Annotated in this window: 91 protein-coding genes and 1 pseudogene (2 of these 92 cut by a window edge); 25 read left to right on the top strand and 67 right to left on the bottom strand. The window is 44.7% G+C overall.

Going from position 1 to position 115,343, the window contains the following annotated elements; all coding sequences use genetic code 11:
- Nucleotides 1–384: the 5' portion of a methyl-accepting chemotaxis protein gene (locus NST34_RS01795; RefSeq protein ID WP_341127013.1), read on the bottom strand. The gene continues 1,134 nt to the left of window position 1, outside the view; only the first 384 of its 1,518 coding nucleotides appear in the window; its start codon is at nt 382–384; its stop codon lies beyond the left edge, outside the window.
- A 244-nt stretch (nt 385–628) separates the two neighbouring features.
- On the opposite strand from NST34_RS01795, the gene NST34_RS01790 reads away from it, so the two are divergent.
- Nucleotides 629–1,723 carry a GGDEF domain-containing protein gene (locus NST34_RS01790; protein WP_341127012.1) on the top strand — a complete coding sequence of 365 codons (1,095 nt, stop codon included), beginning with the start codon at nt 629–631 and terminating at the stop codon, nt 1,721–1,723.
- A gap of 171 nt (nt 1,724–1,894) precedes the next feature.
- Here the strand turns inward: NST34_RS01790 and NST34_RS01785 are convergent, their stop codons facing one another.
- Nucleotides 1,895–5,017, bottom strand: coding sequence for an EAL domain-containing protein (locus NST34_RS01785; RefSeq protein WP_341127011.1), 3,123 nt, complete (start codon nt 5,015–5,017; stop codon nt 1,895–1,897).
- Between the two features lie 291 nt (nt 5,018–5,308).
- Between NST34_RS01785 and NST34_RS01780 the strand changes: the two genes are divergently transcribed.
- Both NST34_RS01780 and NST34_RS01775 read left to right on the top strand, forming a co-directional pair.
- Complete coding sequence (locus NST34_RS01780) at nt 5,309–5,452, top strand: hypothetical protein (protein WP_167348483.1); 144 nt, start codon at nt 5,309–5,311, stop codon at nt 5,450–5,452.
- 171 nt (nt 5,453–5,623) lie between these two features.
- Complete coding sequence (locus tag NST34_RS01775; protein WP_341127010.1) at nt 5,624–7,951, top strand: septation ring formation regulator EzrA; 2,328 nt, start codon at nt 5,624–5,626, stop codon at nt 7,949–7,951.
- A 100-nt stretch (nt 7,952–8,051) separates the two neighbouring features.
- On the opposite strand, the gene NST34_RS01770 is transcribed toward NST34_RS01775, so the two are convergent.
- The 22 genes from NST34_RS01770 to NST34_RS01665 form a co-directional block, all read right to left on the bottom strand.
- Nucleotides 8,052–9,683, bottom strand: coding sequence for an ATP-binding protein (locus tag NST34_RS01770; protein WP_341043752.1), 1,632 nt, complete (start codon nt 9,681–9,683; stop codon nt 8,052–8,054).
- Between the two features lie 150 nt (nt 9,684–9,833).
- A complete protein-coding gene (locus NST34_RS01765; protein WP_341058991.1) occupies nt 9,834–10,622 on the bottom strand; it encodes a formate/nitrite transporter family protein in 789 nt (262 codons plus the stop codon).
- Nucleotides 10,623–10,982: 360 nt separating this feature from the next.
- On the bottom strand, nt 10,983–12,083 hold the full coding sequence (locus NST34_RS01760) for a toxic anion resistance protein (protein ID WP_341058992.1): 1,101 nt from the start codon (nt 12,081–12,083) through the stop codon (nt 10,983–10,985).
- An 11-nt stretch (nt 12,084–12,094) separates the two neighbouring features.
- A complete protein-coding gene (locus tag NST34_RS01755; RefSeq protein WP_076285216.1) occupies nt 12,095–12,799 on the bottom strand; it encodes a hypothetical protein in 705 nt (234 codons plus the stop codon).
- A 34-nt stretch (nt 12,800–12,833) separates the two neighbouring features.
- Complete coding sequence (locus NST34_RS01750) at nt 12,834–13,889, bottom strand: ATP-grasp domain-containing protein (protein ID WP_341127009.1); 1,056 nt, start codon at nt 13,887–13,889, stop codon at nt 12,834–12,836.
- A complete protein-coding gene (locus NST34_RS01745) occupies nt 13,886–14,719 on the bottom strand; it encodes an HAD family hydrolase (RefSeq protein WP_076299898.1) in 834 nt (277 codons plus the stop codon). Before NST34_RS01745 ends, NST34_RS01750 begins: the two co-directional genes overlap by 4 nt.
- Nucleotides 14,716–15,867: a cysteine protease StiP family protein gene (locus NST34_RS01740; protein WP_341127008.1), complete on the bottom strand. Its 1,152-nt coding sequence runs from the start codon at nt 15,865–15,867 to the stop codon at nt 14,716–14,718. The genes NST34_RS01745 and NST34_RS01740 overlap by 4 nt, the downstream gene beginning before the upstream one ends.
- Nucleotides 15,851–17,293, bottom strand: a complete 1,443-nt coding sequence (locus NST34_RS01735) for a phosphoribosyltransferase family protein (RefSeq protein ID WP_081393128.1) — start codon at nt 17,291–17,293, stop codon at nt 15,851–15,853. Before NST34_RS01735 ends, NST34_RS01740 begins: the two co-directional genes overlap by 17 nt.
- The gene (locus NST34_RS01730) at nt 17,238–18,449 is read right to left on the bottom strand and encodes an HpcH/HpaI aldolase/citrate lyase family protein (RefSeq protein WP_256716336.1); all 1,212 of its coding nucleotides are present in this window, start codon (nt 18,447–18,449) and stop codon (nt 17,238–17,240) included. The genes NST34_RS01735 and NST34_RS01730 overlap by 56 nt, the downstream gene beginning before the upstream one ends.
- A 171-nt stretch (nt 18,450–18,620) precedes the next feature.
- Entirely contained in the window at nt 18,621–19,361 is a 741-nt protein-coding gene (locus NST34_RS01725; protein ID WP_042123539.1) for a TerC family protein, read from the bottom strand.
- A 26-nt stretch (nt 19,362–19,387) separates the two neighbouring features.
- A complete protein-coding gene (locus tag NST34_RS01720; RefSeq protein WP_076285128.1) occupies nt 19,388–20,689 on the bottom strand; it encodes a TerD family protein in 1,302 nt (433 codons plus the stop codon).
- 232 nt (nt 20,690–20,921) lie between these two features.
- On the bottom strand, nt 20,922–21,503 hold the full coding sequence (locus tag NST34_RS01715; RefSeq protein ID WP_076299900.1) for a TerD family protein: 582 nt from the start codon (nt 21,501–21,503) through the stop codon (nt 20,922–20,924).
- Nucleotides 21,504–21,554: 51 nt separating this feature from the next.
- Complete coding sequence (locus NST34_RS01710; protein ID WP_042184261.1) at nt 21,555–22,130, bottom strand: TerD family protein; 576 nt, start codon at nt 22,128–22,130, stop codon at nt 21,555–21,557.
- Between the two features lie 29 nt (nt 22,131–22,159).
- Nucleotides 22,160–22,756 carry a TerD family protein gene (locus tag NST34_RS01705; RefSeq protein ID WP_341127007.1) on the bottom strand — a complete coding sequence of 199 codons (597 nt, stop codon included), beginning with the start codon at nt 22,754–22,756 and terminating at the stop codon, nt 22,160–22,162.
- A gap of 126 nt (nt 22,757–22,882) precedes the next feature.
- Nucleotides 22,883–23,329, bottom strand: a complete 447-nt coding sequence (locus NST34_RS01700) for a tellurite resistance TerB family protein (RefSeq protein ID WP_234532780.1) — start codon at nt 23,327–23,329, stop codon at nt 22,883–22,885.
- 327 nt (nt 23,330–23,656) lie between these two features.
- Nucleotides 23,657–24,532, bottom strand: a complete 876-nt coding sequence (gene aguB, locus NST34_RS01695; protein ID WP_076285125.1) for an N-carbamoylputrescine amidase — start codon at nt 24,530–24,532, stop codon at nt 23,657–23,659.
- Nucleotides 24,533–24,585: 53 nt separating this feature from the next.
- Nucleotides 24,586–25,614 carry an agmatine deiminase family protein gene (locus NST34_RS01690; protein WP_341127006.1) on the bottom strand — a complete coding sequence of 343 codons (1,029 nt, stop codon included), beginning with the start codon at nt 25,612–25,614 and terminating at the stop codon, nt 24,586–24,588.
- A 145-nt stretch (nt 25,615–25,759) separates the two neighbouring features.
- Complete coding sequence (yfcE, locus tag NST34_RS01685; protein WP_341129498.1) at nt 25,760–26,308, bottom strand: phosphodiesterase; 549 nt, start codon at nt 26,306–26,308, stop codon at nt 25,760–25,762.
- 126 nt (nt 26,309–26,434) lie between these two features.
- Nucleotides 26,435–27,919, bottom strand: a complete 1,485-nt coding sequence (locus tag NST34_RS01680) for a glutamate synthase subunit beta (protein ID WP_341127005.1) — start codon at nt 27,917–27,919, stop codon at nt 26,435–26,437.
- Nucleotides 27,920–28,215: 296 nt separating this feature from the next.
- Nucleotides 28,216–30,171 (bottom strand): type I pullulanase, encoded by a 1,956-nt coding sequence (gene pulA / locus NST34_RS01675; protein ID WP_341127004.1) that lies wholly within the window; start codon nt 30,169–30,171, stop codon nt 28,216–28,218.
- A 121-nt stretch (nt 30,172–30,292) separates the two neighbouring features.
- On the bottom strand, nt 30,293–30,916 hold the full coding sequence (locus NST34_RS01670; protein ID WP_341127003.1) for a C39 family peptidase: 624 nt from the start codon (nt 30,914–30,916) through the stop codon (nt 30,293–30,295).
- Nucleotides 30,916–33,117, bottom strand: a complete 2,202-nt coding sequence (locus tag NST34_RS01665; protein WP_341127002.1) for a PAS domain S-box protein — start codon at nt 33,115–33,117, stop codon at nt 30,916–30,918. Before NST34_RS01665 ends, NST34_RS01670 begins: the two co-directional genes overlap by 1 nt.
- A gap of 280 nt (nt 33,118–33,397) precedes the next feature.
- Here NST34_RS01665 and NST34_RS01660 point away from each other — a divergent pair, with 280 nt between their 5' ends.
- Nucleotides 33,398–34,213, top strand: coding sequence for a hypothetical protein (locus tag NST34_RS01660; RefSeq protein WP_341127001.1), 816 nt, complete (start codon nt 33,398–33,400; stop codon nt 34,211–34,213).
- Here NST34_RS01660 and NST34_RS01655 read toward each other — a convergent pair.
- On the bottom strand, nt 34,206–34,982 hold the full coding sequence (locus NST34_RS01655) for a YheC/YheD family protein (protein WP_341127000.1): 777 nt from the start codon (nt 34,980–34,982) through the stop codon (nt 34,206–34,208). The genes NST34_RS01660 and NST34_RS01655 overlap by 8 nt on opposite strands.
- A 182-nt stretch (nt 34,983–35,164) precedes the next feature.
- Here NST34_RS01655 and NST34_RS01650 point away from each other — a divergent pair, with 182 nt between their 5' ends.
- On the top strand, nt 35,165–36,268 hold the full coding sequence (locus tag NST34_RS01650; protein WP_341126999.1) for a glycosyltransferase family 4 protein: 1,104 nt from the start codon (nt 35,165–35,167) through the stop codon (nt 36,266–36,268).
- A 59-nt stretch (nt 36,269–36,327) separates the two neighbouring features.
- Here the strand turns inward: NST34_RS01650 and NST34_RS01645 are convergent, their stop codons facing one another.
- Complete coding sequence (locus NST34_RS01645) at nt 36,328–37,569, bottom strand: DUF445 domain-containing protein (RefSeq protein WP_341126998.1); 1,242 nt, start codon at nt 37,567–37,569, stop codon at nt 36,328–36,330.
- A gap of 273 nt (nt 37,570–37,842) precedes the next feature.
- Here NST34_RS01645 and NST34_RS01640 point away from each other — a divergent pair, with 273 nt between their 5' ends.
- Nucleotides 37,843–38,706, top strand: a complete 864-nt coding sequence (locus NST34_RS01640; RefSeq protein WP_341126997.1) for a Cof-type HAD-IIB family hydrolase — start codon at nt 37,843–37,845, stop codon at nt 38,704–38,706.
- A gap of 101 nt (nt 38,707–38,807) precedes the next feature.
- Here the strand turns inward: NST34_RS01640 and NST34_RS01635 are convergent, their stop codons facing one another.
- The 4 genes from NST34_RS01635 to NST34_RS01620 all read right to left on the bottom strand — a co-directional run bounded on the left by NST34_RS01635 (nt 38,808) and on the right by NST34_RS01620 (nt 44,623).
- Nucleotides 38,808–41,036, bottom strand: coding sequence for an amylo-alpha-1,6-glucosidase (locus NST34_RS01635; protein ID WP_341126996.1), 2,229 nt, complete (start codon nt 41,034–41,036; stop codon nt 38,808–38,810).
- 64 nt (nt 41,037–41,100) lie between these two features.
- The gene (locus NST34_RS01630) at nt 41,101–41,979 is read right to left on the bottom strand and encodes a carbohydrate ABC transporter permease (RefSeq protein ID WP_042184238.1); all 879 of its coding nucleotides are present in this window, start codon (nt 41,977–41,979) and stop codon (nt 41,101–41,103) included.
- Nucleotides 41,980–41,997: 18 nt separating this feature from the next.
- The gene (locus tag NST34_RS01625; RefSeq protein ID WP_042184236.1) at nt 41,998–42,888 is read right to left on the bottom strand and encodes an ABC transporter permease; all 891 of its coding nucleotides are present in this window, start codon (nt 42,886–42,888) and stop codon (nt 41,998–42,000) included.
- A 22-nt stretch (nt 42,889–42,910) separates the two neighbouring features.
- Complete coding sequence (locus NST34_RS01620; protein WP_081382939.1) at nt 42,911–44,623, bottom strand: extracellular solute-binding protein; 1,713 nt, start codon at nt 44,621–44,623, stop codon at nt 42,911–42,913.
- Between the two features lie 252 nt (nt 44,624–44,875).
- Here NST34_RS01620 and NST34_RS01615 point away from each other — a divergent pair, with 252 nt between their 5' ends.
- Both NST34_RS01615 and NST34_RS01610 read left to right on the top strand, forming a co-directional pair.
- On the top strand, nt 44,876–46,444 hold the full coding sequence (locus NST34_RS01615) for a response regulator (RefSeq protein WP_341126995.1): 1,569 nt from the start codon (nt 44,876–44,878) through the stop codon (nt 46,442–46,444).
- Complete coding sequence (locus NST34_RS01610; RefSeq protein WP_341126994.1) at nt 46,422–48,143, top strand: sensor histidine kinase; 1,722 nt, start codon at nt 46,422–46,424, stop codon at nt 48,141–48,143. Before NST34_RS01615 ends, NST34_RS01610 begins: the two co-directional genes overlap by 23 nt.
- A 103-nt stretch (nt 48,144–48,246) precedes the next feature.
- Here the strand turns inward: NST34_RS01610 and NST34_RS01605 are convergent, their stop codons facing one another.
- From NST34_RS01605 to NST34_RS01595, 3 genes are all read right to left on the bottom strand, one after another.
- The gene (locus tag NST34_RS01605) at nt 48,247–49,608 is read right to left on the bottom strand and encodes a sugar phosphate nucleotidyltransferase (RefSeq protein WP_341129497.1); all 1,362 of its coding nucleotides are present in this window, start codon (nt 49,606–49,608) and stop codon (nt 48,247–48,249) included.
- A gap of 11 nt (nt 49,609–49,619) precedes the next feature.
- Nucleotides 49,620–50,456 (bottom strand): DUF6492 family protein, encoded by an 837-nt coding sequence (locus tag NST34_RS01600; RefSeq protein WP_341126993.1) that lies wholly within the window; start codon nt 50,454–50,456, stop codon nt 49,620–49,622.
- Between the two features lie 64 nt (nt 50,457–50,520).
- Entirely contained in the window at nt 50,521–50,820 is a 300-nt protein-coding gene (locus NST34_RS01595) for a hypothetical protein (RefSeq protein ID WP_341126992.1), read from the bottom strand.
- A 215-nt stretch (nt 50,821–51,035) separates the two neighbouring features.
- Between NST34_RS01595 and NST34_RS01590 the strand changes: the two genes are divergently transcribed.
- Entirely contained in the window at nt 51,036–53,339 is a 2,304-nt protein-coding gene (locus NST34_RS01590) for a UvrD-helicase domain-containing protein (RefSeq protein ID WP_341126991.1), read from the top strand.
- A 66-nt stretch (nt 53,340–53,405) separates the two neighbouring features.
- On the opposite strand, the gene NST34_RS01585 is transcribed toward NST34_RS01590, so the two are convergent.
- The 14 genes and pseudogenes from NST34_RS01585 to NST34_RS01520 all read right to left on the bottom strand — a co-directional run bounded on the left by NST34_RS01585 (nt 53,406) and on the right by NST34_RS01520 (nt 64,903).
- Nucleotides 53,406–53,987, bottom strand: a complete 582-nt coding sequence (locus tag NST34_RS01585; RefSeq protein WP_076285107.1) for a 50S ribosomal protein L25 — start codon at nt 53,985–53,987, stop codon at nt 53,406–53,408.
- Between the two features lie 171 nt (nt 53,988–54,158).
- Nucleotides 54,159–54,431 carry a helix-turn-helix domain-containing protein gene (locus NST34_RS01580; RefSeq protein ID WP_076285106.1) on the bottom strand — a complete coding sequence of 91 codons (273 nt, stop codon included), beginning with the start codon at nt 54,429–54,431 and terminating at the stop codon, nt 54,159–54,161.
- Between the two features lie 15 nt (nt 54,432–54,446).
- Nucleotides 54,447–54,683 (bottom strand): DUF6953 family protein, encoded by a 237-nt coding sequence (locus NST34_RS01575; protein WP_042123499.1) that lies wholly within the window; start codon nt 54,681–54,683, stop codon nt 54,447–54,449.
- A 109-nt stretch (nt 54,684–54,792) separates the two neighbouring features.
- On the bottom strand, nt 54,793–55,110 hold the full coding sequence (locus tag NST34_RS01570) for a hypothetical protein (RefSeq protein ID WP_060623858.1): 318 nt from the start codon (nt 55,108–55,110) through the stop codon (nt 54,793–54,795).
- A gap of 93 nt (nt 55,111–55,203) precedes the next feature.
- Nucleotides 55,204–56,070, bottom strand: coding sequence for an alkaline phosphatase family protein (locus NST34_RS01565; protein ID WP_076299988.1), 867 nt, complete (start codon nt 56,068–56,070; stop codon nt 55,204–55,206).
- Between the two features lie 14 nt (nt 56,071–56,084).
- Complete coding sequence (locus NST34_RS01560) at nt 56,085–57,128, bottom strand: ABC transporter ATP-binding protein (protein WP_341126990.1); 1,044 nt, start codon at nt 57,126–57,128, stop codon at nt 56,085–56,087.
- Nucleotides 57,125–57,928 (bottom strand): ABC transporter permease, encoded by an 804-nt coding sequence (locus tag NST34_RS01555; protein WP_042184213.1) that lies wholly within the window; start codon nt 57,926–57,928, stop codon nt 57,125–57,127. Before NST34_RS01555 ends, NST34_RS01560 begins: the two co-directional genes overlap by 4 nt.
- Nucleotides 57,925–58,848 (bottom strand): ABC transporter permease, encoded by a 924-nt coding sequence (locus NST34_RS01550; protein ID WP_341126989.1) that lies wholly within the window; start codon nt 58,846–58,848, stop codon nt 57,925–57,927. The genes NST34_RS01555 and NST34_RS01550 overlap by 4 nt, the downstream gene beginning before the upstream one ends.
- A gap of 92 nt (nt 58,849–58,940) precedes the next feature.
- On the bottom strand, nt 58,941–60,053 hold the full coding sequence (locus NST34_RS01545; protein WP_076299914.1) for an ABC transporter substrate-binding protein: 1,113 nt from the start codon (nt 60,051–60,053) through the stop codon (nt 58,941–58,943).
- A gap of 194 nt (nt 60,054–60,247) precedes the next feature.
- Nucleotides 60,248–61,024 (bottom strand): ABC transporter permease, encoded by a 777-nt coding sequence (locus NST34_RS01540; protein ID WP_042184207.1) that lies wholly within the window; start codon nt 61,022–61,024, stop codon nt 60,248–60,250.
- 18 nt (nt 61,025–61,042) lie between these two features.
- Entirely contained in the window at nt 61,043–61,819 is a 777-nt protein-coding gene (locus tag NST34_RS01535) for an ABC transporter ATP-binding protein (RefSeq protein ID WP_149646287.1), read from the bottom strand.
- A gap of 11 nt (nt 61,820–61,830) precedes the next feature.
- Nucleotides 61,831–62,862 (bottom strand): ABC transporter substrate-binding protein, encoded by a 1,032-nt coding sequence (locus tag NST34_RS01530; RefSeq protein WP_341059005.1) that lies wholly within the window; start codon nt 62,860–62,862, stop codon nt 61,831–61,833.
- A gap of 22 nt (nt 62,863–62,884) precedes the next feature.
- A pseudogene (locus NST34_RS01525) lies at nt 62,885–64,329 on the bottom strand (aryl-sulfate sulfotransferase).
- A 28-nt stretch (nt 64,330–64,357) separates the two neighbouring features.
- Nucleotides 64,358–64,903 carry a MarR family winged helix-turn-helix transcriptional regulator gene (locus NST34_RS01520; protein WP_445667683.1) on the bottom strand — a complete coding sequence of 182 codons (546 nt, stop codon included), beginning with the start codon at nt 64,901–64,903 and terminating at the stop codon, nt 64,358–64,360.
- Nucleotides 64,904–65,309: 406 nt separating this feature from the next.
- Between NST34_RS01520 and NST34_RS01515 the strand changes: the two genes are divergently transcribed.
- The 3 genes from NST34_RS01515 to NST34_RS01505 are packed head-to-tail and all read left to right on the top strand — an operon-like array spanning nt 65,310 to nt 67,805.
- Nucleotides 65,310–66,053: a metal ABC transporter ATP-binding protein gene (locus NST34_RS01515; RefSeq protein ID WP_218640868.1), complete on the top strand. Its 744-nt coding sequence runs from the start codon at nt 65,310–65,312 to the stop codon at nt 66,051–66,053.
- Nucleotides 66,046–66,888, top strand: a complete 843-nt coding sequence (locus NST34_RS01510; RefSeq protein WP_042184200.1) for a metal ABC transporter permease — start codon at nt 66,046–66,048, stop codon at nt 66,886–66,888. The genes NST34_RS01515 and NST34_RS01510 overlap by 8 nt, the downstream gene beginning before the upstream one ends.
- The gene (locus NST34_RS01505; protein WP_076299916.1) at nt 66,885–67,805 is read left to right on the top strand and encodes a metal ABC transporter substrate-binding protein; all 921 of its coding nucleotides are present in this window, start codon (nt 66,885–66,887) and stop codon (nt 67,803–67,805) included. Before NST34_RS01510 ends, NST34_RS01505 begins: the two co-directional genes overlap by 4 nt.
- A gap of 54 nt (nt 67,806–67,859) precedes the next feature.
- Here NST34_RS01505 and NST34_RS01500 read toward each other — a convergent pair whose 3' ends face one another.
- From NST34_RS01500 to NST34_RS01485, 4 genes are all read right to left on the bottom strand, one after another.
- Entirely contained in the window at nt 67,860–69,353 is a 1,494-nt protein-coding gene (locus tag NST34_RS01500; protein ID WP_341126988.1) for a stalk domain-containing protein, read from the bottom strand.
- Nucleotides 69,354–69,387: 34 nt separating this feature from the next.
- Complete coding sequence (locus NST34_RS01495; protein ID WP_341126987.1) at nt 69,388–71,109, bottom strand: FecR family protein; 1,722 nt, start codon at nt 71,107–71,109, stop codon at nt 69,388–69,390.
- Nucleotides 71,106–72,866, bottom strand: a complete 1,761-nt coding sequence (locus tag NST34_RS01490; RefSeq protein WP_339799818.1) for a CHASE2 domain-containing protein — start codon at nt 72,864–72,866, stop codon at nt 71,106–71,108. Before NST34_RS01490 ends, NST34_RS01495 begins: the two co-directional genes overlap by 4 nt.
- Before the next feature lie 415 nt (nt 72,867–73,281).
- A complete protein-coding gene (locus NST34_RS01485) occupies nt 73,282–79,209 on the bottom strand; it encodes an S-layer homology domain-containing protein (protein WP_341126986.1) in 5,928 nt (1,975 codons plus the stop codon).
- A 255-nt stretch (nt 79,210–79,464) separates the two neighbouring features.
- Here NST34_RS01485 and NST34_RS01480 point away from each other — a divergent pair, with 255 nt between their 5' ends.
- Nucleotides 79,465–79,854: a hypothetical protein gene (locus tag NST34_RS01480; protein WP_076299921.1), complete on the top strand. Its 390-nt coding sequence runs from the start codon at nt 79,465–79,467 to the stop codon at nt 79,852–79,854.
- A gap of 122 nt (nt 79,855–79,976) precedes the next feature.
- Here the strand turns inward: NST34_RS01480 and NST34_RS01475 are convergent, their stop codons facing one another.
- The 3 genes from NST34_RS01475 to NST34_RS01465 all read right to left on the bottom strand — a co-directional run bounded on the left by NST34_RS01475 (nt 79,977) and on the right by NST34_RS01465 (nt 83,115).
- Nucleotides 79,977–80,993 (bottom strand): AI-2E family transporter, encoded by a 1,017-nt coding sequence (locus NST34_RS01475; RefSeq protein ID WP_042184192.1) that lies wholly within the window; start codon nt 80,991–80,993, stop codon nt 79,977–79,979.
- A 168-nt stretch (nt 80,994–81,161) separates the two neighbouring features.
- Nucleotides 81,162–82,346, bottom strand: coding sequence for a polysaccharide deacetylase family protein (locus NST34_RS01470; protein ID WP_076299922.1), 1,185 nt, complete (start codon nt 82,344–82,346; stop codon nt 81,162–81,164).
- A gap of 211 nt (nt 82,347–82,557) precedes the next feature.
- Nucleotides 82,558–83,115, bottom strand: a complete 558-nt coding sequence (locus NST34_RS01465; protein ID WP_341059012.1) for a GbsR/MarR family transcriptional regulator — start codon at nt 83,113–83,115, stop codon at nt 82,558–82,560.
- A 218-nt stretch (nt 83,116–83,333) separates the two neighbouring features.
- Here NST34_RS01465 and NST34_RS01460 point away from each other — a divergent pair, with 218 nt between their 5' ends.
- Genes NST34_RS01460 through NST34_RS01435 form a run of 6 tightly spaced genes read left to right on the top strand, consistent with a single transcriptional unit; the run spans nt 83,334 to nt 88,527 of the window.
- Nucleotides 83,334–84,215 (top strand): carbohydrate ABC transporter permease, encoded by an 882-nt coding sequence (locus tag NST34_RS01460; RefSeq protein WP_341126985.1) that lies wholly within the window; start codon nt 83,334–83,336, stop codon nt 84,213–84,215.
- Between the two features lie 25 nt (nt 84,216–84,240).
- Nucleotides 84,241–85,086, top strand: coding sequence for a carbohydrate ABC transporter permease (locus NST34_RS01455; RefSeq protein ID WP_042184188.1), 846 nt, complete (start codon nt 84,241–84,243; stop codon nt 85,084–85,086).
- A 34-nt stretch (nt 85,087–85,120) separates the two neighbouring features.
- Complete coding sequence (locus tag NST34_RS01450; RefSeq protein ID WP_149646375.1) at nt 85,121–86,467, top strand: ABC transporter substrate-binding protein; 1,347 nt, start codon at nt 85,121–85,123, stop codon at nt 86,465–86,467.
- A 14-nt stretch (nt 86,468–86,481) separates the two neighbouring features.
- Nucleotides 86,482–87,270 (top strand): HAD family hydrolase, encoded by a 789-nt coding sequence (locus NST34_RS01445; protein WP_341126984.1) that lies wholly within the window; start codon nt 86,482–86,484, stop codon nt 87,268–87,270.
- The gene (locus NST34_RS01440; protein WP_445667647.1) at nt 87,267–87,608 is read left to right on the top strand and encodes a DMT family transporter; all 342 of its coding nucleotides are present in this window, start codon (nt 87,267–87,269) and stop codon (nt 87,606–87,608) included. The genes NST34_RS01445 and NST34_RS01440 overlap by 4 nt, the downstream gene beginning before the upstream one ends.
- 52 nt (nt 87,609–87,660) lie before the next feature.
- Nucleotides 87,661–88,527 carry a metallophosphoesterase family protein gene (locus NST34_RS01435; RefSeq protein ID WP_341126983.1) on the top strand — a complete coding sequence of 289 codons (867 nt, stop codon included), beginning with the start codon at nt 87,661–87,663 and terminating at the stop codon, nt 88,525–88,527.
- An 82-nt stretch (nt 88,528–88,609) separates the two neighbouring features.
- Here the strand turns inward: NST34_RS01435 and NST34_RS01430 are convergent, their stop codons facing one another.
- Nucleotides 88,610–89,206 carry a TetR/AcrR family transcriptional regulator gene (locus tag NST34_RS01430; protein ID WP_076285089.1) on the bottom strand — a complete coding sequence of 199 codons (597 nt, stop codon included), beginning with the start codon at nt 89,204–89,206 and terminating at the stop codon, nt 88,610–88,612.
- 224 nt (nt 89,207–89,430) lie between these two features.
- Here NST34_RS01430 and NST34_RS01425 point away from each other — a divergent pair, with 224 nt between their 5' ends.
- Nucleotides 89,431–90,264: a hypothetical protein gene (locus NST34_RS01425; protein WP_042184178.1), complete on the top strand. Its 834-nt coding sequence runs from the start codon at nt 89,431–89,433 to the stop codon at nt 90,262–90,264.
- Nucleotides 90,265–90,339: 75 nt separating this feature from the next.
- On the opposite strand, the gene NST34_RS01420 is transcribed toward NST34_RS01425, so the two are convergent.
- The 6 genes from NST34_RS01420 to NST34_RS01395 form a co-directional block, all read right to left on the bottom strand.
- On the bottom strand, nt 90,340–90,795 hold the full coding sequence (locus NST34_RS01420; RefSeq protein ID WP_076285088.1) for a hypothetical protein: 456 nt from the start codon (nt 90,793–90,795) through the stop codon (nt 90,340–90,342).
- 34 nt (nt 90,796–90,829) lie between these two features.
- Nucleotides 90,830–91,750 (bottom strand): ABC transporter ATP-binding protein, encoded by a 921-nt coding sequence (locus tag NST34_RS01415; protein ID WP_143759515.1) that lies wholly within the window; start codon nt 91,748–91,750, stop codon nt 90,830–90,832.
- Nucleotides 91,740–92,759, bottom strand: a complete 1,020-nt coding sequence (locus NST34_RS01410; RefSeq protein ID WP_341126982.1) for an ABC transporter ATP-binding protein — start codon at nt 92,757–92,759, stop codon at nt 91,740–91,742. Before NST34_RS01410 ends, NST34_RS01415 begins: the two co-directional genes overlap by 11 nt.
- Nucleotides 92,760–92,774: 15 nt before the next feature.
- Nucleotides 92,775–93,620, bottom strand: a complete 846-nt coding sequence (locus NST34_RS01405) for an ABC transporter permease (protein WP_042184173.1) — start codon at nt 93,618–93,620, stop codon at nt 92,775–92,777.
- A 4-nt stretch (nt 93,621–93,624) separates the two neighbouring features.
- Entirely contained in the window at nt 93,625–94,575 is a 951-nt protein-coding gene (locus tag NST34_RS01400) for an ABC transporter permease (RefSeq protein ID WP_042123467.1), read from the bottom strand.
- Between the two features lie 69 nt (nt 94,576–94,644).
- A complete protein-coding gene (locus NST34_RS01395; protein ID WP_076299927.1) occupies nt 94,645–96,261 on the bottom strand; it encodes an ABC transporter substrate-binding protein in 1,617 nt (538 codons plus the stop codon).
- Between the two features lie 329 nt (nt 96,262–96,590).
- On the opposite strand from NST34_RS01395, the gene NST34_RS01390 reads away from it, so the two are divergent.
- Nucleotides 96,591–98,231: a glycosyltransferase family 2 protein gene (locus NST34_RS01390; RefSeq protein WP_076299928.1), complete on the top strand. Its 1,641-nt coding sequence runs from the start codon at nt 96,591–96,593 to the stop codon at nt 98,229–98,231.
- Nucleotides 98,232–98,289: 58 nt separating this feature from the next.
- Here NST34_RS01390 and clpB read toward each other — a convergent pair whose 3' ends face one another.
- Nucleotides 98,290–100,920 carry an ATP-dependent chaperone ClpB gene (gene clpB, locus NST34_RS01385; protein WP_341126981.1) on the bottom strand — a complete coding sequence of 877 codons (2,631 nt, stop codon included), beginning with the start codon at nt 100,918–100,920 and terminating at the stop codon, nt 98,290–98,292.
- A 192-nt stretch (nt 100,921–101,112) separates the two neighbouring features.
- On the opposite strand from clpB, the gene NST34_RS01380 reads away from it, so the two are divergent.
- Nucleotides 101,113–101,274 carry a hypothetical protein gene (locus NST34_RS01380; RefSeq protein ID WP_341126980.1) on the top strand — a complete coding sequence of 54 codons (162 nt, stop codon included), beginning with the start codon at nt 101,113–101,115 and terminating at the stop codon, nt 101,272–101,274.
- Nucleotides 101,275–101,469: 195 nt separating this feature from the next.
- On the opposite strand, the gene NST34_RS01375 is transcribed toward NST34_RS01380, so the two are convergent.
- Both NST34_RS01375 and NST34_RS01370 read right to left on the bottom strand, forming a co-directional pair.
- Nucleotides 101,470–102,477 (bottom strand): J domain-containing protein, encoded by a 1,008-nt coding sequence (locus tag NST34_RS01375; RefSeq protein ID WP_341126979.1) that lies wholly within the window; start codon nt 102,475–102,477, stop codon nt 101,470–101,472.
- Between the two features lie 175 nt (nt 102,478–102,652).
- Complete coding sequence (locus tag NST34_RS01370; protein WP_076286640.1) at nt 102,653–103,120, bottom strand: Hsp20/alpha crystallin family protein; 468 nt, start codon at nt 103,118–103,120, stop codon at nt 102,653–102,655.
- Nucleotides 103,121–103,462: 342 nt separating this feature from the next.
- Here NST34_RS01370 and NST34_RS01365 point away from each other — a divergent pair, with 342 nt between their 5' ends.
- Together NST34_RS01365 and NST34_RS01360 are read left to right on the top strand one after the other, a co-directional pair.
- Nucleotides 103,463–105,106 (top strand): SWIM zinc finger family protein, encoded by a 1,644-nt coding sequence (locus NST34_RS01365; protein ID WP_076286641.1) that lies wholly within the window; start codon nt 103,463–103,465, stop codon nt 105,104–105,106.
- Complete coding sequence (locus tag NST34_RS01360; RefSeq protein WP_341126978.1) at nt 105,103–108,123, top strand: DEAD/DEAH box helicase; 3,021 nt, start codon at nt 105,103–105,105, stop codon at nt 108,121–108,123. The genes NST34_RS01365 and NST34_RS01360 overlap by 4 nt, the downstream gene beginning before the upstream one ends.
- A 102-nt stretch (nt 108,124–108,225) precedes the next feature.
- On the opposite strand, the gene NST34_RS01355 is transcribed toward NST34_RS01360, so the two are convergent.
- Nucleotides 108,226–109,029: a hypothetical protein gene (locus NST34_RS01355; RefSeq protein ID WP_143764147.1), complete on the bottom strand. Its 804-nt coding sequence runs from the start codon at nt 109,027–109,029 to the stop codon at nt 108,226–108,228.
- Between the two features lie 492 nt (nt 109,030–109,521).
- Here NST34_RS01355 and hflX point away from each other — a divergent pair, with 492 nt between their 5' ends.
- Nucleotides 109,522–110,787, top strand: coding sequence for a GTPase HflX (hflX, locus tag NST34_RS01350; RefSeq protein ID WP_076286644.1), 1,266 nt, complete (start codon nt 109,522–109,524; stop codon nt 110,785–110,787).
- Between the two features lie 111 nt (nt 110,788–110,898).
- Here hflX and NST34_RS01345 read toward each other — a convergent pair whose 3' ends face one another.
- Both NST34_RS01345 and NST34_RS01340 read right to left on the bottom strand, forming a co-directional pair.
- Nucleotides 110,899–114,639, bottom strand: coding sequence for an S-layer homology domain-containing protein (locus NST34_RS01345; RefSeq protein ID WP_341126977.1), 3,741 nt, complete (start codon nt 114,637–114,639; stop codon nt 110,899–110,901).
- Between the two features lie 300 nt (nt 114,640–114,939).
- Nucleotides 114,940–115,343 carry the 3' portion of a protein-glutamine gamma-glutamyltransferase gene (locus NST34_RS01340; protein ID WP_076286645.1) on the bottom strand. It continues 325 nt past the right edge of the window, so 404 of the gene's 729 nt are visible here — the last part of the coding sequence; its start codon lies off the right edge, out of view; it ends in the stop codon at nt 114,940–114,942.

The raw sequence follows: 115,343 nt of genomic DNA, 5'->3' as shown, positions 1-115,343 counted from the left end.
GCCCATTGTCTGATAAGCACCTTCAATATTAGCTTTAGCTTCGTTACTGCGAATCCGCAAATCCATCTCGTATTCATGTGAATAATCTGCTGTCCGCTGCAGCTCTTCTGTATGACGACTGATTTCTTCGAGTGCACCATGCAGTCGGTCCGAAGTAACTACAATCTCATTGCCAAGCAGCTCAACTTTATTCTGCGACTCCTTCAGCAGCGCTTCTTTGCGGTAACCGTAGCGGGACAAATTTAGTAGGACCCAGCCTAGAGAAGCCATAAGCAGGATGATTACCAGCTTATGAATCCAGAACATGTCTATCAACAAACTGTAAACACTGACAAGGAGCAACAGGACGACTACAAAAATCTGGCTTCGACGAATCTGCATCATTATTCCCACTCCACTCGATTGATGTTATGTATTCTAACATTATATCAGCAGAGTTAATTAAAGGAAATACTTTCTATACTATTCCTTTTCGATCAGTCTTTCCACACGCAAATCCATATCCCTGGAGGACTTACACCAACGTAACCGTAATATACGAATATATTTGGAGATAATTGGTCGAGAGGGAATCCGTAATTATTGTCGAATATATAAGCAAATTGCCACTGGAAAAGAGGAACACATTATGCATACTACATCTCAAACTCCTCGTCAGACCCATTGGAATCGCGTGCTGCTTAATGCATTCTGGATCATCCTGATTGTGGATTTAAGTATTCATATGTTTGTTTCTCAATGCCTATGGGGCCAACATTCGGATACCCTAACCATGGGAGAGTTTATTACTCAGTCGCTGATTCCTGATTCCATCATATTGACTTTGATCATTATTCTGGAACTTATCTATAGATGGAAACCCCTATGGTCAGAGCTAGCTATTACAGTAGCGAGCCATTTATTTGCGCTTCTGATTATCATCAATCTCAATGATGAACTGTATGTAATGTCATTAATTATGCTGCTGCCGCTGCTTGTATCCATGATCTATATGAAGTCTAGTTATATGATAGCCTCTTCTGCTGTTTGTCTACTGTACACGATCATTTTATTCATCAAGGCATCTAATCACGGATATGTCCCCATCACCCAAACTATCATTATTGTTCTTATTTTTGCCGCTACTGCTTTAGCAGGCTTTGCAGTCATCGGTCGTGGGCGTGATTTGATGCGATCGCTGGAGAACTCTGTAAAGTCAGAACAGGAATTACGCATTCAGAATATAATCATGGATCGGCTATCCAAGATCGATCCTCTGACGGACCTTTATAATCATAAGACGTTTCATGAATACTTAGGATGGCTGATCGATCATCAGCAGAGTAATCCATTTCCCATGCAGCTAGCCGTTATGGACATCGACAACTTCAAAAAAGTAAATGATTCCTATGGGCATTCCGTTGGAGATATCGTATTACAAAAGGTTGCAGCGATCCTCCTCGAGCATGTCGGTCCTGATGATTTCGCGGCTCGCTTTGGCGGGGAAGAATTTGTCGTCATTCTGACTTCTAAAACCCTTGATCATTCTCATGAGATTATGAAGCATATTCTAACGTCCATCTCCGATACCCCCTTTGCGGAAATGAACGATAAAAACGTAACCGTCAGTATCGGTATGCACGATTTTATAGGAACAGATTCCAAAAACTCTACATTTCAGAAAGCAGACGATGCACTTTACGAGGCTAAGAACACCGGGAAGAACAAAATCGTAATCAGCTAAAGACCGAACACAAGCAAAAACGCCTTCGACGTCCCTAATGGACGGTAAGCGTTTATGCGAGAAATATAATGATAATATATAGCGTGAGACTTATAAATTCTTATATTTGAACAAATAAGCCCACGGATCTTTTCACGGGCTTGTTTGTGTTCATCTGTTTGAATCTGACTGCTAAATCCCATAGCGCCTCTGTGTTTCCAAAAGCTCTACGACTGCCTGCTTCGGCACAGGTCTGCTAATCAGGTAGCCTTGAACCTTGTCGCAGCCTAATTGCTTGAGCAAATCCATTTGAATAACCTCTTCTACACCCTCTGCTACAACTTTTAGTCCCATATTATGCCCCAACTGTATAATGGACTGCACAAAAGACTGGCTGTTAGCTTTTTCTGAGAGTGAATCAATAAAGGTTTTATCCATCTTGAGCGTTGAAATCGGCAATTGCTGCAAATAGCTAAGTGATGAGTAGCCCGTTCCGAAATCATCCAAGGCGATACTAATGCCCTTAGATTTAAGAAACTGCAGCTTACCCAGAATACTCTCAAATGATTTCATAAAAATAGACTCCGTGATTTCCAGCTCAAGACAGCTTGGATTTAGGCCACTTACTGCCAGACTATCCTGTACCATCTCGATAAAATCGTTCTGGAATAGCTGAATAATCGAAATGTTGACCGATATTTTATAAGGAACACCTGTACGATCTTGAATACCTTTCATAAAAACGCAAGATTCGCGAAGCACCCATTCACCAATATCGATGATCAGTCTGGAATCCTCAGCAATTTTTATAAACGAAAGTGGAGATACAGAACCAAGCGATGGGCTGTTCCAACGAATTAAAGCTTCAAAGCCTGAGATGAATCCGGATTCGATATCCATCTGGGGCTGATAGTTCAGTTCAAATTCATTATTGTTCATTGCACTGCGCAAATGTTTCTCTATATTCATTCGTTCATTAAACGCTGTATGCATCGATTTGTCATAGACTACATAAGTTCCCTTGCCATCCTCTTTAGCACGGTACATCGCCACATCCGCATTACTCAAAATTTGCTCGGCCGTCTCCCCATCCTCTGGATAAAAGGAAATTCCGATGCTTAGCGAGACGTACAAATTACTCTCTCCTATTAAAAAGGACTGCCTGAACGCTCTCATTATACGCTCTGCCAGATTCAACACAGCCTCACGGTCCTCTGTATCCTTAATAAAAATAACAAATTCATCTCCACCTAGCCGTGAGAGCATATCTCCTTCCCGCATCAGTGACTGCAATCTCTCACTTGCCTTCCGGATGAGTACATCCCCGGATTTATGACCTAAGGTATCGTTGATGTATTTGAAATTATCTGAATCTAAAAACAGTAGTGCAAATTTCCCTCCCGGATGCTTTAGATACTTCTCCATGGTCTCCAGCAGACATAAACGGTTAGGTAAATTACTGAGCGCATCCACATAAGCCAGACGATGCATATGTTTCTGATTGTCTAGAAGCATATTATATTGTACCAGAAGCTCCTGTTGAGTAGTCGCGAGCTGCTCATAGGTCGCCCCAAGTTCTTGGTAGCTGTTGCTCAGATTAAGCTCCGCTTGCTTCCGCTCGCTGATATCAATCAAGGAGCCCATGAATAATAGAACTTCATCCTTTGGATTAACGGTAGCCTTACCCCTAACTTCAAACCACACGATTTGATTGTCTTTGGTAATCATGCGGAACTCCGTTTCGAAAATAGGTGTAACACCCTCCAGGTGATCATGTTTAAGCTTACGGGTTGAAGCTAGGTCATCGGGATGAACGATACTAAAAGCTCCCTCTTCAAACGAGTTGATTTCATCCTTCGTGTAACCTATGAGGTCATACCATCGGTCTGATAAATTAAAACGTCTCGCCTCCAAATCAAACTCCCACATATATGCACCAGAACCTTCTGTGGTGAGCCGGAAACGTCGTTCACTGATTTGAAGCCTATTAAATTGTTCCTGTAGATCGACCTCTGTCGCTGAGAGCTCTTCGTATGTAGCTTCCAATTCCCTATAACTTAGCTGTAGCCTCAGCTCATTTTGTTTACGATTATCGATATCCACACCTACAAGTACAAAGATATCGGCTGCTTGCTTATCAAGTCCTTTTAATAAGGCTGTCCGGAATGAAAAATATCGCGCTTCAGATGACTGGTCTGGGAGCTTAATTTCTACGTTGTTAACATATTCATTCCGTATTGCCCGCATCAAAAGATCACGGATTGCAGCCGTACTACCTTCTAGACCATCGATATCCTCAATATTTACTCCCAGCACCTTTTTTTCACTTAAACCCGTCATCCGCTCAGCAAACTTGTTAAACCGCACTACCTTTTTATCTGCCTGCACCGCCCAAACTACCATACCACTATGCTCTATAACATCCTCAAAAAATTGATGCTCTGAATAAACAGCACGCCGTAAACGATTAATATTCATTTTAAGCAGGACTCCACCCAGCATAAGAAGACAGAATAGAAGGATTGCTCCGTAAACCCATCTTTTGTGGATCATGCCTTTATAATAATCAGAATGAACGAAGAAATAGTTCTGGTACAATTCTTCAAAAGCACCCGAATGCTGTAATTCCACCAATCTCTCGTTAACATAAGAAACTAACTCCGGTGTAGACTTATTGATTGCAAAAGCCACATCCCTGGGATAAAGATCATTCATTTCCTTAATAATACTGTCCGTCTTCCCCTGTTCAACGAGCAGATAATCGACCACCTCCTGATTCTCAAATAGAAGGTCAATCTCCCCTTTTTCTAAAGCCTCCAAGGCTTTAGGGATCGTTGCATATTCTACGTAATCATTAATTCCCAGTTTCCCGTTCAGTACTGTTTCAGAATACTGCCCGTTTCCTAGACCTATCTTATAACCTCCAAGCTTATTTAAATCGATCTCACCCTTAAGCCCTCGCCTTGCGTAGATTGAAATATAGCTTTTGAAAACAGGTTCCGAAAATAACAACTCTTGTTGTCGTCCTTCCGTTACTGCCATTAGACCCGCTGTTTCGATATCTCCCTGAACGAGCCGATTATATACATCAGGCCACTTCCCTGTACTGTAGTGGACATCGTAATCCTGCTTCTCAAAGATCATATTACTCAATTCAATATCAAAACCGGTCATGTACCCATCTTTTATATATTTATAAGGTGGATATTCCAGCTCTACTTGATATTCGATCTCCTTTCTTTCGGCGTGAATGGCAGTAGGAGGTAAGAGCATAAACAGAATGCTAATCAGAAGCAACAGTCTGTACTGCTTCATCGCTCATTCCCCCTTTTTACTGAATTTACAGTAATATCCTAAATGTTATTCGACAAAATATGGCAATACCCCTGCTTTTTCTTTCCTCGTCACATAATATACGCAAATCCCAGCAATGAACCCTTCCCTTTGTAATTTATATAAAATTACGGATGCTACATTTTTATATTGCTTTTTAGATAGAAAATGTGGATAATAGCAATAATGATACAAGTTGATAATGATTATCATTATTAAATAAGTTATTGATTTCACTTTACTATATTTAAGTTAAAAGGAGACTGATCACCCATGAACGTTACCTCTACCCGAACAACACTACAGGTTGACGATTATCTGGATCTGCTCAATCTTGCCGTTAAAGTTGGAGATTTAAAATGGCAAAAAGAAATTAAATCCAGATTGCAATACATTCTTTGTCTGCCGACAAGATAATCTTTCTGAATATTCGCCGCATTCCTTTAGGGAATGCGGCTTTTTTTGCTTGTATGATTGGCAGCCATGTAAGAATAGGAGTATCCCCGCGTCACGTGAGGGTTAATGATATAGTATAATTATCAGCATAATATATTGAATACAAAGTCCTTCAGATTGGAGCGTGTCAGCTTGAAAAAGTATTTAGCTTTATTCTTATTGATCAGCGTGTTATGGATACCCGTTGCATACGCCGCCGAAATCCCTGCTCAACAGGGATTAGTAACCGATAAAGCTGGAATGTTTAGTTCCGCAGAAGCGACGTCCATTTCTGCTGCTGCCACTGGAGATCTCGTTACTATGCATGTACTCACCGTAGATTCCTTAAACGGCACTCCGGCCGATAGATACGCCGAGGATACTTACGCCTCATGGGGACTGTCCACTCGCGATATTCTCTTGCTGATCTCTGCTGGCGATCAGTCCATTGAACTTAATTTTAACAATCCTGGCTTTCAAACCTCGTTAAATGCCTGGTCACAAAATCAGGTAGGGAAATCAGGAAGTGCTGCCATTACAGCGCTGCTTGATACTTATTTCATCCCTTATGCCAGAGAAGGAGACTTCGCTGGAGGGACAAAGGCTTTAATTAAAGCGGTTCATTCCATCGGGGAGAGTACCGGAAATGCTGGAGGAAGTGCAGGAAGCGGTAGCGCAGTTGGCAGTACGAATAGCGGTTTAGGGAACGGAACCTCCGGTAAACCAGGGAACTCGGTCAGTACAGGAAGCCGCTCCAGTAGCTCCATGTTTACGATTGCCGCCATTCTAATCGGAATCGTACTAATACTACTTGTGCTATTTATTGTGATCACAGGTCTACGTCGACGCAAACAGCTAAACGTACAACAAGAGCAGTTATCCGATTTGCTAGTACGGGCGAATCGAGCATTGGAGTCATTAAAGCCATTTCAAGGGATCGTTCAGGGAAAAACCGAGGTACTGGTAGAAGGCATTTCAAAACGACTCTCTGCAAAGCTCGTTGAAATCTCTTCACTGCAAAATGATGGGCAAGGTGTACAGCCACCCTTTTATCGTTTGACTGCCCTTAAGGCAGCCGTGGAACAATTACAGCAGACAGAGGACTCCTTCCGCGCAGCGCTTGAGGAGGAAGAGAAGAACATTGCTGTCATCAGTGAAGCTGATCGCAATGTTAAACAGCGAATTACAGAGCTGAAAGAGGATGCACCAGAGCTTGAAGAGCAGCTACAAGGTGCGGTTAAAGAAACTGGCTATGCACTTCAAGAAATTGTAGAAGAGCTCAAGGAGCTTGCCGAGAAGACCTCTAAGGCAGATCAATTGGAGCTTTTTGACCCTATCGCCGCACAAGAAATTACCGAGGATGCACAAGATCGCCAAGAAAAGATTGAACAAGACCTGAAGGATGTCGATCTCTACGATGATAAGCTAAACCAGTTCCCTACGGTATTAGCTGCAGCCCGTACCAAAATCACAAACATCATCGAGCAGAATTCACTCCACAACATGAAGGTAAAACCATTTGACCGTCTGGAGCAGGCCCGCGCAGAATCGCTGACGCTTGAAGCGCCGCTGCGTGTTGGAGATATGGATGAGGTGCGCAAGATTGGCGCCACTCTTGACCTTCTCCTGGATGAGGCTGTTGCTATGACAGAACAACAAGCACTCCTTCGGCAAAACAACCGCAGAGATTTAGAGACATTCCGCACCGAATGGAGCCAATTAAAACAGCGGCGAGACGGACTGCAAAGCCGGATTACCGAAGCACGTATGTATTTTGAAGAACAGCATGTGTCAACTGTGGAGAACATCCTTACAGAGTGGAGCACACGCCTTCGGGAAGGTGCTAGTGAAGTGGCGCAGATTGAGAATTGGACTAGTGATGAGCGCGGCGAATATGATAAGGCCCACAATGCGCTAGAACAGTTGCTGTCCCTCCTAGATGAAGCTGCAAGACAGTTCGATGGTGTCTCAGAAAGTCTAAATGCACTTCATGAAAGACTGGATAAGGTCACTCGCCTCTTTTCCGAAGGGCAAAGCCGGGTGGAAACGACCCAGCGAATGCTGCATAGCAGAGGATTATCTTCTAGAATTCACTTCGAGCTATCCTTACTGCCGGAATACAGTGCACTGGATCATCGCCTGGCATCCCGGCCTTATAATCTTGAGGAACTGGAGTCCCTTGGCCGTTCTTATGATTCACAGATCACTTCCTTTGTGAATGAAGCGAACCGACTCGTTCGTCAGAAGGAAGAAGAAGAACGACTAGCTCAATTAGCTATGATGAGAGAACAGCAACGTCGCGCGCAGGCTCGCAAACGAATGTCCTCTGGCCCTCCTTCATCAGGTGGATTCGGTGGAGGACGCTCCTCCGGTGGCTCCTCCTGGGGTGGAGGCGGCAGCGGTGGCAAATCCTCCGGCGGATCTTCTTGGGGCGGCGGAGGGAAGTCCGGCCGAAATTCATCAGGCGGATCCAAGTGGTAGACTATCTCCAAACAAAAGACTCTTCCAGCCTGCTTGGGCGGAAGAGTCTTTTATTATGAATTACTGCTTGCATGACGAAGAAATAGTCATGACAAGCCCTTTATTTTATTGGCAGATAAATCGTAACGGCCGTACCTACGCCCACTTCACTCGCTATGGCCACTCGCCCTCTATGTGCAGATACTATCTTTTTAACAATCATGATTCCCAGTCCATTACCATCACCTCTGGTCGTGTGAAAAGGCTGGCCTAATTTATCGAGTACTTCCCGGTTCATACCCTCTCCGTTGTCTGTGAAGGTAATCTTCTGGAATCCATTCTCCACATCTAGGGCAACTGTAATGCTTCCGCCAAATGGCAAGGCTTCCATTGAGTTTCTTAGGATGTTTAGGAAGACCTGCTTGATATGATTGCGATCACACAAGATATTCGCATCAAAATGGAATTGCGTGTTCAATGATATATTATTCATCTCCACTTGAATCGCAAAGATGCTGAGCACTTCCTGCAGAATCGTGCTACATTGTTCTACCCTATAATGCGCGGCCTGCGGTTTACCTAGTATGAGGAACTCACTCACAATGAGGTTCATTCTTTCTACTTCTGACATAATAAGATCATAATGTAGCAGTTGCGAATCTTTATTGGCCAGTTGAAGCATTCCTTTGACTGTAGTTAGCGGATTGCGAATCTCATGTGCGATACTCATGGCTAGTTGTCCAGCAACCACTAGCTTCTCTGTATTGCGCAGCACTTCTTCCGTTTTTTTCATCTCTGTGATATTACGAAGACTCCCAATCACACGAGCTAAACATGCATTCGAATCATAAACCGGAAGCACATCCAGCATATAATGTTCAAACAAACCGTTGCTCTCTTGAATCACTTCCAGCCCAGCACATGCCTCTTGCTGAAGAATGACATGCTGAAAATAAGAGCCCACATTTCGAATTTCGAAGACACTGGCACCGATAACAGATTCTTGATGTTCACCATCCAAATGAAGCATGTTTAAGCAGTTCTCATTTATATTGACGATCGTTCCGAGTTCATCCGTTATAATAACACCCAAATAATTGGTATCCAATAGGATTCGATTTAAAAGCTGAAGCTCAGCATTCCCTCTACGCAGCAAAATCTCGCGTTCGATGGAGTCAGCCATGGTACAGAGTAAAGGCAATAAGTGGGGATGCGCCACATCTATATCCGCCATAAATGATATCGTCCCCAATATTTCTCGTCCATCCTCTTTATAAAAAGGAGCCGTACAGCATACTAAACGATGAAGAATTTGATGATAATGGTCTTGTCCCTTCAACTGAAAAGGCCGCTGGTGTTCGAGACACAACGCAATTGAATTTGTACCCACTTCTTTATTTAGTTGTACACCTTCTTTGATGCCAACCTGCCCAACGAGATCAATAATTGTCGGATCCCCTTTGAACGCCAATAGATAACCTGCATCATCCGATATCGTAACAAGGATCGGATTACCTTTTACTGAAGAAAGGAACTTAGTCACAAAAAAATCAATAACCTCAATCACTTCACTATATACACGGAGTTGTGACCCCAGTTCATCTGCAGCATAACATTTTGGAAAAATAGGAGGCTGCTCAGGGTCTATTCCTTGATCCATGCAATGCTGATTGGAAGCCTTAATGATAGTCTCATCCGTCAGTACCCCTGTTGTCTTTTCCAAAGCCTTACCCCATTCTGTATGAATCTTCAATTTTGTAATACTAATATGTATTCTACTTCTTTCCCCCTAATCCTTTTGAACCCTAAAAAATCAAAATATCCCAATGCGAATAAATTTCTTGCAGCACAAAAAAACTCCGCTCTTTTAAAGAGCGAAGTTGCGGATGCACATTATTTCTTCTTAATCCTTCGTGTCGTCAAGAAAAGGTTTGTTCACATAATAATACATAACCCCCATCAGAACTCCACCGCCAATTAGATTTCCGATTGTAACGGGCACAAGATTATGTACCACACCGCCCCACGAAACCGTTCCGGGATGGTCAAGGACTAATGCAATTGCAAAGGTGCACATATTGGCAATACTATGCTCATAACCGGAGATGAAAAAACAGAATACGAATAAGACCATTGCGAACATTTTGGCCCCATCGCCCTTTATATTCATCGGGATGAAAAAAGCCATACAAACGAGCCAGTTACAGAGGATAGCACGGAAAAAAAGCTGACCTGCCGGAGCCTCCATTTTATGCTCAACCACATATAGTAAAAAACCATTTACATCAGAACTGTAAAACAGGCCTGTTAAAAAAATCAACAGTGCAAATGCAGCAGCACCAAGAATGTTACCTATATAACTCATGACCCACATACGTACAACCTCGGTCCATTTCATTTTGCGCCTCAAAGCCGTGTACGTGTAGTAGAAAGTATCTCCGGTAAATAAGTCCCCTCCCCCGTATGAGATTAGGATGATCGCTGCTCCAAAAGTAATCGCAGCCATTGGATACGCAAATGGTGAATGCTCCATATAGAAGTAGTTGCCTGTCTTGAATGCTACAATTACGCCGAACCCGATAAACATACTGGCCAGCATGGCTCTGGCAATATAGCGCAATATACTTTGCCGATAGATCTTTTGTTTCTTAAGTGCTAATTTTTCAACCTGTAGCAGCGCCTCGTTCTCCATGTGACCTCCTTAGGAATTTGGGTTTTCCAGCTAGTTATGGGCTAATCGTGCAATCTTGCGTTATTATACCCAATAACCAGCTGGAAATTACTTGAACCAAATCATGGTAAAAATCCTAAGTGTCCTCATTCATTTTTGCAATCGCTTCTGCTCTTTCACTACTGGCTACGATGATAAGCACGAGTATCAAGCACCCTAAGATCATATGCCTATCCTCACTTCCTCCACATGTAGTCTTGTGACAACTTATGTGTGAAGATAGGGCTTTATGATTGAGTATTGGCGTTTAAAAAAGCCTGTTGAATGAATTCAACAGGCTTCTCAATCTATTCTCTGTATTTTTATTATTGTCAAAACAATTTAGTTCAAGAAACTGCTCAGTTGACTCTCAGCCTCTCCTTGCTTCAGTGCCTGAGGCTTGTCCGCCTCATTTAATCCTAAACGATTGCCTAGTTGAGTATTGATTACCGTCATTTTAGACGTATAATCCTGGCAGCTCTCAATAATGCGACGGTTGGACTGTTCTGAAGTGTCTAATGCGCTAAGCAGATCACCGATCGCTTGATTCACAGCTTCCATAGACATAGAAGGCTTAGACAGCAACTCGGTTGTTTTCTCTGTAGTGGTACGCAGCAGACGTGCATTTTCTTTAAATTGATCTTCAATCGTCTTATTCGTCGCTTCTACAGCATTGATGACGTTCTCCTGATCCGCTAAAGACATCGCAATCATTGCCGACACCGTGATCAGATTAGAGGTCTTATCAATAGCGTTATTCACGGAATCAATCAGCTTGTCATTATTGTCATTAATAATATCTGTAGCAGCAATCGCTTGATTGTACAGCAGAATCATTTCTGTCATCGACTGAATTCGAACCATCACTTTACGCAAACCGCGCTCCAGATAAGCTTTACGGTACTCATTCTCAGGCTTCGCGATCTCTACCTCGAACAACTCTTTCAACTTAGTGCCGAAAGCAATTTTGGTCTGTAGGTTATAGATCTCTTCCATGGAAGTACGTTTCAGCTGACGCATATTCACAATGCTCTCTTCGAGGGTATCTCTACCATCGCGAAGCCCTGTAACAATGGCATCAATGTTCGTGCGGACCGACTGATATTTGTACACATAGTTCTTCATCGGACTCTTGCGTAGCATCTTGCCAAAGAAGCTCACATTCTTACTTTGCTGCAGATTCTCACACTCATTCCGCAGCTTCATAATCATGTTAGGCACTTCAACGCGTTTACCAGACATCAGGTCATTCACCGGGCGATCCAGCAGCTTCAAGGTTTGTCCTGCTTTTTCCTGCGTCTTAACCCCAAGCTTACCGATATCATCCATCAAGGAATCCAGTGTAACAGTATCCGTTTGGGATACCTTCTCAATTAATTGTGCCGCTTCCTCGACTACCTTTTGTTCATCTTCTTTTTTTAATTGGATCAACTGCGTGGACATGGGATTCCCTCCTATAATTCGGAACTGCTGTACCGCTGATGAATCAGTTCCGCCTTCGTCTGAAGTTCCATCAGGTCTTTATGTTCGATCGTGGACGCAATATCCGATATTTTGGAATCGACATCTCTTAGACCGTTCAGCAGCATTCTCCGATTCTTCGTCTTTGCTTCACCGCCTAGGCGTAAGAACGGGTTGATTACACCATTCAAATCCTTCAGAATCAATCTGCGGACCGTATGATTAATCTCGCCGTTATTCAGCTCCTGCAGCAGTGGAATTACACGTTGAAGCCTCGCGAAGAGTGCCAATGATTTCTCGACAATTTCATTGTCCAGCGTATCCTTCTGCCCTTCTGAGATAATCATATCTTCCAGAATGCTAAGATACTCCACAACCGGAGCGAACTCCGGTCCAATCTTCACCGCGCTCTCAGTTCTACCGTCATAGCTGTGATTACCTGATGTAGTATCATTTGTCGTGTTGCTTAATTGAGGAGCACTCGCAGCGGGTGTCGGAGCAATAGGTGTCGTCACAGGGCCTGCTGGCAACACCTCCGCTGGGAGATTGGTTTTTGGACTTCTCGTTACCAGAGCACCTATCCCCGCACCCGCTAAAGGCAACAGCAGAGAGATGAATTCGGGAAGAAAAGAACTCGTTAATACAGCAACAACGTAGCCGATACCGGCGTAAAGCAATACTTTCGATTTAAACTGAATTGTTCTCACCTCTTGTGAGCGACTTTATGAACGCTCAATTCACGGCATCCGGAATGACAGATTGGCCGTTTATTTTCATAATCATCGGTTGCTCCAGATGGCTAGCCAATACATCACCTTCAAAATTCATAGGCTGAACCTCGCCACCGAGTGCGCTTTTGACGGCTAAATAAGGAAAGTTAATCCCTGACAGACATGACATATGCAGTCCACCGGACATTCGTGGGTTAATTTCCAACAGCTTTGGAGTATCTCCATTGTATTTCATTTGAATATTGAAATTGAAGGGGATCTTGTAAACTTCTGCAACTCTAGCTGCAATCTCCTCCAGTTCAGGAATATGCTCCATCAATCGCAGACGACCGCCCACTTTTCGACGTGGCACAGCTACTAACAGCTTACCGTTCTCATCTGCCAGACAATCTATACTATACTCGTAACCCTCCAGTAATTCCATCACCATCAAATCAGGGAAGGTCTCTTTGCTTGCAAGAATACGATAGGCATCATCAAACGTAATCAATGGAGTTACATACCCAAAAAGCTCTTGAAGAGGATCGCGGGTATTGTCGATAATACGGAAGCCTAACCCGCCTTCTGTTTCAGTAGGCTTAAAGCAAACACGATGTCCCTTGGCAACAAGGTCCTCGTAAGCGTCTTTAAACTGCTCCGCTGTACTAACTACATGATAATCCGGGATACTCATAATGCCCTGCTCACTAACATTCTCGTAAAATTTACCTTTGTCCATAATGGACTCCAGCAAATCAAGATCTCTACAGACCAGAACCTTTGTACCAATCGCATCAAACATTGCCGCATAGAGAGCAATATCAAGCATATGCAACCGTGGAATAAAAACATCGATCTCATTACGCCGACAGAAATCAACGCAAAACTGAACATATTCTATTCCCTTCAGCGCCGGCTCGGTTTCAGCAAAGTCAGCACCTTGTAGCGACATATGGCGGATATCCGGGTGTGTCGCAAAGATTTGAACCGGTATACCATCCTCGTTATTGCGGAGGAGATTCATATAATGGTAAGCCACGGAAAACCAACGATTGAAATAAATATTTACCTTTTTCATAGTGGCCCCACTCCCAATGCAGTTAGATTATTATAGATCATATTTACATACTGCAAAATCTCATCTCCAGCAAATACACCTGATTCTTTCGTGAATGGATATCTTGATTTTACAAGACCACTCTGTTGCTCTGCAAATATTTCACCATGGCAAGGGGCAATAGCATAGTCGGCACTCTCAAGCAGACTCTTATCTAGCAGTGAGTCCCCGGAGGCCACCATAGGTTCAGAGCGAACGGTGCGCCGCAAATGGAGTATAGCGTCGCTTTTGTTCACGGCAGCCGGCACAGCGTACAACTTGCGGCCTTGTAAAGAAACTCTCCAGCCGAGATTATAGAGCCGATCTGATAGATTAGTGATTTCATCTAAAGGCAACTGATCCCGATAAACCATGAAGGAATAGAATAGATCATCACAATAATTCTCACTAATGATCCAATCCTCACACACGACCGCCTTGATATATGATCTAACCTCTTCAGCCCCAGCAGAGTGACGAGCTACCAATCTACCGATTGATTCTCTCCATTCCTTATCGACAACTCCACCGATTAAAATATTCCCCCCATTGCTCGTAACCGCATAGTCAGGTATGACCGTTTCTTGAAACAGATTAATGCGCTTATATTGTTGTATCGTACGCGTAGTAACCGGGATGAAAATAATCCGCGTGTTCAGATCCATCAGCTGATTTAATGCTTGCTGCGAAATGTAGGATCTCGTCTTTCCCTCTATAATTTCCGCCGGAATTAGACCTGGGGTATTCTCCGGCACACCTATTGCACCTAAAGAATAGATCAAGGTACGATCTAGATCACTAGCATATATCATTCTGTCTCCCCCTTCAGCGGTTTAATTATTCCGCAGCAGGAGTACGTCATCCCAGGAAAGATCTCAACAGGAACGCCCCGGTCCTTCGCTAAGAGAAGAATATGCTTTAGATTCGGATTATCCATAGTATCGACAAGAATTTTCCAAGGTACTCTGCGCAGTAATACGCGGGTTGTTTCGCCGACTCCCGGCTTTATCAGATTAATGTTATCTATACCGAAAGTCTCCTGAATACTCTGAATATCACGAAGACCCTGCCAAGTGATTTCTGGCGGATGCACCAGCATCTGTCCAGCAATATTCTTCGCTTCTGCTACTATGGAAGGAAAATACGGGCAAATCGTATCAATAAATACATTGGACTCGTCCGCATCCAGCCACTCCTTATAAAACTTTGAACCATGAAATTCCTCAGGACCAATGAGATCAGCATGTAACACCGTTCGGCTCATCAGCCCTGAAACGGTAGAGTTTAAGCAGGCGCTAGGAATGAGATAGTCTTCTCTAGTCCCAAACATGCCTGCGCAGTTTCCCGGGTCAGCCAATACGGCAAGATCATCATTTAAGCGAATACCATACTTCTCATAGAGGGTGTTGCAAGAATCAATCAGCACCCCACGGATAGCCCCTTTTCCTGTCCACCCATCCACAAACTGCAAATCAGCATCAAGTCCATGCTTCTGCAGAATGTAGAGTATCGCATTCTCATCTATACCTTTTCCTCGAATAATAGAAATACTATAATGCGGCAAGTCTACCTTGTATCTCTCAGCTATATAACGCTTAATCAGTATACCAATGGGTGTTCCTGCTCTAGCTAAAGAGACAAGCACCGTACTTAGTCCTCTTCTTGAGACAATCATCTCAGAAACAATGGCAACAGCTAAAGCTACCTTCTTGGCCGATTGCTGCAGCGTCTCATGAAACAAGTCGATATACTGCTCGGTAGGCTGATATTCAACGGGCAACATCTCAGAATAATGGACACCCGATTGAATAGCTTCCTCCCTTTCCTCTGTCGCAAGCTCCAGCGAAACGTCACTAAGATCCTTGAGCAGAAACGTAACATCTGACGGTGGATAGCTACCTAGCGCAACCGGTTCTGCTATTTTTTTGTCCATGACTTTATGATTACTTGTTCCCTTCATACTGGAGGCCTCCACTTCTTCCTTCAGGAGTCAGTACAATAAGATGCACTTTATGGCGGGCCAGTGTCTTCAGTATATCAAGCATGGGTTTCATTCGTTCATGCGGTACATCACGCTCAATCAGCACGAATATATCATCATACTGATCAGAATCCACATTGTAAATATAGTTTTTAATTTCCGGATCGCTAGCTGAAGGATATGCGGCAGCACTATGCACTCCGTAATCTGGTCGACGTTCAGGGTGGATTGGACTGCGAGTAGAGGACTGATATGAAATGCCTTCCCCCATCTCAGCAGCTATCCGCATAGGAAGGTACATAAATTCCCCTACACCCATCACTAGAGTCTTAGAATCTCCCCCTCGTAGTTCTCTTAGCTGAGCGGCTATCCGGGTTACCCCTACATCAAGACCATCATTATTCAGCGACTCCAGTCCGAAACGTCCGCTGTACTTCAAATAAGGAGACGAGTTGGTGTCACCATATGAATCTACGGATGTTGCCTGTAGACGTTCTAAACCGTCCACTACATAAGTAGTCACTACTTCGGATTCCACTGAAGACGATAACAAATCTTTGTCATTCCTAGCATTTAGCAAAGGCGTGCCTTTTACTTCAATACTTCCTTGAAGCAAACATAAGGACTTAATCCGAATCCCCAGTTCCTGTTCTAATTCGCTATAGGTATGAAGATTATTACCGCTCCTCCAATCCAAAATAGAAACGACTACGTATTCCTCCCGAGGGAATTTGGACTGAATATCACGGATCGTATTAATTGCTGTATTCCCTGTTGTAATCTCATCATCCACCAAAATAATCGGCTCAGTCCCTGATAATAGCTTAGTATTCAAGGCGTAACATAGATGGTCAACCGCATGTGAATGCTCTTCTTCAAAGCTAACAATGGACTCCAAATCGATGATATGTTCACGGGTAGTATGAATATATGATGCTGCATCGGCAAACATGTTGTACACACTGTGACCCAGCGCAGTTGCAGTCTCAGCAAAACCAATAAAGACAACAGGCCTAGGAAGAACTAATCTTGCCGCTAATAAATGCTCATAGGCTTCCTTGGCAGACTCAGGGTGCATCAGTCCGTGTACAGCTTTATCTAATAAATCTTCCATCCTATCATTATCCGCAGAATTACCGTTCATCTCCTGATATAACAGCAGCGCTAATGCAGCACCACTTAGCAGAGAGGTGTACGGATTAACAGGGATATGTTTACCAAGTACCTTGCTGACGAACAAAAAGGAGCGTTTCTTATTAATCCGGGCTGCCATGGAGAATAAAGTATCCACAGGCAAATGAAAGGGATTAGATGTTTCGGTAACCGTAACCTGCAGGTTCTCGACTATGTTATACGTGTGTAAATTCGTTTTCGGGTAATAATCCGACAAAATGCTGTTGTTCATGTAACACCCCGTATATTTGTGATCGTAGTAAAATCCGTTTTGCCCAGTTCAAATGCGGCTTAATCTCGTTCATCTTATTAGAATATTGACTCTTGAAGACTCCTAGGCTGCCATCGTTACTCTCTACGATACTGCAGGCGTCAACATATTCCTCGTGCATTACCGTGTACATGGCCTGAACAGGTCTGAGGTGTGAGGGATGTATAATCGTCTTGCCCAAGATTCCATTTTCTTTATCTAAAATCACTTCACGAATAAGCCCATCCATGCTGCTAGAAATGTAACTATTTCGCATGTCGCGGCCGTTTTTACCATAGGTGTCCTCAAACGGAGTCTGCCGTAGCTGTGGTCTGAGCACCCGATGCCCTTTATTCGCAAAATATTCCCAGACTGGTCCGGAAATTACATACCCTTCTTCCACTCTGCCAAAAATATTAATAATATCCGATATGCAGTCTCGAATAGGGGTAAGATCATAAATACTAATATCAGGACTACGGCGCAGTCCGAATAAACTTGAGAAGTCTGTTGCTCCAATTCTAACGTTCAACACATATTCGCGGTAGTTGCCTAGCAAATTACGAATAGATAAAAGACTATCTACCCGGCTCTCCCGGTAAATAATAGGCGCACTTTCCAGGATTGGCATGCCATAAAGCACTGGGTCTGAGTAACTGCGCGTTCTATTGTAATCGGCTATCGCCTCGAAATATTGGATTCCGTTGTCGACCGAAAACTTAGGGAAAACAAACCCTGTTAACATCGTAACCAAAGATCCTAACCGAAAAATCAGCTGCTGTAGCTGCTCCGGGTTACGAACTCGGATGAAGAGAAGCGGAAGACTATCACTCCCGCTTGGCTCGTTCTCCTCATATGCGGCGAGAAAAATAAGATGCTGAATGAGAGACTCCTCTGCATGGTCAACCTCGTTATCTCCGATCGCATCCTCCAGATCAATAATAACGGTTACAAGTCCTGCACTTTTAAGCTTCAAAATGTCTTCGGGAACACTAGCACGAGTTGCTGGCATATAAAGGGCAGCTCCAACAGCATGAGCCAGCAAATCTTTACTCGTAGTATTATGGTTAAATGAAATCGGCGGATTATAAAATAAGGCTATTTCTTGTTCTTTCGTCAGGTAATCGAAGTATCTCAAGATGGTTCCCCCTTATAGTTTTGCGAAGCCAAGCAAAACAAGCGCAGGCCTCTCCTATAGAGAGTGGCAGAACCAGCTATACCCTATCCGGTTCTCTCATATATAAGTGAAGGCCTACGCTATAAACATATACGATTACCTGAAAGCAGCAGTGTTCAACTAGCTTTGAAATCAAGCATTTCTATGGGCTTCTTTTTTCTTACGCAGTACGCTGTAAAGGATCGTACCACCGAATACAAGAATAATGATTGAAAAGAATAATACATGTGGCATTTCGTACCCAAAAGCGCCCGCGAGCATTTTACCAGCAATAATGGCAATAAGCGCAAAAGCGGCACGCTCGAGTTCCGGAATTTTATCAATAAGCTTTAAGAATAATTGCGCTACTCCCCGCATCATCAGAACGCCTATGATTCCGCCCATAAAGAGCACCCAAACCTGGTTACTAACACCAAATGCAGCAATAACACTATCAATACTAAAAGCAATATCCATTAATTCAACAAGGAGAACCGTCTTCCAAAAAGAGAACCCCTTATTCTCGATCTTCTCATCGCCACCGCCCTTAAATAACCCGCCATAAGCGATATAAAAGAGATAGGCTGCACCAAGAACCTTAACCAACATGAATTTAATAAGAAATGTCCCTAGACCGATAGCCAAAAACCTGAATACATAAGCTCCTATAATACCGTAAAAGAGCGCCTTCTTCTGTTGTTCTTTAGGTAAATGCTTAACCATGACGGCGAGAACAAGCGCATTATCTGCAGAGAGCAGTCCCTCTAGCAGAACTAAGCTACCAATAATGCCCCAGCTAACCGGGTCTGAGAGCGTACCTACCACATCGCTCCATGAGAAAAAATGACCGTAGTTCTCACTAATATTCCTAAAAAAATCAGCGAACCAATCCATTACACTTGCGCCTCCGAAAAAATCGTCTATTTACTGCCAGCAACCCAGCGCAGTCCCCAACCATATGCCTCATCAATCTCCCGATGACCACTGTAATATTGGACCAGCCGTTCAACACTGAATGTCTCGTTATTCACATTCCGAAATAACGCGATGGCACACATGCCTTTGCGGTTGTTATGCTCGTCCAAATTGACAATAATATCGGGGCCATCACTCTGGGTAATCGTGACAACACCGTCAGCTTCTGACCAATTGGTAACACCTTTATAAATAAAAGAAAAAATTAGAATCCGTTCAATATCAGCAATTTTGCTGCCATTAATCCGCAGATTCTCACCGGTTGTTACAGAGCCTGTCCGGTCATCTCCATCAAGCATGACATAAGGAGGTTGGTTCAATGAGCCAAAAGCATTGCCCAGCGCCTGAACTACTCCCTTACTGCCATTCTTCAACTCATATAGACAAGCAAGATCTAAATCCACACCATTTTTACGATTAAATAGCCCTCCACCCTGCTTCTGATTCCAGTTGAGGTTAATTAGCAATTCGCCCAAACCACCAGCTGATTTCTTCAGGTTGATCGAATCACCTTTTTTCTTCAATTCGATCTTCTTCAGGTTGAGATTGACCGGAGGGGGTGTTACAGGTGAAGGCGCAGCTGCAGGAGGAGGTGGAAACTGAATCTTAGGCTCCGCTACCGGCGCTGATTGACGTTTAAGCTCTGGCTGCGGCGGAGCAGCAGGCTTAGGCACTGGTATTGGTGTCGGTGCCGGTTCATCGTTCGCTTCTATCCCAAAGTTCCTACACAGTTCCTGTAGACCACCAGCAAAACCCGCGGCAATGGCGCTGAATTTCCATTCACCGTTATATCTATATAATTCTCCTACCACAACAGCCGTTTCCACGGAGAAATGATTTTCAAGATCACATCGGAGAAGCTCCGCACCTGTTACTTGATTCAGAATCCGAAAATAGGCCTGATTTACCTGCCTAAAACTTTGACCTCGCTTCTCGCCATCATAAATGGTAAGTGTAAACGCGAGTTTCATCACATCAGAAGGAACTTTGTTTAGTTCCACGTCAAATTGCTTGAGGCTGTTTGATGTAGGCATTTCCTTATATCTGATATAAGGTGTAGACGGATTATTATAAAATATCAAATCCTCATCTTTGCTTACTTTACCTTGCGCTCCAAGCAGAAAAGCAGAAGTATCAATCTCAAGTGAAGATGGCGATTGCCAGCCAATCTCTACGATAAGAGAATCAAGTCCAGGATTCCCTTTAGTTAAATCAACCTTTTGTCCTTTGACAACTGTAATACCCATTCTTACACCACCTTTATAAATGGAGCAAGCATAAACGCCTTCGGCGTCCTTATAAGGACGGCAAGCGTTTAAGCGAGAAATATAAGACATAATGTATCGTGTGAAACTTATATTTTTAAATAACTCCACAAAGTGGAGTTTATACTTCGAGACCCATTCCATTTCCTTTGTGAGGCAATCCATAAAGAATTAAAAAAAGGGCAGGATCGGTGATGACCCCGCCCGGAAGATGCTATTGCGCGTCCAGCCCATAATTTTTACACAATGCGCTAAGGCCGCCGCCAAAACCACTACCTACTGCCTGGAATTTCCAATCCGCACCATTGCGGTAGAATTCGCAGAATACAACTGCCGTCTCTGTTGAGAAATCTTCACCCAGGTCGAAACGGAGTACTTCACGATCTGTGGAAGCATCCACAACACGTACGAAAGCATTGGAGACTTGTCCAAAGTTCTGTGCACGAGTTTCGTAATCATAAATCGTTACGGTAATACCAATACGCTGAATATGGGCAGGGACTTTGCTAAAATCAACGATAATTTGCTCGTCATCTCCGTCGCCTTCTCCTGTACGGTTATCTCCCGTGTAGACTACAGAGCCTGCGCCACCATTTGGGTTGTTATAGAATACAAAATCATCTGTACCTTTAGCTTTGCCGTCTTCATGAAGCAGAAACGCTGAAGCATCGAGGTCAAAATCTTGACCTCCACTATACTTATTAGTGTCCCAGCCCAATCCAACTACTACCTTTGTCAGACCTGGATTAGTCTTGGTAAGATCAATCCGCTGTCCTTTGGAAAGACTGATCGTCACTGACATAACCTTCTTTCATGAGTGGATTCAGTTCACTGTGTACTACAAGATTTATTGCAAGCCGTAATCGCGAGTCAAACCGCTCAAGCCGTCTTTGTAGCCGCTACCGATTGCATTGAACTTCCACTCTGCACCATGACGGTACAATTCACCGACAACAACGCCAGTTTCAATAGAGAAGTCTTCACCCAAATCGAAACGGATTAGTTCTTCATTGTTCAAATCATTTACGATACGCACATAAGAACGAGAAACTTGACCAAAGTTTTGGCTTCTTGTTTCAGCTTCATAAATTGTAATAGTAAAAGCTACCTTTTCTACATCCGCTGGGATACTCAAAAGATCCACTTGAATCTGCTCATCATCACCATCGCCGTCACCTGTACGGTTATCACCTGTATGAACAACAGAAGCGTTCTCGTTCTGTTTATTATTGAAGTAAATGAAGTTGGTTTCTTTTTCAACTTTGCTGTTCGCATTAGTCAAGAATACGGAAACGTCCAAGTCGAAATCTTTACCGCCGTCATATTTATTAGTGTCCCAACCAAGACCTACTGTGATTTTGGATAGACCTGGATTTGTTTTTGTTAAATCGATCTTTTGACCTTTGGATAGATTAATTGCCATGATAACATTCCTCTTTTCTTTTATTTGGATTATACGTAGCGTTCTGCCAGTTGATTGATATGTGCCGCGTGACTACCCTCACCAATTGCGGCGAACTTCCACTCTCCACCTTGACGGTAAAGTTCCCCACAAATAAGCGCCGTATAGCCATTATAATTATCAGATAGGTTGAAACGGATTAGCTCATTGTTGCCTACAGCGTTCATCACACGGATATAAGCTGATTTAATCAATCCGAAATCCTGTTTACGGTTCGTGGCATCATAAATATTCACAACTACCAGAACCTTGTGTACATCGGAAGGAATGGCATTCAGGTTAACCATGATTTGCTCATCGTCTCCGTCACCATCACCCGTGAGATTGTCTCCGGAGTGAATGACAGAGTTACAAAAACTTTGCTTGTTATGGAAGCACACCAGGTTACCCTTCTTAACTAGCTTACCATTCTCGTTCAGCATCAGTGCTGAAGCGTCACAGTCCACGTTGGCCTGTTTCTTCACACCGAAGAATCCTCGAGCTGGCTCAGCCGGATCCCAACCTAAACCTACAATTACGTTAGATAAGCCTGCATTACCTTTTGTGAGATCAATCTTCTGACCTTTTACCAGATTAATTCCTGCCAACTTTACGTACCTCCATTCCCTAAAAAGAATCACCATCTATTAGTCTAGCTTTTGGATGTTATATGAGTGATACGCTAAAGAACTAAATACGTTTCATCCGAACTCATGTATATGGTATTACATCATTTATAAACTGAATTCACCAGGGTTTAATCCCAAGACACCGCAAATATGCCGCACAACTGCTTTTTCATTGTCATCAAAATCACCATCAGCTGATCCAATAGCTGAACACACACCCACAATTACACGTCCCACATCTGGTTTACCGGTAAACTTACCGATTGCTTTCAATGCTTCCTGCTTACCGATTTCTGGTGAGAACTCAAAGTTACTTACATAAAAGTTGAACTGGGTAATGACATCTCTCATGTCAAACACCTTAAGCTCATTACTCATATTCATGTAACCAGCCATTTTATTCTTTTCAGCTTCTTCTATTTTACCGTCGGCAGCAGCAACCAAGGCGCAGCCCGCAACTACCGCATTCATGAAATCTTTATTTTTGAATTTCTTCACTTGATCTGTTAGTCCGTTTTTGGTGGTGTTCAACCAGCTTTTAAATGTGCTCATCGTATTCTCCTTCTATCACCGCAAGATTATGATAACAAAAGATATCCCAGAGCCTCCTCTCCACGTATCCGACAGAATTTTCATAGTAGATCCCTGAATCACGGTTTACTCTTCTAATATACCTGATAAAATAGCAATATTCTACTTTTCCAGACTTTTACAGTACTTTTGATAGAAAAGATTGTGTCCGATCTTGCACAGGATTTCCGAACAATTGCTCCTCTGTTCAAAGAACCCCCGTATTTCTCGTTGAAACACCAAAAAAGGCACTGCCAGAGATTCTATCCTCTCTAGCAATGCCTTTAGCACATTTAACTGTGAATTCTTTTAAAGAATGATGTCCCCATCATAAGAACCAATCATTTTGTACAGATCCGGCCGGCGATCACGGAAGACGCCCCACTCGATCCGTCCGACTTCCAAAGCATCCAGATCAAATTCGCTCACTATTACAGCTTGCTCGTCTCGGCCTGCTTCAACAATTTTATTGCCTTGCGGTCCCGCAATGAACGAAGAGCCGTAGAAATTAATGCTAGAATCTTCATCAATTTCTTCACCGATGCGGTTGGAGGCAACGACTGGAATAAGGTTAGCCGCTGCATGCCCAAGCATACAAGTCTGCCAATGATCCTTAGAGTCGATCGATCCATCCTGCGGTTCTGATCCGATAGCGGTTGGATAGAACAGAATCTCTGCCCCCATCAAGCTCATCACTCTGGCCGCTTCCGGGTACCACTGATCCCAGCAAATCCCTACACCAATCTTGGCATAGCGAGTGTTCCATACTTTAAAGCCAGTATCTCCCGGATTGAAGTAGAATTTCTCTTCATATCCTGGGCCATCTGGAATATGGCTCTTACGGTATTTGCCCAGTATCGTTCCATCGGCATCGATTACAGCTAGTGAATTGTAACGTGCGTAGTTCTTTTTCTCATAAAAACTGATTGGCAGCACCACTTGCAGTTCCTTGGCTATTGCTGTGAAATGATTAATCGCTTTGTTATGCTCAAGCTCTGTTGCATATGCGTAATAATCAGCCTTCTCTTTCTGACAGAAATACGGAGTCTCGAACAGCTCCTGCAGCAAAATAATTTGTGCTCCCTGTGCCGCCGCTTCTCTGACCAATGTTTCAGCTTTGCTGATATTCTCATCAATATTGCTGGAACAGCTCATTTGCGTCGCAGCTACTTTTACATTTCTCAAGAATCTGTCCTCCTTATATATAAATGTCCCTTTGGACGTTTAGTTTCCTTCAATTATTGCTGAGCAGGCATTTGTTGCGTAGTGCAGTGAACGTTCCCACCCTCGGTGATGACCGCCATACCGTTAACTGTACGAATCTTACGTTCCGGGAACATACCAGCCAGTACTTCCTCGGCAAGTTTATCTGTTTCCACCGCTGTACCGCCAAACACAGGTAAAATAATTCCACCATTTACGAAATAGAAGTTCAAATAACTGAGCGTCAGACGGCTGCCGTCATGATCCACCCGTGGTGGTTGCTGAATCTTGATGATCTCCAGCTTACGCCCTTTGGCATCTTTGGCATTCTCCAAAATACGAAGATTCTCCTGTGTAATCTCAAAATTCTCGTCCTGCGGATCCTCACAGACCTGAATAATGACTTTACCTGGAGCAGCGAAGCAAGCGATATTATCCACATGACCATCGGTTTCATCACCACTTAGACCACGCTTAAGCCAGATAATAGTTTCTGTACCTGTATAATTGCGCACGTACTCTTCAATATTCTCGCGCTTCAAATCCGGGTTGCGGTTCGTATTGAGCAGACATTCTTCTGTAGTAATCAAGGTGCCTTCTCCATCCGTATGGATCGAGCCGCCTTCCATCACAAGCGGCGCATCAAAGCGTGTCACTTGTGTGTGTTCGAGAATCTGTGGAGCTACCTCATCATCCAGATCCCAAGGTGAATATTTACCGCCCCAGGCATTAAACTTCCAGTTCACGCCTGCTAGAACGCCGTCTTTATTAACAACAAAGGTAGGCCCGTTATCACGCAACCAAGCATCGCTATGCTTTATAGGTAGTAGCGTTACATTCGGTCCGCTGACCAGACGTTCTACCTTTTCCACGTCCTCCGGGTTAACGATAACCGTAATCGGTTCAAACTCGGCAATAGCTGTAATAATGTCAGCATAACCTTGGCATACCGACTCGTGGTTGTCCGGGAAACACATAGATTCCTGCACCGGCCAGGAGATAAAAGTACGTTCATGCTTGCCCCATTCCGGTGGCATTGTATAGTTCAAATCTTTAGGATTCATGTGTTAACTACCTTTACTATTATATTTGGAGCCAGCCCTGCCCTAAAACTCCTACCTCATCATACAATAATATGTTCTAGTGCTCAATTCCCTAGAACACTAATAATGTTGGAAGGAATTCGGGTCACAAGAGATCTGACTGAGCTTATAGTGTAATCCTTTTTACCACATCGCCCTCAAAATCCTTAACGATGAATTCTCCACCCTCAAGGATACCATAGGAATTCGGATTATTCTCTTTAGGCAGCGATATCGAACCGGGATTCAGCACGTATACGCCCTCTTTTACATCCGCAACGGGAAGATGGGTATGCCCCTGAATAAAGATATCCTTCTCAGATAATGCCGGTAAATTCTCAATGCTAAAGCCATGTCCGTGTGTAACATAGATTCGTCTGCCTTCATGCAGGAGCATCACATAATCGGCCATCATCGGGAACTGCAGCAGCATCTGGTCTACCTCAGCATCGCAGTTACCACGTACTGCCGTTATAGGTTTCTTTTTGTTATATTCATTCAGTTTATTAGCAACTCCCTGCGGGTCATAACCCTTCGGCAGTGGATTTCTGGGACCGTGATATAAAAAGTCTCCTACGATTACAAGACTGTCTGGCTGTTCTTCCTCTACCTTTTCCAAAGCCCGTTCTAACCAGAATAAAGAACCGTGAATATCGGAAATAAACATTAGCTTCATCATGTATTCTCCTTTTCGACTTAAATAGATCTTGTGCTTAGGTTTCAATTTTAACCTTGAATAGGCAAACAACGCAAAAGCGGACGTTCCTCCAAAAGGAACGTCCTGCCCTATATGCCTCTATCCTTACGGCAAATTCGATGATCCCATCAAGAATCGGTCCACTTCGCGGGCTGTCTGACGCCCCTCATCAATGGCCCAAACGACAAGGCTTTGGCCGCGGCGCATATCACCTGCTGTGAATACCGCCTCTACATTGGTCTCTTGTGCTCCGAACTCCGCCTTGGCATTTCCGCGCTCATCACGTGCCACCCCAAGCTCACCTAGCACAATCTCTTCGGGCCCTGTGAATCCTAATGCGAGTAGTACCAGCTGTGCCTTTAGAACTTCTTCACTGCCTGGTACTTCAACCGGAACTATCCGTCCCTGTTCATTGCGAGTCCACTCAATGCGCACGGTATACAGCTCCTGCACATGTCCACCATCGTCACCAACAAAACGTTTCGTCGAAATGAGATAACGACGTGGATCTTCCTTATACAGTGAAGCCGCTTCTTTTTGGCCATAGTCCACCTTAAGAACCTTTGGCCATTCTGGCCACGGATTGCTAGGCTGACGGGTCAGTGGAGCTTGTGGCATAATCTCAAGCTGGATCACACTACGACAGCCGTGGCGGATCGACGTAGCTACACAGTCTGTGCCAGTATCCCCGCCACCGATTACAACTACATCCTTATCTGCCGCAGACAAGTATTCACCATCAGCAAGCTCTGAATCCAGCAAGCTCTTAGTATTCAGTGTCAGAAACTCCATCGCCTGATGAATGCCCCGCAGCTCACGACCCTCTATAGGAAGCTCTCGTGCCTGCGTAGACCCGCCACACAAGATAACAGCATCGTGCTCCGCCTTGAGTTGTGACGCCGAGATATCTCTCCCAATCTCTGTACGAGTTACGAATGTAATGCCTTCAGCCGCTAGCAGGTCTACTCGGCGCTGAACCGTCTTCTTATCCAGCTTCATGTTCGGAATACCATACATCAACAAACCACCAATCCGATCTGCCCGTTCATACACGGTCACCGTATGCCCCGCCTTGTTAAGCTGAGCTGCACAGGCAAGACCTGCTGGACCCGAGCCCACTACAGCTACCTTTTTACCTGTGCGAGTAAGCGGTGGCTCAGGAACAATCCAACCTTCTTCAAAACCTCTATCTACAATCGACTTTTCAATCGACTTTATCGTTACGGGCTTGCCGTTCATCCCTACTGTACAAGAACCTTCACAAGGTGCCGGACACACACGTCCAGTAAATTCAGGGAAGTTATTGGTCTTATGCAGACGTTTCAGTGCAACCTCCCAGTTCCCACGATAAACCATATCATTCCATTCAGGAATCAAGTTGTGTAGAGGGCAGCCGGAAGCCATACCAGACAACAGACGTCCTACATGACAAAATGGCGTACCACAGTCCATACAACGTGCGCCTTGCTCGCGCAGATTCTCTTCATCCATAGGAATCGAGAATTCATCCCAATTCTTAATTCGCTCCAGCGCCTCACACTCCGAAGGCGTCTGCCGTTCAAATTCCAAAAATCCGGTTGCTTTCCCCATCTCTCTCATCCTCTCTAAATATCCCCACAGATATATACTTCCTAAACCGTTAAAAAAGAAAAGTACGCGCTATGTTTGTCTGCCGCCAAGCCTATGCCACTCTAAAGCGCCAAAGTAAATGCCTTCATATTAACATCCAATATCATCATCGAAAATGAGTAATGTCACCTTTTTATGTAAAATGAAACAATCAAATTAAGAAAATGGAAAAACAAAAAAAAAGCACACAGTGTACTGTACCTGATTAAAGTACGTTACTCCGCATGCTTTTCAATAATGATCTTGTAAAAGACTATTTATTTCGCCGTCAGGACTACTGTCCCAATTCCATTTACAGTTAGCTTATTTCCAGTCAGCTCCTGCGTAAGATCAGCCCCGAAGATGGTCTTCCATGCTCCAAGCTGCGGCAGAACCACAGTAGTCTGTTCAGCATTCGCATTAAAAATAACATAAATATGCTTCGCTGCATCTCCTCCAGCATGGCCACGAAGCGTGTAAGCTACTGCACTTGCCGGTGCTTTTTCAAAAACCAAATGGTTCCGAATGTCAGCTGCTGTTCGCATACGGAAGGCCGGGTGAGCTTTACGCAATTCGATTAACTGTTTCATATACGCCACATCTTCCTGATGCGCGGCGCACAATTCCCAGTCCATACGATTGATCTCAACCGAAGACTTATAGCTGTTCTCCACCCCGTCCTTCGTACGCATAAACTCCTGCCCTGCATGGATAAAAGGAATCCCCTGACTCATGAACACTATCGCAGAAGCTAGTCTGTGCATGGAACGGCGCTGAGTAACCGTCTCACCCTCGGTGGACAATACGATTTTATCCCATAAGGTATGATTATCATGACACTCCACATAATTAACGTTTTGCTGAGGCTCCTCGGCAAATTGCTTAATTCCTGGGCTGAAGTCAATTCCTCCCGCAATCCCCGCCTTGATCGCAGGCTCCAGACCCATCATTCCACTGATGAAGCCCGGCTGATCGTACAAAAAGATATTTCCTTTAATAGCATCCCTGAAATCATCATTAAAATGTCCGATTCCCGGCATAAGGGAGGCATTCTTCTGATGAGCGAGCCGTTCCATCGGTAGCTCAGTCCCCATCATCCAGCCTTCACCGATCGTCATGATAGACGGATCTATTCCATCCAGACGCCGCCGGGTTTCCCGCATCGTATCGACATCCATCAAGCCCATCAAATCAAAGCGGAAGCCGTCGATATGGTATTCTTTAGCCCAATAGACCACGGACTCCACAATGAAGCGGGACATCATCAAGCGTTCTGTAGCCACGTCATTGCCACAGCCTGAGCCATTCGACAGGCTTCCGTCTTGTTTATAACGCAAATAATAGCCAGGAACCAGTTTAGTGAAATTCACGCGATATCCGTCGTACACATGGTTGTAAACAACATCCATAATGACGCGGAGTCCACGATCATGAAGCGCTTGAATCATTGTTTTTAGTTCTTGAATGCGTAGTCCGGGCACATAAGGATCTGTAGCATAGGAGCCTTCAGGAGCATTGTAGTTCTTCGGATCATAACCCCAGTTAAAATGAGGCTCATCCAGCTTCGTCTCATCTACACTCTCTGTAGAATAATCATAAATAGGCAATAGCTGCACGTGGGTTACACCGAGATCTGCGATATGATCGAGTCCGGTGAGAATGCCCTCTGGTCCGCGGGTTCCTTCTTCCGCCAAAGCGAGATATTGACCCTTATGAGCCATACCGCTTGCTGGATGAATAGATAAGTCACGCAAATGAAGCTCATAAATAATAGCGTCTACAGGATCCTCAAACGACGGCTTATCTTCCGTCCACCGCTCAGGGTCCGTCTTGCGCAAATCTAGAATAGCACCTCTGTCCCCATTCACGCCGACAGCACGCGCGTAAGGATCAGCTGCTTCATTCCACTGTTCACCTATACGCACTCGGTAGGTATAGAACTTGCCATCTAAATCACCGTCAACCGTAGCTCTCCACGTTCCCCGAATATCGCGAATCATAGCATATTTGGACCCCGCAGCTCCCTGCCATGAATCATAAATTACTAGCTCTGCCTCCTGAGCCGTAGGGGCCCACAAGCAAAATGATGAACAGGCCGATGAATATGTAAGTCCGAGATCATCCCCGTCATAACTAAACAACTGATCAAACTCCTGAGCGAATACGGAAATCCCTCTAGTAGTCGCAGGATCACCATAATAAATCGGTTCCTTCATTTCCTTTTGTACGGACAAAGCACCTATCCCCTTTTCCAGTTATTAACTGGATTATAGTATGATCCTCGAATTTGTGCAAACGTTTGGACTCAAAATAACCAGATCATTTTCCCAGGGTAATTGCATAGCTAAATCACGATTAACTAGGCGTTTCTAAGATATTCATTCCCACCATCGTAATGATGTCTTTATTTGCATAATATGGGATGCGGCGTTCTTTACAAAGAGCAATCCTTCCATCCTTATACCTCACACCATTATCCTGAACGATGAGGATTGGACGATCCCCGTTATCAGGTACTTCATATCCTATTCCTAATACCCAATGGTAATCGTAAGCAAAATTCCCTCTCCACCGAAAATTAAACCATTTATCAAATTTAACAGCTACTGGCCGACCTGCATCAATCTCCACTTTATACACATCGAAATCGTTAAAAGTAGAGACAGAAAGCTTATGTCCCCCTTTTGGCGAGGTTGAAGAGTGGATATAAGCTGTGATCCCCTTTACAAAACTACGTGTACTCATCCCCAAAGGGGTACCTCCGTGATGACTGTATATGTAATTAATATGAGCTGCTTTAGAGTGAAAATGACCTTTGCCACGAATAAAGTCCATTCCTAGCTGGGTATTCCAATACTCGGTTAAAGCTGCCAGCGTAGCTGGTCCACATGCAGAAGACGGGGATGAAACCCCAGCCTCCCACTGTGTGTATGGATCTACCGATAGTTTGTTACTGAGACTGGAGTTTCTATGTCTCATCAGGATGGTTCTCCCTTTGAAGAGTTCGGCTTAGAAGCTGAAAGGGCAGGGCCTTCCGGAAGTAAAATCACATTTTCACCAACATCCATAGATCCCTCTGAATTAGATCGTGATTCCATTTCCTGTGCGGGCTTCTGCTCTGCCTGAGCAATATCTTCCTCTTCGCCCTCATATTTGTTTTCAGGATTAATCTGTAGTGTGAAATAGAAATTAGAGCCGTTTCCTTCGCTACTCTCCACCGCAATGGCTCCGCCCATCAGCTCGACAAGCTTCTTGCAAATGGCTAGTCCTAACCCCGTCCCGGCATACTTACGATTAAACGAGGAGTGCAGCTGGTAGAATGATTGAAACAGCTGATGCTGCTTTTCTAAAGGAATACCTATCCCCGTGTCTCTGACATTAAACTTCAAGGTCGATTTCTTTGAAACCACGGACAATTTCTGCTCCACATAAATACAGACATTACCTTGGTCAGTAAATTTAATCGCATTGCTGACCAGATTAACCAATACCTGACGTAATCGTCCTGCATCTCCCATAATGAACGTAGGAACTCCTGGTGCCATGCTGTAAGACAGCTCAAGATTTTTTTCCAAAGCCTTAGCCATAAATAGATCCGTTACACTGTCCAGTACCTCTCGAAGATGCACGGGCTCATGTACGATCATCATTTTTCCAGCCTCAATTTTACTGTAATCGAGAATTTCATTAAGAATATATAGAAGAGAGCTACTGCTCTCCTTAATAATATTTGTGTACTCACGTTGTTCTTCATCTAGTTCCGTCTCTGCAAGCAGATCAGTCATCCCCACAATGCCGTTCATTGGCGTGCGTATTTCATGACTCATAATGGCTAGAAACTCTGATTTAGCCTGGTCTGCTTTTTCCGCAGTTTCCTTCGCCCGAATGATCTCCTTCTCATCTGTAATATCCCTGAAAACGACTACAACCCCCTTAGGTTCACCTTTATCAAAAAGAGGGGTTACTTGGTACTCCGCAAGAAAGCTTGTACCATCTTTACGCCATAAGACTGCATCTTTGCTCTGGTAAGATCCCCCTGACCTAATGGCTTTGATAAGTGGCGACTCCTCTGGCCGGTAATGTATCCCATCAAGCGCTGTCTGCTGAATATGATCTAGATAGGAATGACCCATGATCTCATCATGTTCATAGCCGAGCATATGCAAACCTGCAGGGTTGATGAAGGTCACCTTCTCCTCCATATCCAGTCCAAAAATACCCTCAGATACTGCATTTAATATAAGGGTGTACTCATTGCTTAGCTTCTCAATTTGTTCTGTATATCTTATACGTTCCGTAATGTCACGGGAAATACCATATACACCAACCACTTGATCGTCTACAATGATCGGAATATTAGTGGTATTAATCTCTACAAGATGGCCTTCTTTATGAATAAGCGTCAGATCATAGCTTTGGGGATAGCCCTTAGCAGCTAAGTTAAAATGATACAGCGTCTTCTCCATGTCCTTCTCATGCACAACGGGACCAAAGTACATTCCGATCAGTTCTTCCAGCGAATACCCGGTCAGCTTCTCCAGATTCGCATTGGCTGTTAAATAATCCCCTTGTAAATTCATTGAGTACACAGCAGAGGGATTATATTCAAATAAGGATTTATAGCGCTGTTCATTCTCCTGAAGCTTGAATTCGAACTGTTTGCGCTCTTCAACTGCATGACGCGAGATTAAATCCAGCGAATTCTCGGACATCAATCTATAATTACGTTCACTTTGATAAATCTGTTCCTCTAGATCTCGTTGATCTGCCATTTGTTGATCTGCAATCTTTCGGTCCGTAATATCTTCGGCGTACACAATAATACATGAAGGGGCTTGTCCTGCTGTTCCAAATCCTGAGAATGTCAGGGAAAGCCATACCGGTTGATCCCCTTTGTAAAAGCATTCTTCCTTCTTCCAGCTCCCTGCTGGAGAATTCTGAAGCTCGTCCATCACCAATCTATAGGAAAGCTCTTTCGAAGACGTCTGTCTATTTTCCATTTCTGCAAAAATAGCCCCAGCAAGAAACTCAGCTTCCGTTAAGCCAAGTAAATTGCAAAAAGCCGGATTGACCTTCAGCCAGTTGCCCTTACCATCGTTTAAAGACAGTACGGCTATTCCCTCTGGGGACCACATAAATGCATGTTCCAACATTGTGCTATATTCTACCGCGTTATCCATCTACGCCAGACCTCCTTTGTTGCGAACGTTGCATCCTTTATTCCATCCTAAGTTCAGTATACGATAAGAGAAGTGAGTATAGAAATGTCCTGCGTAACATTTTAAATAGGGAATAGCTTAATTTTAAATATTGACTGGATGGCCTGAGGCAAACTATTATTAAACATAATAATATCGTTCGTGACCTATTACGCTGGAAGCACCCGTAATAAAGGCTTTTGCCTTTGCTACGGGTGCTTTTTTTTGTTGCCATTAGGTTACGACAATAGGAGGAGAATAAATGAAAATATTTAAGTCAGTGCCCTTACTACTGCTTACGATCCTGCTACTGCTAAGCACATCATCAGGAGCTATTGCTGCATCTACAACAGAATTAACCCCCTCTGTTAAAGCGGCTTTTGATCTGACGGCCGCAACGGCAGATGGTCCTGCCAGGGTTAAGCTGACTTCTCTTTACAATGATTTATCCACCTTAAAGCTGCAGTATGATCAGCGCGAGGAGCAAATCCGAATCCTTCACTACAATAATGAGCAATCGCTAGTTGGGGTTCGTCAACAAATTAAAGGGATTGATCTTGAAACAGTGACCCGATTGGAAGCCTCCGTTAAGAGTAGCAAGCAGCGCTATCAGCCTTTATTTGACCAGTATAGTACACTTAACAAGCGAATTAGTATCGCCAAGTCACTTAAGGACAAGACCTTGAATACCGTACTACGTGCCCAAGGTGATGCTATGAAGATCTTGGTTCAGTTGGCACGCCAAGAGATCAGTGACAAGCAGAATCAGCTGAACGCCGCGAAAAAGAAACGTTCCCAAAAGATAGCCGAAGCTCGTAAAACCTTGTCTGGCATTGAAAGTCCTCAAATCACGATCAAATCTAACAAGAGCGTGATCACCTCGTTAAACAAACGTGTCTCAGCAGATTGGACTGACTTTAAAGCAGCGATTCGCAAACAAAACCTTACTCTAACCACCCAGTCCTTAGCTGCACTGGTCTCCGGTTACCGTCAGACCGCAACCCATAAGCAAAAAATAATTGAGCTCGAACAAAAGGTTTCCCTTGTTATTGCGAATACGAAGAAGCAAATCAGTTAGCGGACTTCTTCTTCTCATTTGCTCTGCGGTAAGCCATCACTTTGCGGTACATGCTTTTATTAGAGAGATGTTTGAAAATATATGGATCTGGACTCGTATTCACTTCAATAATCCAAGGCGTCATGTGGTTATCTAATCCTACATCTACACCAATCTGTTTAAAGCCAGGATATTTCTTATGGTAGAAACGTCCGGTATCCTCACCTAGCTTTCGCAATATCTTAAGCATCTGAGCTTGCTGAGCATCGTTCAAATAAGGCGACAGCAGCTTCTCCATAGACATTAGCGTACCACCGTTATGATAATTGGTAACAATCTTGCCTTTCTCAGCTACTCGGCCAATCAATCCGGTAGTTTCCCATTTGCCACGCGGACTGAGCTGGACCATCACACGGATATCAAAACGATGCTTTCCGTGCTTTAGCAAAACAATCCCTCTCTGAATCAAGTAACTGCGTCCGCGTGTCGCTTTCTTAAGGGATGAATAAAAGGTGTCATAGGCTCCAAAGGTTTTTATCTTTGTTCCACTTTGGTATTTGTATTCTGTTTCATGAGAATCCTTAATCTGTTCAACCTTCATTACACCGTTACCATAGGTGCCATGTTCCGGCTTAACGTAAATCATCCCATATTTCAAGAGCATCGTTCTTAAGTTTGCTTTACTAAACTTCACTGTTTCTGGAATGAGCGGTGAAATCTCGGAACTTTGCATGAGCACCTTGGTTTTAATCCATTTGCTGGTCAACGCAGACTTTAACTTCGTTCCCAATTGCCCTCTCCCCTGTCACTCAAATAATGATCACAGCCTTGCTTAACCTTAGTATTTTATGCTCCGACTATATGAATGGAATGGGTTGAACGCCCTCTCCGCTCTCAGATGTATCTCCAGATACTCAAGCTGCATATGGTGGGAAGAGGATAACCATTAGCGGATCAGAGGAGGCATGAACCATGCATATTTGTATTATTGCGCCGGAACGTCTCCCGGTTCCAGGAGACGGGTCAGTAGAAATCTGCATTTGGGCCATTGCCAGAAGGCTGGCTGAGAAACATAAGGTTACCATTGTGAGCCGCAAAGTGCCGGGACTGCCCGATGCTTCCATATTGGAGCGGGTCAGAATCATTCGGTTGCCCGCAAGTACTCCCGTTCATTATCGTACTTCGGTATTAGACTACATTCAGAATGAGTCATTTGATATAGTTCAGGTCGATAATCGCCCCCATCTTATGTCTGCTGTAAAGAAACGGCTCCCTCATCTTCCGGTATTTCTATTTCTGCATTCTCTTACATTCACACCGGACACAGTTAAGACTGCTAGAGCCTTGGCTAGAGCAGATCTGATTATTGCGAACAGCCACTCTCTACAGCGAAGACTAACCCGTCGCTTCCCTCAATTAAACAATGAAATCCGTATTGTCCTGCTCGGAGCAGATCTTGATCGATTCACTCCTGTAGCGCTACAGGAAAAATACCATCTTCGCAAACTTTACAGACTCCCGAGGGTCTTTACCGTCTTATTCGTCGGTCGAGTCATTCCCCGCAAAGGGGTGCCCGTATTGATACGTGCTATGTACCATTTAAATAAGCACCTTCCTGCTCATCTTGTAATTGCAGGCAAAGGGAAACCGTCATATTTGCGACAGCTGAAGCTGCTTACACAGCGACTAGGCGTATCCGTTTCCTTCCTTGGAAATGTAGCTCATGAGGATATCCATACCCTTTATCAAGCAGCCGACTGCTTCGTATGTCCTTCTCAGAATCATGAATCCTTTGGGCTTGTTAATGTAGAGGCCATGGCCTCGGGACTACCGGTCATCGCCTCTAGCAATGGCGGTATCCGTGAGATTATCGACTCCGGCCATAACGGATATCTGGTGGAACGATATCGCGAGGCCTTGCCCTTTGCTAGAGATTTGCTGCAACTAGGCCGGAATCCGGAGGTAGCAGCAACCATTGGGAAACAAGGACGAGCGGATGCGCTTGAAGCCTTCAATTGGCAACGTACAGCAACTGATTTGGAACGGCTTTATCAAGCTGCCTTAGTACAGCAATAGATCCCTACAATCATAAAAAAGTAGTCCGCCTCCATTCACTGGAGACGGACTACTTTGATTTAAATAAATTGAACAACCGTAAGTACAAGCCCTACAACAAAACCGCATAAGGCACCGTTCACACGAATCCACTGAAGATCTTTACCTACTTTATCCTCCAGCATATTCACTAGACTAGCATCGTCCATGCTATCCAGATTCTCCTTCACCAAAAGACCGATTCGGAAGTGGTTAGCCTCTACAAATGCAATCAATGAAGCGCGAATCCGCTCCTCCCAGCTACCGATCCACTCTTGTTCCTTACTAATACGGCGCATAAGAAGGGTGTATAGTGCAAATAGTTTTCTTCCGCCAGCTGCCCGGTCCTCTTCTAATAAGGAGAGTGCCTTACTACGTACGTTCTCCAATTGAGTATGCAGAAAAGCAGTTACCGCTTCTCCCTCAAGCTCTTGTAGTGCCCATTCTTTCACAGAAGTCATTCTAGCCTCATCATTAACAATCTGGAACAACGCCACCCGAATTTCCCGGATGATCTCTTCACGATAAGGGCTATCCTCTTCACGAAAATCGCGAATACCGGACTGCAGCATGCCTTGCAGCATTTCACCAAGCATATCCGCATCCATGAATCCAACGAAAGCCTGAAAAGCCATCCCTTTCAGTCCACCGAGCTTTACTTCAGCCAGTTTCTCACTGGTGATCTTACCCAGCATAGCTTTCGTTTCAGGACGACCGCTCCAGTTAGATACCCCTTCTAGCGCATAATCCAGAGCCGCTACATCTTTTCCATCGTTCATTAATTTAGTGACAATCTTATCAGCCGCAACTCCAAGCTCTGCTTCACGAATATAGTCAGAGGCTGCCTTTTGAAGAAAAGGTACAGCTTTCTCTACCGGAAGACGTGACACGAATTCGCTAAGCTGCTCTAGGATCTGGGCTCTCGCCTTCTTCTTGCTAAAGAACTTCGTCAGCAGCTTGGAACTCATAGACATAATGCCAAACTTGCGCAGCTTGTTCTCAATACTCTCTTTGTTCAGCAGCTCAGTCTCCATAGCGGTAATTAACGACTGAATAATCTTATCCCGATTCTTGAGCAGCAGTGAGGTATGTGGAATACGCAGCCCGAGCGGATGGCGGAATAACGCGGTTACCGCGAACCAGTCGGCAATCCCCCCAACCAGCCCAGCCTCAAAGCCACCTCTTAGTAGAATTACAGCGAGATTTTCAGGTAGAAATAGTGTAATCAGAAACCCACATGCCATAAAAGCTAGTGACATGGTGGCCAAGTTTTTGGATCTCACGATTAGTCCCCCTTACATACACAGCTGCCGATGTCCTTACGCAGGAAAAATACCGACGGATCACGTCCCACGAACATGAACTGACGATAGACTCGGCTAGTCGATTAGTTTAACAACTATTGTACCACGACTGAACTATATTCTAAAAATATACGATTAGACTAGGAATGAAAAGGTGTTTTTGGTTTTCAGAATATTAATGATAAGATACAATTAACGTTCTCACTAGCCCGCGAAGGGGACAACTATGACTGGATAAGGAGATCTTACAATATGCTGATTGCTTTAGATATGGATGGAACATTGCTGAACGAAGAAGGACAAATTAGCCCAAAGAACCGCGAGGCGATTATAAAGGCTCAAAATTTAGGTCATATCGTAATTATTGCTACGGGACGCTCTTTTATGGATGCGGAACGACAACTGCGGCTGGCAGATCTGGAATGCCCTGTAGTCAGTCTGAATGGCGCAGTGGTTACATTGTCTGACCACACGCTGGCAGCAAGTAAACCGCTGAAGAAGGAAGACATCATTCCTGCATTACGCTGGATGAACGAAATTCCGGATTTGTATTACGAGGTATACACAGAGGACAACGTATATGTGGAGCTCAATAAACGGGTACGATTAGAGAAACTATCTGCACTAAGTGAAGAAGAAGTACCTGAGGAAGTCAGCTGGCTGCTAAAAGCAATGATCGATCAGCAGTTTCAACAAGCGGCTGTAACTTACGTCGAAAGTATGGAAGAGATCTGGAGTAAAGAAGAAAACGTCATTTATAAAACATTAGCCTTTTCTCTAGACCGGGAACTGCTCAAAGAAGCCTCCACCCGCTTCGTCGCGATCCCTGGCCTTATTATTACAGCCTCCCATGTCAATAATATCGAAATTAACCATGAGGACGCCAACAAAGGCTCCGGTGTAGCTATGCTCGCCGCCCACTATGGCATCCCGCTAACAGATGTAGCCGTAATGGGTGACAGCTATAATGATCAACCGATGTTCGAGGTGGCAGGCTACCGGATTGCCATGGCTAACGCAGCACCGATTCTAAAGGAAATGGCTGAATTTGTTACAGTCAGTAATGCCGAAGATGGAGTGGCGACAGGACTTGAGCATCTTATGGCTAAATTCTGAACCAACATGCCTGGCTTAAATCATAAACTGCCAAAAAAACCTCTAACATCATCCTGAGGATGGGTTAGAGGTTTTTTTAAGATTGTCTTAACTAATTATAGCTACAGCTTTATACAAGGATGATCGTCCAAGCTCAATGGCTTGGCAAACTCAACGTCTTTTAATAACTCGTTATTCCGCTTATTGTGCATAACACGTGATTCGGATAGCCCTGACTGAATCTCCTTGAGCATTTGACGATTCTCATCATATAAGGTAACTGCCAGTGTATGATCATCTTGTCTTACAACCAGCTCCATATTGGGCTTAACTTCAAGCGATACCGTTTCGAAAGGAGACATATCGATGATAACTTCCAGTCCCACATTCTTGAATGTATAGGCGTAAGTGATTTCAAGTCCACGGTTATACGTGGCTTCGATCTGTCCCTTTCCTATGTTCACATTATAAGCCAAGGATTCAAGCTCTTGCGGAATTCTTGGAGCAATTGTCAGTGTATTGTTAATCAGGTCTGGACGGATACCTAAGAAATATTGGTACCACACACGCAGGTGCTCAGCATTGGACCAAGCTTGCAGGTATGCACCCGTCAACTTCGCCCAGCTCTCACCTTCCTCTGGATAAGCATCCATATTCTCACAAAGTCCACCAACAACACCTAAATTCAAGGCCTGCCAGTTCATATTCTTGAATAGCTGATAGGCCGTTTCTTCCTGCCCTGCTTCAATCATACGCTGCATCGCAATACCATTAAGCCAAATCCAAACCGCACCGTTATGGTAAGCCTCGTCTTTCGGATAATGAGATGTTAAATGAAACGGACGAAACAATGGATGATGTCTATCTAGCGAAGCAACACCCCATGGATAGACCAACTCTTCCCACGCGGTACGAATCGCTCTAGCCTTAAAATCGTTATCATCAAACATTTCAAATGCAAATAACTGGTTTGGGCGCAGGGAGAATTCCGGCTTATCTTCTGCATCCAGTCTGTCTGCTAAATAAGGATGCGCTTGATCAATGAAATCGACCTCAAAATGGCGCTTCAAGGTTTCAGCAATGCCCTTCCATTTATCAGCATTCACCTTGTCATTCATATATTCAGCAAAGTAAACACCAGCAAGCAATTGGTTATACCAGAGTGCTTGAATATCGTTGGCACGGGTATCCCGAGGAGAATATGACTCCAAATTGCCATCCCGGGCATCCATCCAAGTTTCATTATCTGCGTGCTTCAAGTACCCTTTATCATCTACCCAATATTTTATGGAACCTTCAATACTATATTGTACATTGTGATACAGCTCTTTAATGATCGCTGTATCTCCTGAATACTTAACGTAATCCTGCAACTGGATAATGAATCGCGGCGTACCATCCGTTGTATGGTAATCCACTTTTCCAGGAGACAAGATATTTGGAATTCTACCAAAGTATTTAGAATCTTCGTCCGTATTCTGAAACTCTGCGAATGATAGCAAGATATTTCTAGCCGTTTCGAATTGCCCTGTAACGAGCACAGCGCCTGGAAGAGCTATGAATTGATCCCGTCCCCAATATTCGTTAAACCATGGTAGTCCTGCATAGATACCATCACCCTGCTGTCTAGTAACCAACTGATCCATTGTGATGTTCAACCAATTCATGGCTAAAGTAAACGTATCATCACTGCTGGTTAGATGGGCATTATGGTGTAAGAAATCTTCCATCCGCTTAACACGTTCATCTTTCAAAGTACTAATATCTTGTCTAGCTTTAAGGATTAAGCTTGCTGCTTCTTCGGATGTCTTACCTGCAGCGATATAATAACCCCCAGCGTTTGCATCGGCAATTAGAACTTCATTATCCATATGCAAAGGTGAAAGGTTGATAGCACTAACTGCAATCACCCAATCTCCCTCGATAGCGCTAAAGAACGCGAGATGATCCTGTTGGTTTATATAGCTAACATTCTCTCCCCTTAAAACGATGCCTATGTCTTCCTTAGCATTAGCGAGACTAATTTCTAATAGATTATGATAATCCAACAACCACAGCTCTTCTGTAAGATCGGCGTGCTTACGCACCATTTTATAAGGATAGGCCCAAACTTCAGCTTGTCGATTGTCTAGCTTCTGTTCACCTACGAATAAGGTGTATCCACCGAAAATTCTATTCTTAGCAATATTAAGTCCCTCAAAAAATGCATGTTCCACATGATCCGTATGATGGGATTGCGTAAAATAAAATGCTGCCTCTTTATTCGTAAATGAAATACTCCGATTGGCTTCTTGAGAGACAAATGTCTTCATGTCATCCAGAATTGATGTATGAACTTGATTACTATTCATTGTAAGCCTCCTACTTGAAAATAGTAGGCCGCTATGAAGCTTCATAGCGGCTGTCTACTAATATTTATTCTTTAACCGAACCAACGACAATCCCTGATACGAAATACTTTTGCATAAACGGATAAATCAACAACAATGGTAGCGTAGAAACTACGATTTTAGCAGCGTTCAAAGTCTTATTCGAAACTTTTGCTAATTCCAATAATTTTTCAGGATCCGTAATGTTCTGAACCTCAACGCTAAGCTGTTGGATATAGGTTTGCAATGGATAATTCGCCGTCTTATTAATATAAACCAGGGCACCAAAATAATCATTCCAATGGCCCACAATAGTAAAGAGCGTAACGGTGGCAAGCGTAGGCAATACTATTGGGAGATAAATTGTCCCTAATATTCTCCACTGTGAAGCTCCATCTATATTCGCTGCTTCCTCTAGAGATTTCGGTACAGCGCGGAAAGCATTCATCAGCAAGATAACATTCCCTATCGGTACTGCACCCGGCAAGATCAATGACCAGATGGAGTCTAAAAGATTAAGCTCTTTGACTACCATAAAGGTTGGAATCAATCCGCCTGAGAATAACATCGCGAAGATAACGAGATTCATATAAACCTTCTGACCCGTGAATACTCGTGAACTTTTAGACAATGGATAGGCTGTAAGAATCATCAGTACCATATTCACAAGCAGACCTAACACTACCCGTTCTACAGAGATCATGAATGAACGCCAAAACTGGCTGTCAGACAATAATTTTTCATAGGAGCTAAACGTCGGATTAACCGGGAATATACTTACTAGATTTGCGGAAGCCGCCGCATTATCACTGAAAGAGATGGCTACTAAATTGACTAACGGTATGAGACAGGACAAGGCGAACGCTAGAACAAATACCCAGATAATAACATCTGCAATACGACCCTTGATGTTAGATGCGTAAATGGGAGAACCCCCCTTTCTTTAGAAAATACGATAATCCGTAAGTTTTTGGGCCAATTTATTCGCAGAAAGAATCAGTACGATACCAACGACCGACCGTAATAGGCCAACTGCTGTACCTAAGCTGTATTGTCTTTCCACCAGACCCACCCGATAAACGTAGGTATCAATAATATCCGAAGATTCATACACCAAAGGATTATACAGATTGAAGATCTGATCAAAACCAGCATTCAATACATTCGGCAAGTTCAAGGTTGTAACCAGCAAAATAGTTGGCATTAAGCCTGGCAACGTGATGTGCCACAGTTTCTTAAACCGGTTGGCTCCATCAATGGAGCCCGCCTCATAAAGTCCGGGATCAATGGATGTCAGGGAAGCTAGGTAGATGATTGAACCGTACCCAAAACCCTTCCAGACATCTGTTAATACTAGCATCGGTCTAAACCAGGTATTGCTGGCCATAAACAAGACCGGGTCAATCCCAAACCAACTTAACATGGCATTAACAGGACCTTCATAAGAGAAGATATTCATGACTACAGTAGCTAAGATCGCCCATGACAAGAAGTTCGGCAGATAAACAACCGTCTGTATGAATCGCTTAGCAAACTTTACCCGAATTTCATTTAATAACAGGGCAAACACGATGGATGTAAAAGTACCCACGATAATTTTCCATAACGCGATAACGATCGTATTACTGAAAATCTGTTTGCTGTCAGGAATTTGGAGCATAAATTTGAAATTATCAAGACCTACCCAGGATGAACCACTCATTCCCTTAGCCGGAACATAATTTTGAAAAGCCATTATAATACCGAACATTGGAATAAACGAAAAGATAATTAGGAAAATCATGCCTGGCGCCATCATGAGATGGAATGCTGTCTGATCTTTTTTATTTTTCATTTACGGATCATCTCTTTCAACATCATTTGGTTGCTATCGCTTCGTTAACTTCCTTAGTAATTACTTCGCCGCCAGTTTTATTCCAGCTATCTACAAACTTATCAAACGCGTCAGGTGTTTGCTCACCTGTAATGATCTTCAAGTACATTTCAAGTTCCATTTTAGTAAGTGTCGGCCATTTCAACGTCATGGATGATGTACTTCCAAAGAATAATGGATTCACTTCTTTAATATTAGAGGCTTTCACCAAACTAGCTGTCGTAATACTGGAAGTATATCCAGCCCATGCATTGGAGTCTGGTGTTTCTCCATTCTTCTTACTATCAAGAAATTTCTTATAGGAGTTATAAGCCGTTAAATCCTCATTGCTAGTTAATTTACTTGTATCGCCTGTTTCTAATGCTGCTTTCATGATGTCAACGTTACGATAGAAAGCGTCATAATAATCGATATTAATGGCGAGCGGAGATCCACCAACATTCATGCTCTTATAATCTTCAAATTCTTTCAAAGCTTTTTCATCTTTTTCTTGGTAACGCTGATAGTCATATTGAGCACTCACAAGCTTGGCTGCAAGTTCAGGATGTTCAAAGCCTTTGCGAACAACCAAATAACTGCTGGAAGGATTTCCAGTGAACATTGTAAGCGAGCCATCCTCTGATTGTGGGGCAACATAAGATACCCATTCCGCTTCTGGATTCAGCTTAAGCGTGTCAGCCACAGTCCAGCTTCCCCACCAGTTATCCATGAACGACCCACTTTTTCCGCTTGTAAGTAGCGCCTTGCGGTCATCACCAGTACGTACTGCAAACTGACGATCTATCAAGTTATTCTTGTACATTTCAGACAACTTGGTCAGTGCTGGCTTCATCTCTGGTTGAACAGATCCGTATACAGCCTTTCCACTTCCATCATCAATCCACTGTTTTGGATACGCACCATATAGTGAAAAAATATTATTAAATGAGAATTGTCCACCAGAGACACCGGCAACGTTTTCATTATCGACAACAAGACCTAGCGTCTTACCCGCTCCGTTACCACCTGGATCTTTTTCTACAAATTGCTTAATAATGTTCTCGACATCAGCCATTGATTTCGGCTCAGCAAGTCCCAATTTGTCCATCCAGTCTTTGCGAAGCCAGAGGATACCAGGACCATGTGAGATTTCAGTAGTTGGTATGGCCATCAGCTTGCCATCGAACTTTGCACTATCCAGAACACGACCACCGTAGGAATCATAAATTTCCTTAATTCGATCGCTGGCAGTATTTTCATAAACCTCGGTCAGATCTGCAATCAGATCGTTCTCATAAAGCTGTTGCAATGTCGCGTAGTCAGGAACCACCATTAGATCAGGGATTTCACCGCTTACAATCGCCATCGAAACTTTCTGACTATAGTCTGTACCATCATTGGACTCAAACGAGGTCGTATTTTGAATGTTCAGCTTATCCTTGAAATATCTTGTCCACACATTGTTTGTGGCATTATCTTTCTCATAAGGCGTTCCTGCAAGTGCTGAATAGCTCGTTGCCACTTGTCCAACAGAATAAGTAACTGTTTCAGGATAGGCGCCAAATGGAGTCGTCTGTGCTTCTTTCCATGCAGGATCACTCGCATCTGTCTTTGGAGTAGATGCTGAAGAATTATTAGAACTTGAACAACCTACCATAGCAACAGCTAATAGTGATGCTAATACTATGGAGCTTGATTTTCTCAATTTATGTTTCATTATAAGAGCCTCCCTTTTTCTATAAAAAAACTCGTATTAGAAAACGATTTCAAAGCGCCGGCCAGCTTCAAAAAAAATTATATTGTTACTTCCTTAAGTTTATAGATTATTGCTATCCATCGTAAACGCAAAAAAATTATGTTTTACACAAATAAATACTCATCATTAACGATAATATCGAGGAATAATTGCTACGGTCGAAGATGTTATACTACAATATCAATGTCACTACATGTCGAAAGGTGGTAAATAATGTTATCCATATTGGTGGTAGATGATCATAAGGAGGAGCGAGAGGGGATTGCTTTCCTCATTAAGGAGCTTGGCTTCCCCCTCCAATTGCATGTTGCAGAAAACGGTCGCAAAGCACTTGAATATGTAAGCGCACACTCTGTCGATATTCTATTTACCGATGTGCGGATGCCTATAATGGATGGATTACAGCTAACAAAGGAAGCATTAAAGTTGCACCCCAAATTAAAGGTGATTTTATTCAGTGGATTCGCTGAATTTGAGTATGCCAAAACAGCCCTCTCCCTGGGCGTATCCGAGTATCTTTTGAAACCTGTTAACATTGAAGCATTCCAAACTACTTTAGAAAAAGTTATTCAGGAATTAAAGAACCAGCAACAAAAAGAAGAAGCGTCACAAAGAAAGCTAAGCTATGTGAGAAAACATCTACTCTTCTCTCTAGTCAATGGCATCGGAAGCCCGCCTCCTCTTCAAGAGCTGTCTATTGAATTACCCAGCCATTACAATAAAATGCTTTTGTTAGAATTCGATAAGCCATTTTTTGAATCTGTGGATTCGGAGTTCGAAGAGTTTGTTCTTGGTTTAGTAGACACATCTGCTGATTACTTAAATCTAAACGGATGTCAGAGTCTACTACTGTTTCCCGAGCAAGAGTCCCCTTCTTCCCGGTTTGATAATCATTCAGCGATGCACCTGCATCATTGTATCCTTGATAAATATAAAGTGAATTGTTATCTCGCTATGAAAGAGGAACTAACCTCAATACTAGATTTAGGTTCACTTTTGACTTCATTAGAAGAATTGATGGAATATCGTTTTTTTCTCCCAGATACCTTTGTGTTTAATACACAAAATGACTTACATTTCTCTGAGGCCTTGTATCCAGACCTTACAGATAGCCATCTACTAGATCAGATTCGAAATAATCTGAAGGATCAAGATATTTTTAGCTTACGAGCAAATACTGAGATTTTATATCAAAAATACGTACATCAAGTACAGTATTCACATTTATATGTAAAGTATATGTTCTCCACAATCTATCAAGAGATCATGACACAAGCTGCACCTATATCAGAAATGGAGTTGCAGACTGCCGTCGAGATCATATATGGATCTGAAGATTTGCGTGATATCAAAGATATCATATTTGAAGGTATCGCTCGGATTGATCAGAACTCTACTAACCATGAGCCTACTCAGAACCGTGATGTCGATGCCGTCAAACAATATATTGAACAATATTATGCAGATGATCTCAGTCTGGAAATGCTTGCTGCTAAAGTGTATTTGTCTCCACATTATCTTAGCTCCATATTCAAGAAGCAGACAGGCTGTGGGCTTAATAAATATATTAAGAATGTCCGCATGCAAAACGCAAAAGAGTTGTTAACAAATACGCATCAAAAAATATCAAATATTTGCACCGCAGTGGGCTATCGCAATATTTCATACTTCTGCCAAAATTTCAGGGATTTCTATGGGTACACACCAGAAAAATATAGACAGTATAATCAGAAGTCCTCTGTATATCGGGAGGAGCACCATGCAACTTTGGCGGACACTTAAGCAAAATATTCGCGACTTGAAGTTTCAAACCAAGATCATGCTTTCATTTATGTTAATCAGTATGATTCCTGTGATTGTATTGGGCAGCTTCTGCTATCAAGAAGCCAAATCATCCCTCATTAAGCAATCCAAATCTGATTTGAAAGCAGCCTTAAATCAAGGGGCTTTAGCTTTAAATAGTCATCTGGATGTCTACAATAAACTCATGAATTTCTTGAGTTTTAATCAGGAAATTATTAATTCAGCTAATCATACCTACACAAGTATGTATGAAATGTATGATCAGTTAACCCATGTGATTGACCAAAATTTCAATACGGCACGGTATCTAAATACAGGTGTAGAACAAATCACTCTGTATACAGGAACCAATCTTTTGGCACATGGCAATACCGTCCGAGCCCTAAATGATATTAAACAGGAACATTGGTACCCGCCGTTGATGAAGTCAGTCGATGTCCTGTGGTTTACAGATAATAAGGAGATTTTTGCTGTTCGACGCATTATTAATACGAAACAGAAAGATCCAAAAGAAAATGTGCTGTATGCACGTGTGAATTACGATTCGTTATTCACACCCTTTGACTCCCTACTCTCTCAAGGTTCAGAGATTCTCGTCAAAGATGCTTATGGAAAGTCGATCTATGCCTCGCCTGGTATAGAAGGATATATTCCTTCCAATAGCACAGACAACTTAGATACGCTGCAATGGAAAAATACAAAGTACACTGTATTGCAATCTGAAGTTCCTATATCAGGATGGACAGTGATGTTATGCAAACCTACGAAGATGATTACGAATTCTGCTTGGAAAATCCTTTCGACAGTTGGGCTTGTTATTGTTGCCTGTATTGCTGCCGTTGCTATAACCGCCAATCTATTCTCTCGAAAGTTCAATTCACAAATTAAGCGTCTGCGCAATAATATGCGCACCGTAGAAGAGGGATCCCTGGAAGTCACCGTCACCAGCACATCCAAAGATGAAATTGGGGATTTAATCAGAGGCTTTGGCAATATGGTTGACAAAACAAAAGTGTTAATCGATAAAGTCTACATTGAGGAAATTTCACGAAAAGAATATGAAATGAAAGCCCTACAGGCTCAGATTAATCCTCATTTTCTATATAATGCTCTTTCGCTCATCAATTGGAGAGCCATTCGAATCCATGCAACAGATATAAGTGAAATGGCTCAGCTTCTATCCACGTTCTATCGGACTACGCTGAATAAAGGGAATAATATTATTTCGGTTTCAGATGAACTATTGAATGTACAATCTTATATACAGATTCAGCTTAACATGCATAGCAACAGCTTTGAGATAGAATATCAGATCGACGAGGCTATTCTCTCTTATTACATGCCTAACCTGATGCTTCAGCCTCTAATTGAGAATGCTATTATTCATGGTATTGAGAATAGAGAAGAAGAAGGAAGCAAAATTATTCTATCCGGAGAAATGGTGGAGGAGTGTATCATCTTCAAAGTAAAGGATAATGGCGTTGGCATCCCACAAGAACGACTCAATCTTCTGCTTAAATCCCAGTCTATAGGCTATGGGCTCAAAAATGTAAATGACCGGGCTATGCTAATGTACGGACCAGAGTACGGCCTGTCCATTACCAGTATTCTAGGACTGGGAACGGAGGTCACATTTCGATTTCCATCCAAAAGATACGAAGGTGGCTCAGATCTATAACTCTTTTAAATGCAGTGATGTTAATTAGCTACACTCTAAAATTAAATTCAACCGGGACATGTACGCTGGATTAAACCCGGTTGATTTTTTTCAATCTATTGAATTACAAATGATCAGGAGCGCTTTCCTCCCCCACCCATTCAGCAGAAACACGTACATAATCCCCCACATCAGAAGACGTCACCAGTTCAATAATGATCAATTCGAGCGGTGTAATCGCCCGCAAACCATGTCTCGCACCGGCAGGTACTATAACTGTGTCTCCGGCTGCAACTGCATGAAGAACGCCGTTCATACGGTACTCTCCATTGCCCGAAAGAAAAGACCATATTTCTTTGGTATGCCTGTGAAAATGATAGCTGGTGTGTTTCCCTGCCAACATCGTGATTTTGGAAGTCGTAACCTCAACTCCTGCTGCTGTTCGTGAGAAATCCAGAATGCGTGAGTTGCCCCACCGCTTTTCTTCAATCATCGGCTTCGCGGCATGACCCTCCAGCTTCTGCTTAATCCGTTTCGCCTGCTCGATCCCAGCAACCAAAATACCATCCGCACCCGCTGCCACAATCAAACCTGGGGCACCGATGACATGTACGGGACAAGAGAGTTCGTTCACTAAATAGGTTCCTTTTGAATCCTCAGAAATGCTCCCCCTGCCAATTACCTTTTCCTGCAAATGAGGGGTAAGCGCATCCCAACTACCAATATCCGCCCAAACTCCGGTGTAAGGAATAACTACCGCTCGCTGCGTATGCTCAAGCACTTCATAGTCAAAACTTCGTTCTGGCAATTCGTCATAACGCTCCACTAGCTCCATGTAATCTGCTGAAAGATTCCGTTCCACCATAGTTGAGAGCAAGTATCCTAATGAGCAGGAGAACACCCCACAGTTCCATAGTCCTCCACAGGAGATGAACTCGGCTGCCGCCATTTCGTCTGGTTTCTCTGCAAATTGCTTCACATTTAGAAAAGACGTCCCCTCTGAACCTTCACTCGGCAATATATACCCGAACTGTGTGGATGGGAATTCAGGCGTAACACCGATCAGGGCAATATCCGCTTGTGATTCGGACAGCACGCTGGGAAACTGCCGAAGCTGACTGAAAAAAGAAGCCTCCACATAAGAATCCACCGGAATGACCACAACGATCTCTTCTAAGTCTATTTTCTTCACGGAATGCAAATAGCTCGCCGCCAATGCAACTGCAGTAAAAGTTCCCCGCTTCTGTGGCTCCGCCAGTAAAGCAACCTGATTGCCAACAGATTTGCGGGTAATTTCCACCTGACTGCGATGGGTTACAATGCAGCTTGAATCTAACAATCCTGCCTCATCCAGCCCTCTGCATACTCGCTCGATCATCGACTCCATGCCGCCATTTTCTGTTGGAAGAAGTCTTAAAAATGCCTTTGACCTGATCTCATTCGACAACGGCCACAGCCTCTTTCCCGATCCCCCTGAAAGGAGCACGATCTGCAACGCTATCGCCCCCCTGCGCTGGACTTACTACTCGGTGTTCTCACATACCCCTTCCGTTTATGAAAAGACAATGATCTATACTTTTCCGCCAGCTCATTCAGCTTCTGCTTGGAAAGCTGACCTGCATTCATATGGAGGCCTTTATTGCGTGCTTTTTGGATCTTCATGCCCCCACGATCCTTCGAATACAGGTAATTCCCATAAGTTTCGAATTCAGAAAAAGCAAATTGCTTAGTGCGGTTCATACTGTGTATAATCGCCGAATACCAAGGCCTCTGATGCTTTGCTTCAATCTCTCTTTTCATCTGAGTCAATTGGCTGCGTTCAAACAGCATATAATGCGTCACAAAAGAAGAAGCAGATGCCGCCTTCTTACCCATTAGCTTCCTATAGGTTGTAAAGTACTGAGGCTGACTCCAATTGCGGCTGTAAAAAATCGTCTTTCCCTTCTCACGGAATCGATGAGGAGCGATTAAGACCGTATCTGCATCGATGACTAAAAAATAGTCAGCCGTACATAGCTTGTCACCATTCAGCTTCAACAATTGCTGGAACAACCAACCGGATCTTTCCCATTTCCGTGAACGGTAATGGATATCTTTTTTTGTAATCGGAAGGACTGTATTCTCATCGACAAAGGTACAGCCCTTTTTTCGGCAGAAATCCAGTATACGAGTCTTTTTTGGAGCAACAATCAATATACGACCTATCGGATGCTTAACATGTGTTCGGACAGCGTCAATAACATAGGGGAGTGTAGCCAAATCTTTCTCGATAGCCGGAATCAGTACATCTATGGTAACGGCATGTCTTATGCGGACCTTTTTAGGCGAGGGCATACGGTCATCTCCATATCATGATTTTGCTTTAGGATATGAGGATAATAAGGAAAGGGAATGGGCTTTACTGTAAACTTAAGAGAGGACAAGGGGGATTTATATCCTTCTTTTCGCCCATAAGGCCAAATCCGCTCACTTCTGGGGGATTTATACCCTTCTTTTCGCCCGCAGAGCCCAATTCCAACTTTTCTACGGGATTTATACCGTTCTTTTCGCCTGCGGAGACCGATTCCAGCCTTTCTACGGGATTTATACCGTACATCCCGCCACTCGAGCCCAATTCTAGCTTTTCTACGGGATTTATACCGTACATCCCGCCACTCGAGCCCAATTCCAGCTTTTCTACGGGATTTATACCGTACATCTTGCCCACCAATCCCCATTCACACAACCAAGCTCCACACTCCCCGATACTATATCCAGCATTTTTTTCTGTGCAGTAAAAAGGCTGGGATGGTATATTGTAGATTGGCTAAATTTTCGGCGTATTTTAATCGGCACATTTTAAGATGAACTCAACCATTCTCCAACTAGTTTTGTTGAGCTCACTCTATACAGAAATATATGAAGGTGAATCTATTGAATAAGCTCTTATTTCATAATATCCCGCTGGGAGCAACCGGCGAACGCATCCCGCAAGCGGCAGTAGCTTCAGCGCAGACCAGCAAGGAGCTAGTGAAGCGGGAGGAGGGGGACTCCGCTTATTTCCGCAGGCTGGAGGAAGGCGGCATCCTGCTCAACCGCCCGCAGATTGCTGCGGTGCGGCATCATAAAGGGCCGCTACTGACACTGGCCGGTGCAGGCTCCGGCAAAACCTCGGTTCTGATCTGCAGAACCGGTTATTTGTTGTCGGTGCGCGGCGTCTCGCCGAGTCAGCTGCTATTGCTGACTTTTTCGAGTAAAGCCGCGGCAGAAATGCGCGAACGAATCGCCCTGCTCCCGGGAGTCAGCACAGCGGACGTCGCAAGACTTCAGGCCCGTACGTTCCATTCTTTTTTCTTATTTTTCTTGCGCAGACAAGGATTGCAACAGGAAATTTTCAGTGAGACACGGCGCCAGCACATCCTATTGAAGCAGATCATGCGTGAGCTCGGACTGCCGAAGGATGCTTATCCACCGGAAACCGTACTCTCTCTGCTCTCTTCCTGCAAAATGAACATGGGCACCGTGGAAGATCTACCAGAAGGCACCACCGCCGAAAAAGAAATGAAATCCATTCTGGAAATATACGAACAATGGAAACAAGACAATTTCAAAATCGATTTCGATGATGTCCTCTTAATTGCCTATCGGATGCTGAAGGAGCGTCCGGAGCTTTTGCAAGAGTTGCAGATGAGATATCTGTACGTGATGGTGGATGAGTTCCAGGATACAAACGCCTTGCAGTACGAACTTGTCAAAATGGTCGCTCACCCACAGCATAATCTAATGGTGGTTGGTGATGATGACCAAACGATTTATTCCTTCAACGGAGCGCGCAGTGAGTTCATTCTAGAGTTCGAGAAGCTCTATCCGGGAGCAAGGGTTATTACGCTCGATATTAATTACCGCTCAGGCCCAGCTATCGTTGGACTTGGCAACGGCATTATCAAGCACAATACACGTCGGCGTTCCAAAACCCTGCAAGCCGCAAAAGGTAGTGGAAGTCAGCCACGATATATGCGTCCGCAAACTGCAGATGAAGAAGCCGAGCAGATGATCGAGCATATTTTAAACGAGGTCTCTAGCGGCAAAAGAGAATATAGCGACTTCGCCATGTTGTACCGGGCCTCGAGCAGCAATCGGGCCGTTCTCGAACTGCTCCTTTTACGCGATATTCCCTATATTGATTACGGAGAAGGGCAATTATTGTACGAGCACTGGCTGATCTCTCCGGTAGTGGATCATTTGCGACTCTCCGTGAATCGGCGAAATTTTGCGGCGATGGAGAATATCCTGCCGACGCTATATATGAACCGTGAAAAAGGTATGAATCATATCCGCCAGATGGAAGCTAGACAGCCCAAGCAAGGACCGTTAATCCACCTATTGTCTATGCCTGGCATGGAAGACTTCAAAGGAACTAAACTAAGAGATCGGCTCGATCTAATCCGTAATATACGCGAACTGACCCCAATACAAGCAATCCGGCAGATTCGTACCCAATTCTATGATTATTTCATCGAAGCGAATGAACGGCATCAAGCGACGCTGCATCGAGAGACGTTAAAAGAAATGCTAGATGAGCTAGAATCCTCCGCGGCGCGTTTCGACAGCATCCCTGCCTTTCTTGATTTCATAGATAATGTCACGGAGCGTAACGAGCATAATCGCCAACCAGGTACTAAAGAGCAAGGCAATCGGATTGCATTAATGACCATTCATAAATCAAAGGGGCTAGAGTTTCCTGTAGTCTTTTTAATTGGAGCGTCTGAGGGAATTCTTCCGCATAGCTCTGCACTGGAGGGCGACCGGTTAAAAGACCGCAAGCTTGCTGCCGGAAGCAGCGGAGCCTCAAGCTTAGCAGCACTAGAGGAGGAACGGAGACTGGCGTACGTGGCCGTTACGAGAGCCCGAGAGGAGCTATTCATCAGCTCACCTGCACAGCATCGGGGTAAAAAAGCGGAGGTCTCCCGCTTCATGTTATCCGCCTTCCGTTCAGCGGTTTCTTCCACAGCAGCAACTACGGTGAGTAGAACCGTGACAACAAGATCCTTACCGACCAGCCGAGCGACCACGACAAAAACAAAAACCCATGTCGTTCCGGTATGGAACTGCACGGGCAACAGTTGTCCTGGTTGGACACGCATGAAAGCTGGCGGAGCAGAGGATCATCTAACCTCAAAGCCCTGTCCCTTATGTAGCTCACCTATGGCAAAGGATCAGCGAGAAGTTCCCGTATGATCTACACGCAAAAAAAGCAAGTTTCCTCTTCCCTGGAAACTTGCTTTTTTTAATATAAATATATATTTAAGCTGTAGTTACTACTGCTTCTTCAACTTCTTCATGTACAGTCTTAATCTGAATCATTACTGCATTCGGATCGGTCAGCACTTCGATTCCATCTTGGAAAATCAGGTCAGAAACTAGCAGCTGATCGCCAATATCAAGTTTACTAATATCTACTTCCATAGAAGTAGGCAAAACGCCCGGCATACAACGAACTTCTACTTCATACAATTCCACTTGCAATACGCCACCGGCTTTCACGCCGATTGCTTCCCCTGCAAAATGAATCGTAACTTTACTATCCATATTTACAGACATGTTCACATGCTGGAAATCAATATGCAAGATCTTACCTGACAGAGAATCCTTTTGAATATGCTGAACAATGATCGGCATTGCTTCATCGTCCGTTGTTTTTGCTTGCAGAATAGCCCGTGGATTTTTTCTCAAAGTACCCAACAGCTCTTTTTCATCCACTTCTACGTTCAGAGTATCTTTACCCACTCCATACAATACAGCCGGGATACGTCCCTGTTTTCTCGCTAATTTCTTTTGGGACTTTGTTTCGCCAGTACGCTTGTTTAATTGAATAAATTTACTCATTTTTTATTTCCTGCTCTCTTTGACCATAAATTCTTGTCATCCTAAGTATAACATGACCATATAATCTAGTCAAATTTAGCAGAAATCTCCCTTTTCCACACAAAAAAGAAGACTTGAGTGAATTCAACTTCCCATTCCTCAACTCTTCCCAACTGCACTTCCTCAATTTATTTAACTCTTACTTAATTCATCTTCACCTATCACTTCTTCTATTGTACAATCACTTTCATTCAACTCTTCGATTCCGATGAGTTCCCCAGGCTGTACATTAAAATATAAACAAAGCTTTAAGAGCAAGTCTCTGGGATACTGTACCATCTCATCCTTATACATACGGCGAACCGAATCAAAGTGATAATTAATATCCTTAGCAAGCTTTCGTATAGAGAGTTTGGGATCATGATTCTCCATGACCACACTTAATTTACTTCGGATAACCGGCATACATTCACCTCCAGCTTAAGTCCACGCCCACAAAAATCCATCGCGATCCCACGCGATTTTGCCGCCGTGCAGCTTCCGGAAAGCTTTCTTTACTTCCTTGGACAGCGAGGCATTGCCATTCTCATTCACAAATACAAATTGTTCCCCAAAGTTCTCTTTCACATATTCAATCGCCGCGGTCTGATACAAGGTACCCGTAAACCGAATTTCCTTAACCATCCATTCCGCTACATCTTGTGCTGTTACTTCCATATGGATGTGCCTCCTTTCATGTACTTCATGCTAAAATGTGCCCTCATTATAACATGAATACAGCCCGACCGGACAAACGTCCGAATCGGGCTGTATTAGGATGTCTTAATTATTGTGGATAGGTATGATTCGAAGGATAACGAGTCTTCTGTCCACCGCTTACCATCAACAGAATCCCTGTAATCAAGTGTAATACCCATCCCACTATTGGAATCCAAGCCAATAAAGAAGTTACAATTCCGAGCACTGAACCATAGATAGATTCATTGTTCTTTAAAGATAAAATCAAAGTGATTAGATGAAGAATAAACATAAATCCCAGTACAGAGTACCCACTGAACACTACAATAGTAGCACCCAGAAATGGAATTGCCAAAATAATTTCAAACGAGCCTGTAATCCATTTCATAGCTTTAGAAGCGCTCAAAAGACAACCTCCTAATAGGTAAAATATACTATTTATTATACAAAAACCCAGCGTTCCCGTATATGATTTTCATCTTGCTTTACTATTTTATTTTCATCCTAAAATCACAGGTTCATTCACCTCATGAAGTGGTTGCTTTTGCACAAAAGGGGGCAAGCCTTCCTTGCTCATTGCAGCTGAGGGAGCAAGCCCTAAGCAGTGGCACATTAACGGAGCCAGCCTTAATTGGGGGATTGCTTGATCTTCTTTTGCCAGAGGCAATGCATCTACTCCAAACGTATATAACGGCACATCCCGCTCGGAAGAGGTGACCCCTCCATGGTACCCATTTGCGTTCATCCCATGATCTGCCGTAATCAGAATCTTATACCCCTGCTCCATCCAAATAGGCAAAACAGTGGCTAGCAGTCCATCGGCGTTACGCACGGAAAGCTCATATTCCTTGCTCTCCCCGCCATAACGATGCCCGGCGTCGTCTATATTCATGGAGTGAATGTATAGAAAATGCGGATCATAAGCACTCCGTAAATACACGGCATCGGCAAACACATGACTGTCAGGATAGTGATCCTCGAAATAAAAGCTGCCATGCTGAATTGGCATCATCACATTATGCTGATGGCGATCAGCCAGTGGATCAAAGGGGGCCGAATTATAAAGCTCACTGACCCAATGATAGGCGACAGCAGCTGTACGCAAATTAGCGGCTACTGCCAAATGAAATACACTTTCTTCATGGCTAGGTCTCACAATATGGTTAGCCGTAATTCCATTTTTGGACACGGGTGTACCCGTTAAGAGCACTTCATAAAGCGGACGTGATAGACTGGGTAATTCCGACTGTACTCGATAACAAGATAAGGATCCTTGCTCCACAAGATGCTCCAGATAGCCCATGTATTTGCGAGCAGCATCATATCTAAGTCCGTCCAAGACAACCACAATGAGTTTATTGGTCATTTCCGTCAATCTACTCACGCTCCTTCTCGCTCTAAATGTAAAAGCTCGGAAGGGTTCAACGCCAATGTGACTTTGTCCCCTTCTCCAACCCGCAGCCAGCGTCCATCATTTAAAAGATCAACCGTTAATCGGATTCCTTCAGCCTCAACCGTACATCGAATAATATTGCCTAGCACAGACACAGATTTAATCACTCCATTCACCAGTTGTGCTCCGGCAGCAGCCTCCTGCTGACCCGCCCCATCATGCAGTAACGTTACGGCTTCGGGGCGAATAGCAAAGCTGTCCATCCCACTATCTATTCCGCGGAACAGCGCCATCACCTCTGGCCGAGTCAATACGTTATAACTGCCCATGAACCGGGCAACGAACTCTGTGCGCGGCGCGGTGTACAGTCCTTCCGGTGTTCCATCTTGGACGATGCGTCCACCATTCATAATGCAGATGCGGTCGGATAGAATCAGCGCTTCTTCCTGATCATGCGTAACGAATAGAGTCGTCATGTTAAAGCGCTTCTGAATATCACGAATTTCAGCACGTAGATTCTTGCGGATCTTGGCATCGAGTGCACTCAGGGGTTCATCCAGCAGTAATACTTTGGGCTGCACGGCTAGAGAACGGGCCAGCGCTACCCGCTGCTGCTGTCCACCGGAGAGTGACTGCGGATAGACGTCCCGCTTCTCCTCTAGATCGACTAAAACCAGCAGTTCCTCGCAGCGGCTACGTCGGGCGGCTTTGGACAAACCACGCATCTTCATTCCATACTCAATATTTTGGCTCACCGTCAGATTAGGGAATAGAGCATAAGACTGGAACACCATCCCCACCTCGCGTTTACGGGGCGGCAGATTTGCCAGATCTTTATTCTCTAGAAGGATTCTGCCGCCATCCAGCTCCGAAAGGCCAGCTATGCAGCGAAGTAACGTACTTTTCCCGCAACCGGAAGGTCCTAGCAGCGTCACAAGCTCCCCTTCACGTATCTCCAAATCTATATTGTCTAGCACACAGGTCTCACCAAACATTTTGAGTATTCCCTGCAGCTTCAGATAATCGTTCATCCCTTAACGCCTCCTCCCATCTTTTTGCCAAGCTTCATTAGTACCATCGAAAGAACTAGAATAAACAGAAAATACGAGATGGCAATCGCACTGGCTAAATGTCCGCTTTCGCCCATTCTTTGATATAGATACACCTGAATCGTCTGAATATGCCCGCCAACTAGCATGTTTGTAAGAACAAATTCACCGAACAGAACGGAAAATGATAATAAGGTAGAGACGATAACGCCAGGCCAGATATTTGGCAAAATCACATTCATAAAAGCCGTTCTGCGGCGGGCTCCAAGCAATTCTGCGGCATGCAGCAGTTCTACGGCGTTAACGGTCAACAGACTATTGCGAATGCCCTGATACATATAGGGAAGAATGACCACAAAATACGCCCCCACCAATAAATAAGCTGTTCCAGCGATATCAAAGAGGCCAGAGGAATAGGTACGAATAAGTCCCACCGCAGCCACTACACCAGGCACCGCATAAGGCAGAACAACAATCACTTTCATAAAGCTCTCCCAGCGCGGAAAATAAATGGTGATGACAAAAACAGCTGGCAGCATCACGGCCAGACTCAGCACCACGCTAATCAGGCATAAATACAGCGAGGTCCAAAGCGCCTCCAAAAAACGAATATCCTTAAACATTTCTCCAAACCAATTCAGTGTCCAAGCTTGAGGCAACAAGGTATTCTGCCAGTCCTGCGCGAAGGCATAAATACCGGTTGCTAACAGTGGAAGTAATAAATACACCATGAGCATTAGCATGAAAGTGCGCGGAGCGAAGCCTGCTTTACGTATATTCATTGCCCCACCTCCTCACTAGCTGCCGTCCACAAGCGCCGAGAAGATTTGGTTTTCACATCCGGTTTACTGAGCGCTTTAGCTCCAAATCTCTCCGTTCGCCGAACCATCAGATGATTCAAATAGACGGCCAAAATCGTAGTCAGACCCAGCAGAACAGCAAGCGTACTCCCCATTTCTGGCTGAGTAACCACATCTCCAGCAACCAGTGAACCGATACGTACCGCCAGCAGATTATAATTCCCGCCAACCAAAGCATATGCCGTTGCATAAGCACCCATCGCATTGGCAAACAGTATTCCCAGTGTGCCGAAGATCGCCGGAGTTAGAATTGGCAGCCCAATCGTCTTCCAGAACTGCCACGGTCCTGCTCCCAGCAAGGACGCCGCCTCTCTCCACTGCTCACGAATTCCGTAAAAGGATGGATACAAGAGCAGTAAGGCTAATGGAACCTGAAAATAGACATACACCAGAATCAGACCAGACCAGCTATATAAATCAAAATCGGTAAAAACACTCCAGCCCCACTGTTTGAATAAGAGCGTAAACACTCCATTGTTACCAAGCAAAATAATATACGCAAAAGCCAGCGGAACTCCTGCGAAGTTAGAGGTCATATTCGACAGCATTAAGAGTCTGTCCCTTACCCTCGGAGTGAACCGAGTAATACAATATGCACAAAAAAGTCCGACAATGATCCCTATCAGACTTGAGGTTAAAGAGATCAGCAAGCTGTTCTTGATAGCCCGCATGTAATAGGCACTTTGCAGTGCATGCAGATAATTGCCTAGCGTAAGTCCAGTTCCATCTGCCTTTTGGAAACTTCCCGTCAGCATGGACAATACAGGCACCAACTGAAATGCCAACACCATCAGTGCAAACGGAATGAGTGCCAGGATCACACCGCGGCTTTTCTGTTTCAACTTCCTCACTCCTTGTCGCGGGAATAGAACAAGGGCACCTTACGGCATCGTAACGAAGGCGCCCTGTTTCTTTTTTTGGGGGAAGAACAATTCTAGTTCAAATGCACAAGCACACGTTCCTGCCATAACTGTGGAATGGTCTTCGCTGTTTCTTCCCATACCTTGTAATCACCAACAGGCTTAGCGTTAACATACTCCTCTTTTGGCAGCAGCTTAGCCGCGACATCATCCGGCAGTGTTACACTGTCACGAATCGGACGAGCGTACCCTTTGGCAAGATTAATCTGTCCTTCATCACTAAGGATGTATTGACGTGTCAGCTTCGCAGCGTTAGGATGCGGCGCATATTTATTAATGATCGTTGCATATCCACTCACCACACTGCCTTCCTTCGGAATGGCTACCGCGAAGCCATCTTTGTTGATCTGATCTCTATAGTTCAAAGCGTTGAAATCCCACAGCAGGGTAACTTCTACTTCCCCTTTTTCAATGTTGGCAAGAGAAGCCTCTGCATTGGAGAGACGTCCTTTTTTAGCTAAATCCTCGAAAAAAGCAATCCCTGGCTCAATGTTCGACTCATCGCCACCAAAAGCAATCGCTGCGGCCAATACAGCCATCTGCGCTTGAGCAGCTTTGGTTACATCACCAACGATGATTTTGTAATTGCCGTTCTTCAGATCTTCCCAGCTCTTCGGTGGATTAGCCACGAGCTTGGTGTTTGTCAGAAACGAAATCGTCCCTTGATAGCCGACAATCCAATTTCCGTCCTTATCCTTAGCCCAATTAGGGATCTCATCCCAGTAGGTCGTTTTATAAGGCTGTGTTACTCCTTTTTCCACGGCAACCGATCCAAAAGCGATCCCTACATCTCCGATATCAGCCGTTGGCTTATCTTTTTCCGCATCAAACTTGGCAATTTCCTCCGCGCTCGACATATCCGTATCTGAATGTGTAAGACCATACTTACTACTCATATCACTCCATGTATCTTTCCAGTTCGCCCAGGAATCCGGCATTCCCACGCTGATAACACTGCCCTCTTCTTTAGCTTTACTCTCGATCTCGGTCAGACTTAATTCTTTGGTGCCAGCATTTCCATTCGTTGATTCGTCAGCCTTAGCCGAATTTCCACAAGCAGCAAGCAACAGGACGAGCAAGGATAACATTAGACCCATCGATAATTGATTTTTGATCCCTTTTTTCATGATTTCCCCTTCACTCCTATTTCTTATTTGCGGGCTTCTCTATGCTCCAACTGTTAGGCACCCAATTGCAGTATAGGCGTGTACTATTTTCGCGGCATTAAGGAGGATAGGAATATTTGTAAATAAAAAGTAAGACATACCCAAAAACCACCTGATTCACTCAGGCGGTTCTCGTGTTTATGCTTAAAGCTATACTACCTTCTACGCGCCGCCACACTTACCACGCCGTATCTATAGAGCACTTTCTTGCCGAACCATCCAAATAACCGATCCGTGAAAAAGCCCATAAAGCCAAGACAGAATAACCCTACAAAGATCCAATCTGTCCGGAAAAACAATCTGGAATTCCAAATCAGATAACCTACACCTTCGTTCGAAGCAATCATTTCCGCACCGATAATCGCCATATACGAGGTTCCCATCGCTAACCGGATGCCTGTAAAAATATACGGTATCGTCGCCGGGACGATCACATGAATCAGAATTTGCCACTCACTGGCGCCCATACTACGGGCTGAGCGGATTTTATCCTCCTCTACGGACATCACACCGGTCAAGGTATTCAGCACCACAATAAAAAAGGTAGCGTACATAATCAATGCAATCTTCGACTGCTCCCCAATGCCAAACCACACTAGAAACAATGTAATGAATGCAATCGGCGGGATAAAACGAATAAAGTTCAGAAAAGGCTCTGCAAAGATACGAATTACATTCACCTTTCCAATAATCAGACCTACGGGAATCGCCATTAAACTGCCGAGTACCCAGCCAATTAGCACCCGGTAAAAGCTAATCCCGATATATTGCATCAAAGTTCCGTCTTCCAGAAGTTCCCGTCCACCCTTAAGCGTACTCCACGGTCCAGGGATCACATCAGGACCGTAGATCACTGCCCCAAGCTGCCAGACGCAGAGTGCGGCAATCCATAGTATGGATACAGAAACCCATTTCTTTTCCACCCATTTCATCATCTGTCCCACCCTATCCTATTCTTCGAAATGGCTCTGAATCTGGTTGTATAGCGAGTAAAATTCCGCTGAGGCTACGTCCCGTGGATAAGGCAGCGTATTGTCATAAATGTCCGTGATGTTAGAGGAAGGGCCTACAGACATAATGCCGATCCGTTCCCCCAACAGCAAGGCTTCCTGAATATCATGGGTTACAAAAATCACCGTCTTATGCGTCTGTTGCCAGATGTTGACCAGTTCTTTCTGCATCGTCCTCCGGGTCATCGCATCAAGTGCACCAAAGGGTTCATCCATCAGCAGGATCGCTGGATCATTGGCAAGCACCCGTGCCAGCTGAACACGCTGCTTCATGCCTCCCGATAGCTCCTTCGGGAACTTCTCCTCATGCCCGTTCAGTCCTACAAGTCCGATGAACCTATCCGATATCGTGCGCCGTTCAGCCTTTGCGATTTTCTTCATTCGCAGTCCAAACTCCACATTCTCTCGAACCGTTAGCCAAGGGAATAAAGAGGAATCTGCTTGCTGAAATACAACTGCCCGATCTCTGCCAGGCTTATTCACCTCTTCGTTATCCACCCGAAGGTTACCGCCAGATTTGGAAACAAATCCGGCGATCATATTCAGCAGCGTCGACTTTCCGCAGCCACTTGGACCGAGTAGAACGAAGAACTCTCCGCCTTTGATTACGAGATCCACATCTTTAATAATATAATGAACATCTCCAGCGGCTGGCTCACTGTAGCTCTTGCGTAGCCGCTCAATATGAATGGTGTGCTGCTTAGCAGGTAATGACATGCTGAACCCTCCTATTTCTTATACGTGACTTCTTCCGGCAAAGCTTTGGTAAGCGGTTCAAGATTCAGCTTGCTATCCAGATCGAAATCCTTCTCAATGATTCCAGTGTCGACCATATATTTCTTCTGCTTCGTCAGACTGTCATACGCCGCCTGTGTGAATCCGAGCGCCCATGGATTGTTCGGAAGATCTTTGATCGTCGATTCCTTAGGCTGCTTCACTTCCTCGTACATCAAATCAGCAACCTCATCTGGATGGGCCTGGGCATAGCCCCCTGCTTCATCCACTGCTGCGAGAAAGTTCGAGATCCCCTCTGGATTTTTTGTTACAAAATCATTCCCTGCTACAATGCCCATCCCTAACCGTACGGTTGTTTTGGACATATCCGTCAGCTCATGTACGCCTGAAAGGGCACCCAGCTTATCATTAAGAACTGAACCATAGAACCATGCACCATCCACAGCCCCCTGCTTCAAAGCGATATAAGATTCGTCAAAGGCTCCCTGCCCTATCAATTCCACATCACTGAGCGCGATGTTATGCTCTTTTAAATATTCATCCCAAAGGTACGGAATGAAGGTTCCACGAATAAAGCTCAGCTTCTTGCTTTTCAATTCCTCAGCTGTCTTGATATCATCCTGTACGAATAGCTTCCATTCTGTAGAAGCTTCATCTGTCGCCAGACCCGCAGAGGCGATGATAGCGTAATCTCCCTTCGACACTGCGTTCAGCAGGGGAAAATCCGCCCCGAAAGCCACATCTACCTGTTTAATGAAGAGTGCATTTACACCTTCTGCCGGGGAACCAAAGTTGACTAGTTCGGCGTCTATCCCGTGTTTGGCAAAGATACCTTTATCTAATGCCACACGAAAGGTTGGATTCGTATTGATGTCAGCGATTTTAATCTTCAATGTCTCTTTTTTGCCGTTCAATGCTCCATCTTTAGAGGACGACGCATCACCTTTGGAGCTGCAACCTGATAATAGGATAACAACGGATAAGGATAAGAGCAGAAAGCTTGAGCTGATCCATGACTTTTTCACAACGACATCCCCCTCAAATGTATTAGTTGGCTTTGCGGCTACTACCTTCATCAGTCGTCGCCACACAAGCAGCCCCCTCAACAAACGGCAAGGTGGTCGCCACGCTTACTACAGAATCCGAACCTTTAGGAGCGGCCCCTGGCACTCTGAACTGCGTGACATCTATCGGCTCAATCGCTTGTTCTTCCGGCTTCTCCAGCTGTGGTACCCACGCATAAGGCACACGATAGGAACGGTAAACCATGTTTGTATTTCTGGAATCGTTATACGGTGAGATATATTCCCAGACCAGTTCATGCTCTGGCGTAACCTCGAAAAGTCTACCGTTAGATCCTTCCGTTATTAAGGTGTTGCCATTCGGAAGCCGCTGGGCGGAGCTAATATAAGGACTATAGAATTTATAAGAATCCGTCGGAACAGAGAAGCCTGCTTCTGCCGCGGTATACTGCCATTCAATTTCGAGTGTCACTGGATTAATCTCTAGAATTCGAGAGTAGTCGCGGAGTGCATTTTTTTGCCCAAAGGATTGGGAAGACCATAACCGCCCCAACCTCCGTTATCAAATACGAGTAGGTTTCCTTCTCCCGGCAAGCCCTTCGGAATGATGTGCGCATGATGCTGGCCAATGATCCAATCGATATGCTTCAATTCTGGCAGTGAGTAGTCTGGACCGATTCTCCACACGATGGCCCCGGTACGCTTATCTGTAATTGCGATAATATTCGCTTCCCGTGCATCCCAGATCACGTTATCTGGATGGAAACGCTCATCGCCTGCATCGTAAAACTTATTAGGTCCTACATACGAAGCTGAATTAATATGCAACCAGTCACCCACACCGCCCCCCAGATTCCCGAAGGAGCGAGAGTTAGGATCACGGAATAAGACGTTTTTCGCCGCTTCATCAAAGCCTAGCTCTGCAAAATGTTCATTCGGAGCCCACTCCCAAACGATATTCCCTTCCCAATCCACTTCGATAATCGTGTCATCCAGCAGCTGCTTGTCGGAGATTTGGTGGTTGTAGATATTTTTGTGAGCGAGGATTAGGGTTTTGCCACCGTCAACCTTAGGCTCTAGCCCTGGTGCAAAATAACCTACTGGATTGCCCTCGCGCTGATAGTCATGATGCTGGCGGGCATACCAGAGCGGTTCATAACCCGGATCTTCTATATGTTCATAGCTGTTATATTTCCATACGATGTTACCTTCCCAATCGACCTGCACCAGATCTACATTATCCTGAATGCCAAATTTGGGATCTCTCCTTCCTGTACTGCCTAGAACATAACCACCAGGGAAGATTTTAGCCGGAAACCCGAGCAGCCCCTTCCACAGATGCACTTCTTTACCGTTCATATCAATCAGTACAACACCTTCTTCACCCGCTTGAAATACGGTATAGCCACTCCACGCTTTGCTCGGATTAAATACGGTTGCTCCAGTTGGAAATATGGTTGAATGTCCCATCGTTCATCTCTCCTACATTTAATTTATTTTAATAGCTAAGATAATTACTTTTCTTTGTGACTGCTCGTGGCTTCTGTTCAAGGTTTGGAGAAGCTTCAGCCTCAGCATTCTCCTTCACCAGCTTCAGCAAGATGTCTGAGAATCCTTCGAGATTGCTGATGATCCGCTGATAGAAGTGACTTTGCTGCACCAATTCCTCTTCCGTAAACCCCTCAAACAGAAGCGAAATACATCGTTCCCCAATGTTGCTGTTAAGCTCCGCCATCTGCCGGCCTTTGTCCGTGATGTCCAGCATCACCGTCCTGCGGTCCCCTTCCTTACGTCTGCGTACAGTAAATCCGCCTGCCTCAAGCTTATCGCTCAAAGCTGTGATCGCACCTGACGTAAAGTCCAGTTCATCTGCTAAATCCCCAAGCCGCTGTTCACCCTCGCGAATGATTTTATGTAGAATCAGCATGCCGGGTAAAGAGATGCCTGCTACTGCAACCTTATCCCGTTCCTTAACAAATCTGCGGACCATCTTGCGGAATACCCAATCCGTCTCCTCCAGCTGTCTCCAATACGTATCGCTCATTCTTACCTCATCTCTCTCCATAGCCAACAAAAAAAGACTCCCAGCACAACTCCCAGGCAAGGGAAAAGTGCGGGAGCCTTTGGCGGTCCAATCGGCTCAGATAAATTATTTCACTGTTCATTTAATTAGTGTTTAAGTATTGTTGATATCATATAACCCTTTATTCCTACCTGTCAAGTATGTATTTTTAATTCTAAAAAAATCACCCCAGTACCGGTGCAGATCGCATGCTTGTACTAATTCAAAATCAAATAAATTTTAAGCTTTTTCATTGACATTTTGCCCATTGTTAAATATATTGTACCTAAGAATAAATGTTTACCTAGGGAAACAAATTAGATAATAAAAATAAATGTTTCCAATAGGAAACAAATCAATAAATTTCATGACGAGGAGCTTTTTAATGATTGAGATTAGAAACCTAAACGTGGATTATTTCGGTAATTCAGCGCTAGAAAATGTAAATATCGATATCCCCTTTGGGTACACCATCGGAATTATCGGGCCAAATGGTGCAGGAAAATCGACATTCATTAAGTCATTGTTAGAAGTAATCAAGAAAAGAAGCGGGACGGTGAGGGTAGAGGGAAAAGACATTTCTGAGTATAAACGGAAGATCGCATATGTACCGCAAAAAAATGATATTGACCTTACTTTTCCAATCACAGTGAACGATACAGTGCTAACTGGAACCTATCCAAACTTAAGAATCTTCCAGCGCCCCGGGAAAAAAGAGCGGCAACGCGTCGAGGAATGTATGGCCATGGTAGATATAAGTGATCTTGCAAATAAACAAATTAGTAATTTGTCTGGAGGACAACTACAAAGAGTTTTTATTGCCAGAGCGCTTGCCCAAAAAGCAGATGTATTTTTTTTAGACGAACCTTTTGTCGGCATAGATCTAGTGAGTGAGAAAATTATTGTAAAACTGCTTAAACAGCTTCGCGAAGAAGGGAAAACCATATTGATCGTTCATCATGATTTACATGAAGTCGAAGAATACTTTGACAAAGTAATCATTCTCAATAAAAAGCTTATTGCTTTTGGCGATGTGAAAGACACCTTTACAGCCGACAATATCCTCAATGCTTACGGGGCTTCCTTAGGTAATCTTGTAATCAAAGGAATGGGGGGCACCGAAAATGATTGACTATTTCTCATCATTATTAAACATTCCGATCTATGCGCTTAACGCCGGATTGTCTGCTATCATTCTTGGTATTGTTTCAGGGGTTTTAGGAAGTTTTATTGTACTCAGAAAGATGTCATTAATGGGCGATGCTTTGTCTCATGCTGTATTACCAGGTGTGGCGTTATCTTATATTTTAGGGATTAACATTCTTGTGGGAGCTTCATTGTTTGGACTTTTAGCGGCCATCCTCATTCAATTCATAACAAGTCGCAGCAATATCAAAAGTGATACCTCGATCGGAATTATTCTCAGCTCATTTTTCGCTCTAGGAATTGTCTTAATCACTTTCGCCAAGAGCGGGCTTGATCTAACTCATATTTTATTTGGTAACATCTTAGCCGTCCCGCAGTCCGAATTAATGCAATCATTTATTATCATGCTTGTTGTTATTGCCATCATTTCATTGTTGTATAAAGAGCTTTTAATTAGCTCGTTTGATCCTGTCGTCTCTAAGGCATTTGGTTTAAAAACGGGATTCTATCATTATTTATTGATGATGCTGTTATCCGTGGTTACTGTGTCCTCATTATCTCAAGTTGGAATTGTGCTTGTTATTGCAATGCTAGTTATTCCAGCAGCTACATCATATCTTTGGACAAATAAGCTGATCCATATGATTATCCTGGCTTCCACCATCGGCGCTGTATCTGGAATTATAGGTGTGATCATTAGCTTCAGATTCAATTTACCTACAAGTGCCACCATTGTTCTAGTAGGGGTAAGTTTGTTCGCTATATCATTTATTATCTCGCCCAAAAATAATTTTCTAAGAAAAGGGGTTAAACAAGGATGAAAAAAACAATAAAGATGCTCTCTTTGACAATGTTCATCTTACTATTTACCGCATGTTCAAACGTTAGTGAGGGAGAAGCAGACAATGACAAGTTGAAGATTGTTGCAACCTACTCCATTATCGCGGATATGACCGAAAACATTGTAGGGGAAAAAGCTGAGGTCTATAGCATGGTTCCCATCGGAACAGACCCGCATATGTACGATCCATTACCTAAGGATACAAGTAAAGTATCTAGTGCAGATTTAGTTTTTTATAACGGATTGAACCTGGAAACAGGTAAGGGGTGGTTCCAAGACCTTCTTGATGTCACTAATAAAAAGGATGTCGCTTTTGCCGTCTCAGATGAAGTAACTCCAATGTACCTAACAGAAAAGGGCAAAGAAACTCAAGAAGATCCTCATGCCTGGCTTGATGTTCAGAATGCTATTAAATATGTAGATATCATCACTAAACATGTAATCGAAAAAGATCCGGACAACAAAGAATTTTATCTGAATAACCAATCAGAATATGTTAAGAAACTTAATGAATTGGATCAATATGCAAAAGAAGCGGTAGAAAAAGTCCCGCAGGAGAAACGTATTTTGGTTACAAGCGAAGGGGCATTTAAATATTTTTCAAAAGCCTACGGATTTGAATCCGCATTTATTTGGGAAATCAATACCGATAGTCAAGGAACGCCAGAACAAATGAAAAATATAATTAAAATCATTGATGAAAATCAAGTGCCGGCTTTATTTTTGGAAACGAGCGTTAATCCGAAAACAATGGAAACCATCTCCAATGAAACGGGTGTACCGATACATTCTAAGATTTTCACCGATTCTTTAGCTAAGAAAGGCGAAGAAGGCGACACATACATTAAGATGATTAAATGGAATATTGATAAAGTCGTTGAAGGATTGTCGTCATAAAAAAAGGCTGTCGAGATTTTTCTCGACAGCCATAACTTTTATAATAACGAACCATTATTGGCCACTTTCCAGCACAATTGCGTGACTGTCCTCATCATAAACCTGCATAAAAGCTGAAACCGTCGGCAAATATTCAGCTGCCACATACAAAGTGCCCTTTATGTTTTGCACATTAAGACTTGCATCTGGCTTTAGGGAAAGTATCCACTCCCCTTTGCTAATTATCGTCTCTTTGCTTGCCGAATCCCAACGAATGTCCGCTCCCCATGCGCTAAATAGCGCTCTAACCGGCAAATAAATTTTGCCGGATTGCTCAAGTGGTAGATTGTTAGTATTCAATTTCACCTGTACTCCGTCCAACCATACTTGCATCTCCTTACCCACTGGTAGTAGCGAGACTGCATCGAGCAGATCACCCTCGCTACGCAGTGGCTTAAGGGCTTGCAAATCGAGACTCAATACCTTCAGCTTGTTATTCAGCGTATCCGTCACATACAATTTCCCGGAAGCAAACGCAACACCGGAAGGCTGATTAAACATCACTTTATCCAATGCTCCAAATTGATCTCCCAAGGTGCCCTGCCCTGCAACTGTGATGACTCTTCCATCTTTCTGAATGGCCCGAACCCTATGGTTCAGACTATCAGCAATCAGCAAGACTCCATCGGCATAGGCGAGTCCACGAGGACGATTGAACAGCGCAGACAGACGATCTCCATTGTGGAACCCTCCAGCCATATATCCAGTCACTGGATCAACTGTCGTTGCTTTGCCCGCAAAGGTCTCAACCATATTGCCTTTAATCAATCGAATCATCTGATTCCCACTGTCAGCCACATAGAGATTACCGGTTTCATCGAACACAAGACCCACGGGCTCATTAAATTTGGCCGAAGCTACCGAACCATCTAAATAAGCACCAATATTACCCTGCTGACCTGCAAAAGTAGTCACAATACCTTCCGGTGTAACTTTGCGAATCACATGATTCAGCGTATCGGCTACATATACATTGTCATTACTGTCTATTGCCAATCCACCCGGTGCGTTAAACTGCGCGGTATTGGGTTGTCCATCTTTATAGCCAGCCGCTCCCGTTCCTGCGAAGGTATATACTTCTCCATTCTTAATTTTACGGATGACATGATTGTCGGTATCACTGATATAGATAATGCCTTTACTGTCAGCAGCGGTATACGTCGGATGATTAAACAAGGCCTTTGCACTCTTCCCATCGATATATCCTTCTGCACCTTGTCCAGCCACTGTCTGCAGCTCACCATTACTCCACTTGCTGATAGTACCGCTTCCGGACTGTACGATAATGAGATCATTGCTGCCAGATACAGCAGTCAATCCCCATGGCTGTTTAAGAGAGAGTACAGCGTTAGAAGAGATATTCTGATTTATACTCCCTTGAACATTGCCGCTTACGGGTTGTACTGCCTCTGCGGTAACGATGCTAGATGATACTGCGGTAACGATGCTAGATGATACTGCGCTTATGAGCATAAATCCACAAACGATGGAGATGAGTTCCTTTTTCATTATGTTTGTTCTCCTCTCGAAGGTTATTGCGCCTTTAAAATAACAAAGATAATCTAATCTGGAGGTTGTCTACTACTACCTCTACAGGGCCGTTTTCTGTATCTTCAATCCTCACGAGAGGAATGGTAACGATATAAGGTTCGGGAAATAATCCATTCAAGAACTCCGGAGTAAGTTTAAGCACAAAAGTATTCTCACCGTTCCGCTCCAGTACATAATCTGTATCTTCTAGTGGAGATGGATCTCCTAGATCATATTCATAACGATATCTAATCTCCCCTACATCATAACCCAGCGAATGGATGATAAATTCTGGTGCTTCACCTTCACCTATAGGGCCAGTATGGTTAAAATAACTCGGAGTGATCATTCCCTTGTAGGTAAAACCGCCATCTGCTATCAGTTGATCCTCTTCCTGTACATCACCCCCGGAAAGGGCATTCTTTAACAAACCGCCGTTCACCTTGATTTGAACGAAAGAGCTATAAGGAAGTGATTCACGCAGCTGAATGTGAAGCTTATTCTCTCGAATATATACCTCACCTAAATCGAGCTTGTCCTCACTTTGATTCAAAGTAACACTCACCCCATCCCTCGCAGCATTAGGATTAGTGTCATCTGCGATATTAAAGAATAACGGTGCTGTAAACGGCAAAACAATCTCATTATCACGGACGAGATAGTCATAGATATGTTCTCTAAATTCCTGCTGGTCTAGCTCAGGCGCACCTAGGGGATTTGGTGTTGGCTCCGGTGTTGGTACCGGCGATGGTGTTGGCGTTGCCGTTGGTGTTGGTGTTGGTGTTGGTGTTGGTGTTGGTTCCAGCGTCGGCGTCGCTGTTGGCTCCGGCGTCGGTGTTGACGTCGGTTCCGGTGTCGGCGTTGGTGTAGGTCTCGTCGGCGGTGTTGGTCTCGTCATATCTAAGGGAGCTGAACTAGATAGATCATAGTTAATCTGAGGTGGAATTGTTGGAATAGGCGGACTTGAGTGAACGGGAATAGCGGCTTTGATTTGCTCGAGTAGTTGCTCGATTTTTTTCTTAGCCGATTCGAATTCCAATACCTCTTCTTCGTTCAGATATTTCAAATGCTGCTCTAGCGCAAATTGTGGTAATGCATTTAGGGACAACTGCGACTCTATCCATTGTTGATTCTCCATAATTAACTGCTGGGAGGCTGTTATCATACGCTCAATCAGCGTGGGATCAATAGTCGAAACTACATGAACTGTTCCTTCCAGAACTCCCAGATAATCGCCGTTATTCCCTACCCCATTATTAAGGACTACGTTACCTTGGCTATTAACGCTAACAAAAAACTCTGTACCCATAACGCCCATAATAGCCGTTGGTGTCTCAATCTCAAAGCGAGAATCGCCATCCAGTTTCTTTTTTACCTTGATCAAGACTTGTCCGTTTTGCAGCTTTAGACTTGTCTTACCGCCCAATGCCTTTGCGCTTTCTACTAATTGGCTAATGGTAAGCGTAGTACTGGCTCCGATCGTAACTTCTTTGTTAGCATCAAGATCGAGGCTAATTTGCCCATCATTGCCTGTTATAATCGTATCACCTTGGGTAATCGCCATTCCTTTAAAAGCGTTGAATTTCTTCGTTCCACCGCTCTTTTTCACTTCAGACTTGCCCGAGACCGCAGTTATTTTCCCAACTTTGACGCTATCCTTCGCCTCTGTGACAACTGCTGGCCAAAGAATACTGAACAACAGCATAAACGACAGTGTAAGCTTTAACGACCTCATCTCAATCCCTCCAGTTCATAGACACTGATTCCTTGTTCCTTGCCCTTTACCTTGATCTCTCCTAATGAAACGGCTGATACTCTATCTTTTACAAAAGCGTAGGTAGCCTCACTGATGAGGATTTGTCCAGGCTTCGCATTGCTTTCCAGACGGGCTGCCGTGTTGACGGTGTCGCCAATCGCTGTATAATCCATCCGGGTCTTGGAGCCGATATTCCCGAATACAGCTGGACCAGTATGCACCCCGATACCGAATTTCACTACAAGACCAAACCGTTCGAACAGCTTTTGTTCCACCGCAGCCGAGCCTTCCTTCATCGCCCACGCCGCCTTCACCGCTTGCATTGGATGATCCTCCAGCAGCAATGGAGCATTAAAGATCGCCATCGTGGCATCCCCGATAAACTTGTCCAGCGTGCCATCATACTTAAAAATACAACCCGCAGTCAGATCCAGATACTCATTCAGAATCTCAACAATCTCCTCTGGTTCAGCAGCCTCTGACAACGGAGTGAACCCGCGAATATCAACGAATAACAGGGTTAGCTCTCTGCGGCTTCCTCCCAGCTTCAGCCCTTCTTGACCGTTCTTGAGAATTTGATCGACAACCTGCGGAGCAACATATCGACCAAAAATATCCGTAACTCTACGTTTCTCCATCAGTTCTTCTAAATATTGAAAAGCTATTACGATAATACAACTAACGATTAGAAAGGGAATCACATAACCCAGTGAAATTACTATCCCTTGGTCATAGAAAAAACGACCTGCAAAGATAAGAAGTGCAATGATGACCACAATGACCGCGTAGGAATATAGCATCTTCACTTTACGGAATAGTAGATAGGCTAGGAGCGCAACAAAAAGCAACACTACCTCGTTCCACTTCCAATCCAGTACCCGCTTATAATTATCGTCCAGTAGAGATTGAATGATATTTGCATGAATTTCCACACCATATAACGTATTTTTTCCGCTAATTGGTGTTAGGAAGTCATCCTTAAACCCTGTAGCATAGGGCCCTATAAGCACAATTCTATTCTCAAAATAAGATGGTGGAACCTCTCCGCTAAGAACCGCCGAATAAGGAATCTCCTCAAAGTCGCCATTGCCACCTGAATAAGGGATATAAAAGCGCCCAAAGTCATCCAGTGGGAGTTTCTGCGGATCAGCAGTGCCCCCCATCGCCTCTCGATATTTCTGGTAGACCGTCCATGACAAGCTGTGAATAGACTCCCCTTCATAGTCAAAAGAATAAAGAGCCTTACGCACCACTCGATCAGTATCCGTAATAGTATTGATATGGGCGGTTGCAGCCGCTGCCTTCCGCAAAGCCTCAAACGGCTGGGATAGCTCCAGCGCTTCGATCTTTCCCTGCTCGGTATTTGGCGCAAATGTGCCATATACCGGCAAAACAACATTCTCCGCACGGGCCACAGCCGCAGCGAATTCTGTATCCGCCTCCGGGTCCTCCGAGCCTACAGGGAACGTAAGGTCAAAACCGATCACTGCTGGATGTCCCTCGGAGAGCGTATCTAACAGCTGTGCATGAACATTTCTGCTCCACGGCCAGCTGCCAAAGTCCTCCAAGCTCTGATCGTCTATCCCGATGATAGCAATCGTAGTATCCACAGACCGCTCGTGCTGCATCACGCGGTCTTGTAACAGATGATCAATGGAGTCAAGACTCCCTCTATACAGTAGAACCGCAAAAATTACCGTAAGTAGAAGCAAAATATGTGCTAACTTTACTCTCAAGGTTCGTTTCTCCAATCTATGTATTATGCAATGAGTCCGAGCCAGCGCTATAATAAGCGTTCAAATACGTTGGTAATTGATAAGCAAAGAAGAAGGGGGGCAGTGGATAACAGAATAAGGAATACAAGCAATCGTGGATGAATACCCATTCCTGCACCAATTGGAAGAAGTGCCGTAACAAGGAGAATAACTGCCGGATCATCGTGAATAACTAGTGTAACAACGAAAGATATCATTATGACTGCCAGCAGGAAGCTACATTATGTCTATTAAAAATTTATTCAAAAATATTATATATGAAAAATCATATGAATAGTAAGAATTTCCTACTTTGCTAGAAGAAAAGGAATATAGAGTGCAAAAAATGACAAAAAACAGGCCAGAGTTACCTCTGCCTGCCTTTGCCATGCTATTCTTATAAATTGATTATTCCATATAACAGTTTTGCAATTTCAGCACGGGTTACTTTGCCACGAGGATCGAAATGATTGTCGCCCTTACCGTCAAGGATTCCCTTAGCTTGCAATTCACTTACCGCTTGCTTCGCCCACTCTGATACGCTGTTTATATCCTTAAAGCTTGCAGTAGCAGCAATGGAAGACTGCACTCCAGCTTTGTATTGTATCAATTTCTGCAGGACAACAGCCGCTTCTTCACGTGTAATTGCATCTTTAGGACGGAACTTGCCATCACTGCCTTGGATGAGTCCAAGCTGGACAGCTTTGTCTATCGATGATGCATAATAAGCATCTTTTGATACATCTGCAAAAGCACCATTCCCCGTAGTTTCACTTGTCTCATTCAATCCGAGTGAACGAATGGCTAGTGTAACAAAATCTGCACGGGTTACATTCGCTTGTGGACCATAGTGCGTATCGTCGATACCCTTAATCACATGCTTAGCCGTCAGCTTGGAAATGTACAGTTCTGCCCAGTGACCAGCGGTATCCCTAAATTGCTTATGGTATTCCAGTACCGCAAAGGAAGAGAAATGATCTGTTGTAAAGGTAACGGTATTATCCTTAAACACTCCACCCAAATATTCCAAGGTACTGCCATTTACATAATAGACACCCGCAAAATCTGTATCGAGCTTAGCAAGCTGTTCCTTCGTCAGCGTCAGGGTAATCGTAACAGCACCTTTAAGCTGGTGGATAGCCGTTTCTTTGCCGCCTGCTGTGGTACTGAGGTTCAGCGTCACGGTTGCCTTGGATGGACTCATTCCAGCGACATTGCTTTGTACAGCTGTCGTAGTTGTATCAACGCTCAGCAGCAGCATTTCACTGCCGGCCGGGATCGCTGGTAAAGAGCTTGTTGGTACGCTTAATGTAACGCTGGAAGATACAATATTCAGATTCAGCTTCTTGTCGGCAGCCTGTTGGATGCTCGTTGCATCAAGTGCAATTCTAATCTGATCTTGAGCCGAGGTTGCCCCGCCTACGCTAATCTTTAGGCTTCCCCCTGTAGCAGCTTCCTCTATCAGCTTCTTCAAGGCTGACGGATCAGCTGTATACGTTCCATTACTTCCTAATGCCAGTTCAATGTTTCCTTTTCCCCCTCCAGGTGTGGCTGTAGGCGTTGGAGTCACTGTTGGCACTGGTAAAACTACTGGAGGTGCCGATGTCACCTCTGGTGCTGGTGTCGGCGTCACTTCTGGCGATGGCGATACCTCTGGTGTCGGCGTTACCTCTGGTGTTGGTGTTGGTGTTGGTGTTGGTGTTGGTGTTGGTGTTGGTGTTGGTGTCACCTCTGGTGTTGGTGTTACATTCTCTTTTCCAGTGTAGAAGCCCCAAATGTCTGAAAGCACACTACCAGAGTTATCATCCTCGACTTTTGTATACCACTGGTAGTAGCTTTCTGGATTAAGCTTACTCCAAGTGACCTGAGTATCCGTACCGCTCTCTACTTGCTGCTGGGTCGCGATTGTCTGATCACTGTAAACCTTAACTCCAATGTAATCGGTAGCTACACGTTTTGTTACAGGCTGCAGATCGAGATCTAGTACGAACTCATCTTTGCCCGGGAACTCATTTTCATCATAATAATTATAATCATCCAAGTAAGGCGAATAAGTCTTCACACGAAGCTTGTTGTTAGCTACATCGAACTGAAGCAGACGAATATAACCAAGTCCACCCTCTTCGGCACCTTGATAATCTGCCAGCATTTGATATACACTGCGGTCCGCAATGCCATCTCCATTATCATCCAACTCATCTACTTTAAGCTCCGCATCATGATAATGACCGGATAAAGCTGCGATTACGTTCTTGTTAGGTTTTACAACCTTTTCAAAGATCGTATCGGCAATCGGTGCGCGGTTATTAGATACGAGCAGGTATTCATGAAGACAAAGAATCGCTTTACGTTCTGGATAACGAGCAACGATCTCATTCATCCATTCAATTTCCTCTTCAGCCAGTCCCCAGCCCATATATACGATAATGAAGTCATTTCCGTTCGCAGATACTAAATCATAATGGCCCCGGTTGTTGTCATAGGATCCGCCAAAGGTTGGCATGTCCTTAAATCTCCATTCCCCAAAGTATTGCCAGAATTTCGTGTAATCTCCGGTTTGATGGCCTACATCATGATTACCCGCAAGAACACCATATGGAATACCTGCATCCTCAAGTACCTTCATATCCCGATCGGCTTCTTCCCATTCATATTCCTGATAGGATTTGTCCACTACATCTCCGGTATGAATTACATATTTCAAGTTCAAATTATCCTTATTGTCGGCAATCCACTTTACATTTTTCTGATAAATGTAAGGGTAGCTTTGAGAATAATATTGCGTATCAGACATCCATACAAAAGAAAAATCATAGGTATCCTGCGTAACTGTAGGTGCAGTCTTAGTCGCGGACGCAATCTCATCCTGAACCATGACAGCAATGCTATCTCCGCTAGCGAATTCTCCAACAGTCACCGTAGATTTCAGTTCAAAATCCTCAGTACCAGCAATCAAATGATCCAGCAGTATCCACTTCTCTTCAGCAGGACTCCACGCGTAGAGACTTACTTTACGACCTGGAAGTGAATTACCCTTCCATTCAATATCCACACGATCTGAAGCCTTCACCGATTCATCCAGCTTAATTTCATAGCGCTGATATGGGAATTGCTCAACTGCATCGTTAATTAAGTACTGTCCGTCCACTGCACTTATTTTGCTGTATTCGTCACTGCTAAGCGCTTGTTCGCCCGCAGGAACGGATTGCTTCGGCGGTTCTGTATCGGATGCGTTCTTAAATCCAGTAAATCCTTGCTCTGGATGGTTACCATCGTACTTGAAGCCTCTATAGAAGGTAACATCCATCTTATCCTGGTTAGGATCTTCAACCTTAACCTTCAAGGTCGGATTCGTACCCACACCAATCTCCCAGTTCTGAGGTGAGATCAGGAGTGGTGCAAATGGATTTTCATTCGGTACATGGAATGTAATTACCTTTTCCACCTGATTACCTATCTTATCCAATGCGGTGATAGAAAGCGTATGGTCTCCACCGGACAACTTTCCGGATGAAGTAGCATAAGGCAGTTCAATAACATTGCCGTCCAGCTTCACGCTAACTTTATCTACACCTGCGTAAGTATCCTTGATCTCAGCAGTAATTACGAAATTACCACGATAAGTTTTTCCATCTTCAATCGATGCTTTAATAGATGGTGGCGTGTTGTCTACAACTACGTTTGACGATACCTTGGATCCACCTTCGGTCACTGTTACTTTATGTTCTCCGTCCGTTACTTCTGTAGTATTCCAGTTATAAGCCTTCGAACGGAACAAATCAGATTTCAGATCGAACCGGAAGCCGATGGATTCATGCTTACCTGCGCTGTCCCCCATCTTAATTTCTTTATCACGTTCTGCATAAGCAGGGTCCCAAACTTCAGTACCGTCTGCAAGTAATAGGCGCACATTCTTTACTTCAAAATCATCTTTATTCTCCTCGGGACGAGGGTCAAAAGGCGATGATTTAGAGCCCGCCCGAATGTAGATCACATTATCCTTGCCCACTTGCAAAGCGGCCGAGGAGATCGGGAAGGTCAATGTCGTATACGTAGTAATCGGGTCCATAAAGGTGTATAGAATACTCGCATCCCCTAATTCTTCTGGTCCCATGGTGATACCGTTTTTGAAATAATAATCTACATTCTTCGCATCAAATACAAAGTAAGCATCATTCTCAAGCGCGGCATATACCTCGTTATTGCCAAGTACCTTATTGTCGATGCTCAGGCCCACTTCATCAGCCTTTGCGGTAGCAGAGGTTCCTTTTACCGTCATAGAGTCATTAATGAATTGCCCATCCTTCACATTCAAACGAAGTGATGATTGATCTGGGCCACCTGTAATTTTCACTTTCATTACCGGAGATTCGGTCTCATTCGTGCCATCAGAAACGACGAAATAATACTGTATTTCATTTCTGCCGATCAAATCAGCAGACGACAATTTATAATGATACAAGCTATCGTTAAAGTCTTGAGATAGATTATGGCTGACAAAATCAGGCTGCTTATCCGAAGCTACCCTTACTTCTACAGACGTAACGGCTTTATTGTCATCCGCGAAAGCCTTCAAATCCAGACTCATCGACTGATCAATCTCCGTTACAGCAGTCAGATCATTTACCGTCGGATTTTCGGTATCCGGATCCACATGGATCGGTGTGTTAGGAAGCAGTGCAACATCTACCTGCCCTGGTGACGGAACCGCTGATCCTGTGCTAATCTTGAGCATTTTACTTTGCCCATTCACAGGATACTTGTATAGAAGGGCTTTATTTTCTTTGGTGTCGTCACCTTTAGCCCCACCATCATAGGTAAGATCAGCATCATAATACGCAGAGGAGATTTCTTTCTCGGTATTACTTTTGATTACGACGGCCCGGCGGCCAGAGTTCGCCATCCCATCGCTTTTGATTTGAAAGAGATTTGTGCCATCCATCAGATTAGTGTTGAATTCTGCATTAAAATCACTAGCGGTGTATGTACTGTTAGCACTATTAATAACCCAGAACACTACGGACTGCTGTGCAGGAATTACAAAACTCTCTTTCGTAGAGGGCCACTTCACATCGGAAGCATTGCCTTTATCAGGATAGCGATAATAGATCTTGTAGTTTTTAAAATCAATCGGTGCATCAGTATTGTTATATACCTCAATGAATTCAAAAGCATCGCTGCTCGTTCCTTTTACATTCGTCGAATTGGGCAGCAGCTCTGTAATTAACAGCGGTGGCACATTATTCGAATCAAATGCAGGCAGGTTCACATGAACAGAATAGCTCTCTGTTACATTGTTTACACGAATGCTGTAGTGCAGTTCTGGTTCTTCCAGTGCAGCCGCAGGAATCACGGCCGTGTATTCCCCCTCACCTTTTGAGGTCATGGTGATTACCGTATCTTTCACCTGAGAAGGAGAGCCGTATTGCAACTTCACTACCGGTAGCGTTCCGTCTGGTCCAATCTCTAGGTTCGTAATCTTCGCGGTGACGGGAAGATCCGCTGGATCCACACTGCTCTGCGAGTGGTGTTCAATTACCGGTTGCTTGTCTCCAGGTACTAGCTCAGGCAGTTGCTCTGGATCTACGGTTCCTGGTGTAGCCGCAACCGTTCCCGAAATCGCCATGAGACTCATCATAGAGCTGTCGGATTGCGAATACTTATAGAAAATCCCGTTGTTTTCCTTCACCTGTTCTTTTCCATAAGAAGCAGAGACAATAAGAGCATCTCCTGCTTTACTTTTAATTTGTAAGTTGCGCGGAGAAGTGTTTGCCATACCACCGCCACCGTTAATACGGAACAGGTTTACACCTTCCTGCAGAGATGCTGAAGGATTAAAGTTTTTGATGAAATCTTCGGCAGGAACACTCAGATTATTGCCGTTCATAATCCAGAAGACGATATTTCCATGCGCCGGTATGACCGCATCGCCATTTGGTGTCCAAGTATCTTTGTCATTATAAAAGAAATAATAATCCTTAAAGTTAACCGGCTCGTCCGTATTATTGTAAACCTCAACAAATTCGTAACCATCTACAGAACTACCATCCGCGCCTTTTACATTTTTAGTATCTGGAACAACCTCTGTAATAAGTAAAGAGCCTGGATTGGTTGGTGTCGCGTATACATCTGTCATTACAGTCGGTTGACTTAAAAGCGTGTTGAGCTCAACCTGTTCATCAAAATGTGCTCCTAATTCGGAAGATGTCTGCTCTGTATCCGGCCGCTGTTCTTCCGCATATCCTGATGGAACCATGATCCCCAACATCAAACTACTTGCAATTACGCTGGATAGAAAACGTTTAGCTTTTGCTGTTATTCTCAAAACTCCGAACACTCCCCGTAAGTTTGATTGTGACCCTTCTGCATAAATATGCAATTTAGATCATCTGGAAATTATACTAGGGGTATATTATCGCTATATCATTTCAATGTTAAATCTTTAGGTTATCTTAAATATTGTTTAAGCTTCAGCTCAGCTTTCCGGGTTATAATAGAAATAAGTTAAACCACAACCATCACAGACACTTTCAACAGAAACCATAGAACGTTATTCGTAAAATAAGAAAAGAGGACTCTAATGGATATAAAAAGAGTGATTATAGTAGGAACCGTAGTTATAGTAATGTCTTTCGGAAATGCTTGGAGTAGCCTTACTGCTAACGCAAGCTCGTCAACTCAATGGTCCACCACAAGTGTTGCGGATAAAGACGAATTATTATTGAAAGCCCTTAACCAACCCACAGATGATGATCTGTACGATGCCTTATATGACGGCAAATCACTTCAAGATATTGCAATAGAACAAAACACAGATATTGAAGATGTGATCGATCTACAGGTAACCCAGCTAACGGAACAGCTAGATTCACGACTAGCCTCTGGAAGCATTACAGCCGAGCAGTATGCAGCACACAAAGCGGAGCTGAGGGACATCGTTACGGAGAGTGTTCTAACTTCTTTCGGCTAAGAAAGATACATATAGTGGCCGTATAACATTTCTCCGCGCCAAAATAAAGAGGGTGATCCGAAAGCCATTGAATGGCTATCGGATCACCCTCTTCGTATATTCAACGCTATTTAACTGAATTCCTAAGTCTCTATCTTGTTATCTCTATTGATCTCCAGTATATCCAGGAAGAATACAAAAATTGGAATGCCGAGAATTAGACCCCATACACCCATATAGTGCTCAGAGAAGAGAAGTACGATAAAGGTGTAGAACATAGGCAGGTTCATTTTGGATGACATCAGTTTTGGATTTAAGAAGTAACCCTCGACAAAATGTAGTATGGCGATCATAACCAATACATATATCGTCATTGCTATGCCACCAATGTTGTAACCAATAATACAAAGTGGTATTAAGGAGATCACAAAACCTACAACTGGAATCAAACTAAGCAGGAAGATCATAATCGATAAGGCGAATAAATACGGAAAACCTAAGATCCAGAGTCCGATCACCGTAAAGCATGTATTAAACAGCGCGATCAGAATTTGCGCTTCGATCACTTTACCAAACGATGAGATGAATTTTCTACCGAAATACTCAAGCTCAACATAGAACCAAGAAATCTTGCTCTCTTTAAGACGGGCAGTGAAACTGACAATTCTGTTCTTCTCAAGGATAAAGACAAAGCTCAGAATGGTGGATAATACGAAGCTTGTGCCCCAATTACTTATTTTCAGGACGTATTCAAGACCATCTTTCACATAAGACTGGTAGTTCAAATCCTTAAGCTGGGCAAATAAATACTGCACGATTTCGTTCTGCGGAATGTTTGCAGGGGTTAAACTGGTCAGAAAATTAGTTAACTGCTTTATCTGTGTGAAGACCTTCGGTAAATAATTCACTAAGGTCACTACGATCAGAGCAATCAGAGCTAAATACAAAATAACAATAATGACTTTACTGTTGACCGCAACATATTTATTGATTCGCTTCGTGAGCAGCACCTGAAAGCTGTTCATTACATAAGCAATCAGAAATGTTAACAGTACTAAATTGAGCATATCTCTAATACTGAATAGCAGCAGGGCAACCAGCCCCAAAATAAAAAAACGCCGGACCGTTAAATTCGCGTAATAACGCTTAAATACTTCCATCTGTTCTCTCCATTCGCCTACCAATTAGTACTCTAATTATAGTCTACAGTAAGGAATTCACTTATAGCAACTAGTGATTCGCCCAAATTGGCGAAATTTCTCACTTTTTGTAAACTCCTAATGAACATAGGGAAAGCTGATATCCATTCCATACATTTCCTTAGCCGTTTATGAGCCTCCCGTTGTGTTCATTAACTTAACGATTCGACTCTTCTGATCGTAGTTAAGATCAATATGTAGATCCTTGCATAATTGTATAAACGGAACCATCAGGGTCCCTTTCCTCATTTCGGGCGCACTACCAATCAGAGCTACTCTTTGGTTATTCAGGGTTAATTCCATAGGCGAATCTATATGTTTAACCTGCTCAAGAGTTTGGACTGCAGTTAGACTCTGACTTCCCCCGTTGATCCGGGAGGCATTCCGGTCCGTTCTCGCATTGATCCCATCCTGGATTTTAAATGTTAGCGAAATTCCGAGTGAATCACATGCCGATAGCAATCGGTCATTGTATGATCCATAAGGAAAGGCAATCGCTGAATCGGTATTCCCCAGCTCTTCCTTCAGTCTTTGCTCCGCCTTGGCTAAATCACGAGTAACTCTGCTGTAGTACTCCGTATTCATTTCGTTTCTGTTCTCATCATCGATATATAACAAAGCACTGGCGGCTGGCCGCTCCCCACCCTCAGCATCTACGATACCATAATGGTGTAAATCGTACGTGTGACTATAGAATCCCATCCCGTCCCGCTTCATTTCCCGCATCTGCTCCCAATTGAGCTTCGGCACACTATTCGGATCTGGGTGATCAATCGTAGATACGATAACAAAATTCACTGCCGTATAGCCATATTTTTTGAGAATAGGAAAAGCCAACTCATAAAAGCTCTCATATCCATCATCAAAAGTCAGCAGCACCGCATTATCTGGAACCGTGCCGCCATTCAGCATAAATTCACGGTATTGTTCCATCGTAATCACGTGAAACCCTTCTTGCTTCAGCAGGTTCATTTGATCATCAAACCGATCGGCAGATAAGATCCAAGGAAACTGCGGCATTGGCTTCTCTGAAAGATGATGGTACATCAGCACAGCTACATGATCTCTATAGTAAATACCTTTCGGAAGTGCCCCCTGCTTCTGCCAGCCGATATGCATATTAAGGGCCTGTTCTGCTGCAGCCTTGGGAATCATTAGCTCATCAGGCGAGCCCGGATATGCAGCTACTGTCTTAATGATTTGACCGTTCACATCTATAGTAACTGCAGAAGACTCGTGTTGATTGTTGAAAATAGCAGCAAGACTTATTAGCAGAACAATGACTAAAAGTATCATATATTTTTTCGTATGCAATCTCTGAATCTCCTTAAAAAGATCTTTTATTCACTATGTAACTACATATTTGGTGACAGTTCCACCTACTTTTGGTTACATTTTCTTTTTTATTTTGTTTCTTATCATAAAAATAGGAGGCGAACCCTAAGCCTGAACTGACTTAAGGAACACCTCCCTCACATGGAGATCTATATATAATTATGTACATCTATGTGTAATTGTAGACGGTCTAGGACCTTCTCTTGTCTACAAAGTAATTATCTTCCCCTAGCTCGTCCACAAACTGCTGCAGCCAATCATAATATTGAACGGCATGCTCCAGCTTCTCCAGATCCTTCAGACAGAAGTGCCTCTCCTCCTCAGGCGTATCCACGGCATGAACCAATCCCTCCAGCTCAGGAATAACAACATCCAAGGCTTGCCTCATGACATCAATCTCCCGCTGCAGCTTCATTCCAAAAAAGTTCTTAAAGGTCTGAAAGAAATCTGTTTCCACTGCATACAGATCCTTTCGCTCCCGCTTCTCCTCCAGCTTGGTCACCATCTTGGAAGCCATCAAAGAACGAACTCCATAGCTCATATTACTCTTACTCATATTCATCACATTCTTCATCTCTTCAAGCGTCATCGGCCGGTCTTCAAAGAACATAATTCCATACAGCTGCCCGAATGAGTAATTGGCGCCATATAAGTCCATCGTCTGAGCAATTGCATCAATCATCGGACGCAGCAGCTGCTCGCGTGGAGATAAGTCTCTATTCTCTTCACCAAAGGCTACCTGTTTCATAGCTGCACCTTCATTCCACTTAGAATCTACTTTCTATTTTACACAAAATAGCAACTACTTTCTCTAATCTCTTAAATTTTTACATAATCTCGCATCGATCTTTACGCCCGCTTGACCACGCAGCTGCTCGATGAGTGTACAATTTTTTTTGAACGGAGGAGCTTTCCTCAGAATTATACCGCTAAAAACAGAAGATGGAATGGGGTATCGACAGAATAATGAAACGCACAAGATTTATAGGTGAGTTGAAACCGGTGCTCTTCACCTTGCCGGCAATGATTCCATTCGTGGTATTTTGGCTCGCGCCATTACTTTATGTATTTTATCTCAGCTTTACTGAATGGGACTTCATGAGCCCCGAGAAAACCTTTGTCGGACTAACCAACTATCTGGATCTGTTCAGCAATCCCGCCTTCTATAAAGCGCTAAGAGTAACCTTGTTATTCTGTGCGGGAAGTGTACTGCCCGTTATTCTGATCGGACTTGGACTTGCACTCCTGATGAATGGGAAGCTGAAAGGCTCCACCCTCTATCAGGTATTGCTTTTCTCCCCTTGGGTCACGCCGACCGTTGCGGTATCCATTGTCTGGTCCTGGATCTATGAACCTGAAATTGGCCTTGCTAATACTGTACTTGACCTCTTAGGTCTAGAAAAAATCGGTTGGCTTCAAGATCCTAAATGGGCACTGCTCGGCGTTCTGCTCGTGACGATATGGAAATCGGTAGGCTGGGCGATGATTTTTTACTTGGTGGCACTACGCAATGTCCCCACCAATCTGTTGGAAGCCGCTGAACTGGATGGAGCAAATGCTGTGCAAAAATTCAACCGTATTACTTTACCGCTAATCTCGCCAACGACACTGTTTCTGTTCATCGTACAGATCATTGGTGCCTTACAGGCATACGACCAGATTAACGTACTGACACAAGGTGGACCTTCGGGATCAACACGTACCTTGCTCTATATGTATTATCAGTCTGCCTTTGAAGCCTTTCAGATTGGAGAAGCCTCTAGTGTCGCAATGATTCTGGTATTTATATGTATGCTGCTCTCCGTAATCTCACTAGAGGTTAGTAAACGGACAACCCATTATCAATAACTACTGCTGTAAAGGAGAACGACTGATGAATGCAACGACCGTACGAGTGGGCAAACTGGCCCGCCATCTATTTTTTGCAGCTATTGCACTGATCATGGCCTTCCCCTTCTATTGGATGGTTACCAGCGCCTTAAAAACCAATGATGAAATCTGGCAGTCTCCGCCGACGATCTGGCCGAAAGAGCCGCTGTGGGGTAACTTTTCAGCCGCCTGGCACGAAGCCCCTTTCTTTAGATATATGGGCAATAGCGTATTTGTCGCCGTTTCGATTGTTATTTTGCAGGTGATAAATTCCGGGATGATGGCCTATGCGCTTACGCATATGAAATTCCGCTTCAGAGGGCTGTTCGCAGGTGTCATTCTTTTCGGCTATATGGTCCCTGCCACCGCCGTTTATCTTCCCGGATATCTGGTATTGTCCCAGCTTCATCTACTGGATTCATATGCCGGGTTGATTCTATCTAACTGTGTAAGTGTCTTCTCTATCTTTCTAATTCGGCAAGCCTTCCTTCAGGTTCCCCATGAGCTGGTAGAGGCTGGAGAAGTGGATGGTTCCTCGCATATGCGGATTCTCTGGACCATTCTTGTCCCCATTACACGGTCTTCCTTTGCTGTGCTAGCCCTGATCACCTTCATTGATCAGTACAATAACTATTTCTGGCCAATGCTCATCACCAAAGATCCTAATCTACAGCTGGTCTCGGCCGGTCTGCGTAGTTTCTTCACTCAAGGAGGTGCTTACGGATTGAAATGGCCGCTGATCATGGCCGCTAGCGCATTCACCATCGCCCCGTTGCTGCTAGTATTTCTACTAGCTCAGAAAACGATCATGCAAAGCGTCAACATGACCGCTGGTTCCAGCAAAGGATAAGCTAACTATTCTATTTAATAAGAGGAGAATGATGATGAACGTATTGAAGAGACTGTCCGCCTTATCTTTGGTTGCCGGATTTACAATGTTAACAGCTTGTGGAGGAAATGCGAGTACAGGTAATGTTACAGCGGCAAATGGAGCTTCTTCCTCCCCCTCCGCAGAGGCTGCGCCTACACAAAATGCACCGGTAACGATTGAGTTCTGGTATGGTCTCGGCGGTAAGCTTGGTGAGAATATGGAGGCACTGATTCAGAAATTTAATGCCTCTCAGCAAGAGGTCATTGTCAAAGGTATCGCGCAGGCAGACTACACTGAAACCGAGCAGAAGCTGCAAGCGGCGATTGCTACAGGAAAAGTGCCTGCTGCTGCTCTCTCCTCAAACGTAGATTGGGCCCGCAAAGGATATTTCGCACCGATAGATGAGCTTATGGCATTGCAGCCAGATTTTAATAAAGAGGATTTTGTCCAAACCTTTCTAAATCAGGGCCAGGTTGATGGCAAGCAATACTTCCTGCCGATGTATGGAACAACACAGGTTATGTACTATCGCAAAGATGCTTTTGAGAAGAACGGAATTGATGCGAGCACATTGAAGACTTGGGAAGACCTAGCTGCCGCAGCTGCGAAAATGACCGTGAAAGACGGCGGCAAAACCACCTTCTTCGGTTGGGAGCCTATGTGGGGTTCAGGGAACATGATTGATGCCGTGCTCAGCAAAGGAGGCACTATTCTTAGCGAGGATGGGAAACAAGTCATGATCGACTCTAAAGAGTGGATCGAAACCTGGGATTTGTTCCGCAAATGGATCCACGAGGATAAGATCATGCGGATTCATTCAGGGGGTCAAGGCTGGGAATATTGGTACAAAACAATTGATGATGTAATGAAGAATCAATCCGCAGGCTACACCGGCTCCAGTGGCGATCAAGGTGACCTCGACTTTAGCATTGTTTCTGCTATGGAGCAGCCAGGCTGGGCAGGGATTGGCGAGGGCAAACCCGTAGCCCAAGCACTGATGGCCGGCATTCTATCTAAAGCTAGCGACAGTGAGAAACAAGCGGCTATGAAATGGCTAACCTACTTCACAAATGCCGAGAATACTGCCTCTTGGTCCATTAATACTGGATATATTTCGGTGCGCCAATCCGCATTGCAAGACCCGGCGTTTGTGTCATTCAGTGAAAGCAATCCACAGATTAAGGTTCCGTTGATGCAAGCTTCTCATGGCTCTGCACCATTCCAAGATCCTACTGGCGGCAAAATCAACGATGCGCTGAAAATCGCCGCTGATAAGGTGCAAATTGAGAATATTCCTGCAGCACAGGCACTTAAGGAAGCACAGGAAACGGCGCAAGCAGCGCTTGATAAACTAAAATAAAGGCGGTGGAGTTCATGTCTGAGCTCATCACGCCACAAGGCAGATACGCTGTAGTAGCTATTCTATTCGACAAGGATGGTACGCTGCTCCAGTTCGTATCCCTCTGGGGCAGCTGGGGCGAGTGTTTTTTAGAGCGATTCACGAAGGATATGAAGCAAAGAGGACTACAGATTCCAGAAGAACAGCTCCCTGCATTAATGGGAACTATACACAATGCCCAAGGAAGCATTATCGATTATGATCGGAACGGACCCCTGGCTATGGGGACTATGAGTGATCTCTATGCCATCCTGTCATGGCAGGGTTATCTGCAAGGTTTATCGTGGGCGGAGTCCATGGAGCTTGTTCATCAGTGCCGTCTGGAAGCGGATGTTATGTTGGAAGAGAAACGCCCCGTTCACTCGCTGCCGGGTATTCATCGTTTCCTCGATGAGTGTGCGAGTGCTGGTATCCCTCTCGCCGTGGTGACCGCAGATGAAACAGATGCTGCAGAGAAACATCTCCAATGGCTCGGCATACGGCACTATTTCTCCGAGGTAATTGGAACAGACCTTGTGGATCAGGGTAAACCTTTCCCCGACATGGTGCAGCTTGCCTGCGAAAGGTTGGCCGTTGAACCCGCGCACACAGCAGTTATCGGTGATACTAATGGGGATATGCGAATGGCTAAAGCAGCGGGTGTGCAGGTAGCTATAGGTATCACTGAAAATGAAGACATTAGTGCTTCGTCGCATATTCTCCCGGATGCAGATCTCATTGTGCGATCTTACGCTGAACTCAGCATCGAGGTTACTTCCCTGTGAAAATAGAAGGAATATGGGCATGGATGTTTCTGATGCTAGCGATTGTGTTCGAACTCTCAGGGACCATCTCAATGAAAATATCTCAGGGGTTCACTCAGCTCTGGCCTTCCGTGCTCATGTTTCTGTTCTATGGAGCCAGCTTCACCTCCCTGAATTATGCCCTCACCTCTATTAAGGTAGGCGTTGCTTATGCGATATGGTCAGGGGCGGGAATCATCCTTATTTCTTTCATAGGAGCCCTATTCTTCGAAGAAAAGCTAACCCTGTCCTCCCTACTATGGATAGCCGTTATCCTAACCGGGATCATAGGACTGAACATTAGCGGGAAGGCGCATTAGTGAACAGCCACAGTATTTCATAGATTCATAAGATGAAGGGGGATGCCTAAACATGAGCGCGAACACATTACCTGAAGAGAAGCCTGTTATTACCTTTCAGATCATCACGGATACGCATGTCACCGCTGACCGAAATCATGAGTACAATCTTAACTTTGAGCTGGCGCTCCGTGATATAGCCGCACATGGAAAAGGTAGCAGTGGGATTATGCATATCGGTGATGTCACAAACCATGGTTTTTCTGCTGAATATAAAGAAATGCTTCGTATCATTAATCAACATAAGGTTGACTTGCCCGACATTACTTTCACTTTAGGTAATCATGATGTAGGCCTCGGGATTTGGAAGTCTCGCTTAGAGATGTATACGTCACAGACTGGAATGTCTGGACCCTATCATGATCACTGGATTAATGGCTATCATTTTATCTTTCTAGGTACAGAAAAAGGATTACCTAAATTCTGTCATCTTTCCTCTAAGCAGCTTGATTGGCTGGAGCATAAGCTTGGGGAGCAAGCTTCACCGGATCAGCCTATCTTTCTTTTCCTGCATCAACCGCTTAAAGATACAGTAGCTGGATCGTTAGAATCACAAGATTGGTATGGTGTCACTCAAGATAAGGAATTAAAAGAGATTCTTTCGAGACACCCCCAGACCTTGTTATTCACTGGTCACACCCATTGGGAGTTAGAGGTAGACAACACTATGTACCCTGGCCATGGAGAGATGGCAACAATGTTTAATGCTGCTTCTGTCGCCTACCTTTGGACAAACGAAGATAAGCATAAGACAGGCAGCCAAGGCTTCTATGTGGAAGTATATAGAGATAAAGTGCTTGTCCGGGGCAGAGACTTTAAGACAGGAACCTGGATTGAAGCTGCACAATATGAGGTTGCTTATACAGCAGTAAACGTATAATGAAACTCCCCGCAGCAAGCTGCGGGGAGTTTCATTCTGTGAATTACACGCACAAGGATTAGCCGTACCGCCACGCTCTGCGTTATTCATCCCATGCTTCTAACAGCTTCGGAATGCCTTCTACAAGAAGCTTGTGGTATACCTCGGAAATATCTTCAATATCATCCGTATTCGCCACACCCAGCAGCGTCTGCATAACGATCCCGTCAATAGCTCCAATCAGCAATGAGGCAATGGCTTTATTGTATTTCCCGGGTTGTTTTTCGTACAAGCGTTGTAACAGCTCCTCGGTATGACCAATCCATTTCTTATACTTAACTTTCAATTGATTGGAGATTTCCTCGTTCCCGAGTATCGCTTCCTGGGCAAGATAGAACTGCATTCGATTGTCATCTATTTTGTTAAAACGATCTTTCACATTCTCGCTGATTTGCTCAATAACTTCCCCGCGGCTATACTTCCCTTGCTGTACCTCCTCGGCAATTCTCGTAGATACGGATAGACTGCGATCCATCGCATCATAAAGAATCTCTTCTTTACTATTGTAATGATGATACAACGCCCCCGTGCTAAGCCCGGCTTCATCGGCAATTCTCCGCATAGTCGTACCCGCAATACCCATTCGATAGATAACACGATTCGTCGCCTCAATAATATGTAATTTTCTATCCTCAGACATAAACTCCCCGCCCAACTGAATCGCTTATTGCGATTTATTTTTATATGAAAAGAGTACTGAATCTAATTTGTTTTTTGTGTGTTAATTAGCACAGACAGAACCAATTAATTCCTAATACAATAAAACCGAACAGTTGTTATGTTTATGAATTAACCAAGCATTGTAGGGTTGAAGCTCAGTATCGGCAACAATTGATTGCGCTTTCACAAAAAAGGAGGTTTATCATGGATATTCCTGCATGGCAGTACGGCGTTAGTATGATCGGCTACATAGTTCTGCTTCTTATTGTTGTCAGTATCATGCGCAAGCATTATAAGTTTGCCCACTGGTTCTGGATTGCTTCTTTACTAACCTTTCCCTTATGGCTTATGGGCGGTGTCGAAGGCTGGTTTCGGTGGGCCAAGATTTTAAGTGTAATTCTTCCTACGATATTTGTTGGATTCATTCGTATTGCTAACTACGAGAAACGAAAAGGACCGTTCTGGAATGGGTTACAGAAGGATTGGGTGTTGTGGTTCGTATATGGCGTTCTATTCCTTAATATCATGGAAGCGACCATTAAAGACTTTACGATGGGGAATACATTCAATGCGCTTACCGGCCTCCTATTATGTATAACCATCCCTTTTGCGCCAAAATATTGGAAGATTTCTACTGAATCACACGGCGATCTCATTGCATATACGACAATCGGCTGGAACTTCCTCTATACAACTTGGAATGCAGCCTTCGTCTATGCAGAGAGTCCGAAGTTCTTTGCAAGCTCGCTATGCATTCTTCTCGCAGCCGAGCTCTATCCCATCATCAAACGCCGCCCAGAACTCTACATCATTGCGCGGGTCTATACATTAGCGGCACATTTACTTCTACGCGCCTGCTTCGTTAGCCTGTTCCCGACACTAATGGATGCTTCATCGTGGTACAATGCAGACGTCATGAACTATTGGGGAATCATCAACTTTATTATGATTGTTCCATTTGTATTCTGGCATATGTGGCAGCTGCACACCGGCAAAGCAGAAATCAGCTTCCGGCGTGGCCGGATTGAAGTGAACTAACCAAGAACGCCCTTATCCTTTCCATGAGGAAAAGGTAAGGGCGTTCTTTCTTTATTTCTTCTCTGCTCGGAGAGGTTATCGTTGAATCGGCTCGATCCGGTAGCTTGCGTTAGCGCTGGCATCGTCTTCCACGCCGGCTCCACCGTGAATCTGCCAGCCGAATGACAGCACAGATTCCAGCCGGTTCTTCTCGGCTGTCGTCAATACTATTTCTATGGCTTCTTTACCCTCTTCAAGCTCCAACTCTGCCTCTTTACCAAGAACAACCCATATCCAGCTACGAATGCCACGAATCGTGTTGTACTTGATCTGATAGCCTGTCTTCACCGCTTGCTCGAACAATTCTGGCTGCTCCGCTTGTAAAGTGGTCAACTGCTTATAATCAAATTCGTATTCACTCTCGTCAACGGGCAAATCGCCCTCCGCCACTTTACGAAGAATATCCTCATTGGACCAGCCCAAAGCGCGAAGTGATTCTACCAGTAAAGCATCCCACTGGGATAACTTTACCCGGTTCAAATTGTCTGACATCCTGATTCCCCCCATACCTGTATATAGATTCTACTTATTCCGTGAAATCATAAGCAACATAATGACCCGGACTAACTTCCTGCAATGTAGAGGTCTCAGCCCTGCCGTACTCTGCCGAATATCCATCTAAAATAATTCTCTGATTAGCCCGCTTAGGGTCCGTCTCCAAAATCGAAGATAGCAGCGCCTTCGTATAAGGATGAATAGGGTTCTCGTATAGTTCGTCACTTTCGGCTACCTCTACGAGACGACCGCCATACATCACGCCAATCCGGTCCGAAATATGCCGTACCATCGACAGATCGTGCGCAACAAAGAGGTAGGTCAACCCAAATTCCGACTGCAAATCCTCCAGCATATTCACTACCTGAGCCTGAACAGATACATCCAGCGCTGAGATCGGTTCATCGCACACTACGAATTCAGGTTTCACAGATAATGCTCGAGCGATCGAAATCCGTTGGCGTTGCCCACCACTAAATTCATGAGGAAAGCGATAAAGATGCTCTCTTTTTAAACCCACCTTATCCAGCAGTGCCGCAACTGCCTCTATACGCTCGTCGCCTTCGTGGATCCCGTGGATCTTCATAGGCTCGCTAATCAAATCAAGAACATTCAGACTTGGATTCAGCGAGGAATATGGATCTTGAAAGATCGATTGAATCCGTCTGCGAAAAGGCTTAAGCTGCTTCTCTCCAAGCTTGCTCAGCGGCTGCCCGTCAAAAGACACTTCACCATCTGTATAGTCATATAATCGCAGCAAGCAGCGTCCAACCGTGGACTTGCCGCTCCCCGACTCTCCGACCAGTCCAAAGGTCTCCCCCTGACGAATCTGAAAGCTTACGCCATCTACCGCCTTAAGCACAGATGTATTACGTCCCCATATATCCTTGCCTTTGGAGAAATGTTTCTTCAGATTATTTACGTCCACTAGAATCTTATTATCACTCAACAGAACCGCCCCCTTCAACACCAGCTACGGCTGAAGTCTCCTGCACACCGTCTGCCAGCCAGCACATCGAACGATGGCCAGGCGATAATTCGATGACTGGAGGACGTTCGCTGCAACGGGCAAAAGCATTAGGGCAACGTTCCATAAATGGACAGCCCGAAGGAGGATTCAGCAAATCCGGAGGTGTGCCTTCGATAGGGACAAGGCGTTCCCGCGACTTGCCGTCACGTTTTGGAATCGAGCGAAGCAGACCTTTCGTGTAAGGATGCTGTGGGCGATAAAAGATATCCTCTACCGTGCCCTCCTCCATCACAAGTCCACCATACATTACGATAACCCGTGTACATACCTGTGCTACCACACCCAAGTCATGGGTAATGAGCGCTACAGCTGTACTGGTATTATTTTTCAACTCTTTAAAAAGATCGAGAATTTGCGCCTGTATTGTTACATCGAGCGCAGTTGTCGGCTCATCCGCAATCAATAGCTCTGGCTTACAGGAAAGAGCCATGGCGATCATGACCCGCTGGCGCATCCCGCCGCTGAATTCATGCGGATATTGCTGCAGCCGCTGTTCAGGATTATTAATACCTACCTGACGCAAGATGCTTGCTGCCTCTTTAAGCGCTTCTTGCTTATTTAAACCCCTGTGCCGACGGATGACTTCCGTAAGCTGCTGGCCGATTTTTTTTACAGGATTAAGAGAGGTCATGGGGTCCTGAAACACCATTGCTATACGATTGCCGCGTAGCTTTCTCCACTCTTTTTCCGAAAGGTTCGATAAATTCTCACCACGAAAATTAATATTTCCACCGATAATTTTACCCGGAGGTGTAATTAACGACATAATCGCCTTGGCAGTTACACTCTTCCCACTACCAGATTCTCCGACGATTCCTACCGTCTCACCAGCATCTATATGAAAGCTAACGCCGCGAACTGCTTGATTCTCTCCGTCCCTTGTATGGAACGAAACCTTCAAATCCTCGACAGACAATAGCCGTTCCGTCATGATGTCTTCACACTCCTATCTTCGGATCAGCTTCGGTTCAAAGCCTACCCGCAAAATATCACCCAAAACATTAAAGCTCAGTACCGTTAATAGTATCAATAATCCAGGGAATAAAGCCAGATATGGCGCTTGAGCGATATATCCCTGCGCATTGTTAAGCATACTGCCCCAAGTCGCATTCGGAGGCTGTACCCCGAACCCGAGGAAACTTAGGGACGACTCCATCATTATCGCCGAAGCGATATTATTCGTCGCACCTACAATGACAACAGGCACTAGCCCCGGAAGAATATGACGCCAAATAATTCCGAAATTGCTCTGTCCGGAGGCTTTTGCATAGAGTACATATTCGCGTTCCTTAATCGTCATCGTCTCTGCCCGAATGACACGGGCGATATTCATCCACATTAATAGAGCAATAATAATGATGATATTCCCAACACTCGGCTTCAGAAATACGCTAAGCAGCAGCAGAACTAAGAAAGAAGGAATGGACAGCACTACATCAAGCATCCGCATGAGAAGATTATCAACCCATCCGCCAAAGAATCCACTGATTACGCCCACCGTCACACCTATGCCTGTAGCAATGATCATTGAAGCAAAGCCAACTAGCAGCGATACCCGGCCACCATATAATGCGCGGGCAAAATAATCCCGGCCATAGTCATCCGTCCCGAACCAGTGATCGGCTCCCGGCGATTTCAGACGTGCCAGAACATCCATCGCATTCGGATCATGTCCAGATAAAAAAGCAAATATAGAGCCCAGTGAGAAGATGATTAAAGTAATGAGGGCTGCGACGCCCAATTTATTCGTAAATAGCTCATCTCCAACACTTTTCCATTTACTGCGATTCATGAGGTCACCTCGTTAATTTAATTCGTGGGTCCACGAAGCTATATAGAATATCCGCGACCAGATTACCGATGATCAGCATTAAAGAGGAGAATAGAGTAATTCCCATAATCACGGGGTAATCCATCCCTTTAACTGCAGTCATCCCCAAAGAGCCAATACCTGGCCATGAAAATACTGTTTCTGTAACAATTGCGCCTGCCACCAGATCACCCATAGACATCCCGAGCAATGTAATTACAGGAAGCAACACATGCTTCATTACATGACGGAACAGAATCGTTGTCTTGTTAGATCCAAAAGCATATTGAATCTGCACGTACTCTTCTTTTAGCTGTCCAATGGTACTAGAGCGAATGTATCGCACATAACCAGCCAAGAATCCAAAAGCAAGCACGGTGCAAGGCAGGATACCATGCTTGAATACATCAAACGCCGATTCCACACCAATCGTTCGCATCCCCATAATAGGAAGCAGATGCAGCTTAATCGCGAATAAGTACATTAGTAAGATGGCAAGCCAAAACAAAGGCACGGATATTCCGACATAGGATAAGAAATTAATCAGCTTATCTACCCAGCGGTTCCGGTTTGCTCCAGCAATAAGACCGAGTGGAATCGCCAGCAAAACAGCGAGACCGATCGCAGAACCCATCAAACCTGCCGTTGCAGGCAGGCGTTCTAGAATTTGATCCAATACTGGCTGATGATTCACTAGGGAATAACCGAAATTCCCCTGCAATATTTCTTTAATCCAGATTAAATATTGAATGTAGGCTGGCTTATCCAGCCCAAGGTTATGCCGGATGCGCTCAATATCATCTGCGTGCATATTCGGCGTAACGAAGGATAATACCGGATCCCCCGGAGCCAGCTTAATCATCGCAAAGCACACAACCGAAACAAAAAACAACATCGGCAGGGTTTGCAGTAATCTTCGGACGATAAGTTGTCTCATACGTTTATTCTCCCAGTTCTGTATCGGTAAAAAAGTAAGCTGGATAACCCAGCTTACTTTTTCCCGTTTTTATTTAAGGTAGATTTTCGATAAATCTTCAAAAATAACGACAGGCTTCAAGACTGCTTCTTCTAGACCGCCGTAGTTCTTGGAGACAGCTACAATAGTCTTAGTATTAGCAATTGGATAAATCGGTGCATCGTCAGCAATGATCTCTTGGATCTTCTTATAGATCTCACCACGTTTAGTCACATCTGCTTCTCCTGCACCTTCATTGAACAACTTATCGACTTCAGCATTATTATAATGCGAGTAGTTAGAGTCAGCAGTAGAAGTATACAAAATTCTGTAAGCATCAGGATCGTAACCCATAATATAACCTGCAATCGCAAGTTCAAAATCTGTTGAATTCATATCGCTGAACTTCTGACCATATGCCGAGGCATCCATATTTTGCAGTTCAACTTCAGCGCCAATGGCCTTTAGCTTTTGCTGCACGTATAGTGAAATGGCTTCCTGAGCTTTATTACCGCTCGATACAATCAATCTCAATTTCAGATCGCTAACCCCTGCCGATTGCAGAAGCTCTTTCGCTTTTTCCACATCATTATCGAAAGAAGGTACGTCATTAGTATAGAACAATGCATCCGGAGTCAAGAATGACTTCGCCGGGTCAGCATACTCGCTAGAGGAATAAGCAGCCTGAATGATTTCATCACGGCTTAGTGCTAGAGACAAGGCTTGACGAACTTCTTTTTTAGCAAGAGCACCTCTATCGCTGTTCGCGTTGAACAACAGGTACGACAATCGGCCTTCACTATAAGGAAGAATTTCGAAATTGTTCGAAGCTTCAATCGTTCCAACATCCTGTGGATCTAGATATTTAATGTTGATCTCACCACTCTGAAGTGCGAGATTCGCAGCATTCGTATCTTTAGCAATCCGGTACGTAACAGAATCAAGATGTGGTTTGCCGCCAAAGTAGTTATCAAATCTTTCTAATGTAACATATTCGCCCGCTTTATATTCCTTAAATTTAAATGGTCCAGATCCAACAGGATTAGCATTCTTGGTGCTTTTCTCTAGATCCGTCTCATTCTCAAAAATATGCTTTGGAATTGGAAATACTTGCACTAGTGTAGCTTCAAAAGCTGGGCTGACCTGCGGAAGCTTGAACTCTACGGTCAGATCATCCACCTTAACGGCCTTAACGGGTTTATCACCGATGAATAAGTTCGCTCTCAACATGCTGTTTTGCTTCTCATCGAGGATACTATCAATCGTGAACACGACATCGTCAGCAGTAAGCTTTTCTCCGTCATGCCATGTCAGTCCGCTTTTCAGCTTCAACGTATAAGTCAGGTTATCTTCTGAAAGGGTCAGGCTGTCTGCCAAGTAGAAGGTCTTCTTACCATCATTTACTTGGAACAGTGGAGCATATAGCGCTTGGTCAATCGTAAGACTGACACGGTCACCCGCGTAGTTCGGATTTAGAATAACAGGATCAGCAGCGACTCCAATAATCAAGTTGCCTCCATCTTTTATCTCAGTGCTTGCTGTCGTTCCATCATTAGTAGCAGGTGTCTGATTTGTATTTGTAGAAGTGGCGGTGTTCCCTCCGGAGCACGCACTAATCAAAAATGTTAACAAAATCAAAGTAATAACTCCAGATAATCCTTTACGCATAAGTTTCTCCCCCGTATTCTATGTTCTGCGTTGCTCATGTTTTTTTATATTGTATATCGGAATACTAGGAATTACAATGGATAGCATTTCACATTAATGTAATATTGAGGGAATCGATTGACGGTTTATCCATAGCGCTCATCCTTTGCTGTTCATATTGTCATCTAATTATTCGGTTATTGTACAGCAGATCGTTACGAATTAATACATCTAATACTCATTTACTTTACAGAACTTTGAAAAATAAGGATTATTGCCGCTCTCCTGTAAATATATTGAGAACATAAGGATCATCCAAGGAAAGAGGGGCGTTCCCCAAGGAGGCGGCAATGACGGAAAACAAGATTCGCGTATTGATTGGCAGTCCAATCCACCAGAAGCCTATGGTTTTAAAAGAATTTCTGAATTCCCTACTTCGTCTGAATATTGCCGATATTGAGCTGGATTTCCATCTAGTTGATGATAATGATGATGAGGAGTCAAGTCGGCTGCTCCAGGAATTCCAAAGCATGGGTGATCATATTTATCTTCAGAGCTCCGGCTTTCACGATGCGTATATTCGCAATGATACTACCCACTTTTGGAACACCAACTTAGTCTGGAAAGTAGCCAATTTTAAGAACCTCATGATCAACCGCGCCCAAACCTTGAACTATGATTATTTATTCCTTATTGACTCTGATCTCATTCTCCATCCTGATACCCTCAGACATCTAATAGGTACGAACAAGGATATTATTTCAGAGGTATTCTGGACGCAGTGGCAGCCAGAGACTATGTTTCAGCCGCAGGTATGGATGCACGACGAATACAATCAGTGGGAGCTACTGCCCGGTGAAAAACTGCAACCAGAGGAGATTAATCGCAGATTTCATGAATTCATAGCAAAGATGCGAATTCCCGGAATCTATGAGGTGGGCGGACTCGGGGCTTGTACATTGATTAGTCAGCATGCGATAAAAGCTGGAGTCAGCTATAATCAAATTCGCAACATTTCATACTGGGGAGAAGACCGTCATTTCTGCATTCGTGCCGCAGCCCTTGGCATCCCCTTGTTCGTCGATACCCATTATCCGGCGCTACACTTGTATAGAGACAGTGATTTGAGTAAAGTAGAGGATTTCATCAAAGAAACTACGGAGACCAAAGCTGAAGCCACTGATACTGAGAACAGTTCATCTACGGACGAAGTACCTGCATCAGTAATGCCGACACCCACAACAGACAATCCAGACAACGAAAGCTCCAAGGAGGCAGTCCCCCCAGCCAGAAAACGGCCCAAGCTAACCCTCACCATGGTTGTGAAAAATGAAAGTGGACGCTTTCTGCGACAGGTTCTGGAAGAGCATCGCAAATACATCGACGAGGCCGTCATTATCGATGATGGCAGCACCGATAATTCAGCAGCTATCTGCCTGGAGGTGCTTGAAGGCATTCCCGTCCATCTCGTGCACAATACCATATCCAAATTCAGCAATGAAATTGAGCTGCGAAAGCAGCAATGGGAAGAGGTTCTGAAGACGAATCCCGAGTGGATTCTAAGTCTGGACGCAGACGAAATCTTTGAAGCGAGCTTCGCGGCAAATATCGAACCCCTGCTGTACGCTGACGAGGTCGATTTATTCTGTTTCCGTCTCTATGATTTATGGAACGCCACCCATTACAGAGAAGATATTTACTGGCGCTCTCATTTGAATTACCGTCCTTTTTTGCTTCGTTATAAAGAAGACTTCAACTATGTATGGAATGAATCTCCACAGCATTGTGGGCGATTCCCGGAGAATGTCTTCGAGCTTCCCCACCAGCTAAGCAACTTGCGACTCAAGCATCTAGGTTGGTCGAAGGCAGAATTCCGCTTAGAAAAATATCTGCGTTACATGCTCCTTGATCCCGATGGCCAATACGGCTGGAAGGAGCAATACCTGTCCATTCTGGATGAACACCCTCATTTAATACCTTGGGTGGAATGAGGGTAATCATAAAAAGGACGTCCACAAAACCTTGGTGGCTTTGTGGACGCCTTTATTTTTACATAGTATCAACATCTGGCTTTATAATGCTCACCGTCAGGCCGCCGCCGGATTCGTCTACTTGAATCACCGTACCTTCTGCGGCTTCACCAGCAATGATCGCACGTGCCACACGGGTCTCCAGACTTCGCTGGATGAAGCGTTTCAGCGGTCTCGCCCCATACACTGGATCAAAACCTTCCTTAGCGATAAAACGTACCGCGGGTTCAGTCAACTCAAGACCAATCTGCCGGTCAGCAAGACGTAAACGTAATCCGTCCACCAGTTTGTCCACGATTTTCTCGATCTCGCCCAGGGTCAACGGCTTGAACATCACAATATCGTCAACCCGGTTCAGAAACTCTGGACGGAAATGACCAGTTAGTTCCTTCATTACGCTATCCTTGGCAGCCTCCGTAAGCTGCCCCTTCTCATCGGTGCCTTGAATCAGATGTGGTGAACCGATATTTGAGGTCATGATAATGATCGTGTTCTTGAAGTCGACCATCCGGCCCTGCGAATCGGTCAGCCGTCCATCATCAAGCAGCTGCAGTAGAATATTAAATACATCGGGATGCGCCTTCTCCACTTCATCGAGCAGCACTACTGTGTAAGGCTGACGCCGTACAGCTTCTGTAAGTTGGCCGCCCTCCTCATATCCAACGTATCCCGGAGGTGCACCGACTAGGCGAGAAACACTGTGCTTCTCCATATACTCCGACATATCGATACGGATCATGCCATCTTCGCGATCAAAGAGAGAGACCGCGAGCGATTTAGCCAGCTCCGTCTTCCCTACCCCAGTCGGACCGAGGAACAGGAAGGAACCGATCGGCCGATTCGGATCTTTGATCCCGGCTCTTGCCCGAAGCACGGCATCGGCCACCAAGCTGACAGCTTCATCTTGGCCCACAACTCGTTCATGCAGCGTTTCTTCCAGACGCAGCAGCTTATCCCGTTCGCCTTCAACCAGTCGGCTAACCGGCACACCCGTCCAGCGCGATACAATATCTGCGATTTCCTCCTCAGTTACAGCTTCACGCAATAATCTTGTATCCTGATCCTGCTGTGCCGCTTCTTCCGCTGCTTTCAATTGCCGCTCCAGATCAGGAATGATGCCGTAGCTCAATTCGGCTGATTTATTAAGATCGTATTCCTCCTGTGCATCGACCAAATCCTTACGGGCTTGCTCCAGCCGTTTTTTGAGGTCGCGGATGCCTTGAATCGCTGACTTTTCCTTCTCCCAACGCGCCGTCATCCCAAGCTGCTTCTCCTTGAGATCGGCGAGTTCACGTTGTAAGATTTCCAGACGGCGTTTGCTGGCGTCATCGGTTTCTTTTTTGAGCGCCGCTTCTTCAATCTCCATCTGCATCAAACGACGGGTCACTTCATCCATCTCACCCGGCATGGAATCAATCTCTGTACGGATCATGGCACAAGCTTCATCTACTAAGTCGATCGCTTTATCCGGCAAGAAACGATCCGTAATGTAGCGGTTAGACAGAACGCCTGCAGCGACGAGGGCGCTGTCATGGATTTTGACTCCATGATGGACTTCGAACCGTTCCTTCAGACCGCGTAGAATGGAGATCGTATCCTCTACATCCGGCTCGCTGACCAGTACCTGTTGGAAACGGCGCTCCAGCGCAGGGTCCTTCTCTATATACTTGCGGTATTCATCGAGCGTTGTGGCACCAATACAGTGCAGTTCGCCGCGTGCCAGCATCGGCTTCAGCATATTGCCCGCATCCATCGAGCCTTCGGTTTTACCTGCGCCTACAATCGTGTGCAGCTCATCAATAAAAAGAATAATACGGCCGTTACTTTCACGAACTTCCCTAAGTACCGCCTGCAAGCGTTCCTCGAATTCACCTCGGAACTTCGCGCCTGCTACAAGGGAACTCATATCCAGCGAGAAAATCGTCTTGTCCTTCAGCCCCTCCGGCACGTCTTTGCGTACAATCCGGTGAGCCAAGCCTTCCACAATCGCTGTTTTACCTACACCTGGCTCACCGATCAGCACAGGGTTATTCTTCGTTTTACGGGACAGAATTCGGATCACACGACGTATCTCAGCGTCACGTCCGATGACTGGATCGATCTTACCCGCGCGAACCTCTGCTACAAGATCACGTCCGTATTTCTCCAGCACCTCATAAGTAGCCTCCGGCTCCCGACTCGTTACACGCTGATGCCCACGAATCTCAGCAAGTATAGACATCAGCTTCTCGCGTGTTAATCCACGACTGACAAAAAGATCACGCAGCTCACGATTATCCCTGCTCGAATCCGACACCATGGCCAGCACGGCATGCTCTACCGAAACAAACTCGTCTTGCATCTTCGCTGCTTCTTTCTCCGCCTGTTCCAGCAGATGAATCAGCGATTGCGAGGCATAACGCCGTACTGTGCTTGCTCCTGATCCGCTTATGCTCGGCTTGCGCCCAAGCAGTTCATCCGTGCTGCGCAGCAGCTCAGCTACGGGGACGTTCATCTTTTGCAGCAATCTTGGCAGCAAGCCTTCTTGCTGCTGGAGTAACGCTTTTAAAAGATGGAGATTATCGATCTCCTGATGTCCGCTTTCTGAAGCCAGCGACTGCGCCGCAGCCACTGCTTCCTGCAGCTTTTGAGTAAGTTTATTGAAATCCATAGCTCTCTCACCTTTCTATTTAGGAATGAAATATAGGATCGGCCGTTTTGGCCGGGATAGACTAATTTAGCGGGATTAATACCGCTGAATTGGGGCGGATGAGCCGTATTTGGTGCTATCTGCGGGATTAATCCCGTTCATTTGGACGGATGAGCCGCATTTGGCGCTATCTGCGGGATTAATACCGTACATTTGGACGGATGGGCCGCATTTGGTGCTATCTGCGGGATTAATACCGCACATTTGGACGGATGGGCCACACTTGGCGCTATCTACGGGATTAATACCGTACATTTGGACGGATGGGCCGCATTTGGCGCTATCTGCGGGATTAATACCGTTCATTTCGGGTGATCAGCCGAATTCGGCTCATTCTGGGGGATTTTTACCCCTCTTTTCGCTCATCGAGCCGAAATCGGCACCTTTAGAACACTTTTACCCTTCCTTTTCCCGACACTTCTCACAGGTCTCTACTATAGTTAGTTTCTAATTAAGTTACTTTTCTACTACTAGCACTCTATTCATACAAAGTTACCTCTACCTACCTATTTAATTACCCACTTTTGCCTTCGGGCGCTGCGCACTAGCGCTTTGACGTTTAGCTCTAGCCTCGAAATGGCTGGATTCAGCCAGTTTACGGTACAAATTCTTCTCCGCTTCGCTGGTTGGCTCAGGGACAACAATCTCAATACCAAATAAAATATCACCGTTCGCACCATTCTCACGCTTCAAACCTTTGCCTGGGATACGCAGCGTTTTACCACTTTGAATTCCTGCAGGAATCTTCAATTTCACGGCACCGCCACCCGGTAATGGAACCTTCACCTCACCACCCAATACCGCTTGCCATGGAGCAACTTCAACTACACCGTATAAATCGCCACCTCGAAGCTCGTATATATCATGAGGAAGAATATGAAGTGCCAGCAGTATATCGCCACCTGGAGCTATGCCACTCTGAGTGTTCCCTGCGATTTTTAAAATCGTGCCTTCACTAGATCCCCGCGGAACTTGAACATCCACAGTTTTATCACCGATCTGCACTCTTACAGTTGCTCCCTTATAGGCCTGCTCCAACGTAATATCCAGCTGCGCCTGCGTCGAACTACGCGCCTCACCCCATGGATTGCCGTTCGAACGCCCACTACCACTACTAGAAAAGAAATCAAAGCCAGCGCGATCCGCCGATCCCCGATTCCCAAAAAACATTCCGAACAAATCTTCCTCCGAAATGCCAGAACCTCCTGCAGAATAAGTTCTGCCGCTCCAGCTTCCACCATAGTTTGAATCCCACGAAGAGGCCCCGCTCGACGCACCTCCACCAGCTCTACCACGCTGAGCCCCATAAAGCAGCTCCTCATCGTAAAGCTTGCGTTTCTCCTCATTGCCCAGCACTTCATAGGCTTCAGCCGCTTCTTTGAATTTCGCCTCTGCCTCAGAGGCTTTGTTCACATCGGGATGCCACTTCTTGGCCAGCTTTTGATAAGCCTTTTTAATTTCCTGTTTAGTTGCTGTTTTGCTCAAGCCCAAAGCATCATAATAGCTTTTGTTAGCCACTCGGATTCCTCCTTTCAACGCTTGATTAAATACAACTCATCGTACGATTCCGAGAAAAGACGCACCATAGCCGGAATCCTCCACTACAATGCGCCTTTTATTCATAACACTATATTAAAAGCTCGCTGCCTATCTCTAAGATGCTGAGCGGAAACTATTACCGCCTAAATTATGCTTATTCAGACTGCGATGCGCTAGAAGCTCCGTCTTGAATCTCAATGCGTTTCCCTTGTGGTTTTTGCTGTTTTGGAACTTCCAGCTTCAGTAATCCGTCTTTCAAAGACGCGCGAATCTCTTCCACTGCAATATCCTGAACATAGAATCTGCGAACATATTCACCATATCGACGTTCTCTACGTACAATTTGATGATCCTTGTTCTCCTCCGCATTCTCTTCCTTCCGCACCGCTTTAATCGTCAAGTAAGGGCTGGCATAATCAATGTCGATTTCTTCTTTTTTAAAGCCAGGAAGTTCAGCTTCAATCAGGTAAGCCTGCTCACTCTCGCGAATATCAGTTCTGAAGGACATCGTGGAGCTCTTGATCGGTGCAAAAAAATCATCATTAAAAACATCATTCAAAGACTTAGCCAGCATACCAAAAGCATCATCTCTACGTTTACCAAAAGGAACCAAATCAAACATTATCCATTCTCCTCTCATTGACTTTGACTTTATTTGACCTATGACCTTATTATAGTCCCCTATCAGAGGAATAACAAAACCGATTTAAGCCAATTTTCGGTCAAATTCAGGCAAATTAGCTGATTTAATGCTACAAATTTTAATGTTTTTAATGTTTTGACCTTTTTTGACCTTTGTTTGATCTATACTTCAAAATTCAGCACGATTAGTATATGTTTAGGCCCCACGTTCCATACAAGCCAGCAATTTCGCTTTCATTACAACGCCAAAACATCCTACTCAAAAAGAAATGATATAATGAAGGTCAAATAACGACCATTTTTCTTACGGGAGACCAATTGTATGCAACCAACCTATACTATGGATGATACGCAGTGGAGTAAGCTCATCCAGAATGTCGCCTATTATTTCGATGACCTCACCCTCAAACGAGGGTTCCAATATTATAAGCAAAGCCGTATTCGTTCGTTCACTATGACGGAGCCATCTAAGATCAATGCCCTTGTTGAAGGTAGAGAGGATTACCGCGTTACTATTGATCTGGACAGCTTCACTCGGTGCCATTGCAACTGCCCTGTTTCAGGTCATTGCAAGCATATGGCCGCTGTGCTGCTCAGTTTTGCTGAACAACAGAATAGGTCTGTACAAGTTCTAGCTAACGCCAAAGCCGCATCTTTTCTCCCAAAAACATCAAGTAGTTCACCTGTCGGAACCGATGGAAAGCACCAGCAGCAGCTAAAAGAACATGCCAGCCGTATCGCTGACGGAGGCATCACGGAGTGGCGCGAGTATTTTGCGTTCTGCATCACGCCTCTGGCACATACCACTCGGAATCCTGAATATGTAGATCGAGCATTATCTTCCATTACTAAATTCAAGCCGAAGTTATCACCGGAAATGGACAAGCTATTTACTCTGCATGCCCATCTTTTTCTTCTAGAAAAGCTGGCTAAGCCTTCCGCCAATCTGCCCGGTCAGGTCGCCTTCACCTCATCACTTGGCTATTACACGCAAGTAGCGGTCTCTGAACTACAGGAAGCAATCACACGTCTGTTAAAAAGCACACTCCCGCTGTCGCCCGAGCAAGAGAAGGAATACGATCTGTGGCCGCATATCGTCGAGACCCTCTCCTACTTGCGGCGTGAGATGTTGACGGAGTCGCGCGATCGCTTGCGGGATCAACCCTCTTTTTCACTGTGCTATGACCTGCTGTGGAGAAACTGGATTTATCCGAATACAGGCGGAACTAAGCTTTATCTGGATGAAATCAAACAGCTTCAGCAGGCAGAAAGTGAATTAGGCGCTTCCCTGTCACGCCATGCGTGGCTATTAGCCCAGAGCCGCATGTATTTTTATCTGAAGGATGACCCAAAGGCTTGGGAATTACTGAATAAGGCTGCAGAGCGCCCAGGTCTCCATCCTGATGAGCTTATGAGCTTCACCTCCCCGCTTCTGGATGCAGGTGAATGGTCACGCTTGGTGGGCTGGCTTGCTCAGATCGGTCCACTGCTGAGTAGCAGACTCTATAATCTGAATAACTATTCGAACAGATGGGAAGAGGCCGTTCGCCACCGTCCTGAAGCTGAGCCGCAGATGTGGAATACATTAGCCACCATGTTACCTATCTCTGGAGAAGTATACGAAGAGAAGTTAATTACCTATGAAAAATGGCAGACATGGATGGATTATCAACTGTCCATCGGTAAGCTTCCTTCCGAATTTCGTGTTACAGACCTCCAGCCTATGGAGAAAAACGCACCCGAAGTTCTACTCCCTTTCTACCATCAGGCCGTCGAAAGATTTGTGCTGGATAAGAATAGACATAGCTACAAGGCGGCTGTGAAACTATTGAAGCGATTATCCAAGCTGTATAAAAAAATGAAACAAGAAGAACGGTGGGAAGAGTTCCTCATTGCCTTCACCACAAAGCACAGCAGACTCCGTGCGCTGCAAGAGGAGCTTCGGAAAGGAAAGCTAATACCATGAACATGCATTTGCGCACACTGACCATCCGGCTTGCATTAAGCCAGTATGGCGACGCTTTAATATACGGAATGAATGAAAGAGAAGATCTCGTGCCCAGTTTGCAGCTTAAACAGCGGTTATTCGCCTGGCATGAGGCGTCTTTTTATGGAACGGAGTTAACGGTTCAACCAGCTGGCGAAGGTGTAGAGCTAGTGATTCTACCTGCGGAGCAGGTCATCCCTTTCTTTGCAGAGCAGAAGCTGCTGGCGCATATCGAATGGAACTGGGAGGGCGATGCGGCTCACCTGACTGAACTGGCGCCACTTCTGACTATATGTCTGGAGAACAAACAGTATATTCCAGATATCTCCGCTTATCGCGCTGGGAGGTTGCAATGGACCTGGGATGAGGGCGCTTTTGCGCAGGTGGCAGTGGAGAATGACACTGCCAAAGGGGCCCTTGAGGCGCTAAATGGCGGCAACGAATTTAGCCGTGGGTTACGCGCGGCGTTCTCCGCCGCCGTATCGCAGAGGTATTACAGCACGGAGGCCGAGGCAGGCGACCTCCGGAGCGAATTCCCGCTTCTATTCGATAGAAGCGGGGCCCTTGCAGCGGGCATGGATACCGCTGCATGGCTTATCGCCATTGGCTGGAAGGCGGATACCGCGCCTTTCCGGCCTGCACTTCAGCTGCTGGAGCCGGAAGGGGATGAATCCCCTTGGCGGCTGCAGCTGATCCTTCAGGACAAGCGCGATGAATCCGCGCTTGTTCCCATCAGGCTCGCCGATGATGGCGAGCCGCACGGCTTGTGGCCGACAGCATGGTCGGCCCACGTGCACGAACGCGCCGCGGGATGGCTGGAGCGCCTCCGCGGCAGTCTGCCGCCCGAGCGCTTCGCGGCGGGCGGCGACGTGCTGGCCGAACCGCTCAGCGATGCCATCGCTTGGCGGTTCTTGACGGCCGAGAGCCAGCGGCTGCTGGAAGCAGGCTGGCAAGTGCTGTTGCCGGCGTGGTGGGAAGCCGCCAGCCGGAAAAAACCGCGCCTCCGCGCCAAGATCAGCTCCGGCGAGGACAAACGCAGCGGCGGCGAGTCGCTGTTCGGCCTCGATTCGATCATCGATTTCGATTGGCGAATCTCCATCGGCGACGTCGACCTCACCGAAGCTGAATTTGCCGAGCTGGTCGCAAGAGGAGAACGACTCGTCCGCTTCAAAGGCAAATGGGTCTCGCTCGATCCCGCGCTGCTGGCGCAAATCCAAAGAGCCATGGCTGGTATGGACAAGTCGCAAGGCTTGTCTTTCCAAGATGTGCTTCAGCTTCATTTGCTACAAGCGAGTGAGGAAGCTGAGGCTGAGGCTACAGAAGAGCAGCTTCAAGAGGATGCTGCGCGCCTGCGGCTCGAGGTAGAGCTAAACGAGCATTTGATCAGTCTCATTGGTCAGCTCGGCCAGCGCTCACAATGGCCGAAGCCTCCAGTGCCCGCAGGACTCCAGGCAGAGCTACGCACCTATCAGCATGAAGGATATGCTTGGCTGACTTTCCTGCGTCAATTCGGTTTGGGGGCTTGTCTAGCCGATGATATGGGGCTTGGCAAGACCGTCCAACTCATCGCATATTTACTTCATATCAAAGAAAATACCGATCCTAGCTCATCCCGTCGCCAGACCGACCCTCCGGGTTGGCCTGCTCTGATCATCTGCCCTACCTCCGTGCTGGGCAACTGGCAGAAGGAATTGCAGCGCTTCGCGCCTTCTTTGAATGTGATGCTTCACTACGGAAGTCGCCGTTTGGACGCAGGATTCTTCTATGGCGCTGCGTCGCAAGCTGACGTGGTACTCACCTCTTATGCGACTGCAGCGCTTGATCAGGAGTTGCTGAAGGAATTCACTTGGGCGGCGATTTGTCTGGACGAAGCACAGAACATCAAGAATGCTCAAACGAAGCAGTCGGTAGCTGTGCGCAGCTTCCCCGCTTTACACCGGATTGCGCTGACAGGAACACCTATAGAGAACAGATTATCCGAGCTGTGGTCCATTTATGATTTTATAACCCCAGGTTATCTGGGTAGTGCCAAAGCCTTTAACGACCGATTCAGTAATGCCATTGAGAAGGAACGTGACGAGAAACGTACAGCGGACCTACAGAATCTCGTGAAGCCGTTCATGCTACGCCGTAAGAAAAAGGATCCTAACATTCAGCTCGATCTTCCAGATAAAAACGAGATGAAGACCTATGTCCATCTGACAGCTGAACAAGCTGCGCTCTATGACCAGACCGTGAACGGACTGCTCGACCGTATGCAGAAGTTGGAAGGTATTGAGCGTAAGGGCGCTATTCTTGGGGCTTTGACCGGACTTAAGCAGCTATGTGATCACCCGATGCTTGTGACTAAGGAGGCCCTCCCTGAAACGGATTCGGACAACAAACTGGATACCAGTCTACTCATTAACCGTTCCTCTAAACTTGAAAGACTGCTGGATATGGTTAAGGAACTGCGTGCAGAGGATGAGCGCTGTCTCATCTTTACGCAATATGTCGGGATGGGAAAAATGCTTCAGGCTGTTCTACAGCAGGAGCTTGGGGAGCCTGTCCTTTATTTGAACGGAAGCACCTCCAAACAGGCGCGTGACCGAATGATTGAGCGATTCCAGACGCCTACACCTTCCGCGGACGAAGGGTCCAGACGTCCAGATGCACCACCGTCTGATCAGCCGAATGTATTCATCCTTTCTCTCAAAGCCGGAGGTGTCGGTCTGAACTTAACCGCAGCCAATCACGTATTTCACTTCGATCGCTGGTGGAATCCGGCCGTTGAGAATCAGGCGACAGACCGCGCCTATCGGATGGGCCAGACGCGTGATGTACAGGTGCATAAGTTCATCGCTCTCGGGACGCTCGAAGAAAAGATTGATGAGATGCTGGAGAGTAAGCAGCAGCTAAGCGATAATGTCATCTCCAGCTCCGAAGGCTGGATTACCGAGCTGTCTACTGAGGCTTTGAAAGACCTCTTTACATTACGGCGAGGCTTAACAGACTAATCTTAACGCTTGCAACGACCATCAATAGGAACATTCGCATCTACGCGGATGTTCCTTTTTTCAATCACTAGAATTTATCTTCAGTACTGGATTAAAGAACGCTCACCATTGCTCGGACATCTTAAAGGTGACTGCGAGATCATCATCACCTGAAAGTGAGTTAACCACCAGAGTAACCGGCTCATTCTGAAGCTCGTAAGAGAGCCGCTCGTTAAGCAAATTAACAGCCAAATTCGCATAAGCACCGGAGATTCCCGATCCTGTACCTTGCATAATCACCTTTCCACCCGTGACCGTAGTGCAGGTGTAATTCACCAGCAGTGCCGTGTCCGTGACAGGAATATCCGTAGTTGGCGTTGGGAAATTTTCGAATGTCCCATCCAGAATACCACCTGCGACGACCATATATCGCACAGGTCTTTTGGATAGAATATCTAAAGCCGCCGGTCTAATCTCAGCCGCAAGACCTTGTGGAATAGTAAAGGCAGAACTCCTCATAAAGCTAATTGCCGCGAAGTCAGTCGATGTAACCGATACGTTATCACGGATTTCCGAGGTTATACGGCTTACTTGAAACACTTCCAGATTAACAGCCGTCCAGACACCGTTCACATCCACAAGAAAAACCTGAATCTTCAATTGGTCCTGTGAATACACAAAATTAAATTGGAATAAATCCTCTACAATAGTGTAGGTCTTGCTTGACGTTTCCCGATATTGCAGCTCAAATAATTCTTCAATAAAGACTGTCTGAGGACTTGCACTATTGGCTAAACCCGTTAAATAACAAGCCGCGCCAGCTGATCCATTGTTAACCACTTTGATCACAACTTGATCTATTGGACGAGTACCGTCGACAGGTAAATTAATGATGGTGTTTGTAGAGAGGACAGGCAATGTCTTCACACCTCCTATTCATATCAAATTATATATATATGGTATGCAATCATTTTTTAGAATTCTTGGATTGATATTAAAATAGAGATGTGCTCCACCGAGCATAAAATACAGATTTGCCACCAAATAAAGGATGTGGTAAACTCGACTTAACTTTTTATGAACGGAGGGTTACGTGTGATAGACTTTATCCGAGTTAGAACTTTGCGCGGCTAATTGAATAGCGCTAAAGCTCTGCCCATGTGCAGAGGACTCAGGATAGGTCTACCCATTTAACTCCATAGAAGCCAATAAACCAACTGCTGCTCGTAAGGGATTAGGTTATCATTTCCCTACGCCCCAGCCGTTGTTTAATTCGATATATCTATGGAAGACCCTAATGTCGTAACGGAGATTTCTCCTTACACATTTGTTCTGACGTCCTCTAACGAACCGTAAGCACAGGCAGATGTCCTGTGTTTTTTTGCGTTTACTATTTACTACTGGAGGATGAATAAATATATGGAACAATTACGAGAAAAAGCTATTATAGTCGGTGTCCAGCTACAAAACGAAACAAACTTCGATTATTCGATGGAAGAACTCAGTAATCTGGCAGCTGCCTGTGACCTAGAAGTTGTCGGAGAACTTAGTCAGAAGGCAAGCCGGATCAACCCTTCCCACTATATCGGCACAGGCAAAATCCAAGAAGTATCTGCGCTCTTAGAAGCGCATGATGCTCCTATTGTTATTTTTAATGATGAGCTGTCTCCTTCACAGATTCGCAATTTGGAGTCTTCTCTAGGCCGTCAGGTCATTGACCGAACGATTCTGATCTTGAATATTTTCGCAGAACGAGCAAAGACCAAAGAAGCACAGCTGCAAGTAGAAGTAGCCAAGCTGCAGTATATGCTGCCCCGCCTGACAGGTCTCCGAGAATCCCTCGGAAGACAAGGCGGTGGTGCTGGGCTGAAGAACAGAGGCGCTGGTGAAACGAAGCTGGAGCTGGATCGCAGAAGAATAGAAGAACGTATTTCAGCGTTACAAGTTGAGCTTCAACAGCAAGTAGCAAGGCGCCAAATTCAGCGAAAGCAGCGGCATAAGAATGAGGTTCCTGTCGTCTGTCTCGTCGGCTATACAAATACCGGCAAGTCCAGCTTAATGAATGTGATCGTGGAGACGTATCATCCCGGCTCTAATAAGCAAGTGTTCGCCAAGGATATGTTATTCGCTACACTGGAGACATCCGTTCGGAGCATTGAGCTACCGGATCACAAAACCTTTTTATTAACAGATACCGTCGGATTCGTCAGCCAGCTTCCCCATCATCTGGTCAAAGCCTTCCGCTCCACGCTCGAAGAGGTGACCGAAGCTGACTTATTGATTCACGTAGTCGATATTTCCGATCCACAGCATGAGCAGCATATGGCCGTCACTGATGAGACTTTGAAAGCGCTCGGCGCGGACCAAATTCCAACGGTTTATGCTTACAACAAAGCTGACCTAACTGACTTGCCTTACCCTCACCTTGAGGGTGACAATGTCTATCTCTCTGCCAAACAAAATAGTGGGGTAGCTGAACTTACAGATCTGATTCGCAGCCATGTGTTTACGGATTATGTACAGTGTGAAATTCTGATTCCATTTGATCGCGGCAATGTAGTCTCCTATTTCAACGAGCATGCCCATGTTCAATCCACTAGCTATGAAGAAACAGGCACACGGCTTGCGCTAGAATGTAGAAAATCTGATTTCGAGAAATTCCGCAACGACTTTGTTGAGCTTTAGGCTATTAGACACAGCAAAGGGGCTGTCCCATAAGTCATAATGACTCAGGGACAGCCCCTTCTTTTTCTTATTGGTGGAGCTGAATCCGGTTAACTACCCGAAACATTTCACTTAGTGTGCAAGTAATTTATCCAACAAACGAATGATCATCGCAACCGACTCCGCACGGGATGCAGCATCATTTGGTTTGAACAATTCGTTGCCTTTACCAGTTACTATGCCAGCAGTTGCAAAAGCATTGATTTGTTCTGAAGCCCAGTTCGTAGCTACATCCAAAAATAGATTGGATGCGTTAGGAACATAGTTTGTCAGACGAGCAAGCATTGCAACGATCTCAGCGCGGGAAATTTCTTGATTCGGATGGAAAGAACCATCACTGTAACCCGTAATTACCCCTTTAGCTTGTAATGCTGCAATCGATTCTGAAGCCCAATGCCCTTGCGTGTCAGAGAAAGATGAACCGCTTGAATTCGGTAGACCAAAAGCTTTTGCTAGCATTGTGGCGAACTCGGCGCGAGTTACCTTTTGATTCGGATGGTAAGAACCATCACTATAACCCGTTACAATCCCCATCTTAGCTGCACGCTCCACTACAGAGGCACTCCACGATGATGCCGGAACATCCGTAAAGTTTATAGTGGGAGCAGACTTCTCTTTTTCCACGATAGCTTTAACTCCATCTACATTTACCTTGTCGTTGAATACCGGCTTCGACGCTGTTGGCTTCGATGTCGATGTTGGCGGTGTTGGCATCGCTGTTGGCTTCGGTGTTGATGTTGGTGTAAGCGTTGCTGTTGGCTTTTGTGTAGATGTTGGTGGCGTTGATGTTGAATTCGGTGTTGGTGGCGTTGATGTTGGTGTTGGTGTTGGTGTTGGTGTCGGCGTTGGTGTCTCAGTTTCCGTTGTTTTCTTGACAGAAAACTCATCGATTAATGTACCCGCACTTGTACGTGCCTCCACATGAATCGCATCCGCAGTAATTTTAATAGCGGAGTATACAGGAACGTCTTCATCAAAAATATAATTCAAATAATTATATTGGGTGCCATCATAGAATTTCCAGCCTGAAGCACCACCATCAAGGTATACAGTACCCTCATTGGTAGCTTTATTTGGCTTTCCATCCATCATTGGATAGGTACGCGCATATACATGATCATGACCAACCAGAACCAAATCGACTTTTTTCTTTTCTAATATGGGTGCAAAATAGGTTTGGGTGTACTCAACAAGGGATTCTCGGCCATTCTCTGTATGATAAGCTGGACGGTGGAACATAACGACAGTCCATTTTTTATCATTCTGATCCAAATCGTCCTTTAACCATGCTGCTTGATCAACCATCTGTTCCTCTGTGCCTTCTGAGTTCAATACGACAAAATGAGTATCATCGACTTCATAGGAGTAAGCATATTGCAGTTGGGATTCTGGTCCGTTTTCCGGGAAATTCGCACCTTTGGTGAACACATCCTTCCCTTCACTCTTCACATCATGGTTGCCCAGTGTTAGTGCAGTCGGGAGTTTTGTTGCATAAACAGAAGATGCTAGCCAGAACTTTTGCCATTCTTCGAATGCGCCGCCCACATCAACCATATCTCCACCATGCATAATAAACTGTGTTGATGGATATTGTGTCAAAGCGTTAGTCATTAGCTCTTGATAGATTTGTAATCCTGGCAGTTGATTCGTATGGGAATCCGTAATAAACAAGAATGAGGTCGGTGTTGATTTATCCTGATCGACAGTAGAATATTCATGCCACTCCGACCATTTGTCTTCATCGCCTACACGATATTTGTAAGTGGTATCTGCTTTCAAGCCCTTAACCAGGACATTATGAAACCGGATTTCACCCTTCGTTCCATTTTCCTTCATACTAAGCACCTGCAGCTCACTTTCAGCTTGCTGCTGCTTTACTTTATTGTTGTCTGGGCTTGCACCTGCTCCCCATTCACCAGTTTCGATGTATTGAATATACGTAGAGGTTTGATCTGGTTTTGTTTGCCAGGCAGCACTCAGTTGTGAAGACATATCCTCTGCGACATAGGTTTGAATATATTGCGGTTCATTCATACCATACTGCTCTACAACTTCATAATTGACAACCTTACTGTTCTGATCACCGATGACTGCTTGTACCTGATAGGTTCCAAGTGCCAATGTAGTGAGGTCTGTTATTAACTGTCCTTTAGCATCTGTTTTACCAAGGCTGCCGCTCAATAACTGACTACTAACATCAGCTTCAGAGATATAACCTGTTGTTTGTCCGTCTGCGAGAATAACCTCGTAAAATCCATTCTTAGCTGCTGTTGAAGCATAGTAACGTTCACCATCATTTGCAACCATGATTACATTAGAAGATGTATCATCATCCTCATATACACTAGACGTAACAGTGTTAACTGTAACGACTGAGCTTTGCTTTAATAATCCAGTGAAAACAATATCCGCACCTTCATACGGATTGCCTCCATGGTCTAACACTGTAAAGGTAGAAGGTGTACCCAAACCAACTCCCGTCATTTTTAGCTGATAAGGGAAACCGATTGTATAATGAATAGGCGCAGCTAATGGTGTACTCGTCTGAACGCCGCCAGCAGTAAGACTCGCATTACTCATTGTTATGGTTTTGTACGCTTCACCACGCTCTAAGACGGCATGAGAGCTCACTCTGAAGTTAACAGTAACGACATTTTGAGCTGCTACTATTACGTTATCAAGTGCTACTTGAACCATGCCGTGCTCATTATCAATATCTGAGGTTAGGGAGACTCCAGCCGCCTGAGTAATGCTTTCAACTTGAAGGGTGCTTGCATCATAATTTAAGCTGAATTTTGCCTGCTCTGCTTTCAAGTAATCTTTAATATTAATATGAACAGGATAGATTTCATTACTTACTGCTTCTTCGTCTGCAGTCATGAACAAACGCTCTCCTGCATTTATTGTGAAGGTGAGTTTTTTGGTTGCCGGGTTACCATTCTTGTCCTTCACTTCAATCACAAGCTCATGATAACCGCCATCTACATATTCTCCTGGGTAAGTTAATACATTTGTATCTGGAGAATAGTGCACTTCATCCGTGATATCCGTTCCATCTAACTGAACAGATAAGGTACCCAAATCCAGACCTGATCCGTTATCTGTCAGCTCAACCTTCAATTCATCAAGTGGAGTGTTTAAGACTTCATTTTCAACAGGGGCTATAGGTTTAATGGCAGGAACGTCCTTATCCTCATCAACTTCATCATAGATAAAGGTAATATCATCTACCCAAATAGAGCCTTTGTTTTTCTTGCTCATATTCGATTGTTTCAATTGGAAAAACAATTCAAGAACAATCGGACCCGGTTTACCCTGCGGAATATCTGCCTCGATATATTTCCAGCCGGACCAGTTGATACCCACTTGATTTACATCATAAAATTCTGCCTGGAAAGAAGATCCGCCTAGATCTCTAAATTTTGTCGTCAGCAAATGTCCTTCATTGTTTGCATAAACCCACATGCCTACTTTAGTAGGGTAACCTGTAACTGGGATATTCCCCGTTTTATACCCGACTTCAATTTGAGAGGGGTTATCTACTATGCCGATCATATCGTAATCAATTCTAGCCGAATATTGCCCATTTCTTACAAGCTTCTTGTTATCTTCCAAATGCAGCGTAGCATTATACATACGTTTAGGATTAAATTTCACATCATTGATTCCATCTTCAAAGTCTTCGACCAGGATGGATGGCGTAGTATCATCTGCTGCGTAGACATAATTATTTTGACTAAAGCCTGTATTAAACCCTCCTCCTAGCAACGTTATCGCTGATGCAATCACTATTGTCTTACGTAATGTATTCATGCGCTTATCCTTCCCCCTTGTTAGTAAAGCATTGATCAATGAGTACTATAACAGTTCAATGTAAAATTAAACCTTTGCTATTATTAAAGATTTAAATTGTATGCATGACGTAATATGCAAGAGTCACAAAGAGGTGGCAATACAGCTACTCAAGCTTTAATGACTACGAACTAGAACTATTGAATCCACACGAAAAAAAGACACCCTAGATGGTGTCTTTACTGAAACTACGTATGACGGACAAACGGATGGTGAAGTGATTTTTCAGGAAGATTACTCTTCTTGGTACCCTCTTAGCTGTTAAATCTTATAAATGTAGCTTCTAGTCCCTATTCTTGAAAACACAGTGCACTCAGAGCCTCTATTTTCCGCCATGGGTAAGACAGAACCTGTAGATAGTCGCTGTAAATAATTAAAATCAGGATGTATCGACTCATTCGTAAGAAAAGCTGAGGTATTGCTTCCGGGCGATCTTTCCTCATTAAGAGAGGCTATGATGACTTCTGCAGTGGTTATCCCAATGCCGTGGCCATAATACAGGTCTTCTTCAAGCTTAACAGCATTCTCACCCTGCCACTCTGGCTTGCTAGGCGCATGATCTGGATTCCTGAAATACACAATATCTCCCCGCAGCATCTGATCCTTATTATAGTTCGTAACTAAGCGCAGATTCTCGTCGTAGTTCCAATCCCATAAGAATAAAT

The sequence above is a fragment of the Paenibacillus sp. FSL H7-0714 genome, from assembly GCF_038003765.1.
Lineage (GTDB): Bacteria > Bacillota > Bacilli > Paenibacillales > Paenibacillaceae > Paenibacillus_AQ.
This window is presented reverse-complemented; position numbering and strand designations above follow the sequence as displayed.

What these genes read in the sequence shown, in the direction of transcription:
- NST34_RS01450 (WP_149646375.1), top strand. Translation starts at nt 85,121, where the DNA reads ATGAACGTATTGAAGAGACTGTCCGCCTTATCTTTGGTTGCCGGATTT.
- NST34_RS01560 (WP_341126990.1), bottom strand. Translation starts at nt 57,128, where the DNA reads ATGAACGATTATCTGAAGCTGCAGGGAATACTCAAAATGTTTGGTGAG.
- NST34_RS01640 (WP_341126997.1), top strand. Translation starts at nt 37,843, where the DNA reads ATGCTGATTGCTTTAGATATGGATGGAACATTGCTGAACGAAGAAGGA.
- NST34_RS01785 (WP_341127011.1), bottom strand. Translation starts at nt 5,017, where the DNA reads ATGAAGCAGTACAGACTGTTGCTTCTGATTAGCATTCTGTTTATGCTC.
- hflX (WP_076286644.1), top strand. Translation starts at nt 109,522, where the DNA reads ATGGAACAATTACGAGAAAAAGCTATTATAGTCGGTGTCCAGCTACAA.
- NST34_RS01720 (WP_076285128.1), bottom strand. Translation starts at nt 20,689, where the DNA reads ATGGGTATTACAGTTGTCAAAGGACAAAAGGTTGATTTAACTAAAGGG.
- NST34_RS01740 (WP_341127008.1), bottom strand. Translation starts at nt 15,867, where the DNA reads ATGAAGGGAACAAGTAATCATAAAGTCATGGACAAAAAAATAGCAGAA.
- NST34_RS01545 (WP_076299914.1), bottom strand. Translation starts at nt 60,053, where the DNA reads ATGAAAAAAGGGATCAAAAATCAATTATCGATGGGTCTAATGTTATCC.
- NST34_RS01435 (WP_341126983.1), top strand. Translation starts at nt 87,661, where the DNA reads ATGAGCGCGAACACATTACCTGAAGAGAAGCCTGTTATTACCTTTCAG.
- NST34_RS01460 (WP_341126985.1), top strand. Translation starts at nt 83,334, where the DNA reads ATGAAACGCACAAGATTTATAGGTGAGTTGAAACCGGTGCTCTTCACC.
- NST34_RS01345 (WP_341126977.1), bottom strand. Translation starts at nt 114,639, where the DNA reads ATGAATACATTACGTAAGACAATAGTGATTGCATCAGCGATAACGTTG.
- NST34_RS01660 (WP_341127001.1), top strand. Translation starts at nt 33,398, where the DNA reads ATGAAAATATTTAAGTCAGTGCCCTTACTACTGCTTACGATCCTGCTA.
- NST34_RS01520 (WP_445667683.1), bottom strand. Translation starts at nt 64,903, where the DNA reads ATGAGCGATACGTATTGGAGACAGCTGGAGGAGACGGATTGGGTATTC.
- NST34_RS01420 (WP_076285088.1), bottom strand. Translation starts at nt 90,795, where the DNA reads ATGTCAGACAATTTGAACCGGGTAAAGTTATCCCAGTGGGATGCTTTA.
- NST34_RS01455 (WP_042184188.1), top strand. Translation starts at nt 84,241, where the DNA reads ATGAATGCAACGACCGTACGAGTGGGCAAACTGGCCCGCCATCTATTT.
- NST34_RS01565 (WP_076299988.1), bottom strand. Translation starts at nt 56,070, where the DNA reads ATGACCAATAAACTCATTGTGGTTGTCTTGGACGGACTTAGATATGAT.
- NST34_RS01500 (WP_341126988.1), bottom strand. Translation starts at nt 69,353, where the DNA reads ATGAAAAAGGAACTCATCTCCATCGTTTGTGGATTTATGCTCATAAGC.
- NST34_RS01505 (WP_076299916.1), top strand. Translation starts at nt 66,885, where the DNA reads ATGAAAAAAACAATAAAGATGCTCTCTTTGACAATGTTCATCTTACTA.
- NST34_RS01445 (WP_341126984.1), top strand. Translation starts at nt 86,482, where the DNA reads ATGTCTGAGCTCATCACGCCACAAGGCAGATACGCTGTAGTAGCTATT.
- yfcE (WP_341129498.1), bottom strand. Translation starts at nt 26,308, where the DNA reads ATGAAGCTAATGTTTATTTCCGATATTCACGGTTCTTTATTCTGGTTA.
- NST34_RS01360 (WP_341126978.1), top strand. Translation starts at nt 105,103, where the DNA reads ATGAACATGCATTTGCGCACACTGACCATCCGGCTTGCATTAAGCCAG.
- NST34_RS01665 (WP_341127002.1), bottom strand. Translation starts at nt 33,117, where the DNA reads ATGGATAACGCGGTAGAATATAGCACAATGTTGGAACATGCATTTATG.
- NST34_RS01680 (WP_341127005.1), bottom strand. Translation starts at nt 27,919, where the DNA reads ATGGGGAAAGCAACCGGATTTTTGGAATTTGAACGGCAGACGCCTTCG.
- NST34_RS01575 (WP_042123499.1), bottom strand. Translation starts at nt 54,683, where the DNA reads ATGGAAGTAACAGCACAAGATGTAGCGGAATGGATGGTTAAGGAAATT.
- NST34_RS01495 (WP_341126987.1), bottom strand. Translation starts at nt 71,109, where the DNA reads ATGAGGTCGTTAAAGCTTACACTGTCGTTTATGCTGTTGTTCAGTATT.
- NST34_RS01635 (WP_341126996.1), bottom strand. Translation starts at nt 41,036, where the DNA reads ATGAATAGTAATCAAGTTCATACATCAATTCTGGATGACATGAAGACA.
- NST34_RS01700 (WP_234532780.1), bottom strand. Translation starts at nt 23,329, where the DNA reads ATGAGCACATTTAAAAGCTGGTTGAACACCACCAAAAACGGACTAACA.
- NST34_RS01780 (WP_167348483.1), top strand. Translation starts at nt 5,309, where the DNA reads ATGAACGTTACCTCTACCCGAACAACACTACAGGTTGACGATTATCTG.
- NST34_RS01395 (WP_076299927.1), bottom strand. Translation starts at nt 96,261, where the DNA reads ATGCGTAAAGGATTATCTGGAGTTATTACTTTGATTTTGTTAACATTT.
- NST34_RS01410 (WP_341126982.1), bottom strand. Translation starts at nt 92,759, where the DNA reads ATGACGGAACGGCTATTGTCTGTCGAGGATTTGAAGGTTTCGTTCCAT.
- NST34_RS01510 (WP_042184200.1), top strand. Translation starts at nt 66,046, where the DNA reads ATGATTGACTATTTCTCATCATTATTAAACATTCCGATCTATGCGCTT.
- NST34_RS01765 (WP_341058991.1), bottom strand. Translation starts at nt 10,622, where the DNA reads ATGGAGAACGAGGCGCTGCTACAGGTTGAAAAATTAGCACTTAAGAAA.
- NST34_RS01670 (WP_341127003.1), bottom strand. Translation starts at nt 30,916, where the DNA reads ATGAGACATAGAAACTCCAGTCTCAGTAACAAACTATCGGTAGATCCA.
- NST34_RS01710 (WP_042184261.1), bottom strand. Translation starts at nt 22,130, where the DNA reads ATGGCAATTAATCTATCCAAAGGTCAAAAGATCGATTTAACAAAAACA.
- NST34_RS01615 (WP_341126995.1), top strand. Translation starts at nt 44,876, where the DNA reads ATGTTATCCATATTGGTGGTAGATGATCATAAGGAGGAGCGAGAGGGG.
- NST34_RS01580 (WP_076285106.1), bottom strand. Translation starts at nt 54,431, where the DNA reads ATGCCGGTTATCCGAAGTAAATTAAGTGTGGTCATGGAGAATCATGAT.
- NST34_RS01535 (WP_149646287.1), bottom strand. Translation starts at nt 61,819, where the DNA reads ATGTCATTACCTGCTAAGCAGCACACCATTCATATTGAGCGGCTACGC.
- NST34_RS01735 (WP_081393128.1), bottom strand. Translation starts at nt 17,293, where the DNA reads ATGAACAACAGCATTTTGTCGGATTATTACCCGAAAACGAATTTACAC.
- NST34_RS01585 (WP_076285107.1), bottom strand. Translation starts at nt 53,987, where the DNA reads ATGAGTAAATTTATTCAATTAAACAAGCGTACTGGCGAAACAAAGTCC.
- NST34_RS01600 (WP_341126993.1), bottom strand. Translation starts at nt 50,456, where the DNA reads ATGCCCTCGCCTAAAAAGGTCCGCATAAGACATGCCGTTACCATAGAT.
- NST34_RS01475 (WP_042184192.1), bottom strand. Translation starts at nt 80,993, where the DNA reads ATGGAAGTATTTAAGCGTTATTACGCGAATTTAACGGTCCGGCGTTTT.
- NST34_RS01540 (WP_042184207.1), bottom strand. Translation starts at nt 61,024, where the DNA reads ATGAAATGGGTGGAAAAGAAATGGGTTTCTGTATCCATACTATGGATT.
- NST34_RS01465 (WP_341059012.1), bottom strand. Translation starts at nt 83,115, where the DNA reads ATGAAACAGGTAGCCTTTGGTGAAGAGAATAGAGACTTATCTCCACGC.
- NST34_RS01650 (WP_341126999.1), top strand. Translation starts at nt 35,165, where the DNA reads ATGCATATTTGTATTATTGCGCCGGAACGTCTCCCGGTTCCAGGAGAC.
- NST34_RS01760 (WP_341058992.1), bottom strand. Translation starts at nt 12,083, where the DNA reads ATGTCCACGCAGTTGATCCAATTAAAAAAAGAAGATGAACAAAAGGTA.
- NST34_RS01595 (WP_341126992.1), bottom strand. Translation starts at nt 50,820, where the DNA reads ATGTACGGTATAAATCCCGTAGAAAAGCTGGAATTGGGCTCGAGTGGC.
- NST34_RS01620 (WP_081382939.1), bottom strand. Translation starts at nt 44,623, where the DNA reads ATGAAACATAAATTGAGAAAATCAAGCTCCATAGTATTAGCATCACTA.
- NST34_RS01405 (WP_042184173.1), bottom strand. Translation starts at nt 93,620, where the DNA reads ATGAATCGCAGTAAATGGAAAAGTGTTGGAGATGAGCTATTTACGAAT.
- NST34_RS01625 (WP_042184236.1), bottom strand. Translation starts at nt 42,888, where the DNA reads ATGAAAAATAAAAAAGATCAGACAGCATTCCATCTCATGATGGCGCCA.
- NST34_RS01430 (WP_076285089.1), bottom strand. Translation starts at nt 89,206, where the DNA reads ATGTCTGAGGATAGAAAATTACATATTATTGAGGCGACGAATCGTGTT.
- NST34_RS01745 (WP_076299898.1), bottom strand. Translation starts at nt 14,719, where the DNA reads ATGATATATGCTAGTGATCTAGATCGTACCTTGATCTATTCTTTAGGT.
- NST34_RS01425 (WP_042184178.1), top strand. Translation starts at nt 89,431, where the DNA reads ATGGATATTCCTGCATGGCAGTACGGCGTTAGTATGATCGGCTACATA.
- NST34_RS01790 (WP_341127012.1), top strand. Translation starts at nt 629, where the DNA reads ATGCATACTACATCTCAAACTCCTCGTCAGACCCATTGGAATCGCGTG.
- NST34_RS01480 (WP_076299921.1), top strand. Translation starts at nt 79,465, where the DNA reads ATGGATATAAAAAGAGTGATTATAGTAGGAACCGTAGTTATAGTAATG.
- NST34_RS01390 (WP_076299928.1), top strand. Translation starts at nt 96,591, where the DNA reads ATGACGGAAAACAAGATTCGCGTATTGATTGGCAGTCCAATCCACCAG.
- NST34_RS01725 (WP_042123539.1), bottom strand. Translation starts at nt 19,361, where the DNA reads ATGGATTGGTTCGCTGATTTTTTTAGGAATATTAGTGAGAACTACGGT.
- NST34_RS01370 (WP_076286640.1), bottom strand. Translation starts at nt 103,120, where the DNA reads ATGTTTGATTTGGTTCCTTTTGGTAAACGTAGAGATGATGCTTTTGGT.
- clpB (WP_341126981.1), bottom strand. Translation starts at nt 100,920, where the DNA reads ATGGATTTCAATAAACTTACTCAAAAGCTGCAGGAAGCAGTGGCTGCG.
- NST34_RS01690 (WP_341127006.1), bottom strand. Translation starts at nt 25,614, where the DNA reads ATGAATCCTAAAGATTTGAACTATACAATGCCACCGGAATGGGGCAAG.
- NST34_RS01400 (WP_042123467.1), bottom strand. Translation starts at nt 94,575, where the DNA reads ATGAGACAACTTATCGTCCGAAGATTACTGCAAACCCTGCCGATGTTG.
- NST34_RS01610 (WP_341126994.1), top strand. Translation starts at nt 46,422, where the DNA reads ATGCAACTTTGGCGGACACTTAAGCAAAATATTCGCGACTTGAAGTTT.
- NST34_RS01750 (WP_341127009.1), bottom strand. Translation starts at nt 13,889, where the DNA reads ATGAAAAAGGTAAATATTTATTTCAATCGTTGGTTTTCCGTGGCTTAC.
- NST34_RS01555 (WP_042184213.1), bottom strand. Translation starts at nt 57,928, where the DNA reads ATGAATATACGTAAAGCAGGCTTCGCTCCGCGCACTTTCATGCTAATG.
- NST34_RS01365 (WP_076286641.1), top strand. Translation starts at nt 103,463, where the DNA reads ATGCAACCAACCTATACTATGGATGATACGCAGTGGAGTAAGCTCATC.